General features: G+C 67.6%; 110 protein-coding genes and 3 tRNA genes (1 of these 113 only partly in view). 65 read left to right on the top strand and 48 right to left on the bottom strand.

The window, feature by feature from the left end:
- Positions 1 to 59, bottom strand: partial view of an ABC transporter ATP-binding protein gene (locus ACODSL_RS00565; RefSeq protein ID WP_488898676.1) — the 5' end (the start) only. Its footprint begins 754 nt before the window's first position; only the first 59 of its 813 coding nucleotides appear in the window; its start codon is at positions 57 to 59; its stop codon lies beyond the left edge, outside the window.
- Positions 56 to 1,171: an ABC transporter permease gene (locus ACODSL_RS00560; RefSeq protein WP_488898675.1), complete on the bottom strand. Its 1,116-nt coding sequence runs from the start codon at positions 1,169 to 1,171 to the stop codon at positions 56 to 58. The genes ACODSL_RS00565 and ACODSL_RS00560 overlap by 4 nt, the downstream gene beginning before the upstream one ends.
- 138 nt (positions 1,172 to 1,309) lie before the next feature.
- Between ACODSL_RS00560 and ACODSL_RS00555 the strand changes: the two genes are divergently transcribed.
- Positions 1,310 to 3,064 carry a DUF4153 domain-containing protein gene (locus ACODSL_RS00555; protein WP_488898674.1) on the top strand — a complete coding sequence of 585 codons (1,755 nt, stop codon included), beginning with the start codon at positions 1,310 to 1,312 and terminating at the stop codon, positions 3,062 to 3,064.
- A 186-nt stretch (positions 3,065 to 3,250) separates the two neighbouring features.
- On the opposite strand, the gene ACODSL_RS00550 is transcribed toward ACODSL_RS00555, so the two are convergent.
- A tRNA-Val gene (locus tag ACODSL_RS00550) sits at positions 3,251 to 3,325 on the bottom strand.
- A 31-nt stretch (positions 3,326 to 3,356) separates the two neighbouring features.
- Positions 3,357 to 4,058: a phosphoglycolate phosphatase gene (gene gph / locus ACODSL_RS00545; RefSeq protein WP_488898673.1), complete on the bottom strand. Its 702-nt coding sequence runs from the start codon at positions 4,056 to 4,058 to the stop codon at positions 3,357 to 3,359.
- A 69-nt stretch (positions 4,059 to 4,127) separates the two neighbouring features.
- Here gph and glmU point away from each other — a divergent pair, with 69 nt between their 5' ends.
- From glmU to gor, 4 genes are all read left to right on the top strand, one after another.
- On the top strand, positions 4,128 to 5,474 hold the full coding sequence (gene glmU / locus ACODSL_RS00540) for a bifunctional UDP-N-acetylglucosamine diphosphorylase/glucosamine-1-phosphate N-acetyltransferase GlmU (protein ID WP_488898672.1): 1,347 nt from the start codon (positions 4,128 to 4,130) through the stop codon (positions 5,472 to 5,474).
- Between the two features lies 1 nt (position 5,475).
- Complete coding sequence (locus ACODSL_RS00535; RefSeq protein WP_488898671.1) at positions 5,476 to 6,054, top strand: hypothetical protein; 579 nt, start codon at positions 5,476 to 5,478, stop codon at positions 6,052 to 6,054.
- Complete coding sequence (gene rpiA, locus ACODSL_RS00530) at positions 6,051 to 6,731, top strand: ribose-5-phosphate isomerase RpiA (protein WP_488898670.1); 681 nt, start codon at positions 6,051 to 6,053, stop codon at positions 6,729 to 6,731. The genes ACODSL_RS00535 and rpiA overlap by 4 nt, the downstream gene beginning before the upstream one ends.
- A gap of 73 nt (positions 6,732 to 6,804) precedes the next feature.
- Complete coding sequence (gor, locus tag ACODSL_RS00525) at positions 6,805 to 8,184, top strand: glutathione-disulfide reductase (RefSeq protein ID WP_488898669.1); 1,380 nt, start codon at positions 6,805 to 6,807, stop codon at positions 8,182 to 8,184.
- Positions 8,185 to 8,193: 9 nt separating this feature from the next.
- Here gor and ACODSL_RS00520 read toward each other — a convergent pair whose 3' ends face one another.
- Genes ACODSL_RS00520 through ACODSL_RS00510 form a run of 3 tightly spaced genes read right to left on the bottom strand, consistent with a single transcriptional unit; the run spans position 8,194 to position 11,380 of the window.
- On the bottom strand, positions 8,194 to 8,817 hold the full coding sequence (locus ACODSL_RS00520; RefSeq protein WP_488898668.1) for an ArsR family transcriptional regulator: 624 nt from the start codon (positions 8,815 to 8,817) through the stop codon (positions 8,194 to 8,196).
- 41 nt (positions 8,818 to 8,858) lie between these two features.
- Positions 8,859 to 10,337: a carboxylesterase family protein gene (locus ACODSL_RS00515; RefSeq protein WP_488898667.1), complete on the bottom strand. Its 1,479-nt coding sequence runs from the start codon at positions 10,335 to 10,337 to the stop codon at positions 8,859 to 8,861.
- Entirely contained in the window at positions 10,334 to 11,380 is a 1,047-nt protein-coding gene (locus ACODSL_RS00510; protein WP_488899713.1) for an acyltransferase family protein, read from the bottom strand. The genes ACODSL_RS00515 and ACODSL_RS00510 overlap by 4 nt, the downstream gene beginning before the upstream one ends.
- 264 nt (positions 11,381 to 11,644) lie before the next feature.
- Here ACODSL_RS00510 and ACODSL_RS00505 point away from each other — a divergent pair, with 264 nt between their 5' ends.
- A complete protein-coding gene (locus ACODSL_RS00505) occupies positions 11,645 to 13,018 on the top strand; it encodes a class II 3-deoxy-7-phosphoheptulonate synthase (protein WP_488898666.1) in 1,374 nt (457 codons plus the stop codon).
- A gap of 87 nt (positions 13,019 to 13,105) precedes the next feature.
- On the opposite strand, the gene ACODSL_RS00500 is transcribed toward ACODSL_RS00505, so the two are convergent.
- Entirely contained in the window at positions 13,106 to 14,344 is a 1,239-nt protein-coding gene (locus tag ACODSL_RS00500) for a DUF418 domain-containing protein (RefSeq protein WP_488898665.1), read from the bottom strand.
- A gap of 83 nt (positions 14,345 to 14,427) precedes the next feature.
- A complete protein-coding gene (locus tag ACODSL_RS00495) occupies positions 14,428 to 15,336 on the bottom strand; it encodes a cobalamin biosynthesis protein CbiG (RefSeq protein WP_488898664.1) in 909 nt (302 codons plus the stop codon).
- Positions 15,337 to 15,453: 117 nt separating this feature from the next.
- On the opposite strand from ACODSL_RS00495, the gene ACODSL_RS00490 reads away from it, so the two are divergent.
- Positions 15,454 to 15,807, top strand: coding sequence for a copper-binding protein (locus ACODSL_RS00490; RefSeq protein ID WP_488898663.1), 354 nt, complete (start codon positions 15,454 to 15,456; stop codon positions 15,805 to 15,807).
- Positions 15,808 to 15,966: 159 nt separating this feature from the next.
- Here the strand turns inward: ACODSL_RS00490 and ACODSL_RS00485 are convergent, their stop codons facing one another.
- Positions 15,967 to 16,968: an NADP-dependent oxidoreductase gene (locus ACODSL_RS00485; RefSeq protein WP_488898662.1), complete on the bottom strand. Its 1,002-nt coding sequence runs from the start codon at positions 16,966 to 16,968 to the stop codon at positions 15,967 to 15,969.
- Between the two features lie 94 nt (positions 16,969 to 17,062).
- On the opposite strand from ACODSL_RS00485, the gene ACODSL_RS00480 reads away from it, so the two are divergent.
- From ACODSL_RS00480 to ACODSL_RS00465, 4 genes are all read left to right on the top strand, one after another.
- Positions 17,063 to 17,962, top strand: coding sequence for a Gfo/Idh/MocA family protein (locus ACODSL_RS00480; RefSeq protein WP_488898661.1), 900 nt, complete (start codon positions 17,063 to 17,065; stop codon positions 17,960 to 17,962).
- A 130-nt stretch (positions 17,963 to 18,092) separates the two neighbouring features.
- On the top strand, positions 18,093 to 19,265 hold the full coding sequence (locus tag ACODSL_RS00475; RefSeq protein ID WP_488898660.1) for a serine hydrolase domain-containing protein: 1,173 nt from the start codon (positions 18,093 to 18,095) through the stop codon (positions 19,263 to 19,265).
- A gap of 78 nt (positions 19,266 to 19,343) precedes the next feature.
- A complete protein-coding gene (locus tag ACODSL_RS00470) occupies positions 19,344 to 19,826 on the top strand; it encodes a glutathione peroxidase (RefSeq protein WP_488898659.1) in 483 nt (160 codons plus the stop codon).
- Positions 19,823 to 20,944 (top strand): serine hydrolase domain-containing protein, encoded by a 1,122-nt coding sequence (locus tag ACODSL_RS00465; RefSeq protein ID WP_488898658.1) that lies wholly within the window; start codon positions 19,823 to 19,825, stop codon positions 20,942 to 20,944. Before ACODSL_RS00470 ends, ACODSL_RS00465 begins: the two co-directional genes overlap by 4 nt.
- Here the strand turns inward: ACODSL_RS00465 and ACODSL_RS00460 are convergent.
- On the bottom strand, positions 20,941 to 21,837 hold the full coding sequence (locus ACODSL_RS00460; protein WP_488898657.1) for a LysR substrate-binding domain-containing protein: 897 nt from the start codon (positions 21,835 to 21,837) through the stop codon (positions 20,941 to 20,943). The genes ACODSL_RS00465 and ACODSL_RS00460 overlap by 4 nt on opposite strands.
- A gap of 97 nt (positions 21,838 to 21,934) precedes the next feature.
- On the opposite strand from ACODSL_RS00460, the gene ilvD reads away from it, so the two are divergent.
- Positions 21,935 to 23,785 (top strand): dihydroxy-acid dehydratase, encoded by a 1,851-nt coding sequence (gene ilvD / locus ACODSL_RS00455; RefSeq protein WP_488898656.1) that lies wholly within the window; start codon positions 21,935 to 21,937, stop codon positions 23,783 to 23,785.
- A gap of 11 nt (positions 23,786 to 23,796) precedes the next feature.
- Here the strand turns inward: ilvD and ACODSL_RS00450 are convergent, their stop codons facing one another.
- From ACODSL_RS00450 to xth, 5 genes are all read right to left on the bottom strand, one after another.
- Positions 23,797 to 24,201, bottom strand: coding sequence for a group II truncated hemoglobin (locus ACODSL_RS00450; protein WP_488898655.1), 405 nt, complete (start codon positions 24,199 to 24,201; stop codon positions 23,797 to 23,799).
- 57 nt (positions 24,202 to 24,258) lie between these two features.
- Positions 24,259 to 24,945: an NnrU family protein gene (locus tag ACODSL_RS00445; protein WP_488898654.1), complete on the bottom strand. Its 687-nt coding sequence runs from the start codon at positions 24,943 to 24,945 to the stop codon at positions 24,259 to 24,261.
- Positions 24,946 to 25,003: 58 nt separating this feature from the next.
- The gene (locus ACODSL_RS00440; protein ID WP_488898653.1) at positions 25,004 to 25,699 is read right to left on the bottom strand and encodes a hypothetical protein; all 696 of its coding nucleotides are present in this window, start codon (positions 25,697 to 25,699) and stop codon (positions 25,004 to 25,006) included.
- Between the two features lie 235 nt (positions 25,700 to 25,934).
- Complete coding sequence (locus ACODSL_RS00435) at positions 25,935 to 26,303, bottom strand: EthD domain-containing protein (RefSeq protein ID WP_488898652.1); 369 nt, start codon at positions 26,301 to 26,303, stop codon at positions 25,935 to 25,937.
- The gene (gene xth / locus ACODSL_RS00430) at positions 26,300 to 27,079 is read right to left on the bottom strand and encodes an exodeoxyribonuclease III (RefSeq protein WP_488898651.1); all 780 of its coding nucleotides are present in this window, start codon (positions 27,077 to 27,079) and stop codon (positions 26,300 to 26,302) included. The genes ACODSL_RS00435 and xth overlap by 4 nt, the downstream gene beginning before the upstream one ends.
- Positions 27,080 to 27,115: 36 nt before the next feature.
- On the opposite strand from xth, the gene ACODSL_RS00425 reads away from it, so the two are divergent.
- A complete protein-coding gene (locus ACODSL_RS00425) occupies positions 27,116 to 27,454 on the top strand; it encodes a hypothetical protein (protein WP_488898650.1) in 339 nt (112 codons plus the stop codon).
- Here ACODSL_RS00425 and ACODSL_RS00420 read toward each other — a convergent pair.
- From ACODSL_RS00420 to ACODSL_RS00405, 4 genes are all read right to left on the bottom strand, one after another.
- Positions 27,436 to 28,413: an alpha/beta hydrolase gene (locus ACODSL_RS00420; RefSeq protein ID WP_488898649.1), complete on the bottom strand. Its 978-nt coding sequence runs from the start codon at positions 28,411 to 28,413 to the stop codon at positions 27,436 to 27,438. The genes ACODSL_RS00425 and ACODSL_RS00420 overlap by 19 nt on opposite strands.
- An 8-nt stretch (positions 28,414 to 28,421) precedes the next feature.
- Complete coding sequence (locus tag ACODSL_RS00415; RefSeq protein ID WP_488898648.1) at positions 28,422 to 29,093, bottom strand: SdpI family protein; 672 nt, start codon at positions 29,091 to 29,093, stop codon at positions 28,422 to 28,424.
- On the bottom strand, positions 29,090 to 29,392 hold the full coding sequence (locus ACODSL_RS00410) for a metalloregulator ArsR/SmtB family transcription factor (protein ID WP_488898647.1): 303 nt from the start codon (positions 29,390 to 29,392) through the stop codon (positions 29,090 to 29,092). Before ACODSL_RS00410 ends, ACODSL_RS00415 begins: the two co-directional genes overlap by 4 nt.
- A gap of 75 nt (positions 29,393 to 29,467) precedes the next feature.
- Positions 29,468 to 29,800, bottom strand: coding sequence for a HesB/IscA family protein (locus tag ACODSL_RS00405; RefSeq protein ID WP_488898646.1), 333 nt, complete (start codon positions 29,798 to 29,800; stop codon positions 29,468 to 29,470).
- An 81-nt stretch (positions 29,801 to 29,881) separates the two neighbouring features.
- Here ACODSL_RS00405 and ACODSL_RS00400 point away from each other — a divergent pair, with 81 nt between their 5' ends.
- The 12 genes from ACODSL_RS00400 to ACODSL_RS00345 all read left to right on the top strand — a co-directional run bounded on the left by ACODSL_RS00400 (position 29,882) and on the right by ACODSL_RS00345 (position 40,940).
- The gene (locus ACODSL_RS00400; protein WP_488898645.1) at positions 29,882 to 31,066 is read left to right on the top strand and encodes a deoxyguanosinetriphosphate triphosphohydrolase; all 1,185 of its coding nucleotides are present in this window, start codon (positions 29,882 to 29,884) and stop codon (positions 31,064 to 31,066) included.
- A 153-nt stretch (positions 31,067 to 31,219) separates the two neighbouring features.
- Positions 31,220 to 31,972, top strand: a complete 753-nt coding sequence (gene ftsN, locus ACODSL_RS00395; protein WP_488898644.1) for a cell division protein FtsN — start codon at positions 31,220 to 31,222, stop codon at positions 31,970 to 31,972.
- The gene (nagZ, locus tag ACODSL_RS00390) at positions 31,969 to 32,994 is read left to right on the top strand and encodes a beta-N-acetylhexosaminidase (RefSeq protein WP_488898643.1); all 1,026 of its coding nucleotides are present in this window, start codon (positions 31,969 to 31,971) and stop codon (positions 32,992 to 32,994) included. The genes ftsN and nagZ overlap by 4 nt, the downstream gene beginning before the upstream one ends.
- Positions 32,991 to 33,812: a segregation and condensation protein A gene (locus ACODSL_RS00385; RefSeq protein WP_488898642.1), complete on the top strand. Its 822-nt coding sequence runs from the start codon at positions 32,991 to 32,993 to the stop codon at positions 33,810 to 33,812. Before nagZ ends, ACODSL_RS00385 begins: the two co-directional genes overlap by 4 nt.
- 20 nt (positions 33,813 to 33,832) lie before the next feature.
- Positions 33,833 to 34,474, top strand: a complete 642-nt coding sequence (gene scpB, locus ACODSL_RS00380; protein WP_488899712.1) for an SMC-Scp complex subunit ScpB — start codon at positions 33,833 to 33,835, stop codon at positions 34,472 to 34,474.
- A gap of 220 nt (positions 34,475 to 34,694) precedes the next feature.
- A complete protein-coding gene (gene tatA, locus ACODSL_RS00375; protein ID WP_488898641.1) occupies positions 34,695 to 34,910 on the top strand; it encodes a twin-arginine translocase TatA/TatE family subunit in 216 nt (71 codons plus the stop codon).
- 57 nt (positions 34,911 to 34,967) lie between these two features.
- Positions 34,968 to 35,462 carry a Sec-independent protein translocase protein TatB gene (gene tatB, locus ACODSL_RS00370; protein WP_488898640.1) on the top strand — a complete coding sequence of 165 codons (495 nt, stop codon included), beginning with the start codon at positions 34,968 to 34,970 and terminating at the stop codon, positions 35,460 to 35,462.
- Positions 35,459 to 36,373, top strand: coding sequence for a twin-arginine translocase subunit TatC (tatC, locus tag ACODSL_RS00365; RefSeq protein ID WP_488898639.1), 915 nt, complete (start codon positions 35,459 to 35,461; stop codon positions 36,371 to 36,373). Before tatB ends, tatC begins: the two co-directional genes overlap by 4 nt.
- Positions 36,374 to 36,594: 221 nt before the next feature.
- On the top strand, positions 36,595 to 37,875 hold the full coding sequence (gene serS / locus ACODSL_RS00360) for a serine--tRNA ligase (RefSeq protein WP_488898638.1): 1,281 nt from the start codon (positions 36,595 to 36,597) through the stop codon (positions 37,873 to 37,875).
- The gene (surE, locus tag ACODSL_RS00355) at positions 37,875 to 38,657 is read left to right on the top strand and encodes a 5'/3'-nucleotidase SurE (RefSeq protein ID WP_488899711.1); all 783 of its coding nucleotides are present in this window, start codon (positions 37,875 to 37,877) and stop codon (positions 38,655 to 38,657) included. Before serS ends, surE begins: the two co-directional genes overlap by 1 nt.
- A complete protein-coding gene (locus ACODSL_RS00350; protein ID WP_488898637.1) occupies positions 38,657 to 39,313 on the top strand; it encodes a protein-L-isoaspartate(D-aspartate) O-methyltransferase in 657 nt (218 codons plus the stop codon). The genes surE and ACODSL_RS00350 overlap by 1 nt, the downstream gene beginning before the upstream one ends.
- Positions 39,314 to 39,413: 100 nt before the next feature.
- Positions 39,414 to 40,940, top strand: coding sequence for a peptidoglycan DD-metalloendopeptidase family protein (locus tag ACODSL_RS00345; protein ID WP_488898636.1), 1,527 nt, complete (start codon positions 39,414 to 39,416; stop codon positions 40,938 to 40,940).
- Positions 40,941 to 40,944: 4 nt separating this feature from the next.
- Here ACODSL_RS00345 and ACODSL_RS00340 read toward each other — a convergent pair whose 3' ends face one another.
- Positions 40,945 to 41,184, bottom strand: a complete 240-nt coding sequence (locus ACODSL_RS00340; RefSeq protein ID WP_488898635.1) for a hypothetical protein — start codon at positions 41,182 to 41,184, stop codon at positions 40,945 to 40,947.
- Between the two features lie 16 nt (positions 41,185 to 41,200).
- Positions 41,201 to 42,040 (bottom strand): ATP-binding protein, encoded by an 840-nt coding sequence (locus tag ACODSL_RS00335; protein WP_488898634.1) that lies wholly within the window; start codon positions 42,038 to 42,040, stop codon positions 41,201 to 41,203.
- Between the two features lie 116 nt (positions 42,041 to 42,156).
- Here ACODSL_RS00335 and yajC point away from each other — a divergent pair, with 116 nt between their 5' ends.
- From yajC to ACODSL_RS00300, 7 genes are all read left to right on the top strand, one after another.
- A complete protein-coding gene (gene yajC, locus ACODSL_RS00330; protein ID WP_488898633.1) occupies positions 42,157 to 42,468 on the top strand; it encodes a preprotein translocase subunit YajC in 312 nt (103 codons plus the stop codon).
- Between the two features lie 25 nt (positions 42,469 to 42,493).
- On the top strand, positions 42,494 to 44,089 hold the full coding sequence (gene secD / locus ACODSL_RS00325) for a protein translocase subunit SecD (protein WP_488898632.1): 1,596 nt from the start codon (positions 42,494 to 42,496) through the stop codon (positions 44,087 to 44,089).
- A 10-nt stretch (positions 44,090 to 44,099) separates the two neighbouring features.
- On the top strand, positions 44,100 to 45,080 hold the full coding sequence (gene secF, locus ACODSL_RS00320) for a protein translocase subunit SecF (protein WP_488898631.1): 981 nt from the start codon (positions 44,100 to 44,102) through the stop codon (positions 45,078 to 45,080).
- An 8-nt stretch (positions 45,081 to 45,088) separates the two neighbouring features.
- Positions 45,089 to 45,442 carry an Mth938-like domain-containing protein gene (locus ACODSL_RS00315; RefSeq protein ID WP_488898630.1) on the top strand — a complete coding sequence of 118 codons (354 nt, stop codon included), beginning with the start codon at positions 45,089 to 45,091 and terminating at the stop codon, positions 45,440 to 45,442.
- Between the two features lie 82 nt (positions 45,443 to 45,524).
- Positions 45,525 to 46,127, top strand: coding sequence for a urate hydroxylase PuuD (locus ACODSL_RS00310; RefSeq protein WP_488899710.1), 603 nt, complete (start codon positions 45,525 to 45,527; stop codon positions 46,125 to 46,127).
- Between the two features lie 64 nt (positions 46,128 to 46,191).
- Positions 46,192 to 46,839 carry a squalene/phytoene synthase family protein gene (locus ACODSL_RS00305; protein ID WP_488898629.1) on the top strand — a complete coding sequence of 216 codons (648 nt, stop codon included), beginning with the start codon at positions 46,192 to 46,194 and terminating at the stop codon, positions 46,837 to 46,839.
- Positions 46,840 to 46,922: 83 nt separating this feature from the next.
- Positions 46,923 to 48,062, top strand: a complete 1,140-nt coding sequence (locus tag ACODSL_RS00300; protein WP_488898628.1) for a serine hydrolase domain-containing protein — start codon at positions 46,923 to 46,925, stop codon at positions 48,060 to 48,062.
- 73 nt (positions 48,063 to 48,135) lie between these two features.
- Here ACODSL_RS00300 and ACODSL_RS00295 read toward each other — a convergent pair whose 3' ends face one another.
- The gene (locus ACODSL_RS00295; protein ID WP_488898627.1) at positions 48,136 to 50,208 is read right to left on the bottom strand and encodes a S9 family peptidase; all 2,073 of its coding nucleotides are present in this window, start codon (positions 50,206 to 50,208) and stop codon (positions 48,136 to 48,138) included.
- 105 nt (positions 50,209 to 50,313) lie between these two features.
- On the bottom strand, positions 50,314 to 51,723 hold the full coding sequence (gene trmFO / locus ACODSL_RS00290; protein ID WP_488898626.1) for a methylenetetrahydrofolate--tRNA-(uracil(54)-C(5))-methyltransferase (FADH(2)-oxidizing) TrmFO: 1,410 nt from the start codon (positions 51,721 to 51,723) through the stop codon (positions 50,314 to 50,316).
- Between the two features lie 96 nt (positions 51,724 to 51,819).
- Between trmFO and ACODSL_RS00285 the strand changes: the two genes are divergently transcribed.
- The 3 genes from ACODSL_RS00285 to ACODSL_RS00275 all read left to right on the top strand — a co-directional run bounded on the left by ACODSL_RS00285 (position 51,820) and on the right by ACODSL_RS00275 (position 54,539).
- The gene (locus ACODSL_RS00285) at positions 51,820 to 52,749 is read left to right on the top strand and encodes a hypothetical protein (RefSeq protein WP_488898625.1); all 930 of its coding nucleotides are present in this window, start codon (positions 51,820 to 51,822) and stop codon (positions 52,747 to 52,749) included.
- Between the two features lie 111 nt (positions 52,750 to 52,860).
- Positions 52,861 to 53,661 (top strand): hypothetical protein, encoded by an 801-nt coding sequence (locus ACODSL_RS00280; RefSeq protein WP_488898624.1) that lies wholly within the window; start codon positions 52,861 to 52,863, stop codon positions 53,659 to 53,661.
- The gene (locus tag ACODSL_RS00275; protein ID WP_488898623.1) at positions 53,658 to 54,539 is read left to right on the top strand and encodes a hypothetical protein; all 882 of its coding nucleotides are present in this window, start codon (positions 53,658 to 53,660) and stop codon (positions 54,537 to 54,539) included. The genes ACODSL_RS00280 and ACODSL_RS00275 overlap by 4 nt, the downstream gene beginning before the upstream one ends.
- Here the strand turns inward: ACODSL_RS00275 and ACODSL_RS00270 are convergent.
- Entirely contained in the window at positions 54,536 to 55,150 is a 615-nt protein-coding gene (locus tag ACODSL_RS00270; protein ID WP_488898622.1) for a glutathione S-transferase family protein, read from the bottom strand. The two genes, ACODSL_RS00275 and ACODSL_RS00270, sit on opposite strands and share 4 nt — an antisense overlap.
- 187 nt (positions 55,151 to 55,337) lie before the next feature.
- Here ACODSL_RS00270 and ACODSL_RS00265 point away from each other — a divergent pair, with 187 nt between their 5' ends.
- Positions 55,338 to 56,231 carry a hypothetical protein gene (locus ACODSL_RS00265; protein ID WP_488898621.1) on the top strand — a complete coding sequence of 298 codons (894 nt, stop codon included), beginning with the start codon at positions 55,338 to 55,340 and terminating at the stop codon, positions 56,229 to 56,231.
- A gap of 22 nt (positions 56,232 to 56,253) precedes the next feature.
- On the opposite strand, the gene uvrA is transcribed toward ACODSL_RS00265, so the two are convergent.
- The 3 genes from uvrA to ACODSL_RS00250 form a co-directional block, all read right to left on the bottom strand.
- Positions 56,254 to 59,145 (bottom strand): excinuclease ABC subunit UvrA, encoded by a 2,892-nt coding sequence (gene uvrA, locus ACODSL_RS00260; RefSeq protein ID WP_488899709.1) that lies wholly within the window; start codon positions 59,143 to 59,145, stop codon positions 56,254 to 56,256.
- A 149-nt stretch (positions 59,146 to 59,294) separates the two neighbouring features.
- The gene (locus ACODSL_RS00255; protein WP_488898620.1) at positions 59,295 to 59,762 is read right to left on the bottom strand and encodes a DUF1203 domain-containing protein; all 468 of its coding nucleotides are present in this window, start codon (positions 59,760 to 59,762) and stop codon (positions 59,295 to 59,297) included.
- 73 nt (positions 59,763 to 59,835) lie between these two features.
- Positions 59,836 to 60,324, bottom strand: a complete 489-nt coding sequence (locus ACODSL_RS00250) for a group III truncated hemoglobin (protein WP_488898619.1) — start codon at positions 60,322 to 60,324, stop codon at positions 59,836 to 59,838.
- Positions 60,325 to 60,496: 172 nt separating this feature from the next.
- Here ACODSL_RS00250 and ACODSL_RS00245 point away from each other — a divergent pair, with 172 nt between their 5' ends.
- The gene (locus ACODSL_RS00245) at positions 60,497 to 62,020 is read left to right on the top strand and encodes an ABC-F family ATP-binding cassette domain-containing protein (RefSeq protein ID WP_488898618.1); all 1,524 of its coding nucleotides are present in this window, start codon (positions 60,497 to 60,499) and stop codon (positions 62,018 to 62,020) included.
- Positions 62,021 to 62,022: 2 nt separating this feature from the next.
- Here the strand turns inward: ACODSL_RS00245 and ACODSL_RS00240 are convergent, their stop codons facing one another.
- Complete coding sequence (locus ACODSL_RS00240; RefSeq protein WP_488898617.1) at positions 62,023 to 62,430, bottom strand: PaaI family thioesterase; 408 nt, start codon at positions 62,428 to 62,430, stop codon at positions 62,023 to 62,025.
- A gap of 39 nt (positions 62,431 to 62,469) precedes the next feature.
- Here ACODSL_RS00240 and ACODSL_RS00235 point away from each other — a divergent pair, with 39 nt between their 5' ends.
- The gene (locus ACODSL_RS00235; protein WP_488898616.1) at positions 62,470 to 63,060 is read left to right on the top strand and encodes a TetR/AcrR family transcriptional regulator; all 591 of its coding nucleotides are present in this window, start codon (positions 62,470 to 62,472) and stop codon (positions 63,058 to 63,060) included.
- Between the two features lie 70 nt (positions 63,061 to 63,130).
- The gene (locus tag ACODSL_RS00230) at positions 63,131 to 63,832 is read left to right on the top strand and encodes an AAA family ATPase (protein ID WP_488898615.1); all 702 of its coding nucleotides are present in this window, start codon (positions 63,131 to 63,133) and stop codon (positions 63,830 to 63,832) included.
- A gap of 100 nt (positions 63,833 to 63,932) precedes the next feature.
- Here the strand turns inward: ACODSL_RS00230 and ACODSL_RS00225 are convergent, their stop codons facing one another.
- Genes ACODSL_RS00225 through ACODSL_RS00210 form a run of 4 tightly spaced genes read right to left on the bottom strand, consistent with a single transcriptional unit; the run spans position 63,933 to position 67,046 of the window.
- A complete protein-coding gene (locus tag ACODSL_RS00225) occupies positions 63,933 to 65,120 on the bottom strand; it encodes an acyl-CoA dehydrogenase family protein (protein WP_488898614.1) in 1,188 nt (395 codons plus the stop codon).
- Between the two features lie 49 nt (positions 65,121 to 65,169).
- Positions 65,170 to 65,610, bottom strand: a complete 441-nt coding sequence (locus ACODSL_RS00220; protein WP_488898613.1) for a flagellar basal body protein — start codon at positions 65,608 to 65,610, stop codon at positions 65,170 to 65,172.
- A 12-nt stretch (positions 65,611 to 65,622) separates the two neighbouring features.
- Positions 65,623 to 65,940 carry a rod-binding protein gene (locus ACODSL_RS00215; RefSeq protein WP_488898612.1) on the bottom strand — a complete coding sequence of 106 codons (318 nt, stop codon included), beginning with the start codon at positions 65,938 to 65,940 and terminating at the stop codon, positions 65,623 to 65,625.
- Positions 65,940 to 67,046 carry a flagellar basal body P-ring protein FlgI gene (locus tag ACODSL_RS00210; protein ID WP_488898611.1) on the bottom strand — a complete coding sequence of 369 codons (1,107 nt, stop codon included), beginning with the start codon at positions 67,044 to 67,046 and terminating at the stop codon, positions 65,940 to 65,942. Before ACODSL_RS00210 ends, ACODSL_RS00215 begins: the two co-directional genes overlap by 1 nt.
- A gap of 204 nt (positions 67,047 to 67,250) precedes the next feature.
- On the opposite strand from ACODSL_RS00210, the gene fliX reads away from it, so the two are divergent.
- From fliX to gltX, 4 genes are all read left to right on the top strand, one after another.
- The gene (gene fliX / locus ACODSL_RS00205; RefSeq protein ID WP_488898610.1) at positions 67,251 to 67,688 is read left to right on the top strand and encodes a flagellar assembly regulator FliX; all 438 of its coding nucleotides are present in this window, start codon (positions 67,251 to 67,253) and stop codon (positions 67,686 to 67,688) included.
- Between the two features lie 95 nt (positions 67,689 to 67,783).
- Complete coding sequence (gene dksA, locus ACODSL_RS00200) at positions 67,784 to 68,212, top strand: RNA polymerase-binding protein DksA (RefSeq protein ID WP_488898609.1); 429 nt, start codon at positions 67,784 to 67,786, stop codon at positions 68,210 to 68,212.
- A 137-nt stretch (positions 68,213 to 68,349) separates the two neighbouring features.
- Positions 68,350 to 68,760 carry a nuclear transport factor 2 family protein gene (locus tag ACODSL_RS00195; RefSeq protein ID WP_488898608.1) on the top strand — a complete coding sequence of 137 codons (411 nt, stop codon included), beginning with the start codon at positions 68,350 to 68,352 and terminating at the stop codon, positions 68,758 to 68,760.
- Between the two features lie 52 nt (positions 68,761 to 68,812).
- Positions 68,813 to 70,153 (top strand): glutamate--tRNA ligase, encoded by a 1,341-nt coding sequence (gltX, locus tag ACODSL_RS00190; RefSeq protein ID WP_488898607.1) that lies wholly within the window; start codon positions 68,813 to 68,815, stop codon positions 70,151 to 70,153.
- 4 nt (positions 70,154 to 70,157) lie between these two features.
- Here the strand turns inward: gltX and ACODSL_RS00185 are convergent, their stop codons facing one another.
- Together ACODSL_RS00185 and ACODSL_RS00180 are read right to left on the bottom strand one after the other, a co-directional pair.
- Positions 70,158 to 70,457, bottom strand: a complete 300-nt coding sequence (locus tag ACODSL_RS00185; protein WP_488898606.1) for a DUF8200 family protein — start codon at positions 70,455 to 70,457, stop codon at positions 70,158 to 70,160.
- Between the two features lie 66 nt (positions 70,458 to 70,523).
- The gene (locus ACODSL_RS00180) at positions 70,524 to 71,132 is read right to left on the bottom strand and encodes an LOG family protein (RefSeq protein ID WP_488898605.1); all 609 of its coding nucleotides are present in this window, start codon (positions 71,130 to 71,132) and stop codon (positions 70,524 to 70,526) included.
- Between the two features lie 94 nt (positions 71,133 to 71,226).
- On the opposite strand from ACODSL_RS00180, the gene ACODSL_RS00175 reads away from it, so the two are divergent.
- Positions 71,227 to 72,024: a hypothetical protein gene (locus ACODSL_RS00175; RefSeq protein WP_488898604.1), complete on the top strand. Its 798-nt coding sequence runs from the start codon at positions 71,227 to 71,229 to the stop codon at positions 72,022 to 72,024.
- Complete coding sequence (locus ACODSL_RS00170) at positions 72,024 to 73,874, top strand: ABCB family ABC transporter ATP-binding protein/permease (protein ID WP_488898603.1); 1,851 nt, start codon at positions 72,024 to 72,026, stop codon at positions 73,872 to 73,874. Before ACODSL_RS00175 ends, ACODSL_RS00170 begins: the two co-directional genes overlap by 1 nt.
- Before the next feature lie 134 nt (positions 73,875 to 74,008).
- On the opposite strand, the gene ACODSL_RS00165 is transcribed toward ACODSL_RS00170, so the two are convergent.
- Both ACODSL_RS00165 and ACODSL_RS00160 read right to left on the bottom strand, forming a co-directional pair.
- The gene (locus tag ACODSL_RS00165; RefSeq protein ID WP_488898602.1) at positions 74,009 to 77,260 is read right to left on the bottom strand and encodes an efflux RND transporter permease subunit; all 3,252 of its coding nucleotides are present in this window, start codon (positions 77,258 to 77,260) and stop codon (positions 74,009 to 74,011) included.
- Positions 77,261 to 77,287: 27 nt separating this feature from the next.
- A complete protein-coding gene (locus ACODSL_RS00160) occupies positions 77,288 to 78,358 on the bottom strand; it encodes an efflux RND transporter periplasmic adaptor subunit (RefSeq protein ID WP_488898601.1) in 1,071 nt (356 codons plus the stop codon).
- Between the two features lie 178 nt (positions 78,359 to 78,536).
- Between ACODSL_RS00160 and ACODSL_RS00155 the strand changes: the two genes are divergently transcribed.
- The 3 genes from ACODSL_RS00155 to ACODSL_RS00145 are packed head-to-tail and all read left to right on the top strand — an operon-like array spanning position 78,537 to position 80,982.
- Positions 78,537 to 79,757, top strand: a complete 1,221-nt coding sequence (locus ACODSL_RS00155) for a kynureninase (RefSeq protein WP_488898600.1) — start codon at positions 78,537 to 78,539, stop codon at positions 79,755 to 79,757.
- A gap of 8 nt (positions 79,758 to 79,765) precedes the next feature.
- On the top strand, positions 79,766 to 80,206 hold the full coding sequence (locus ACODSL_RS00150) for a lactoylglutathione lyase (RefSeq protein ID WP_488898599.1): 441 nt from the start codon (positions 79,766 to 79,768) through the stop codon (positions 80,204 to 80,206).
- Positions 80,206 to 80,982 (top strand): SDR family NAD(P)-dependent oxidoreductase, encoded by a 777-nt coding sequence (locus ACODSL_RS00145; RefSeq protein WP_488898598.1) that lies wholly within the window; start codon positions 80,206 to 80,208, stop codon positions 80,980 to 80,982. Before ACODSL_RS00150 ends, ACODSL_RS00145 begins: the two co-directional genes overlap by 1 nt.
- Positions 80,983 to 81,012: 30 nt before the next feature.
- Here ACODSL_RS00145 and ACODSL_RS00140 read toward each other — a convergent pair whose 3' ends face one another.
- A complete protein-coding gene (locus ACODSL_RS00140) occupies positions 81,013 to 81,588 on the bottom strand; it encodes a methylated-DNA--[protein]-cysteine S-methyltransferase (protein ID WP_488898597.1) in 576 nt (191 codons plus the stop codon).
- Positions 81,589 to 81,680: 92 nt separating this feature from the next.
- Here ACODSL_RS00140 and ACODSL_RS00135 point away from each other — a divergent pair, with 92 nt between their 5' ends.
- The gene (locus tag ACODSL_RS00135; protein ID WP_488898596.1) at positions 81,681 to 81,893 is read left to right on the top strand and encodes a hypothetical protein; all 213 of its coding nucleotides are present in this window, start codon (positions 81,681 to 81,683) and stop codon (positions 81,891 to 81,893) included.
- Between the two features lie 27 nt (positions 81,894 to 81,920).
- On the opposite strand, the gene ACODSL_RS00130 is transcribed toward ACODSL_RS00135, so the two are convergent.
- A tRNA-Asn gene (locus tag ACODSL_RS00130) sits at positions 81,921 to 81,995 on the bottom strand.
- A gap of 266 nt (positions 81,996 to 82,261) precedes the next feature.
- On the opposite strand from ACODSL_RS00130, the gene ACODSL_RS00125 reads away from it, so the two are divergent.
- Together ACODSL_RS00125 and ACODSL_RS00120 are read left to right on the top strand one after the other, a co-directional pair.
- Positions 82,262 to 82,657, top strand: coding sequence for a c-type cytochrome (locus ACODSL_RS00125; RefSeq protein ID WP_488898595.1), 396 nt, complete (start codon positions 82,262 to 82,264; stop codon positions 82,655 to 82,657).
- Positions 82,658 to 82,832: 175 nt separating this feature from the next.
- Entirely contained in the window at positions 82,833 to 84,233 is a 1,401-nt protein-coding gene (locus ACODSL_RS00120; RefSeq protein ID WP_488898594.1) for an alpha/beta hydrolase family protein, read from the top strand.
- A gap of 51 nt (positions 84,234 to 84,284) precedes the next feature.
- Here ACODSL_RS00120 and ACODSL_RS00115 read toward each other — a convergent pair.
- A tRNA-Cys gene (locus tag ACODSL_RS00115) sits at positions 84,285 to 84,358 on the bottom strand.
- 167 nt (positions 84,359 to 84,525) lie between these two features.
- On the opposite strand from ACODSL_RS00115, the gene ACODSL_RS00110 reads away from it, so the two are divergent.
- The 4 genes from ACODSL_RS00110 to ACODSL_RS00095 all read left to right on the top strand — a co-directional run bounded on the left by ACODSL_RS00110 (position 84,526) and on the right by ACODSL_RS00095 (position 90,112).
- Complete coding sequence (locus tag ACODSL_RS00110) at positions 84,526 to 85,098, top strand: protein-L-isoaspartate O-methyltransferase family protein (protein ID WP_488898593.1); 573 nt, start codon at positions 84,526 to 84,528, stop codon at positions 85,096 to 85,098.
- Between the two features lie 125 nt (positions 85,099 to 85,223).
- Positions 85,224 to 86,687, top strand: a complete 1,464-nt coding sequence (locus ACODSL_RS00105) for a TolC family outer membrane protein (protein ID WP_488898592.1) — start codon at positions 85,224 to 85,226, stop codon at positions 86,685 to 86,687.
- Between the two features lie 110 nt (positions 86,688 to 86,797).
- Positions 86,798 to 87,298 carry a DUF2497 domain-containing protein gene (locus ACODSL_RS00100; protein ID WP_488898591.1) on the top strand — a complete coding sequence of 167 codons (501 nt, stop codon included), beginning with the start codon at positions 86,798 to 86,800 and terminating at the stop codon, positions 87,296 to 87,298.
- Between the two features lie 111 nt (positions 87,299 to 87,409).
- Positions 87,410 to 90,112, top strand: a complete 2,703-nt coding sequence (locus ACODSL_RS00095) for a valine--tRNA ligase (RefSeq protein ID WP_488898590.1) — start codon at positions 87,410 to 87,412, stop codon at positions 90,110 to 90,112.
- A 42-nt stretch (positions 90,113 to 90,154) separates the two neighbouring features.
- On the opposite strand, the gene ACODSL_RS00090 is transcribed toward ACODSL_RS00095, so the two are convergent.
- From ACODSL_RS00090 to ACODSL_RS00080, 3 genes are read right to left on the bottom strand one after another with little or no spacing between them, the layout of a single operon-like run.
- On the bottom strand, positions 90,155 to 90,634 hold the full coding sequence (locus ACODSL_RS00090) for a hypothetical protein (protein ID WP_488898589.1): 480 nt from the start codon (positions 90,632 to 90,634) through the stop codon (positions 90,155 to 90,157).
- A gap of 8 nt (positions 90,635 to 90,642) precedes the next feature.
- Positions 90,643 to 91,095, bottom strand: a complete 453-nt coding sequence (locus ACODSL_RS00085; protein WP_488898588.1) for a YHS domain-containing (seleno)protein — start codon at positions 91,093 to 91,095, stop codon at positions 90,643 to 90,645.
- Between the two features lie 13 nt (positions 91,096 to 91,108).
- Positions 91,109 to 91,672: a carboxymuconolactone decarboxylase family protein gene (locus tag ACODSL_RS00080; protein WP_488898587.1), complete on the bottom strand. Its 564-nt coding sequence runs from the start codon at positions 91,670 to 91,672 to the stop codon at positions 91,109 to 91,111.
- 75 nt (positions 91,673 to 91,747) lie between these two features.
- Here ACODSL_RS00080 and ACODSL_RS00075 point away from each other — a divergent pair, with 75 nt between their 5' ends.
- From ACODSL_RS00075 to ACODSL_RS00065, 3 genes are all read left to right on the top strand, one after another.
- Positions 91,748 to 92,635, top strand: coding sequence for a LysR family transcriptional regulator (locus ACODSL_RS00075; protein WP_488898586.1), 888 nt, complete (start codon positions 91,748 to 91,750; stop codon positions 92,633 to 92,635).
- A 93-nt stretch (positions 92,636 to 92,728) separates the two neighbouring features.
- Positions 92,729 to 94,480, top strand: coding sequence for a class I adenylate-forming enzyme family protein (locus ACODSL_RS00070; protein ID WP_488898585.1), 1,752 nt, complete (start codon positions 92,729 to 92,731; stop codon positions 94,478 to 94,480).
- A gap of 159 nt (positions 94,481 to 94,639) precedes the next feature.
- On the top strand, positions 94,640 to 95,005 hold the full coding sequence (locus ACODSL_RS00065; protein WP_488898584.1) for a DUF1801 domain-containing protein: 366 nt from the start codon (positions 94,640 to 94,642) through the stop codon (positions 95,003 to 95,005).
- Between the two features lie 7 nt (positions 95,006 to 95,012).
- Here ACODSL_RS00065 and ACODSL_RS00060 read toward each other — a convergent pair whose 3' ends face one another.
- A complete protein-coding gene (locus tag ACODSL_RS00060; protein ID WP_488898583.1) occupies positions 95,013 to 96,503 on the bottom strand; it encodes an amidase in 1,491 nt (496 codons plus the stop codon).
- Between the two features lie 146 nt (positions 96,504 to 96,649).
- Here ACODSL_RS00060 and ACODSL_RS00055 point away from each other — a divergent pair, with 146 nt between their 5' ends.
- The 4 genes from ACODSL_RS00055 to ACODSL_RS00040 all read left to right on the top strand — a co-directional run bounded on the left by ACODSL_RS00055 (position 96,650) and on the right by ACODSL_RS00040 (position 102,582).
- On the top strand, positions 96,650 to 97,426 hold the full coding sequence (locus ACODSL_RS00055; RefSeq protein WP_488898582.1) for a class II aldolase/adducin family protein: 777 nt from the start codon (positions 96,650 to 96,652) through the stop codon (positions 97,424 to 97,426).
- A 440-nt stretch (positions 97,427 to 97,866) separates the two neighbouring features.
- Positions 97,867 to 98,202 carry a hypothetical protein gene (locus tag ACODSL_RS00050; RefSeq protein ID WP_488898581.1) on the top strand — a complete coding sequence of 112 codons (336 nt, stop codon included), beginning with the start codon at positions 97,867 to 97,869 and terminating at the stop codon, positions 98,200 to 98,202.
- 121 nt (positions 98,203 to 98,323) lie between these two features.
- Positions 98,324 to 99,436 carry an efflux RND transporter periplasmic adaptor subunit gene (locus tag ACODSL_RS00045; protein WP_488898580.1) on the top strand — a complete coding sequence of 371 codons (1,113 nt, stop codon included), beginning with the start codon at positions 98,324 to 98,326 and terminating at the stop codon, positions 99,434 to 99,436.
- Positions 99,436 to 102,582: an efflux RND transporter permease subunit gene (locus ACODSL_RS00040; RefSeq protein WP_488898579.1), complete on the top strand. Its 3,147-nt coding sequence runs from the start codon at positions 99,436 to 99,438 to the stop codon at positions 102,580 to 102,582. The genes ACODSL_RS00045 and ACODSL_RS00040 overlap by 1 nt, the downstream gene beginning before the upstream one ends.
- 1 nt (position 102,583) lies before the next feature.
- Here ACODSL_RS00040 and ACODSL_RS00035 read toward each other — a convergent pair whose 3' ends face one another.
- Positions 102,584 to 103,489 (bottom strand): alpha/beta fold hydrolase, encoded by a 906-nt coding sequence (locus ACODSL_RS00035; protein WP_488898578.1) that lies wholly within the window; start codon positions 103,487 to 103,489, stop codon positions 102,584 to 102,586.
- Positions 103,490 to 103,627: 138 nt separating this feature from the next.
- Here ACODSL_RS00035 and ACODSL_RS00030 point away from each other — a divergent pair, with 138 nt between their 5' ends.
- Positions 103,628 to 105,982, top strand: a complete 2,355-nt coding sequence (locus ACODSL_RS00030; protein ID WP_488898577.1) for a transketolase — start codon at positions 103,628 to 103,630, stop codon at positions 105,980 to 105,982.
- Here the strand turns inward: ACODSL_RS00030 and ACODSL_RS00025 are convergent.
- From ACODSL_RS00025 to ACODSL_RS00015, 3 genes are all read right to left on the bottom strand, one after another.
- The gene (locus ACODSL_RS00025) at positions 105,979 to 106,332 is read right to left on the bottom strand and encodes a nuclear transport factor 2 family protein (protein WP_488898576.1); all 354 of its coding nucleotides are present in this window, start codon (positions 106,330 to 106,332) and stop codon (positions 105,979 to 105,981) included. The two genes, ACODSL_RS00030 and ACODSL_RS00025, sit on opposite strands and share 4 nt — an antisense overlap.
- A 73-nt stretch (positions 106,333 to 106,405) precedes the next feature.
- Positions 106,406 to 106,750: a nuclear transport factor 2 family protein gene (locus ACODSL_RS00020; RefSeq protein WP_488898575.1), complete on the bottom strand. Its 345-nt coding sequence runs from the start codon at positions 106,748 to 106,750 to the stop codon at positions 106,406 to 106,408.
- Between the two features lie 9 nt (positions 106,751 to 106,759).
- Positions 106,760 to 107,299, bottom strand: a complete 540-nt coding sequence (locus ACODSL_RS00015; protein ID WP_488898574.1) for a c-type cytochrome — start codon at positions 107,297 to 107,299, stop codon at positions 106,760 to 106,762.
- Positions 107,300 to 107,466: 167 nt separating this feature from the next.
- Between ACODSL_RS00015 and ACODSL_RS00010 the strand changes: the two genes are divergently transcribed.
- Complete coding sequence (locus ACODSL_RS00010) at positions 107,467 to 107,937, top strand: hypothetical protein (protein ID WP_488898573.1); 471 nt, start codon at positions 107,467 to 107,469, stop codon at positions 107,935 to 107,937.
- The gene (locus ACODSL_RS00005; protein WP_488898572.1) at positions 107,930 to 108,139 is read left to right on the top strand and encodes a helix-turn-helix transcriptional regulator; all 210 of its coding nucleotides are present in this window, start codon (positions 107,930 to 107,932) and stop codon (positions 108,137 to 108,139) included. The genes ACODSL_RS00010 and ACODSL_RS00005 overlap by 8 nt, the downstream gene beginning before the upstream one ends.
- The last annotated feature ends 50 nt before the right edge of the window (positions 108,140 to 108,189 follow it).

Raw genomic sequence — 108,189 nt, 5'->3', positions numbered from 1 at the left:
AGACCGACAATCTCGATCGGCGGAACCTCGGTATCGTCCTCGTCGACAAGGCCGCTCATACGTCGAGCTTCATGTAGAGGATGGCGAACACGGCATCGATAACGATGATGGTGAAGATCGCCTGGACCACGGCCGAGGTGACCCTCTGGCCGAGCGAGATGACGTCGCCGCCGACTTCCATGCCCTGGCGCGAGCCGATGCCGGCGATCACGGCGGCCATGATCGGCGCCTTCGAGATGCCGACCCAGAAGTGGGTTGCCCCGACGTTGTCGACGATCCGCTGCATGAAGAAGGTCGGCGACAGGTCGAGAATGTTCCAGGTGACCAGCATCCCGCCGACCATGCCGGAGAGATCGGCCACGAAGGTCAGCAGCGGCATCATCAGCAGCAAGGCGATAAATCTCGGCAGGACCAGCGCGTCGAACGGATCCACGCCCATGACCTGCATGGCGTCGATTTCCTGACGCATCTTCATTGCGCCGATTTCGGCGGCGAACGCCGATGCGGACCGGCCGGCGATCAGGACGGCGGTGATGACGATGCCGAACTCGCGCAGCACGGCGATGCCGATGGTTTCGACCACAAACACCGTCGCGCCGAAGTCCTTGAGCGTGTTGATGCCGATCAGGGCGACCACCGCGCCGATAAAGGCGGTGCCGGTCGTGACGATAGGCAGGGCGTCCAGGCCGGCGCGTTCACACTGCGCGAAAATCGGGGCCCAGCGGATCTTCGACGGTCTGGCGAGGCCACGAAGCCCGGACATGGTCAGGCGACCGATAAAGGCGAACGTCTCGACGACTTCGCCGAAGATATTGAACACGCCCTGACCGACCCGGACAAACAGGTCGTAGAGCCCGTGTTGCTGGACGTGCGGGGTCGGCTCCGCCTCGACGGCGGCCGCGACGAGGTCCAGCAGCCGGCGCGTTCCTGGCCGGGCGAGGATCTCGCTCTGGACAGCTCGTCCGTCGGTGGCCTTCAGAACGGCGAAGGCGCCGGCTGTATCGCACCGACCGATGCTGGTCAGGTCGACGGTCAGGGCCTTGGCGCCATGCAGCAGGTCGATCAGCCGGTTATCGGCGTCGCCCATGCCTTCGGCGGTCCAGTCGCCGGTGAGCACCACCGTTGCGCCGTCGTCTCCCTGCTGAACCTTGAAGTCGGCGGGCTTGCTCATGCAGGGGTCAAGGGGCTCCTTCGGACGGGGGCCAAGGTGACACGCGTTCCCACCAACGCAAAGCGCCCGCGTGCGTTGCATGCGATTGTCTTGAGTCACCTGTTGCGCGAGGCTGACATCTGAACAGGGGAGATCGCCATGGCCTATGGCATGGACGACCGGGCGAATCCGTCGGTGGTCGGCTGGGCGCGGATCGCGACCGGGCTGACGCAGGGAATTGCCCTGTGGGGACTGACAAAGGTTATCGACGGCAAGCTGGGCCTGAGTGTCAGCCATGTCCTGCTGGGCGCGCTGGAGGCGGCGGTGCTGTTCGCGCCGTTTATCGTGCTCGCGGGACTGACGGACATGCGCCGTCGGACCCTGCTGATCTGGACCGTTGTCGCGGCCGCGGCCCTGGCGGCTCTCGGCGCACATGATATCAGCCGGCAGGTGGCCCAGAAGGGCGGCCAGTGGATATCTCCGGAGGCCATCGCCTTCCTGGCGGCCGGTCTGTTCATCGCCCACCATCTGGTCGCCGGCGCCGAGTCTGATCGCAAGCTGATCGCCCGGTTCGCCACCTACTTCGATCTGGCCTGGAAGCATGGCGTTCAGCTGGCGATGTCGGCGGGTTTCGTCGGCGTATTCTGGATCGTGCTGTTCCTCGGCGGCGCGCTGTTCAAGCTGATCGGCATCACCCTGATCGCCGATGTCATCGAGAAACCCTGGTTCGCCTTCCCGGCCACGGGAACGATGCTCGCCGCGGCCGTGCAGCTGACGGACGTGCGGCATGGATTGATCCGCGGCATCCGCACGGTCGCCCTGACCCTGCTGTCGTGGTTGCTGCCGGTGCTGGTGGTGCTGGTCGGCGCGTTCATGGCGTCGCTGCCGTTCACAGGCCTGGAGCCGCTGTGGAAGACCAGGAGCGCCGCGGCCATCCTGCTGAGCGCGGCGGCGATCATGATCATCCTGACCAATGCGGCCTATCAGGACGGCGAACCTGACGAGGCGACGCCGACGGTGCTGCGCTGGGCGGCGCGGGCGGGCGGCTTGCTGCTGGTCCCGTTGGTGGTCGTGGCCGGCTACGCGGTCTGGCTACGGATCGACCAGTACGGCCTGACGCCCGACCGGATCATCGCCACAGCCTGTGTGCTCGCGGGCGTATGCTACGCGGTCGGCTACAGCGTGGCGGCGGTGCTGCCGGGCGCCTGGATGAAGCTGCTGGAGCTGACCAATATCGTCACCGCCTTCGTCGTGGTCGGGTTGATCCTCGCGCTCTTCTCGCCGCTGGCCGACCCGGCGCGGTTGTCGGTCAATGACCAGATGGCGCGGATCGCCAACGGCCGGCTGCCGCCGGACAAGGTCGACTACCGGTTCCTCCGCTTCGAAAGTCAGCGCTACGGACCGGCGGCGCTGAAGACGTTGAAGGCGAAGGGCGGAGAGGTCGGGAAGCGGGCGGGAGAGGCGCTGGCGGCGTCCGACCGAAGCCGGCTGCCGGGTCCGGCCGACACCGGTGGGGCCGCGATCCAGGTTCTGGTCGCGCCGAAAGGAAAGACCTTGCCCGCGGGTTTCCTGGCGCTTCGTGGCGCGGAGCGGGACGGCGGGCTCTCCAACTGTCTCGACAAGAGCAAGCCCTGTCAGGCCCTCCTCATTGACCTCAACGATGACGGCGTCGACGAGGTGGTGCTCAATGCGGGCTACACAATGTTCGCCTCGGCGGCTGACGCGGGCGGGACCTGGCGTCAGATCGGCCAGTTCTCCGGGCTTTGTCAGGACACCGACGCGTCACTCCGCGACGGCAAGGTCGTGACCGCTGCTCCTCGCTGGCGCGACCTGGTGATCAATGGCCGGACGACCGAGCTCAATCTCGATGACGAAAGCTGCGCCCCGGGGCCGCCGCCCTCAGTCGGACGCTGACACGGGCCCTCCTTCGCCGAGGCTTCGGAGGGCATCCTGCTTCGAATGAAGGCGAAGGGCTTGTTCTGCGAAGCCCGGAGTGGAGGGACCGGAACCTGCCCTTCTTCGCCAAGGCTTCGAAGGGCACGCCTTCGCCCAAGGTGCGGTTTCGGGTGGCTTGCCACCCGAAGCCCGCAGGGCGAAGGGTGGTGGATGCGACAGGGATTGAACCTGTGACCCCCTCGGTGTGAACGAGGTGCTCTCCCGCTGAGCTACGCATCCGCTCTGGGGCTCTTGGCCCGGGAGGCGGTGGCTATAGCGACTCGGCCGCGGTCCGGCAAGACGCCGCGAGGCCGGTGATCGCCGCCGTCAGTTCGCCGTAGCTGTCGATGACCAGGTCGCCGCCCAGCTCCGCCGGGGGCAGGTCGTTGTAGCCGAAGCTGAAAACGATGCAGGGCAGGCCCGCGGCCCGGGCCGCGCCCACGTCCGGCGAGGCGTCGCCGACCATGATCGCGCGGACCGGATCGCCGCCCGCGCGCCGGATGGCTTCCAGCAGCGGCGCGGCGTCCGGTTTCTGCACCGGCAGCACGTCCCCGCCGATGATGCCGTCAAAATGGCGGGTCATGTCGAGCGCCGCCAGCAGGGCTTCACTCAGTCCATGCGGCTTGTTGGTGCAGACGGCCAGCCGGGCGCCGCGCGCTTTCAGATCCGTCAGCGCCTCCAGGCAGCCGGCGAACGGTCGGCTCTCCTCCGCGATGCGGGCCTGGTAGACTTCAATGAAGCGCGGCCGCAAGGCGCTGATCCCGGCCTCGGTGATCGTCAGACCGACCCGCTCGTAGGCACGCTGCAACATTCCGCGCGCGCCGTGACCGACCAGCTGTCGTACCGCCGACACCGGCGCGGGGTCCATGCCCTGTTCGACCAGCACCACGTTCAGCGCGGCGATCAGGTCGGGGGCCGTGTCGATCAGGGTGCCGTCGAGATCGAAAACAACGGTCCAACCGGCGAGCGTCATCTCGGGGTCATGCATCGGCAGAGGCTTTCAGGTAAACGGGGGACAATTGCAACGTTACGAGTCGAACCGATGAGCCAGCGCGCCGCGGTGATCATGGCCGCCGGCCAGGGCACCCGCATGAAATCCCCGACGCCGAAGGTGCTGCACCGGATCGGCGGGCGGACCATGCTCGACCGGGCCATCGATGCGGTCCAGGCTGCCGGCTGCGAGCGGGTCGTGGTGGTCTGCGGGACCCACAGCCCTGCCGTCGCCGAGCATGTGCGCAAGCGACTGGACGAGGCCGCCGTGGCGATCCAGGACCCGCCGCTGGGAACCGCCCACGCGGTCTTGTCAGCCAGGGACGCCCTGGCCGGCTTTGCCGGCGATGTCATCGTGACCAACGCCGACTGCCCGCTGCTGACCGCCGGCGATTTCGCGCCGCTGTTCAATCGGCGCGCGGCCGGCGATGACCTGGTCATGCTGGCCTTCGAGGCGGCGGACCCCGCGCTCTACGGCCGGATGATCCAGGATGCGGACGGCCGGCTGCTGCGCATCGTTGAGGCCCGCGATGCATCGCCTGACGAGAAAGCCGTCAACGCCTGCTACTCCGGCATTCTCTGCGCCCCGGCGGGGCCGCTGTTCGATTGGCTGGCCGCGGTCGACAACGACAACGCCAAGGCCGAGTACTACATCACCAGCATCGTCGGCATCGCCAACGCGGCCGGCAAGCGCGTCGGCGTGGCGTTCACCTCCGAGACGGCCGTGATGGGCGCCGACGACCAGGCCGGCGTCGCCCGCGCCGAGGCGTTGTGGCAGGCCCGCGCCCGCGCCGCCCTGCTGGCCGACGGCGTGACCATGACGGCGCCGGAAACGGTGTTCCTCAGCTTCGACACGCAGATCGCCGGCGGCGTGACGCTGGAGCCCAACCTGGTGTTCGGACCCGGCGTGACGGTCGAGAGCGGCGCCGTGATCCGCGCCTTCAGCCATCTGGAAGGCGCCATCGTCCGGTCCGGCGCCATCGTCGGCCCCTACGCCCGGCTGCGGCCCGGCGCGGACATCGGCGAGGACGCCCACATCGGCAACTTCGTCGAGGTCAAGAAGGTCAAGGTCGGCAAGGGCGCCAAGGCCAACCACCTGTCCTATCTGGGCGACGGCACGATCGGCGCGAAGGCCAACATCGGCGCCGGCACGATCTTCTGCAACTATGACGGCTTCGACAAGTTCGACACCCATGTGGGCGAGGGGGCCTTCGTTGGCTCGAACAGCTCACTGGTCGCGCCGGTGACCGTCGGGGCAGGGGCCTATACCGGCTCGGGCTCGGTGATCACGAAGGACGTCGCGCCGGACGCCCTCGGGCTGGAACGGTCGCAGCAGGTCGAGAAGCCTGGCTGGGCCGCCCGGTTCCGGGCGATGAAGCTGGCGCGGAAGAAGGGCTGACATGTCGCGCGCCGCCGCATCGATCCTGATTGCCGCGACCCTGCTGTCCGCCACGGCCTCCCGCGCCGAGACGGCCGGGGCGGCGCCGGGGTTGTTCAACTACTTCAGGACCATCTGCGGCCCGGACGTCGACCCGTCCCGCACCGCCGCCCGGGCCCTGGCCGAAGGATTTGTCCCGGCGAAGAAGAAGCCCCGACTCGGCGCCATGCAGGATGTCAGGGGCTTCGAGAAGACCGTCGACGGCCGTGAGTTCTTCGTCATGGCTGCCAGCGGCAAGGGCAAGCCCCGCGACGGCCTGCCGGCCTCCACCACCCTGGCCTGCGCGGTCGGGCTGAAGGGCAAGGACGAGGCGGCCGTAGCAGCGGGGCGCCGCTGGGTCGGGGTGCCGGCCTCGAAAACCGTGATGGGCGTCGGCTTCCACGCCTTCCGCCAGGCGGGCGGCGCCCGCGTCCCGCTGGACTTCGACGACAAGTCCGCCCTGGCCGCCGCCCTGGCCGCGTCCGACTTCAATGTGCTGACCCTTTCCGGCCTCGGCGGGATGACCCTGCTGGTGCTCAGCCGCTCGCGAGAGGCGACATGACCGCGGACGACCAGAAACGCATCGCCGGCGCGGCCGCCGCCGACCTCGTGGAAGCGGGCATGGTCGTGGGGCTGGGCACCGGCTCGACGGCCGCCTGGTTCGTCAAGGCGCTGGCCGCCCGCAACCTCGACGTCCGAGGCGTGCCGACCTCGGAGAACACCGGCAACCTCGCCCGCGAGCTGGGCATCGCCCTGATCGGCCTGGACGACGTCAAGGCCATCGATCTGACCGTTGACGGCGCGGACGAGATCGGGCCGGGCCTGTCGCTGATCAAGGGCGGCGGCGCGGCCCTGCTGCGCGAGAAGCTGGTTTGGGAGGCCTCGCGCCGCTGCGTGGTCATCGCCGACGCCGCCAAGATGGTGAAGACGCTCGGCAAATTCCCGCTGCCGATCGAGGTGGTCCGCTTCGGCCACCCGCACACCGGCCGCCACCTGGCCGACATCGCCGCCGAGTTCGACCTGCCGCCGCCGCGTCTGCGCACGGCGGACCGGGGCGTGGTGGTCACCGACGGCGGCAACGTCATCTACGACCTGGCCGCCGGCGCCATCGAAGATCCCGCCGCCCTGGCCGCCGCCCTCAAGAGCGTCACCGGCGTCGTCGACCACGGCCTGTTCCTCGACCTCGCCGACGAGGCGCTGGTCGGGACCGAAACAGGGGTGGTCAGGCACGTTCCCTGACCCCATATCCTCCGATCATCCCGGCGAAGGCCGGGACCCAGATTCAGCCTGCCCCCTGACCGCCGGAGCCCCCATGGCCAACTACGACTACGACCTCTTCGTCATCGGGGCCGGTTCCGGCGGGGTCCGGGCCGCGCGGCTGGCGGCGATGACCGGCGCCCGCGTCGGCGTGGCCGAGGAATACCGCGTCGGCGGCACCTGCGTGGTGCGCGGCTGCGTGCCCAAGAAGTTCATGGTCTACGCCAGCGAGGTCTCGCAGCAGATCAAGACCGCTCGCGGCTTCGGCTGGACCGTCGCCGAGCCGACCTTCGACTGGCCGACCTTCCTCCAGGCCAAGGACATCGAGATCGCCCGCCTGTCGGGCATCTACGTCACCAACCTGCAGAAGGCCGGCGCCGACCTGCTGCACGGCCGGGCCGTGCTCAAGGACGCCCACACCATCGAGATCACCGGCCAGGACGCCCGCACCGTCACCGCCGACAAGATCCTCATCGCCACCGGCGGCCGGCCGACCTATCCGGCCGACCTGCCGGGCGTTGAGCACGCCATCAGCTCGGACGAGGCCTTCCATCTGGAGACCCTGCCCAAGTCGATCCTGATCGTCGGCGGCGGCTACATCGCCGTGGAGTTCGCCGGCATCTACGCGGGCCTCGGCGTCGAGGTGACGCTGCTCTATCGCGGGGCCAACGTCCTGCGCGGCTTCGACGACGACATCCGCGCCCACCTGGCCGGCGAGATGGAGCGGCGTGGCATCAAGGTGGTGCTCGGCTGCAGCCACGAGAAGCTGGAAAAGACCGACGCCGGCATTGTCAGCACGCTCAACAACCACATGACCTTCACCACCGAGCAGGTGATGTTCGCCACCGGCCGCGAGCCCTATGTCGCTGGCCTGGGCCTCGAGACGGCGGGCGTGGAGCTCAACGAACGCGGCGCGATCAAGGTCGACAAGTTCAGCAAGACCAGCGCCGCCAACATCTGGGCCGTCGGCGATGTGACCGACCGGATCAACCTGACCCCGGTGGCCATCCGCGAGGGCGCCGCCTTCGCCGAGACCGAGTTCAGGAACAACCCGACCACCTTCGACCACGACCTGGTCGCCACCGCCGTCTTCTCCCAGCCGCCGATCGGCACCGTCGGCATGGGCGAGGCCGAGGCCCGTAAGGCCTTCGGCCCCATCGACGTCTACCGCTCGGTGTTCCGCCCGATGAAGGTCACCTTCTACGGCGGCGAGGAACGCACCCTGATGAAGCTGCTGGTCCGCCAGGACACCCAGCAGGTCGTCGGCGTCCACGTGGTCGGCCCCGACTCCCCCGAAATGATCCAGATGGCCGCCATCGCCGTGAAGATGGGCGTGACCAAGCAGCAGTGGGACTCGACCTGCGCGGTCCATCCGACGGCGGCGGAGGAACTGGTGACGATGCGCGAGAAGTATGTGCCGGCGGAGTTGGGGTAGCGACTGACCCTAGTCGGGTCGCGAACGGCCGCGCTTCGGATCCTGCGGCGTGACCACCCAGGCGTAGGCGATGCGCTCGCCTTCGCCGTCGGCGGAACGGGCGATCAACTCCGTTACCGCGTCGAGGTGGGCGTTGATCTGGTGCAGCGTCTCGGCGTCGGGTCGGCAGACCAGGCGAGCGAAGCGCACATTGCGGGTATCGCCGCGGGTGACGCGGTGAGGCGCCGCGACGCCCCGGGCGAAGTCACGACTGGCCTGCTTGCACATCGACCCGACTAAGGCGTCGAGGATTGGCTGGTTTCTCGCCGCCTGCAGAGCCTCAAGCATGCGCATGCGTGGCGCAGGCGTGTCGTAGAGCTGCTCCGGCTTGCGGGCGGCCGGGCGTGCGCCAGCCTCGATCAACAGGCCCACCTCGGTCAGGCGCTGGATGTGATGATACAGCGACGACGGCGCGGCGCCGGTCAGTTGTCCGATCTCGCGAACCGACAACGGCCCGAACGCCGCCACCTGGTCCATGATGTCGGCCCGGACCGTCGAGACGAGCGCCCGAAGCTGCTCGGGATCGATGATCTGGTAGGTCAGGGTCCGCGCCGTGCGCGGTTGCGGGTTCGCGGGGCTCTTGGGCTGCATCATGCCCTTCGATGCCAAGGGGCGACGCGCCGGGTCAAGCGAGGTCAGTAGCTGAACTGACCGGTGCGATCGTAGTGGCCGTTGAAAAGGGCCTCCACATCGGTCGGGAGAGGCGGCAGCGGCTCGAAGGCCTCGCCGAGCCGCATGATGCCGTCACGGGGCCAGGTCGGTGACCTGGCGCCATCAGGGTCGCCAGTGCTCACGAAGTTGACCCAGTAGTCCATCATCCGCCCTGAGATCGCATGGTCCCGGTCGGTAAACGTCCGACCTGGGATCAAGTCGAGTGACCCAAACACGTATGGAACCTCGGAGGAATGAAAGGCGCGATACAGTGCCGCCTGTGGTCCAGGCAGGGGATGATCCCACAGATAGATAAAAGTAGCGCCGCCCCGCGCCCGCGCCCGTGCGTCTCTCCAGCGCTCCAGGCCCACCAGGTTGGCGTCGCGGTCGGCGGCGAGGGCCGCGTCCAGCGCCTCGGCCTCGGTCGTGGCCGGGTAGTGGCGCGCGAAGTCCGGGCCATAGGTCGCGGCGCTCTGACGGTGGCTGGCCAGCGTAGGCTTCAACCAGGAAGCTTCGTCCGACGTGACGCCAATCAGGATCGGGACCGGCGCAATGTCGGCGAGCGGGGCGAAGCCGTCGTCTCGGATGGTCACCCCATCCACGAATAGGTTCAGTCCCGCGTCGTCCGACCGTGCCAGAATCTCGCTGGCCGGCGCTGTCAGCACCGCCTCGCCCAGAGCCAGGCTGGACTCGCGCATCGTCTTCGCGTCCGGCAGGCGTTCGCCGCCCGGCGGGAAACTCTGGATGATGGCGCCTGCGATCAGACCCTTCGCCTCGGGAAGGGCCAGGAGGATGTAGGTCAGCGCCCCGCCCGCCGACTGGCCCGCTACGGTAATACGCCGGGGGTCGCCACCGAAGGCGTCCGCGTTCGCGTGGACCCAGGTCAGCGCCGCCAGAGCGTCGCGTGCGGCCTGGTTGCCGCGGGTCCCGTCCGGCTCTGGCTCCACGGCCGGGTGGGCCAGAAGTCCGAAGGCCGCGACCCGGTAGTTGATGGAGACGACGACGATGCCGCGCGCGGCCAGCGCCTGGGCGTTGGTCGCCGCGACGGCCTCGCCGCCGTCGGTCAGACCTCCGCCGGGAATCCACAGCATGACTGGCAATCGCTGTCCCGGCCGGTGCGCCGGTGTCCATACGGTCAGGGTGAGACAGTTCTCGCTGACCGCGCCCTGGGGCGAGAATTCGCTGGTCCACGGCCCCCACCCCTTGGAGGAGATGTTCTGGGTGCAGCTTGGTCCGAAGGCCCTCGCCGATCGCACGCCTCTCCAGGCCGGCGCGGTCCGCGGCGCTCGCCAGCGAAGTGGACCGGTCGGCGAGGCGGCGTAGGGGAGGCTGTAATAGACCGATACCCCGTTTGGCAGCGCCACGCCTTCGGCGATCCCTTGCGCGACCGTTGTCCGCGGCTGCGCCGCCGCGACGGCTGGCGCGATCAGCGCCACCAGAAGCGCTGCCGCCCAGACTCTCATGGGGCGATCGGCCGGGCCGAGAGGCGCTTCTGCCGCCAGCGGTCGACCGGACGTTCGATCAGCAGCATGATCGCGGTCGACACCGCGAAGGTTCCGCCAATCGCCATCCAGATTGGGAAAGGGGGCTTGAAGGTCAGCACCAGACCGATGACGATCAACTGACTGAGGTAGACCGGATAGCTCAGGTCGCCGATCCAGCGGTCGAGCGGATTGTTCCTGAAGGCGTGGAAGATCGGCGGAACGGCCAGCGCCACCACGGCGTAGGTCACCCAGCGGTCGATGCCCGGCGCCAGCTTCAAGCTGGTGAAGACCAGGCAGAACCCGATCAGCGCGACGGCCGCAAACCAGCCCAGGGCCTTGGGCGTCTTTTCGACCAGTGGCATGGCGCGGAAGCCCAGCACCCCAGCCAGGAACAGGAACAACACCGTCGGGAACAGCCGTCCTTGCCAGAGCAGGAAGTCGACGTCGAGGAGGTGGCCGGATTGCCTCAAGGCGATGCTGGCCAAGGCGAGCAGCACGATCCAGCTCGTCTTCAGCCGCGTTACGAACGGCGCGATGAGGTAGAACATCAGCTCGGTCGACAGGCTCCAGGATTGCGGCGCCAGCAGACCCTGCCACCCGATGCTGTCCTTGGCCGGGTCCGCGTAGGCGTCGAACACAAGAGCGCCGTGCGGGTCGATGGTGAACCAGAACAGCAGATCCTGGCCGAATACGACCAGGTTCTCGACCACCATGACGATGGCGGATGTCGGGTGGCCGAGCAGTCTGGCCATCAGTTCGGGCGTTCCGGTCACGCTGGCCTTCAGGCCGAACAACGCGACGGCCCCCAGAACCAGCATGACGATATAGGTCGGCGCCAGCCGCAGCAGCCGGTTGGACCAGAAAAGGCCGGCATTCTTGTATTTTCCGTCGAGAACCAGGGCCATGTAGAAGCCCGAGATGACGAAGAAGGCCTGCACGGCCAACCCGCCGCTCAGGATCTTGTAGCTCGTCAGAGGCAGGTGCGAGAGCAGCACCGCCAGCGCGAGCAGAACACGGATCATACCCACCGACATCTCCCCCTGCGTGGACGGGAGGAGGCTAGGAGTAATTCAAAATGGATCCAAATTTAGAATTGTTAATGTGCGCGCGGCCGGCTTTGCGCGTCCACGAAAAGGGTGCCCCCGGCGATCCCAAAGCGAGCCCGCGCCCCAAACTCCTCACGCAAGCCCATGCCCTTCACCCGCCGTTCACGCCTTTAGGGCGCATTATTTTGCCTTCGAACACGGCTTCCTGTATGAGCCGCGATCCATTTCAGAGTTGAGATCATGACCGAGCGCTGGACCCCGTCGTCCTGGAGAGCCAAGCCCGCCAAGCACCTGCCGACGGATTATCCGGATGCGGCCTTGGTGGAGCGTGTCGAGAGCGAGCTTCGCCGGATGCCGCCGCTGGTGTTCGCGGGCGAGGCGCGCCGGTTGAAGTCGCTGCTCGGCGACGTGGCGGACGGCAAGGCCTTCCTGCTGCAAGGCGGCGACTGCGCCGAGAGCTTCAAGGAATTCCATGCGGACAACATCCGCGACACCTTCCGCCTGATCCTGCAGATGGCGGTGGTGCTGACCTTCGCCGGCGGCAAGCCGGTGGTGAAGGTCGGCCGCATCGCCGGCCAGTTCGCCAAGCCGCGCTCCGAACCGATCGAGACGATCGACGGGGTGACGCTGCCGTCCTATCGCGGCGACAACATCAACGGCATGGACTTCAACGCCGCCGACCGCGCGCCGGACCCCGAGCGGCTGCTGAAGGCCTACGCCCAGGCGTCCTCGACGCTGAACCTGCTGCGGGCCTTCGCCGGCGGCGGCTACGCCGACCTGCACAACATCCACCGCTGGACGCTGGGCTTCGTGTCCGACAGTCCGCAGGGCGCGCGCTACCGCGAGCTGTCGGACAAGATCAGCGAGAGCCTGGCCTTCATGGCGGCCATCGGCGTCACGCCCGAGAGCCATCCGGGCATGAAGCAGGTGGAGTTCTTCACCAGCCACGAGTCGCTGCTGCTGGGCTTCGAGGAGGCCATGACGCGCGTCGATTCGACCTCGGGCGACTGGTACGACACCTCGGCCCATATGCTGTGGATCGGCGAGCGCACGCGCCAGCTGGACGGGGCGCACGTCGAGTTCGCCCGCGGGGTCAAGAACCCCATCGGCATGAAGGTCGGCCCGACGCTGGAGCCGGACGACCTGCTGCGGCTGATCGATACGCTGAACCCGGCCAACGAGCCCGGCCGGCTGACGCTGATCGGTCGCTTCGGCGCCGACAAGATCCATGAGCGCCTGCCGCGCCTGATGGCCGCGACCAAGAAGGCCGGCCGCTCGGTGGTCTGGGCGACCGACCCGATGCACGGCAACACCATGAAGGCCAACAACGGCTACAAGACCCGGCCGTTCGACAGGATCCTCGCCGAGGTGAAGGGCTTCGTCGACGTGGCCGAGGCCGAGGGCGTCCACCCCGGCGGCGTGCACCTGGAGATGACCGGCCAGAACGTCACCGAATGCACGGGCGGCGCCCGGGCGGTGCTCGAGGGCGAGCTGGGCGACCGCTACCACACCCACTGCGACCCGCGTCTGAACGGCGAACAGGCGCTGGAGCTGGCTTTCCTCGTGGCCGAACGGCTCAAGTCCGGCCGCGACGGCCTGCGGGCGGCAAGCTGATCTCCGGGGACATGTACCGGCTTCGGTACGTGTCCCCTAAACGTCCCGCCGCTCGATTGGGGGACACGTACCTGCGGTACATGTCCCCTAGCGCTTCACGAACGGCTGGGGCTTCCACATCACCAGTGAGCGCCAGACCCACTCGAACGGGCCGTAGTGGAACCGCGCCAGCCAGGGCCGGCTCCACAGCAGGATGAAGGCCCAGACGCCGGCGACAACATAGTAGAGCTGGTGGCGCTCGAGCTGGCCGTAGAGGCCCAGGCCGAAGCCGCAGAAGACGAAGGTCGTGATGATCGAGGTGCCCAGGTAGTTGCTGAAGGCCATCCGCCCGGCCGCCTCAAGCCGGTTCACCAGCACCGTGAGCGCCCCCGCCCGGATGATCAGCATCAGGACGCTGGCGTGGGCCAGGGCGATGAATGGCCGGGGGGCGGCGGTGAGGGCGAACAGGGCGTGCTGCCGCACGGGCTCGAAGTCGGCCTGCACCGTCGACCAGCACAGCCAGATCATCACCGGGACCCCGATCAGGTATCCCACCGCGATCATCGCGGCGTAGGCCCGGCTCGACCAGCCCAGGGTGAAGAAGCCCAGCCTGAACAGGCCCGCGCCGATCAGCATCTGGCCGATGGCCTCCGGAATGGCGTCGAGCGGCAGGAAGCCGAGCTGGACGATGGTCGCGGCGCGGAAGCGACTCTGCAGGGCGGAGAAGAAGTCGCCGCGCATCTTCGCGATCTCGTCCACGCCCAGGCTCTGCGGCGCGTTGAGAAACAGCTGCAGCTCCTGCCACTGGGCGGCCTGGGCCGGGGTCGCCGCGCCGGCCGCGACGGCCGCCTGCAACGCCTTGATGTGTTCGGCCTCGACGAGGCTCTTGGTCAGCAGGGCGATCAGGATCGCCGCGCCCGTTGCGATCAGCGCCTTCGGCGGCAGCTTGCGGAACAGGAAAGCGACCGCGCCGGCGATCGCATAGCAGACCAGAATGTCGCCGAAGAACAGGAAGTAGGCGTGCAGGAAGCCGATCACCAGCAGCCAGAACGCCCGCCGGTAGTGGGTCGCGGCAGGGCCCGGCGTTCGCCCCTCGGCCCGGTCGGCGATCAGCAGCATGCTGGCCCCGAACAGCATGGTGAAAAGGGCCCGCATCTTGCCGTCGGTGATCACGAAATTGACCGCCCAGACCCAGAAGTTGGCCCCGTGCAGGTCGCCGTAATAGGTCGGGTCGACGTAGGCGAAGGTCGGCATTCCCATGCCGACGATGTTCATCAGCAGGATGCCCAGCACCGCGAAGCCGCGCACGGCGTCGATGGACTGGTGGCGTTGAGTGGTCATGGTCATGGGCGCGCCTCCCCAGGCGAATTTCAGGGGAGGGTGAACGCCGGTCGGCGGAAGTCAACCGTCAGGGTTGAGAGGCCCCGGTGTCAGACGCCGAGGATCCAGCCTTCTTCGGACTCGACCACGGCCACGACGTCCGGCTCGGCGCCGGCGCCCGGCCCGAAGGCGGCGCCGAGATCGCCGGCCTCGTCGAGCTTGAGGAAGTGCTCGGCGAGGGCGCGGACCTGGGCGCGGTCAGGGACCTCGCCCGGCTCGGCCTTCATCTCGACTAGCGCCGGATAGACCTCGGCGAAGACGACCTCGAGGCCGTCGACGTCGGCCGGGGTGATCGTTTTCCAGCCGGTCTGGAACGGCCAGGCCTTCGCCTTGTCGCCCAGTTGGTCGGCGAGGGCCTTCACCCGCGGGATGCCTACGATGGCCTGGCTGCCGACGGTGCCGTTGCCGAACACCTGCCAGACGGTCTTTGCGCCGGCCTTGCCCTTGCCCTGGGTGAGCTTTTCGGCGCGGCGCAGCTGCGGCGGCAGGCCTTCGGGCAGGGCCGTCGGCTTGGTGGTCGACAGCCAGCGCTGGCTGTCGTTGGCCGGGCAGCCCCAGAACGGCCAGGGCTGGTCGGTCATCAGCCGGTTCATCTTGGCGGCGACGGCGAAGCGGTTGTTCACGTTGGTCGGCTTGTCGACGACATTCGACGCCAGGAAGGCCCACATGCCGCTCCAGTCCGGCGTCTTCAGCGCCAGCGCCTTCGCCGTCCCCTCGGGATAGCCGAGCGGGAAGTCGAACCCGACCAGCGCCCGTTCATTGCGGCGGCGCAGGTCGGCGAGCACGTCGCCGAGCACCTTCATGGCCTCGTCGCGGGTGGCGGGGTTGAACGCCTCGAACGTCGGGCGGAAGCGGATGTCGCGCTTGATGACGCCGATCCAGATGGAGTCCTTGCCCGTCCGCGGCGCGGCGGCGGCGCTCCAGTCGACCATCACATAGGCGCTGAAAAGGCGCGACACGGCTCTACTCCCTCAAGATTGGCCGGGCTTTTAGCTGTCGCGACGCGTGGGAGGAAGCACTGGCTTCAATTCCCGCGTGTTCGTGATAATCGGCTCGTCAGACTACGGAGTTGTTCCATGAAGAAGATCGCAACCGCCCTCATTCTGGCCGCACTGGCGCTTTCGGCCTGCGGGCCGTCGTCAGGCGACGACAAGGACCTGAAGGCGGCGAAGGCGCGGGCGCTGGTCATTCCCGAAAGCCCGACGGGGCCGATCTATGCGACCACGGGAACGATCGTCGCGTCGGACGGGCGGACCGTCACCATCGACCACGACGGCGCGACCGGCTCCGGCCTGGCCGCAGGTCGCGCGACTTTCCGCACCTGGGCCGACGTCATCGCCCAGTCTCCCGGTGAACCGGGCGCGCGGGTGGCGTTGAAAGTTCAGAAGCTCGGCGACGGCTGGGCCGTGGTGGAGCTTACGGGGCGGTAGCATCGCGGGGCCATGTACCTTCGGTCCATGGCCCTGATCGAGGGTGGTCCTTCGAGACGCTCGCTTGAGGCTCGCTCCTCAGGATGACGAAGAGGTGTTGGCTTCCCCCGCGTCATGGTGAGGAGCGGACTCTCAGGTCCGCGTCTCGAACCACGCAAGCTACCCCAGCTTGACCAGCATCTTGCCGGTGTTGCCGCCGGCGAACAGTTTGAGGAAGGCGCCGGGGGCGCTCTCGATGCCCTCGTCGACCGTCTCGGTCCACTTCAGCTTGCCGTCGTTGATCCAGCCGGACATGTCCTGCAGGAAGTCGGGCAGGTGCTCGAAGTGGTTGGAGACGATGAAACCTTCGAGCTTCAGGCTCTTGCCGACCGCCTGGATCAGGTTCTTCACGCCGTACATCTCGCCGGTCGAATTGTACTGACTGATCATGCCGCAGAGCGCGAACCGGCCGAACGGGCGGGCGTTGGCGATGGCCGCATCCATGTGCTCACCGCCGACGTTCTCGAAGTAGACGTCGATGCCCTTGGGCGCCACGCGGGCGAGGGCGGCGGCCAGGTCGGTCTCGGCCTTGTAGTCGATGACCTCGTCACAGCCGATCGACTTGAGGAAGGCGACCTTGTCCGCGCCGCCGCAGGAGCCGATCACGGTGTGGCCCTTGATCTTGGCGATCTGCACAACGACCGAGCCGACGGCGCCGGCCGCGCCGGACACGAAGACGATGTCGCCTTCCTTCAGCGCGGCGATCTTCAGCAGGCCGACCCAGGCGGTCAGGCCAGGCATGCCGGCGATGCCGAGGAAGGTCTGCGGGGGCAGACCGAACGTGTTCAGCTTCTGCACCGACTTGGCCGGGGCGTTAAAGGCCTCACGCCAGCCGAAGCCGCTCTGGACCAGATCGCCGACGACGAACGACGGGTCATTGGACGCGATCACCTCGCCGACGGCGCCGCCGTCCATCGCCTTGCCCAGCTGGAAGGGCGGGCTGTAGCTCTTCACGTCGTTCATGCGGCCGCGCATGTAAGGGTCGACCGTCATCCACGTGTTGCGGACCTGGATTTCGCCGGGGCCGGGGGCGGGCAACTCAATGGTAGCCAGCTCGAAGTTGTCGGCGGTGGGCGTGCCCACCGGGCGGCTCTTCAGGCGAATCTCGCGCGAGGTCGTCATAGGCGTAACTCCCGATTTCAACTGTAATTTCAAACGGGCGTTTAGCGCGTTTCCGAACCTCGCGGAAGCCGTCGAACCGCGCTAGAACCGGGCCATGACCAAGGTACTCAAGGCTGGCGTCGTCGGATCGGGCGTGTTCGGCGGCTTCCACGCGAAAAAGTATGCCGAGATGGAGGGCGTGGAGCTCGCCGGCATCTTTGACACGCACCCCGAGCGCTGCTTCGCGATGGCCGAGCAGCACGGCGTCGAAGCCTGGGGCGACCTGGATGATCTGCTGGCGGTCTGCGACATCGTCACCATCGCCTCGCCGGCCACGACCCACGCCGGCGCAGCGCTGGCCTGTTTGAAGGCTGGCCGGTCGGTCTATGTGGAAAAGCCGCTGGCGACGACGCTGGAAGAGGCTGACGCCCTGATCGCCGAGGCGGCGAAACGCGGCCTCGTGCTGGCCTGCGGCCATCAGGAGCGGGTGGTGTCCCAGGCCATGGGCCTGCTCGACATTCCGGAAAAGCCGCTGTTGCTGGAGGCTGTGCGCAAGGGCACGCCGTCGCCGCGCAGTCGCGATGTGTCGGTCGTTCTCGATCTGATGATCCACGACATCGACCTGGCCCTGTCGCTGACCGACGCCGACCCCCTGGCCGTGGAGGCCGAGGGTGACGAGAGCGCGATCCGGGCCGAGGCGACCTTCAGCGACGGTTTCACCGCTGTGTTCACCGCCGCCCGTAACGCCGCGGCGCGCGAGCGGACCATGCGCATCGTCTATCCCTCGGGCGTTCTTGAGATCGACTTCGTCACTCGCGCCTTCAGGAACAGCACTCCGTTCCCGCTGAACGAGGCGTTCACCGAGACACCGGCGGGCCGTGATCCTCTCGGAACCAGCGTCGCCGGGTTTGTCGCTGCTGTACGGGGATTGTCGCCACGGCCGGTGGTGACGGGCGAGGAAGCGGCCCGGGCCCTGGATCTGGCGCTCGCGGTGGAACAGGCTGCGGGATTCTGACGTCGACCCGGCCCGGCTGATCGTGAGCGTAACCATGGCAAGCCGCCGCGGGCGAGGCAAGCCAACTTAAGTTGCCTTGCGAGGCTCCCTGCCGAACGCGATTCCATAAGGTCTCAACTGGGGGATCGAGATGGCCGAAATCGCGCCCAACGTCATGAACACGACGCCTGAGAACCAGGCGGACACCTACCGCAGCCAGCACCTGGTCTGGCCGGTGCGCGCTATCCGGAGCGGTGACTCCGTTCGCGGGCTTCCACCGCATGCGCGGTCGCTTCGGGACCTCACCTACGGGCCGGGCGATCTCCGCCTCGGCGTCGACGATTTCATGGCCCGCAACCGCACGGCCGGGCTGCTGATCCTGAAGAACGGTGAGGTCGCTCTTGAGCGCTATGGCTTGGGCAACGATCCGGAGACGCTTTGGACGAGCTTCTCGACCGCAAAGTCCATGACCGGGATGCTGGCGGGCGCAGCGCTCCACGACGGCGCGATCGGAAGCCTCGACGATCCCTGCGACCGCTATCTGCCGCGACTGCGAGGTTCAGCCTACGAAGGCGTGACGATCCGCAATGTCCTGCGGATGTGCTCGGGCGTGGCGTGGCGCGAGGTCTACGACGATGGCGCGCCATCCGAGGTCTATCGCCTCGGCCGGGCCATGGCGCGTCGGCAGCCGGGCGTTATCCTCGACCTGTTGTGCAGGCTGCCGCGCGCGCAACCCCAGGGGACCGTGTTCAACTATTCGACCGGCGACAGCTGCGTACTGGGCGCCGTGGTCGCCGCCGCGACCGGTCGCCCGTTGGCCGACTACCTCGCCGAGCGGGTCTGGGGTCTGGCCGGGATGGAGGCTGACGCCTGGTGGCAGCTCGAGTCCGAGGACGGTCTGGAGCTGGGCGGGCATGGCGTCAGCGCCCGCCTGCACGACATGGGTCGCTTCGGGCTTCTGATGCTGGAAGATGGCGAGGCGCGCGACGGGCGGCGGGTGTTGCCGCGCGGCTGGCGGGACCTCGCGAGCCGGCCGGACTGCGAGGCGACCGCTTTTGGCCGCCTGGCGCTGGGCGATGCGGGTGGGTACGGCTACCACTGGTGGGCGACGCCGCCCGTCCCCGGCGTCCACGCAGGGGTCTTTTCGGCGATCGGCGCCTTCGGCCAGCTTGTCTACGTCAACCCGGGCGAGCAGGTGGTCGCCGTCTTTCAGAGCGCATGGCGTAGCCCCCATGACGCCGCCGCCAGCGCCGAGACCGTCACGCTGCTGCGCGCGGCCGTGCGCGCGCTCCGTCAGGATTCCGCGCCCTGGCCTGCATTTTGAGCCCGCCTTTTCGACAAGCTGCCTTGGAAGTTCCTCTTTCTCGCGGTCATAGTTCAGCAAATCCACGGAGCCCCGGCCATGACCACCGCCTACGACTACGACTTCACGGCCATAGACGGCTCGGCCCTGCCGATGACGACCTTCCGGGACAAGGTGGTTCTGGTGGTCAACGTAGCCAGCAAGTGCGGCCTGACCCCGCAGTATGACGGGCTGGAGAAGCTCTATCGCGACTACCGCGACCAGGGGCTGGTCGTGCTGGGCGTGCCGAGCAACCAGTTCATGGGTCAGGAACCCGGGACGAACGAGGAGATCGCCGAGTTTTGCCGCACCACCTTCGGCGTCGACTTCCCGATGACGAGCAAGGTCGATGTGAAGGGCGATGACGCCCATCCGTTCTACAAATGGGCTGTCGCCGAGGTGGGCGAGCCCGCCGAGCCGGTGTGGAATTTCCACAAGCTGCTGGTGGGCAAGGACGGGTCCCTGATCAATGTGTTCGGCCCGCGCACCGTGCCGGAGGATGCCGAATTGAAGGCCGCGGTCGAGGACGCGCTGAAGGCTTGAAACTCACCCGTCGGTCCCTTTTCGCGGTTCCCGCCGCCTTGACGCTCGCTGGACCTGGACTGGCCCGCGCCCAGTCGCCTGTGATCGAGCAGGCGAGGGCGGTGGTGCGCGACTTCATGGCCGCGGCGCCGTTCCCGGCCGTCTCGGCCGCGGTCTGGCAGGGGGGAGGGCTGGTCTGGTCTGAAGCGTTCGGGGTCGCCGATCTCGATACCGGCGTTCCGGCCACCCCTGAGGACCGGTTCAGGCTGGCCAGTGTGTCCAAGGTGCTGACCGCCGCCGCCGTCATGCGGCTGGTGGCGCGGGGTGTCGTCGATCTGGACACGCCGATCGGCCGCTATCGTCCGTCCCTGCCCGCGCCGCATCAGGAGACGACGCTGCGCCAGCTGGTCAGCCACCAGGGCGGCGTGCGGCACTACATCCCGCGTGACTTCGATCCGGCCGCGCCAGGCGGTTCGATCGACCTGCGCCCCTATCCGACCACCGAAGACAAGCTGGCCATCTTCATCAACGACCCGCTGGTCTCGCCGCCGGGCGAGGCGGTGCACTATTCGACCTTCGGCTATGTGCTGATCGGGGCGGTGCTGGAGTCGGCCGCCGGCATTCCGTTTCCGCGCATCCTCGCCGACGAGGTGACCGGCCCTCTGGCGCTCGGCAGCATCGCGCCGGAAGTGCGCGGCGCCATGGTTCCAGGCCGGGTTGGCGACTACCAGCCGGTCTATCCGCTCAAGGCTCCGGCCGAGATCGTCAGGTGCCCGCCGATCAATCCCGCCTACAAATGGCCGGGCGGAGGCCTTGTGGGCGCGGCGCCGGATGTGGCGCGGTTCTGCGGCGCGCTGACCCGCCCCGGCTACCTCAGCGCCGAAGGTCTGACCGCCCTGTTCACGCCGAACCCGTCACGAACGGGCGCGACCGGCGTGTTCGGCGTCGGCTGGGACGTTGATCGCGACCCTCGGGGACGGCGACGCGGCTGGCATGCCGGCAGCATCGTCGGCGGGCGCTCGATCGTGATGATGCTGCCCGACGACGGCGTGGCCGTCACGGTGCTGGCCAATCTCGGCCAGGTCGACGTCGACCCGCTGGTTCCGGCCCAGCGCATCGCCGACGCCTTCCTAGGCTAGCCGCCCGCCAGCAGTGAAAGCAATCCCCGCAGCGTGGCCGTGTCATTGTCCCGCCGCCAGGCCAGGCCGGTCTCCAGCATCGGCGCGTCTTCGATCTCGACATAACTGACGCCCGCGCGGGCGAGGTTGCGCAGCGAGGCCGGGACCAGCGCCACGCCCAGTCCCGCTGACACCAGGCTGATGATGGTCTGCATCTGGATCGCCTCCTGGGCGATCCGCGCCGGCCGGCCCCGTGCGCTGAAGTAGCCCGTCACCAGGTCGTGAAACGCGGGCGCCACGGACCGGGGGAACAGGATCAGCGGCGCGCCCAGCAGGGCGTCGGGCGCCAGGATCCCGGCCCTGACCGGCAGGCGGCCGTGCTCGATCCAGGCCGTCGGCGTGGCGGCCACCAGCGGCTCGGACACCAGCCGGCGATAGATGAGAGGCTCGGGCAACGTCCCGTCGTGCGGCGGGATGATGATCCCCGCGTGCCGCTCTCCGGCGACCAGCGCCGGGATCTGGACGTCACTCGTCGCCTCCACGAGGCGAAGATCCACATCGGGATAGGCTTCGGCGTAGCGGCGCACGAGGTCGGGCAGGATGCTGTAGTCGGCGGTGGTGACGAACGACAGGGTCAGGTGGCCGGTCTGGCCGTCACGCAGTCGCCGCGCCGTGGTCGCCAGCGTCTCGATGCCCGACAGCGCCTCCCGCACCGACGGCAGCCACTGCGCCCCGAAGGGCGTCAGCTGGACGCTGCGTTTGGTACGCACGAACAGCGGCGCGCCCAGCTCGCGCTCCAGCGCCATGATCGACTGGCTGAGGGGCGGCTGTGTCATCCCCAGCCGTTCGGCGGCGCGACCGAAGTGCAGGGTCTCGGCCACGGCGGCGAAGTGGCTCAGTCGGCGAATGTCCATCTGATATCCATGACGACCTAATCAGCCACCAGTAATATATTTCGCCGTCGATGATAACCGCGATAGGATCGGGGCCTTCCTGATCGAGACCCTCGCCATGGCCGTCCTCCGCTCGCGTACCTCCACCCACGGCCGCAACATGGCCGGCGCCCGGGGCCTTTGGCGCGCCACAGGCATGAAGGACGGAGATTTCGGCAAACCGATCATCGCCGTCGCCAACAGCTTCACCCAGTTCGTGCCCGGCCACGTGCACCTGAAGGACCTCGGCCAGCTGGTCGCCTGCGAGATCGAGGCGGCCGGCGGCGTGGCCAAGGAGTTCAACACCATCGCCGTCGACGACGGCATCGCCATGGGCCACGGCGGGATGCTGTACTCGCTGCCGAGCCGCGAGCTGATCGCCGACAGCGTCGAGTACATGGTCAACGCACACTGCGCCGACGCCATGGTCTGCATCTCCAACTGCGACAAGATCACGCCCGGCATGCTGATGGCCGCCATGCGCCTGAACATCCCGGTGGTGTTCGTCTCGGGCGGTCCGATGGAAGCCGGCAAGGTCGTCGTGAAGGGCCAGATTCGCTCGCTTGACCTGGTCGACGCGATGGTCGTCGCCGCCGACGAAAACTACAGCGACGCGGAAGTGTCGGAAATCGAGAAGGCGGCCTGTCCGACCTGCGGCTCCTGCTCGGGCATGTTCACAGCCAACTCGATGAACTGCCTGACCGAGGCGCTCGGCCTGTCGCTGCCCGGCAACGGCTCGGTGCTGGCGACCCACGCCGACCGCGAGGCGCTGTTCAAGGAGGCCGGCCGGCTGATCGTCGACCTGTGCCAGCGCTGGTACGAGCAGGACGACGCCACGGCCCTGCCGCGCGGCATCGCCACCCGGGCGGCGTTCGAGAACGCCATGAGCCTGGACATCGCCATGGGCGGCTCGACCAACACCGTGCTGCACCTGCTGGCCGCCGCCCACGAGGGCGAGGTCGACTTCGGCATGGCCGACATCGACCGGCTGTCGCGCCGCGTGCCCTGCCTGTGCAAGGTCGCCCCGGCCAAGGCCGACGTGCACATGGAGGACGTCCATCGCGCCGGCGGGGTCATGGCCATCCTCGGCGAGCTGGAGCGCGGCGGCCTGATCGACGCCACCCAGCCGACCGTCCATGCCTCCACCATGGCCGATGCCCTGGCGTGCTGGGACATCGGCCGCACCAACAGCCAGATCGCCCGCGACCTGTTCAGCGCCGCGCCCGGCGGCAAGCCGACCCAGATCGCCTTCAGCCAGGCCGCGCGCTGGGAAGAGCTCGACACCGACCGCACGGGCGGTGTGATCCGCTCGGTCGAGCATCCGTTCTCGAAGGACGGCGGGCTGGCCGTGCTGTTCGGCAATCTCGCGCCCGAAGGCTGCATCGTGAAGACGGCCGGGGTCGATGAGTCGATCCTGACCTTCCATGGCACGGCCAAGGTCTACGAAAGCCAGGAGGCGGCGGTCAGCGGCATCCTCGGCGGCAAGGTCCAGGCCGGCGACGTGGTGGTGATCCGTTACGAGGGCCCCAAGGGCGGGCCGGGCATGCAGGAGATGCTCTACCCGACCACCTATCTGAAATCGAAAGGCCTGGGCGCCGCCTGCGCCCTGATCACCGACGGGCGTTTCTCGGGTGGGACCTCCGGGCTCTCCATCGGCCACGTCTCGCCCGAAGCGGGCGAGGGCGGGCTGATCGCTCTGGTCGAGACCGGCGATCCGATCCTGATCGACATCCCCAACCGGGGAATCACCCTGGACCTGCCGGACGCGGTCATCGCGGCTCGCCGCGAGGCCATGGAAGCGCGGGGCAAGGACGCCTGGAAGCCGGTTGACCGCGTCCGCGCCGTCAGCCCGGCCCTGCGCGCCTACGCGGCCATGACCACCAACGCCGCCAGGGGCGCTGTGCGCGATGTCAGCCAGGTCGAGCGCTGAGGCCTGATCGCCTAGCGATTGCGCAGGCCGTTCGCCAGGCGGCCGAAGGCGGCTTCGAACATCGCCCGCACCTCCGGGTCGATGTCCAGGGCGCCCAGGGCCTTGCGCATGCAGCCCATCCACTGATCGCGTTCGGCCGGGCCGATTGCGTAGGGCGCGTGCGCCGACATGATGCAGGCCCGGTCAGGCCTCAGGCTGTAGAGCTGCGGTCCGCCGGCCCAGCCGCTCAGCCAGTCGAACAGCTTGTCCCGGATGGGTCCAAGATCTGCGTCATGCATCCGGCGAATGCCTGCGGCGTCCGGATCGTTGTCCATGGCGTCGTAGAAGGCGTCGACGAGTTCGCGCATGGCGGATGCGCCGCCGAGCTGGTCATAGGGCGAGGGCAGGGGGAGTTCGACGGTGTCGGTTCTGGCCATGCCCGAGGTCTGCCGAAACAGGGCCTCGCGGGTCCATGATCCGGATCAATCGCCGGTTCAGCCGAGCGGATTGACCCCGAACAGGAAGGGGTGACCCCAGAGGAGGGCCGCCCAGATGGCGACGCCGAGCAGCAGTCGCCACCAGCCGATCTCGCCGACCGACACCTTCTGCTTGCCGGCGAGGATGGCCGCGAACGGCACGCCGGAGGTCTGGCCGGCGAAGGCGTCCCAGCGGGCGCCGAGGGCCCGCTTGCGCTTGGCATCGATGCTGGCGGTGCCGAACAGGGCCAGCACGAGCATCGATCCGAACAGGATGACGCTCGGCAGATCGCCATTGGCCAGCAGATGGCCGGCGGCCCAGATTGCGACGCCCCAGAGGAAGGGGTGGCGGGTGATGCGCAACATGCCCTGAACGGCGTTCGGCTTGTCGAGCGCGCCCTCCTGTTTGACGCTGGTCGGGTTCGGCGTGATCAGGCCGGGCACGATCAACAGCATGGCCAGGAGCATCAGCGCGACGGCCGTATGCTTCGCCCCGGGACCGAGATCCCAATAGATCGGTCCTTCGCCCCGGGCCTGCCCATAGGCCCAGCCAAGCCAGACCAGTCCGGCGACCGAGGCCAGCGAGAACAGGCCCATGAACGGGGACTCCCCGATCATTGTGACAATGGCGCCGCGCAGGGCCGTGCCGGACACGAGGAGATGGAGAAGCACGAAAAAGACAGCGGCGGCGATCAGAGCGGTCAAGGCAATCCTCCCCAGGACAGGTTTCAGGGATCGTGCGCCTATAAATTTACACTGTCAATTATAGAAGTCGCGGCGGGTTGTCGTCGTCCGGTTCGTCTTCGTCGTCCCACGGAGGAGGTTCTGGCGCGGCCTCGGCCCGGGCCGGCGGAGGCGGCGGCGGAGGAGGAAGAGGAGGAGGAGGAGGAGGAGGCGCAGCGACATAGGCGGGGACGGGGGCGGGCTTCGGCGCCGGCGGGCGACGCAGGATGGAATCGCAGCGCGCCAACCAGCTGTTGGCCTCCTGGATCGCCTTTTGTGGCGACCAGTCGTCGCGTCGCGCTTCGTCGCCGCGCAGCCAGAGGTCCAGATCGAAGTCGGGATTGCCCGGATCATCAAAGATCAGGCGCAGGGTGATCTGGTCCGCGGAGGAGACACGTTGTTCCAGCGCCCGGCGGGGCTCGCCGCGATAGACGCGGGCGGCGACCTGACCGTCTACGACGAGCTCGGCGCCGATCAGTTCGTCGATGCGGTAGATCAGGCACCAGGCGCCCCGGTCCCAGGCCACGGCGGCGAGGCCGGTCTTGAAGGAGAATCCCGCGCCGCGACCTCGGCCCTGGGCCAGCACCACGGCCTCCGGCTCTGCCTGCAGGACCCGACGCAGGGCGCGGCCAATCCGGCGGGGCTCATCCAGGAACCAGAGCGCGAGACTGCCGAAGAAGGTCACGGCTGTGCCGGCCAGTCCCAACAGCAAAAACAGGCGCGCCATGTCGGTCATGGCGGCAGGCTAGCGAGAGTCCCTGGCGACGTCAGCCCTTGCGGGGCGAACGGGGCTCTGGCTTGCGGACAGCGACACGGCCGCCTCTGGCCGGACGGGTCGCGGCCGTCAGCGCGGCGCAGAACTCGGGATAGGTGAACGAACGCATGGTGGCGTCTCCGAATGTGAGCAATCACTCACTACCCCGACGCGACGGCTCATGCAAGTGAAATGTGAGCAATCGCTCACGCGGACTTCAGCCGATGATGACCCGTTCCTCACCCCACCACAGCGGGGACTTTGCCAGGTCGATGAAGCGCTTCTCGTCCTCGAGCAGCAGCCGGCCGGCATCCCGGGCCGCGGGGTCGTTGGCCGTCAGCGCCATGTCCTTGAAGCTGTCCCACCAGAGTTCGGCCACGCCGTCGTAGCCTTCGGGGCCGCCGCGCGAGGCGCGGGTGTCGGCGCTGACCTCCGGAGGAAGGCTGTGCATCTGCACATAACGGCGGATGCGCAGGGCGTCCTTCACGCTGGTGACGAGCGGGGCGTGGACGTTGAACCAGTAGTCCTGGAAGGTCTCACGGGTGAATTCCGGCCGGCGGATCAGGCAAAAGGTCAACTTGATCAAAGGGTCAGCTCCACCACCACCGGCACATGGTCCGAAGGCTTCTCCCGCCCGCGCACATCGCGGTGGATCTCGAAACCGGTCAACCGATCGGCGGCCTGGGGCGAGAGCAGGGCATGGTCAATGCGTATGCCGTGGTTCCGGGGCCAGGCGCCGGCCTGATAGTCCCAGAAGGTGTATTCACCCGCGTTGCCGTCCATCTGCATGAAGGCGTCGGTCAAGCCGAGGTTTTGCAAGGCGCGGTAGGCCGCCTTGCTCTCCGGCTGAAACAGAGCGTCGCCCAGCCAGCCTTCCGGCTTGTCGGCGTCCTCCGGGCGGGGAATGACGTTGTAGTCGCCCGCGATGACCAGGGGTTCCTCGAACCGCAACAACGCCGCGGCGTGGACGCGAAGTCGCTCCATCCAGGCCAGCTTGTAGCTGAACTTCTCGGTCCCGATCGGATTGCCATTGGGGAGGTAGATGCCCGCCACCCGCACCGGTGTCGGTCCGGACACCACCGCCTCGATGTATCGGGCCTGTTCGTCGCCGTCGTCGCCTGGCAGGCCGCGCCGGACGTCTTCCAGCGGCGTCTTCGACAACATGGCCACGCCGTTGTAGGTCTTCTGACCATGAACGGCGACATTATAGCCAAGGCGTTCAAAGGCTTCGGCGGGGAACTTCTCGTCGATGCATTTGATTTCCTGCAGGACAGCGACGTCCGGAGAGGCCTCCTCGAACCACCCCAGTACTGTTTCCAGGCGAGCGTTGACGGAATTCACGTTCCAGGTGGCGAGTCGCATTGACGGCTCCGGCTGCGGCGGGGGAGGCTAGGGCCCATGGCGACCACGCTCAAGACCAACGATGTGATTGATCGGAAGACCCGGCAGATCCTGCTCGGCCTGGCGACCGCGGTGTGCGCCGGCCTGATGCCGCTGGGCGCCATAGGCGTGTTGTTCTCGCCGCTGATATTCGACGCCCGCGGCAACCTGTTCAACCCACTGGCCTGGATCGGCTTCGCGCTGCTGATCAGCTTCTGGATTGTCTGTATCGTCGCGCCGTACCTGGCCTGGATCATGTTTCGCCGGAACCGCGAGACCCTGGCCTGGAGTTACATGAGCGCCCCTCTGATCTGGGGCCTGGCGCTGGTCACGGTCCTTCAGTTCGTCCCGGGCTGAGCCTTCACGAAAGCGGCGACGGCGTCGACCACGCCCGGCGCGAGCGGCAGGGACGGATCGGCATAGTTGGCCTGGGTTTCGGCCCGATCGCGGCTCCCGGCCTTCATGAGATGGTTCACGCCCGGCAGAATGATCAGTCTCGCCTTCGGCTGGGCGGCTTTCAGCAGGTTGGCGTCGACAACCGACACCTGGATATCGGCGTCGCCCTGCAGGATCAGGATAGGCCCCTTGTACGCCGCCGCCAGCTTCGCCGGGGCCTGCCGGAACATGACCATCAGGAACTGCTGGATGTTGGGTCGGAACAGGCCGAGCAAAGCCGGATGCATGCCGGTGGTGTCGACGGTCTTGCCTGCTTCCAGTGCGTCGATGGCCGGGAGGGCCTGACCAAGGACCGGCGCGTTGGCCGGGTTGGCCTTCAGCTGCTCGCGCAGCACGTCGCTGAGGCGCCGGCCCGGTGCGGCCGCGAGGATCAGGCCGCAGATGTCCTTCGGATCCTGCCCTGCGATCAGGGCGACGAGCGAGCCTTCGCTGTGACCGAGCAGCCAGACGCAGGGCGCTCCGGTGTCGGCCCTGAACTTCGCGGCCCAGCTGTGGGCGTCGGCGGCCAGGTCGACCACGGTAACCGCGTTCGGATCCGCGGCGGCCAGACTGCTGGCGAACATGCCGCGCTTGTCGACCCGCAGGGTGGTGACTCCCTGGGCCGCGAGCCCCTCGGCCATCAGCCGGTAGGTCGCGCCCTTCACCCCGAGCGGGTTGTCGCCATCACGGTCCGTCGGGCCTGACCCCGCGAGGATCAGGACGGCCGGGCCATGCGGGCCGCCGGCCGGGGCCAGCATCGTGCCCTTGAGCGGGCCTGGACCGCCGGGGATATCAACGAAGGTCTCGACCGGCGCGGCGGCGAGGGCGGCGGGCGCGGCGGCCGTCAGGACCGCGGCGAGGATCAGGGATCGAAGGGTCATGGCGGCTCCTAGACGGTGCGGCGTTCGGGATCGGCGCGCCACACGCGCCAGCTCTCGAAGACGGTGAGAAGGGCGATCGCCAACACCGTGCCGCCGAACACCTGCATGCCGAGCGGTTGGGGCGCCGTCGGGGCGACGAACAGTCCCACCAGACCAACCCAGAAGAACAGGCGCCCCGCGAGCCGGTTGGAGCGCTCCCAGGCCAGCTTGCTGTTCAAACTCCAGGGCGTGCGGACGCCGACGAAGGCGTTGGGAGCCACCTTGCCCATGATCGCGCCGACAACGACGAACAGCGCGCAGCTCACCGTCAGGATGAAGTTTGATCCGCCCAGCGTGCTGGGATGGGACGACAGAGCGAGGCCCGCCATCATCGCCGAGACCATGCAGGGCGCGGCGACGGCGATTGACCGGGCGATGCCGAGATCGCGCCGACGGGCTTCATCCGCCTCGGGACGACGCGCGTTGGCTTCGAGCAGCAGGCCTGTGACCAGGGACGCTGCCGCCATTCCGGCGATGACCAGGGCGGCTTCAGCGCGATCGCCCCAGCGGTCGACGTCACCTGAAAGATCGAAGTGCATCGGGATCGGGGCGGTGGACCCGAACATCCAGACATAGGCGCCCAGTGCGGCCTGACCGATCGCGGCGGCGGGCGTGCTGAAGCGGGAAAATGGTGACGTCACGACGGCTTCTCCAGCGAGCGAAGGGGATCCGGGGCGGAATGACCCGCCCCTGCAAGGTCCATCAGGAAGGCCAGCGCCTCCTCGACAGCGGAAATGTTCAGGCGGTAACGGATCGAGGCGCCGTCACGTTCGGCGTCGACAAGGCCTGCGTCCTTCAGGGTGTTCAGGTGTCCGGTGACCGTCGGCCAGGCCATATCGAACCGCGCGGCGATGTCGCCGGACGTCAGGGGGGCCACCCGCAGCATCTCGATGATGCGGCGGCGAACCGGGTGGGAAAGGGCCTTGAAGAGCGAGTTCATAGGGCAAACCCTAATTAGGGATTTTCCTAAGTCCAAGCCTTAATTAGCCGATGTCCTAATTTCCGGGGGCGGTCTTCAGATGGAGAAGCTTACGCCGCAGCCGCAGCTGGACTTGGCGTTGGGGTTGCGCACACGGAATTCGGCGCTGGCCAGTTCGTCGACGAAGTCGATCACCGAGCCCTTGAGTAAAGCCAGGGAGATCGGGTCCACCAGCGCCGCCGCGCCATCACGTTCGATGCGCAGATCGTCGGCTTCGCCTTCCGGCACCAGATCGAAGCGGTACTGGAAGCCCGAGCAGCCGCCGCCATCGACCGCCACGCGCAGCATCAGCGGCCGACCTTCGGTCGCGCTGATAGCGTGAAGCCGGCGGGCGGCTTGTTCGGACAGGGTGACGGCGGTGTCGGTCATGCTGTGGAAAACTCTCTCCTGTCCTATATGTGCAAGCCCGAGCCCCGGGGAAAGGGGCGATCGCCTTTTCCGGACTGCCTGATGTCGCAATCCTTCCAGCCGCCGCCACGCGCGCCCTATGCCGAGAACCCCGCGCATTCGCGAGGGCGCCGGCATCCGGAGGCGGAAAGCCGGACCCGCACGCCCTTCGCCAGGGACCGCGACCGGATTATCCATTCGACGGCCTTCCGGAGGTTGAAGGAAAAGACCCAGGTGTTCGTCGCCCACGAAGGCGACCACTACCGCACCCGCCTGACCCATTCGCTGGAGGTGGCGCAGATCGCCCGCTCGATCTCGACGGCGCTGGGTCTGGACAACGATCTGGCCGAGACCATCGCCCTGGCGCACGACCTGGGCCACCCGCCCTTTGGCCATGCCGGCGAGGACCAGCTCGACGACAGCATGAGACCGTGGGGCGGGTTCGATCACAACGTCCAGACCTTCCGGGTCGTGGCCAAACTCGAGCATCGTTACCCGGACTTCGAGGGCCTGAACCTCACCTGGGAGACGCTCGAAGGCGTCATCAAGCACAACGGCCCGGTGACCGGAATGCTCGACCGGCCATCCTGGAGCATGGTGCGCAATTGCGACGCCGGCTGGTCGCTGCGGCTGGACAGCTGGGCGTCGGCGGAGGCGCAGGTCGCCGCCATCGCCGACGACATCGCCTACAACAACCACGACGTCGACGACGGCCTGCAGGCCGGACTGTTCCGGCTGGAGGAGCTGCTCGACGTGCCGCTGATCGGACCGATCCTGCATGGCGTGCGCGCCGACCGGCCGGGCCTCGATGAACGTCTGACCCGGCTGGAGGCCGTGCGCCGGATGATCGGCGCCATGATCGATGACGTGATGGGAGAGACCCTGCGCCGCGCCTCCGCGACCGGTGTCGCTTCGCCGGACGATGTCCGCGGCCTCGACCATGCCCTGGTCGCCTTTTCGCCGGACATGCACGAAGACCTCGCGCGCCTGCGGGCCTTCCTGATGGAGCGGATGTACCGCCACTGGAAGGTCAATCGCACTCGCAGCCAGGCGAAGCGAATTCTGGCCGACATGTTCTCGCTGTTCCAGGCCGAGCCCGAAGTGCTGCCCGAGGAGTGGTTCGCCCTGTCGCAGAACCGCGACGACAGCGCCCGGGCCCGGGTGGTCTGCGACTATATCGCCGGCATGACCGACCGTTTCGCGATCGAGGAGCATCGCCGGCTTTTCCAGATGGATACCTGGAACTGACGGCGCGGCATTAACCGTTCGGCAACGTCAAATTAACTGTTTGGTAGCGACCTTGCGGCGCTGGCGGCCCCGCGCCGCGCTTCGGTAGACTGGTCGGCGTCGGCGCGCGATTCGCCACGACGTCCGGTTCGCCGCTCCCTGGAGCCCTGTTTGATGTCCGATCCCGATCGCGGCGCCTATACCCCGCCGACCGACTCCCCGTTGAGCTTCGACGCGCGCCGCCCTGTCCGCGGGGCCGGTGGCAATTCGTCGACCCTGATGATCAGCGCCATCATTCTGGTGCTGCTGGTCGCGGGGGGCGCGTTCTGGCTCTACAAGGACGGCCAGCGCGGCGCGAACGATGAGCCGCGCCCCGTCGGCGCCGTCGTCGCGGACACGAAGGCGCCGCCGCCGGCCCAGGCCCAGCCCGAAGACGAGAGCGCCGGCCTGCAGATCTACAAGGAAGACGGCGCGATCGACGCCGCGCCGACCTTCGCGCCGGGGCCCGAACCGGTCCAGCCGCGGCCCGAGCCCACGACGCCTGTCCAGAGCGCGGCCCTGCGTCCGGCCCTGCCGGTCGCGGCCGCGCCCGCCCGTCCCGTGGTCGCCACGCCGGCCCAACCCGCCCCGGCCGTAGCCGCCGCGCCGAAGCCGACGACGGTCGCCGTTGCGCCCAAGCCGGCCGGCGGTTCCGCCATGGTCCAGATCGGCGCCTTCTCCTCGGCGGCGATGGCCGATCAGGGCTGGAGCGACGCCGCGTCCGTCGCCCCCGGCCTCGCGGCCGGCAAGGGCAAGCAGGTCGAGTCCATCGATAAGGACGGCAAGACGCTCTACCGCACGTCGGTGACCGGTTTCGCCAGCCGGGCCGAGGCCCAGACCTTCTGCGAACGCCTCAAGGGCGCGGGCAAGAGCTGCTTTGTGAAGTGACGCGCCACGCCGCCATCCTCGGCTGCCTCGGACTGGTCCTGACCGACGACGAGAGAGCCTTCTTCCGGGATGTGCGGCCCTGGGGCTTCGTTCTGTTCAAACGCAATATCGAGTCGCCGGACCAGGTGCGAACCCTGACCGCCGCGCTGCGTGAGACGGTCGACGACGAGGCCGCGCCGATCCTGATCGATCAGGAGGGCGGGCGCGTGCAGCGGCTGGGGCCGCCGCACTGGCGCAAATACCCTCCCGGCCGGGCCTACGGGACCCTGACGACCAGCGACCCGCTATTCCGGCGGGAGATCACCCGGCTGGGCGCGCGGCTGCTGGCGCATGACCTGCGCGCGCTGGGCATCACGGTCGACTGCATGCCGGTGCTGGACGTGCCGGTTCCCGGCGCCCACGACATCATCGGCGACCGGGCCTACGGCGAGACCGTGGACGAGGTGGCGACCCTTGGCAGGGCCGCGGCGGAAGGCCTGATCGCAGGCGGCGTGCTGCCGGTGATCAAGCACATGCCTGGCCACGGCCGGTCGATGGCCGACAGCCATGAAGATCTGCCGGTGGTCGAGGCGTCGCGGGCCGACCTGGACGCGGTCGACTTCGAGCCTTTCCGCATGCTGTCCGACATGCCGATGGCGATGAGCGCGCACGTCGTCTACACGGCCATTGATCCTTCGGGGCCCGCGACCACCTCTCGCAAGGTGATCAACGAGGTGATCCGGAGCGCGATCGGATTTGACGGCCTGCTGATGACCGATGACCTCTCGATGAAGGCGCTGAAAGGCGATTTCGAGACCCGCGCTCGCGCGGCGCTGTCGGCCGGCTGCGATGTGGTGCTGCACTGCAATGGCCGCATGGACGAAATGAAGCCGGTCATCGCCGGGACCGGGATCCTGTCCGGCAAGGCGGAGCGCCGCGCCGAGGCGGCCCTGTCCCGCCTGGCGACGCCGCCAGAGCCATTCGACGTCGGTGAGGCCATCGCGCGGTTCGACGCCGCCTTCGAAGGGCGGTTCGCGGCATGAGCGACATCACCTTCCAGCCGATCCTGAACTTCGACGCCGCGGCCAACGCGGCCGAGGACGGCGACGCGCTGATCGTCGACCTCGACGGCTATGAAGGCCCGCTGCATGTGCTGCTGGCCCTGGCCCGCAGTCAGAAGGTCGACCTGCTCCAGCTGTCGGTTACCCGGCTCGCCGACCAGTATCTGGCCTTCGTCAAACAGGCGCGAAAGTTGAGGTTCTCGCTGGCGGCCGACTATCTGGTCATGGCCGCCTGGCTGGCCTACCTGAAGTCTCGCCTGCTGCTTCCACGCAACGAGCGGCCGAAGGCCGACGAGGCTCCACCCGAGGAAATCGCCGCCCAACTGGCGTTCCGGCTGGCGAAACTCGACGCGATGCGGAAGGCCGTCGATGCTCTGAACGCGCGGCCCCAGCTGCGCCGGGACGTGTTCGTGCGGGGTGATCCCGAGGCGGTGGTCATCCAGTCGTCCGGACGCATCGAAGGCGACCTCTACCAGCTGATGAGCGCCTACATCGGTCAGCGGAAGCGCGAGCATGACCGCAGCTACCGTCCGGCCGCGCCGACGGCCTATGCCCTGGACGACGCCCGTCATCGCCTTCGCGGCATGTTGCCGGAACTGAGCGCCTGGACGTCACTGGCCGGCGTTGCGCCGATGGCGGTCGACGATCTGGGCCCGAGCCGCGCTTCCTATCTCGCCTCAACGCTGTCGGCGAGCCTGGAGCTGGTCAAGGAAGGCGAGCTGGAGGCGCGTCAGCTTGAGGCGTTCGCCGACCTTTATCTGCGAAAACGCAAGGACCGTCCGGAGGCCGTGGCGTCGTGAGCGATACCCTCTTCGACCTCATCTTTCTCGAACGCTGCATCGAGGCCCTGCTGTTCGCCGCCTCCGAGCCCTTGAGCATCGAGGATCTGGCCCGCCGCCTGCCGGAGGGCGCCGATGTCGCGGCGGGCCTGGAAGCGCTGCGCGTTCGCTATGAGCCGCGCGGCGTGGAGCTGGCGGCGGTCGGTGGTCGCTGGCGGTTCCAGACTGCCGGGGACCTCGCCTTCCTGATGACCGAGGAGCGGGACTCGCCCCGCCGCCTGTCGAAGGCGGCCCAGGAAACACTCGCCATCATCGCCTATCACCAGCCGGTCACCCGGGCGGAGATCGAAGCCGTGCGTGGCGTCCAGGCCAGCAGCGGCACGCTCGACATTCTTCTGGAGCTGGGTCTGGTGCGGATGCGCGGTCGGCGCCGGACGCCCGGCCGGCCCGTGACCTACGGCACGACCGACGCCTTCCTTGAGCACTATGGCCTGGCCAATCTGGCAGACCTGCCGGGCATGGCCGACATGAAGGCCGCCGGCCTGCTGGGCCTCGACCTGCCTCCGGGCTTCGAGGTGCCCGATCCGTCGCGTCCCGGCGACGACGAAGACGCCCTCGATTTCGGCGAGGGCGAGGGCGACGCGCCCGAGTTCGTGCAGGACTATGTCGGCGGCGAGGAGTAGTGCGCCCTTCGAGATGCGATCCTGAAAGATCGCTCCTCAGGATGACGACCACCTTTGCCCGTCATGGTGAGGAGCGAGGCCTCAGCCGAGCGTCTCGAACCACGCAAACTTCAATACCGTCCTTTAATTTGGCGACACGCCGCGCAACCGCCTATATTGGGCCGAACAATCGAACGATGCGGGTCGCCGAGCGTCGCCCGCCTGAAGGAGCATCGCCGCCATGGGTGGTCTGAGTATCTGGCACTGGCTGATCGTCATCGCGGTCGTGGCCGTGGTGTTTGGCGGACGCGGCAAGCTGTCGGGCCTGATGGGCGACGCCGCCAAGGGCATCCGCGCCTTCCAGGACGGCCTGAAGGGCGAGGACTCGAAGGTCGACGACACCGTCGCCACGCCGCTGCCCCGCACCGAAACCGAGAAGGACAAGATCGTCAGCTAGACGATCCTGTGGCTTCGCCCCTGATCGCGCCAAGCGCGCGAACGTAAGGCCGCCTCCATGCTGCCCGGAATCGGTTCGTCCGAACTCTTTGTCATCGCCATCGTCGCCCTGATCGTGGTGGGTCCCAAGGACCTGCCGATCATGCTGCGCAAGCTTGGCCAATGGGTCGCCAAGATGCGCGGCATGGCCAACGAGTTTCGCGCCAGCTTCGACGAGATGGCCCGCCAGTCGGAGCTCGACGAACTGCGTCGCGAGGTCGAGGCGCTGCGCTCGGGCGGGTTCATGAACCCGATGCAGAGCGCCGCCGACAGCGCCCGCGACGTCGGGGTGGAAAGGGTGTTCGCCGACATCGACGCCAGCCTGCAGGGCGGCGGGGTCCAGTTCCCGCCCTCCGCCTACGTGGCGCCCACCGAAGAGGCGGCCCAGACCATCGCCCCGCCGGAAAAGCCAAAGCGCAAGCGTGCAGCGCCCAAGGCCGCCGCGATCGTTGAAGAGGCGACGCCCGCCCGCAAGCCACGCGCGCCGCGCAAGACCGTCGGAACCCCTTCGTGAGCGACGACCTGACCCCCGAAGACTCCGAGATCGAGGCCTCCCGTGCGCCCCTGCTTGATCATCTGGTCGAGCTGCGCCGGCGGCTGATCATCTGCGTCGGCGCCCTGATCGCAGGCTTCGGCCTCTGCTTCGCCTACGCCAACCAGATCTACACCTTCCTGCTGCAGCCGTTCGTCAAGGCCAGCGCCCTGATCCAGGCCCAGAAGCTTGAGCCGCCGCACGGCGCCTTCGACTTCAGCCACGCCTTCGATCTGATCCAGGTGATGATCGGGCTGAAGGCGCTGCCGGTTGTCCAGACCCACAAGCTGGAGCTGATCTTCACCGCCCCGCTGGAGTTTTTCTTCACCAAGATGAAGATGGCCGGCTTCGGGGCCCTGGTGCTGACCTTCCCGATCCTCGCCTGGCAGCTCTACGCCTTCGTGGCGCCGGGCCTGTACAAGAAGGAGCGGATGGCCTTCCTGCCGTTCCTCGCCGCCTCGCCCATCCTGTTCATCCTGGGCGGGGCGATGGTCTACTACTTCATGCTGCCCTTCGTGATGTGGTTCTCGCTGAACCAGGAGGTCACGACCGCAGCCGTCGAGGTGGCGCTGAAGCCGAAGGTATCGGACTACCTCAGCCTGGTGACGACCCTGCTGCTGGGCTTCGGGCTGTGCTTCCAGCTGCCGGTGGTGCTGTCGCTGGCGGGTCTGGCCGGGCTGGTCAGCAGCAAGATGCTGCGCGAGGGCCGCCGCTACGCCATCGTCATCGTCTTCGTCGTCGCCGCTGTCTTCACGCCGCCCGACCCGATCAGCCAGCTGATGCTGGCGATCCCCATCTGCGGCCTCTACGAAATCTCGATCTGGTGCGTCTGGCTGATTGAACGCCGGCGCAAACGGGATGAGGCCGCCGGAACGGACATCGTCCCGGTCTAGGTCGGATGACCGTGAGACCAATCCAGACCCGTCATCCTCGCCCTTGTGGCGAGGATCCCTCGTATCGTCGCAGGGGACCGCTCCAGCCTGACGCGTTCGGAACACGTCGAGAGGGGTCCTGGGCACGAGGCCCAGGATGACGACGGGGGTAGCGTGTAGGGCTTTGAAACCGTCCCGACGCCCGTTAGAGAAAGCGCCTCACACCAGCCGGCGTTCTTCCCATGCACGACATCAAAGCCATTCGCGACAATCCCGCCGCCTACGACGCCGGTTGGAAGTCCCGTGGCTTGGAGCCGCAGTCAGAAGACCTTTTGAGGCTTGATGCTGAAGCTCGTGCTTCGGTTACCAAATTCGAAGGCCTTCAAGCGAGACGCAATGAGCTCAGCAAGCTCATCGGGCAAGCTAAGGCGAAGAAGGACGAGGCCACGGCTTCGAGCTTGATGGCGGAGGTCGAGAGCCTCAAGGCGGCGATTGCCCGCGCAGCACTCGCCGAACACGATGCAAATGAAGAGCTGAACGCTCGACTGGCTGGCCTACCCAATATCCCCGACGCCGTCGTGCCACCCGGCGCGGACGAGGCGGAGAACGTCGAGCAGTCACGCTCGGGCGACCCGCGTCGCATGAATAACCCCCGCGATCACGTCGACATCGGCGCGGGTCTTGGCGGCATGGACTTCGAGGCGGCCGCCCGGATGAGCGGCTCGCGCTTCGTGGTGCTCAAGAAGGGCGTCGCGCGGCTGGAACGGGCCATCGGCCAGTTCATGCTCGACCTGCACACCGGGACCAACGGCTATACAGAAGTGAACCCGCCGGTTCTGGTCAAGGAACAGGCGCTGTTCGGCACCGGACAGCTGCCGAAATTCGAGGAAGATCTCTTCAAGACTACGGCCGACCACTACCTCATCCCGACCGCCGAAGTGTCCCTGACCAATCTGGTCCGCGAGCAGATCACCGCCGAGGAGGAGCTGCCTCTCCGCCTCACCGCCCTGACCCAGTGTTTCCGCTCGGAAGCCGGCTCGGCCGGACGGGACACACGCGGCATGATCCGTCAGCACCAGTTCCAGAAGGTCGAGCTGGTGGCCATCACCACGCCGGAGCAGTCGGCCGCCGAGCACGACCACATGGTCGCCAGCGCCCAGATGGTGCTGGAGACGCTGGGACTGGCCTATCGCACCATGCTGCTGTGCGCAGGCGACATGGGCTTCACGGCGAAGCGGACGTTTGACCTCGAGGTCTGGCTGCCCTCGCAGAACACCTTCCGGGAGATCAGCTCGATCTCCAACTGCGGCGACTTCCAGGCCCGCCGCATGGACGCCCGCTGCCAGAAGCGCGGCGAGAAGGGGACGCGCTTCGTCCACACCCTGAACGGCTCGGGCCTGGCCGTCGGCCGTACGCTGGTCGCCGTGCTGGAGAACTACCAGGACGAGGGCGGCCGGGTTTTCATTCCCGAGGTCCTGCAGCCCTATATGGGCGGCATGACGCATCTGGAGCCCGGTGCGTGATGCGCATCCTCCTCACCAACGATGACGGCATCCATGCCGAGGGTCTCAAGTCGCTCGAGACGATCGCTCGCGCCCTGACCGATGACATCTGGATCGTCGCGCCGGAGTACGAGCAGTCGGGGGCGAGCCGGGCGCTGACCCTGGCTGACCCGATCCGTGTGCGGAAGGAAGGCGATCGCAAGTGGGCCGTCGCCGGAACCCCTACCGACTGCGTGATGCTGGGCGTGCGGGAACTTGTCGAGGGCGTACAGCCGGATCTCGTCCTGTCCGGCGTCAATCGCGGCCAGAACATCGCCGAGGACGTGACCCTGTCGGGCACCGTCGCCGGCGCGATCGAGGGCATGGCCCTTGGCATCCCGTCGATCGCCCTCAGCCAGGCCATGTTCCAGTTCCACGATGGCGCCACGCCGCACTGGGAAACCGCGGAACACTACGGTCCCGGCATCGTACGCCGCCTGCTGGAAGTGGGCTGGCCCGTCGACGTGGTGATGAACGTCAACTTCCCGTCGCGCCCGCCCGGTGAGGTGACCGAGGTCGAAGTCACCCGCCAGGGCTTCCGCGACACCCACATCCGCACCTTCGACAAGCGCACCGACCTGCGGGGCCGCGACTACTACTGGATGGGCTTTTCAGGGCAGTTGTCCAAACCGGCGGATGGAACTGACCTCAAGGCGATCTACGAGGGAAAGATTTCGATCACCCCGCTGCATATCGACCTCACGCACCGGGAATCGGTCAACACGCTCAAGGGCCTCATCGGAGGCGCGCCGCCGAAGGCCTGATGACCGAACCGACCGAAACCTCGCAAACGCGCATGGCGCGCCTGATCCTCGCTCTCCGGTCGCAGGGGGTGACGGATCCGCGCGTGCTGGACGCCATCGAGCGCACGCCACGGGAAATCTTCACGCCGGATCTGTTCAAGGAGCGGGCCTTCGAGGACTCGGCCCTGCCGATCGCCTGCGGCCAGACGATCAGCCAGCCCTTCATTGTCGGCCTGATGACCCAGGCCCTGACCCTGGAGCCTCGGGCCCGGGTGCTCGAGATCGGCACCGGCTCCGGCTACCAGACGACGATCCTCTCGAAGCTGGCGCGGCTGGTCTACACGGTCGAGCGCTACCGGACCCTGATGAGAGAGGCCGAGGAGCGCTTCAAGACGCTGGGTCTCACAAACGTGATCACCCGGTTTGGCGATGGCGGGGAGGGCTGGGCCGATCAGGCGCCGTTCGATCGCATCATGGTCACCGCCGCTGTACCGGAAGAGCCAAAGACGCTTCTGGCGCAGCTCAAGCCGGGCGGCGTGCTCGTCGCGCCCATCGGGAAAGGACCGGTCCAGAGCCTGCGTCGCTATGCGGGTGACGGGCAGGGAGGCTTCAAGGTTGAACTGCTGGGCGACGTGCGCTTCGTGCCTCTGCTCGACGGCGTGGCGCGCGAACTCTGACGTCGCCATCTGACAATATCGTAACTGGCTTAAAGCGCGCGGTTAACGCAGGCTTAAGGACGCTGGGACGACACAATCGGGGCTTACCCAAGGACCGGCGATGACGCATTTCCTCACCCGCACCGCGCTTTTGGCCGTCGCCGCGTTCGCGACCGGCGCCGGCGCCGCGACGCCGAGCTATCCGATCCGGGCCCCCGCGCCCGCGCCCGCGCCCGCAAAGCCAGCAGCGCCGGTCCAGCAGGCTGCGCCTGTCGAAATGGACGAGAACGGCAATCCCGCGCCGGTGGCTCGTCCGTCGGTCACGACCGATGAAGCGGGGAACCCGATTCCCGCGGGACCGACGACCTCGCCGGTCGAGACCCGCGAGCTGGCCGCCCCGCCGCCCCGGCAGCCGGCGTCCACGCCGGCGCCTGTGCCGGTCGATACTTCGTCGGCTCCGCCTCCGGTGATCCGCACTGAGCGGGCCAAGCCGACGCCGCCTCCGGTTCCGGCGGTTGTCACAAAGATAATCACGCTGGCGCCCGGCAAGGTCGTCGACATCGACGGCCGCCCGAAGACCTACACCGTCAAGGAAGGTCAGGGTCTCGACGTCGTCGCGCGCGCCATGGGTTCGTCCCGCGCCGAGCTGGCCAAGATCAACGGGCTCAAGGAGCCGTACAGGCTGAAGCCGGGCCAGGTTCTCAAGGGACCGCTGAGCCGCGCCAAGGCCTATGTCGTGGCGCCGGGTGACACGATGTTCGCCATCGCCAAGCGCTTCAACGTAAAGGCGGCCGATCTGGCCGACGAGAATGACCTGACGGTCAACTCCGCGATCCGCCCTGGCCTGAAACTGCGCCTGCCGGCTGGGTACAAGGACGGCGGCCCGATCAAGAAGACGATCACCGTCACCCCGCCGGCGCCTGTCGTCACGCCGAGCCGTCCCACGCCGGAACCTGAGCCGGTGCGGCCCGCGCCGGTCAAGCCGGCGCCGGAGCCTGAACCCACGCCCGCTCCGGAGCCGGTCAAGCCCGAGCCGGTCAAGCCCACCCCTGTCAAACCCGAACCGGTAAAGCCGGCTCCGGTCAAACCGGCGCCTCTGAAGCCAGCGCCCGTGACGCCCGCGCCGGCGCCGGTCAAGCCGCCGGTCACCACGCCGATTTCCCCCAAGCCCCTCCCGCCGGCGCCCCAGGTGGTGCCGGATGACCGCGCGCCCGCTCTGACCGACGAGCAGATCACGGCGCTGGGTCGCGGACGCTTCGTCTGGCCGGTCAACGGCGACATCATTTCCGCCTACGGCCCCAAGGGCGGCGGTCAGCGCAACGACGGCATCAACATCGGCGCCCCCGCCGGGACGCCCGTTCGGGCCGCCGCTGCCGGCAAGGTGGTCTATTCCGGCGGTGATGTTCCAGGCTTCGGCGTCACGGTCCTGATCCAGCATGAGGATGGCTGGGTCACGGTCTATGGCCATCTGGCGCGCGCCAATGTGCGCATGCAGCAGCAGGTCGCGGCCGGCGAACAGATCGGCCAGGTCGGATCGACAGGCGGCGTCTCAGAGCCGCAGCTCCACTTCGAGATCCGCTATTCGCCCTCGGCCCGCTTCAAGGCCAAGGCGATCGATCCCGGCCTGGTCCTGCCGCGCGGGCGCTAAGCCCTCAGTTCTGACCCCAGCGCCAGCGCCATCCGCCGCGGGTGGTGCGGGCGCAGACGACGATGAGCAGAACCGTGATGAATGCCAACGCACCGGCGCCCAGCGCCGGTCGTGTGTCTATCAGCGTCAGACCAATGAGGATCGAAAGGCCAGCGTAGGCCAGAAGCACCAGCCATCCTTCCCAGCTGCAGGGCAGGCCAGCGCCATAGCCAAAGCGTTTGGGATTGAACCAGGGCTTGCTCATCAAAGCCTCCTGCCTGTCAGTCCGGCAGATTTACACCCAGCTCGCCGGCCAGGTCGCGGATGAATTGCCAGGCGATGCGGCCGGACCGCGAGCCGCGCAGCTGCGCCCAGCGGAGGGCGCGCCCCTGCAGGTCAGGCGTGACCAGGTTGAACCGCGCTGCATAGGATTTCACCGCCTCAAGGTAGCCGGGCTGATCCATCGGCGGGAAGCCGATCCACAGGCCGAAGCGATCTGAAACGCTGACCTCTTCCTCGGCGTCCTCCGCGGCGGCGATCATGCCGCGGCCTTCGGCGTGATCGCGCGGCATCAAATGTCGCCGGTTGGAGGTGGCGACGAACAGCACGTTTTCCGGTGGACCCGCGACGCCGCCCTCCAGTGCCGACTTGAGCGCCTTGGCGGCGGCGGCGCCGTCCTCGAAGGACAGGTCATCGCACAGCACCACGAACCGCTCGTTGCGGCCGCGCAGCTGATCGAACAGCGGCGGCAGCGCCGCGACCTCGTCCCTGTCGACCTCGATCAGCTTCAACGCGGGGTGGGCGCCCGCGACGGTCATGAAGGCCGCCTTGGCCAGAGAGCTCTTGCCCGTGCCACGAACACCCCACAGCAGGGCATGGTTGGCCGGCAGGCGGCAGGCGAACCGGCGCAGGTTCTCAAGGAAGCGGGCCTTCTGCCCGTCGACTCCGACGAGCAGATCGAGGGCCAGCGGATAGTCAGGCGCCGGCAGAAAGGCGTCGCCTGACGGATCGTGGCGGAACAGCCGAGCCGCCGCGAAATCGGGGGGGAGGCGGGCCGGGGGCGCCATCCGCTCGAGCGCTTCGGCGATCCGGGTCAACAGGGCCTGTGTCTTCTCGTCCATACCCCGCCCTTACCGGGACCGCCGCGCATTGCAAAGCGAAGGGGCAGCCCTTAGTTTCCGCCGACCTTTGGCGCGCCCTGCTGGCTGCGCCGATCCTCAAAGCTTCCGGAGACCCCATGCCTGCCGGCGATTCCACCAACATGCTGATGCAGTTCGGCCCGCTCCTGCTTCTGCCCGTCCTGTTCTACTTCATGATCCTGCGCCCGCAGCAAAAGCGGGCCAAGGAACACCAGGACATGCTCACGGCGCTGAAGCGCGGCGACAATATTGTTCTCAACAGCGGTTTGATCGGCAAGGTCGTCCGGGTCGAGGACAAGGAAGTCGGCCTGGAGATTGCCCAGGGCGTCACGGTCAAGGTCGTCAAATCGATGATCGCGGAAGTGCGTGGCAAGGGCGAACCCGCCGTCGCCAACGACACCAAGTCCTGATCACAGCGCCAAGGCCTGTCCTGACATGATGCAGCTCTCGCGCTGGAAGTTCGTCGTCGTTACCGCGGCGATACTTTTCGGCCTGCTCTTCACCCTTCCGAATCTGCTTCCCGCCGGCGTGCGGGACAGCTTGCCCGGGTTCCTGCCGAAGAAGACCCTGAACCTGGGTCTCGACCTGCAGGGCGGTTCCTATCTTCTGCTGGAAGTCGACACAGTCGCGTTGCGGAAGGAGAAGGCGACCAACCTTCTGGAGGATGTTCGCAAGTCCCTGCGCGACGAGCAGATCCTGTTCTCGGATCTCGTGCTGACGCCGACAGGCGTGACCGTCCGCATCACCGACCCTTCGCTGGTGACCAAGGCGTTCAACAAGCTGTCGCGCCTCAATCAGCTGACCAAGTCGGGCAAGCAGGAACTGCGTATGTCACGCGGTGATGACCAGCGCGTGAGCCTGGAATTCTCTGAAGCGGCGATGGCGGAAGAGGGTTCGAGCGCTGTCGACCAGTCGATCGAGATCATTCGCCGCCGGGTCGATGAGCTGGGCACCCGCGAACCGGCCATCACCCGTCAGGGCTCCAACCGGATCGTTCTCCAGGCCCCGGGTGAAAGCGACCCGGAAAAGCTGAAGGCCGTCATCGGCCAGACCGCCAAGCTGACCTTCCAGATGGTCGACACGAGCGTGTCGCTGGAGGAAGCCCAGGCCGGCCGTCTGCCGCCCGGATCTGAAATCCTTCCCAGCACCGACCGCTACGCCACGGCCTATGTCGTCCGCCGGCGCATCGACGTGTCGGGCGACATGCTGACGAACGCCCAGCAGGTCAACGACCCGCAGACAGGCGAAGTCGAGGTGTCCTTCCGCTTCAACGGTCAGGGCGCCAAGCGCTTCGCCGACGTGACCAGCAAGAACGTCGGCAAGCCGTTCGCCATCGTGCTTGACGGCAAGGTCATCTCCGCGCCGAACATCCGCGGCCCCATCACCGGCGGCAGCGGCGTGATCCAGGGCAACTACACGGTGGAATCGGCCAACGAGCTGGCCATCCTGCTGCGCGCCGGCGCCCTCCCGGCCCCGTTGAAGGTCGAAGAGCAGCGGACCGTCGGCGCCGAACTGGGCGCGGACGCGGTCAAGGCCGGCATGACGTCGACGATCGTCGGCTTCGTCACGATCCTGGTCTTCATGCTGCTGACCTACGGATTCCTGTTCGGCGGCATCTCGGTGATCGCCCTGATCATCAACGGTCTGATGATCATCGCGGCCATGAGTGCAACCCAGGCGACCCTGACCCTTCCCGGCGTGGCGGGCCTGATCCTGACCCTGGCCGTGGCGGTCGACGCCAACGTGCTGATCTACGAACGGATGCGGGACGAACTACGGGCGGGCAGACCGCTGGTCACCGCCATGGACGCGGGCTTCTCGCGGGCCATGGAGACCATCATCGACGCCAACCTGACGACCCTGCTGGCGGCGCTGATCATGTTCTTCTTCGGCGCGGGCCCGGTTCGCGGCTTCGCCTGGACGCTGTCGATCGGCGTCTTCACCTCGGTGTTCACGGCGGTCGTGGTGACCCAGCTCCTGCTCGCCCTGTGGTTCCGATACGCGCGTCCCAAGACGCTGCCGATCGCTTGAGGTTCGCCCGATGACTTTCTGGCCTCTGATCAAAGTCCTGCCGGTGAAGACGAACTTCCGCTTCGTCGATTTCGCCAAGTATGCGGGCATGCTCTCCGTCGTGGCGGCTGTCGCGTCGCTGGCGCTCGTGCTGATTCCCTTCAAGGGACCCTGCGGCGGACTGACCTGCGGCATCGACTTCCGTGGAGGGACAGTGCTGGAGTTCAGCACCTACCCCAAGCCCGTGGACCTGGCGGTCGTGCGTGAGGCAGTGAGCAACCGCGGGCTCGGCGATGTCGGCGTGCAGGCCTTCGGTGAAGGCGCCAAGGCCGGCGTCATGGTTCGATTCCAGAACCCCGAAGGCAAGGACGCCAACGCCGTGAAGTCAGGCGTGCGCCAGGCCATCCAGCAGGCGCTGGGCGAGGTGAAGTTCACCAACGACGCCACGGTCGGCGCCAAGGTCTCCGGTGAGCTGTTCACCAGCGGCATCCTGGCCCTGCTCGTCGCGATCGGCCTGATGCTGGTCTACATCTGGTTCCGGTTCGAGCTGCAGTTCGGCCTTGGAGCGGTGGTGGCCCTGTTCCACGACGTGCTGCTGACGTTCGGCCTGATCGCCGTGACCAAGATGGAATTCAGCCTGACGACGATCGCCGCGATCCTGACCATCATCGGCTACTCGATGAACGACACCGTCGTGGTCTTTGACCGCCTTCGCGAGAACCTGCGCAAGTACAAGAAGATGCCGCTGCGCGAGGTCATCGACCTGTCGATCAACGAAACCCTGTCGCGGACGGTGATCACCGGCGCTACCGCGATCATGGCGCTCGCCGGCCTGGCGATCTTCGGCGGTGAGGCGCTCTTCGGCTTCTCGATCATCATGATGTTCGGCATCACGCTGGGCACCTATTCGTCGATCTATGTGGCCGCGCCCGTGATCCTGCTGTGGGGCGTCAAGCGTGGCGGCGAGGAAGAGGCGACGCCGATCAAGTTCGGCGCGGCCTCGCGGCCCTGAGGCCCGGGATGCGGCAGCCGCCTTCGGTGGATGCCTGGGGCGGCGGCGGGTTCCGCGTGGCCGGTGACTGGCGGCCGGGATCGCTGCTGATCCTCGATGACGTGGCCCGTGCATGGTCGCCCGTCAGCCTGAGCGCCCTGACCCCCGGCGATTTCGCGGAGGTACTCGCCAACCGTGACGCGGTCGAGTTCGTGCTGCTCGGCACGGGGCTGGTCCCCGGGCTCCCGTCCCGGGAGATCCGCGACCTGCTCAGGAACGCAGGCATCGGACTGGAGTTCATGGCCACCGAGGCCGCGGCGCGCACCTACAACGTGGTCGCGTCCGAGGGCCGGCGCGTGGCCGCCACGCTCATCGCGGTGTGATCGGCAACCTGTTTACCAGACCGGGCGAAGCGGCCTATAGCTGAGCGTCAAGGTAGGACTTTATCTGAGGGGCAATTCGATGATCGCCGGACTTCTTTCCAACTTCCGCAACACCGTGATCCTGAGCGTCGTGCTCGCGCTGGTCATGGTCTTTGCCTACGCCCAGTACCATGGCGGCGTGGACGTCCTCTTCATCGAGGCGCTGCTGCGCTGGATCCACACCTTCCTCGGCATCCTGTGGATCGGGCTTCTGTACTACTTCAACTTCGTCCAGATCCGGAAAATGCCGGAAATTCCCGCCGAGCTGAAGCCGGCCGTGTCCAAGTACATTGCCCCCGAGGCGCTGTTCTGGTTCCGTTGGTCGGCCCTGGGCACCTGGGTCGCCGGCGTTCTGCTGGCCGGTAGCAAGCAGGTCCTGCTGCCCGCCTACACGCTGGGCGCCAGCGAGGGCTTCGTCAGCACCAGCCACATCCTGCTGGGCATCGGCATGTGGCTCGCCACAATCATGTTCCTCAACGTCTGGGTCTTCATCTGGCCGAACCAGAAGATCGCCCTGGGCATCGTCGAGGCTGACGCGGACGCCAAGGCCAAGGCCGGCAAGACGGCGATGCTGTTCTCGCGCACCAACCTGCTGCTCAGCATCCCCATGCTGACGGCCATGACGATGACGCAGACGCTCGGCTAGCCGATCGTCTCAAGGATACGGGGAGGGCTCGTCGAAAGGCGGGCCCTTCTTCGTTTCGAGGCCCATGGACGACGATCTCGACTCCCTCGTGCAGCGCGTCGCGCCCGACCGCTGGCTGTCCAGCCGGTTCGTGGCGGATTCTGCCGCGCGCACCGATCTGATCGCGCTCTATGCCCTTGACCATGAACTGACGCGGATCCCTCAAATCGTCAGCGACCCGCTGATGGGCGAGATTCGCATGACCTGGTGGCGCGAGGGTCTTGAGGAGATCGCGCAAGGCAGGCCGCCGCGGTCCCACCCCGTGCTGAAGGCCATCGCCGGCGGCGACCTGCCGCCGACCGCACTTGCCGCGCTGGCCGAGGCGCGGCTGGGCGACCTGGACGGCCCGAAGACGGGCGAGGATGCCCTGAAACACGCCGACGCCACCGAAGGCCTGCTGATGGCCCTCGCGGCTCGACGGCTTTCGCCGGAGGCCACGGCCGATCAGGTGCGACAGGCCGCGCGGGCCGTCGCCCTCGCGCCTACCGACGCAGAAGCCGCCCTGACCGCCCTGAAGGCCGCCATAGCCGAGCTGGCGCGGCTGCCGATCGCCGCCTTTCCGGCGGTCGCCCATGCGTCGCTGGTCCGTCGCTACGCAGGCGGCGGCAGGCCGGGAGACCTCGAAAAGCGCTGCCGACTGTTCTTCGCCGTTCTGACCGGTCGGATAGCCTAGCGGGTTGCCCTAGCGTGATCTGGCGCGCCTTGCCGTGATCAGCATATTGAGGCGGAACGACAGACAACGAGGGAGAACGCGCCATGGTCGACGTGATCACACAGGGCTTTACCGACGACCGTTTCGCAGGCGCGCGCGCCGCGTTCGAGGCCAATTTCGCGAACAGCGGCGACCTCGGCGCGTCGTTCTGCGCCACGCTCGAAGGCGAAATCGTCGTCGACATCTGGGGCGGCTGGGCCGACCCGGAGAAGACCCGCCCCTGGGAGCGGGACACCATCGTCAACGTCTACTCGACGACCAAGACCATGACGGCGCTGACCGCGCTGCTGCTGGCCGATCGCGGCGAGCTGGACTTTGACGCGCCGGTCGCGCGCTACTGGCCGGAGTTCGCCGCCAACGGCAAGGCCGACATCAAGGTCAGCCAGCTGATGAGCCATTCAGCCGGCCTGTCGGGTTGGTCGGAAACGGTCGACGGGGACATCCTCTACGACTGGGAGCGGGCCACGGCGCTGCTGGCGGCCCAGGCCCCGCTCTGGGCTCCCGGCACGGCGCCCGGCTATCACGCGGTGACCCAGGGCTATCTGGTCGGGGAGGTGGTCCGCCGCATCGCCGGCAAGTCGCTCGGCACGGTGTTCCGCGAGGAATTCGCCGAGCCGCTCGGCGCGGACTTCCACATCGGCCTGCCGGCGTCCGAGGACGGCCGGGTTGCTGATCTCGTTCCGCCGCCGCCGCGCGACGCCTCGATCGGGGAGGGCTCCAGCACCTATCGGACCGACAACCCGCCGATCAACGTCCTGGCGACCCGCACCCGTGACTGGCGGGGCGCGGAAATCCCTGCGGCCGGCGGCACGGGCAACGCCCGCTCGGTGGCGCAGATCCACGCAATCCTGGCCAACGGCGGCGTGGCCCAGGGCCGGCGCTTCCTGTCCGAAGCCGGCTGCCGCAAGGCGCTGGAACTGCAGATCGAGGGCAAGGACCTCGTGCTCGGCATGCCGGTCCGTTACGGCATGGGCTTCGGCCTCGGCGGCGGAACCCTGCCGCTGCCCAGCCCCAACACCATCTTCTGGGGCGGCTATGGCGGCTCGCTGGCGATCATCGACATGGATGCGCGCACGACCTTCGCCTACGCCATGAACCGGATGGCCGGCACGACGACAGGCGACATGCGGGCCTTCAGCCTGGCGATGGCCATGTGGCAGGGGCTGGGCCTGATCCCGGCCTGATCACAGGGCCGCAACGAACGAGGGGGACGCCGCGGTGCGACGTCCCCCCCTTTTTTGTCCGGAAGCCGGATGTCTATTCGGGCTTGGTGTGAGCGTTCAGCCAGCCCAGCACTTCGTCATGCCACTGCACCGAGTTCTGCGGCTTGAGCACCCAGTGGTTCTCTTCCGGGAAGTACAGCAGCTTGCTCTCGACGCCACGCCGCTGCAGGGCGGTGAAGGTCGACAGGCCTTCTTCCAGCGGTACGCGGTAGTCCCGGCCGCCGTGGACGACCAGCATCGGGACCGTCCAGTTGGCCACATGGTCGGCCGGATTGAACTGGCTGTAGGTCGTGCCCGCAGACCAGGGCGTGCCGCCATTTTCCCATTCGCTGAACCACAGCTCCTCGGTGGAGTAGGCCATGAAGCGGGCGTCGAAGATGCCGTCGTGATTGACGAGGCACTTCCACGGCTCTTTCCAGTTGCCGGCGATCCAGTTGACCATGAAGCCGCCATAGGAGCCGCCGAGCGCACAGGCGCGGCCGCCGTCTAGGAAGCTGTAGGACTTCAGGGCATAGGCCCAGCCCTTCTGCAGGTCTTCCAGCGGACGGTCGCCCCAGTGCTGGCTGATCGCGTCCGTGAAGCCCTGGCCGTAGCCGGTCGAGCCGTGGAAATCGATCATCACCACCGCGTAGCCCGCGCCGGCGTAGGTCTGGGCGTTCCAGCGATAGTGGAACAGATTGCCGAAGCTGCCCTGCGGCCCGCCGTGGATCAGGAAGGCGACCGGGTACTTCTTGCTCGGATCAAAGCCGACCGGCTTGACCAGATAGCCGTGCACCGTCTCGCCGTTCCAGCCCGGGAAGCTGAACTGCTCGTACTGGCCGAACTCGACGCTGGCCAGCTTGTCGGCGTTGGCGTTGGTCAGCTGGACAGGCTTCGACCCCGGCTTGAAGCCGATGCTGAAGAGCTGGGCCGGACCGGCCAGGGTGTCCTGGGCGTAGACGATGCCCTTGGGGCCGACGTCGAAGGCGCTGACATGGCCGTCGCCGGTGACCGGCGTGACCTTTCCGGTCCTCACATTGATGGCGAAGATCCGCACCTGGCCGACGTCGCCGGCCAGCGCGTAGATCGTCTTTCCGTCCGGGGCCCAGGCGAGGGCGTCGGCCGACCGATCCCAGTCCGCGGCCAGTTCGCGGTCCTTGCCGGTCGCTTCGTCATGAATGCCGATCTGCCAGCGGTCGGCCTCGAAGCCGGGACGCTTCATGGACCGGTAGGCGACCAGCTTGCCGTCCGGGGAATAGACCACGCCGCTGTCCCAGGCCTTGTTGGCCTCGGAGTAGTTGGTCAGCTGGCCCGAGCCATCGGCGGGCGCGCCATAGATGTCGAAGTTGGTGCTCCAGGGCTCGGTCTTGCCGGCGAGGCGGGCCGAGAAGACAACCTCCTTGCCGTCGGCCGAGAAGGTGAACTCGCTCTCGTCGCCGAACGGCTTGGAGGGCGCGTCGCCGTCGAAGCCGTGCATGATCGCGACCGGCTTGTCGGCGGTGACGCCCTTTTCGTCGAAGGTCAGCACGAACAGCTGGTTGCGCGTGCCGTCGGCCCATTCGTCCCAGTGACGCACGAACAGCCGATCGTAGACCACGCCGGTGGTCTTCTGCGCCTTGCGGGCGGCGATGCGGTCGACTGAGCACTGCAGGGTGGGGCAGTCCGGGAACACGGCGAGTGTCACCAGCAGCTTCCTGCCATCGGGCGAGGTGCGGAAGCCGCCCACGTCGAACGGCAGGCTGGTCACCTGGCTGGCCCCGGCCGCACCGATGTCGGCGCGCCAGACCTGCGACGAGCCGCTACGGCTCGAGAGGAAATAGATGCTGTGGCCGTCAGCGCCCCAGCGGGCGCTGCTGACGCCGCCGCCGTCCGAGGCGTCGAGCTTGCGCGGCGCGCCGGGGGTCTTGCCAGAAAGGTCAATGGCCCAGAGCTCTGACCTGGCCTTGTTGGCCTCGTAGTCGACGACCCGGCGCGAATAGAGGACGTAACGACCGTCCGGCGAGACGCGCGGGTCGCTCAGCCGGTCGATCGTGACCATGTCTTTCGCGGTAAAGGGCCGCGCGTCGGCGGCGGCGCTGATGCTGAGGGCCAGAAGGCCGGCGGCGAACAGGCGAGCGATGATCTTCATTCAGGCGTTTCCCGGCGGATCGTTGCGCAATTTTGCCGGCACCCTAAGGGCGTCGTGCCGTCCGCGCCAGTCTTCGGGGTAGTCTTTTCCGCCGCCCGCGTGCGGTCAGGCCGCCGCCACGGCCTCGCTCGTCAGCCATGTTTCGAGATCGGCCATGGCGCGTTCGCTCATCATCCGCTTCTTGGCCCGACCACGGTCCTGCGGTTGCAGCTTGCGGCCCTCGCCATCATGGCGCGGCGCCTCCATCGGCGGCAGCAGTCCATAGTTGATGTTCATCGGCTGGAAGGTCGCCTTTGGCCCTTCCATGAAGCCGCCGGTGATGTGGGTCGCCAGCGCGCCGAGCGCGGTGGTCGCGGGGGGCAGGGTCATCGGCGTTCCCAACCGTTCCGCCGCCGCGAGGCGTCCGGTCAGCAGGCCAAGGGCCGCGCTCTCGACGTAGCCCTCGACCCCCGTGACCTGTCCGGCGAAGCGCAGCCGCGTGTCGGCCTTCAGCCGCAGCCTGTCGTCGAGCAGGCGCGGGCTGTTGAGGAATGTGTTTCGATGCAGGCCGCCGAGCCGCGCGAACTGTGCGTTCTCCAGGCCCGGGATCATGCGGAAGATGTCGGTCTGGGCGCCGTGCTTCAGCTTGGTCTGGAAGCCGACCATGTTCCACAGTGTGCCCAGCGCGTTGTCCTGGCGGAGCTGGACAATGGCCCAGGGCTTGACGGTCGGGTTGTGGGCGTTGGTCAGGCCGACCGGTTTCATCGGGCCGTGGCGCAAGGTTTCGCGGCCCCGCTCGGTCATCACCTCGATCGGCAGGCAGCCGTCGAAGTAGGGCACGTTTTCCCAGTCCTTGAACTCGGACTTGGGCCCGGCCAGCAGGGCGTCGATGAAGGCGTTGTACTGGTCCTTGTCCATCGGACAGTTGATGTAGGCCGCCGCGTCGCCGCCGGGGCCTTCCTTGTCGTAGCGCGACTGGCGCCAGGCCTTGCTCATGTCGATCGACTCGAGATGGATGATCGGGGCGATGGCGTCGAAGAAACTGAGACTGTCCTCACCCGTGAGCGACAGGATGGCCTCGGCCAGCGGCGGGGAGGTGAGGGGGCCGGTAGCGATGATCACGCTGTCCCAGTCGGCCGGCGGCAGGCCGGTAACCTCTTCCCGCATGATGGTCACCAGAGGATGCGCCTCGAGCCTGGCGGTCACGTCCGCTGAGAAGCCGTCGCGGTCAACTGCGAGGGCTCCGCCGGCGGGCACCTGATGCTTGTCGCCGCTCGACAGGATGATCGAGCCGCAGCGACGCATCTCTGCGTGCAGTAGACCGACTGCGTTGTACTGCCAGTCGTCCGAGCGGAAGGAGTTGGAACAGACCAGCTCGGCCAGGCCGTCGGTCTGGTGGGCGTCGGTGCCCCGCACCGGCCGCATCTCGTGCAGCACCGCGGGCACGCCGGCCTCGGCAAGCTGCCAGGCCGCTTCGGAGCCGGCGAGACCGCCGCCGATCACATGAACAGGTTTCATCGTCATGGGCGGAGACATAGGGCCAGGCGGGCTCGCGTGAAAGCGGCAGATGCTGGCGTCGCGCGGAGAGTTGTGATGGTCTCCGCGAACACGGTTCCTCGGGGAGGGCGGATCATGGCTCGGATTGATATCGGCAAGACGGCGTTCGCCGGCTTTGGACTTGTGGGGCGCAAGCCGCTGGCCGTGGTTGGCTGGGCGGTATTCATCCTGGTGCTCGGGATCCTTCCGGTCATCGGAATACTCGCCGCCGTGGGGCCGGCTTTCGCCGACCTGATCGCGATCGGCAAGAACGGCGGCGAACCGACGTCGGAACAGATGATGCCGTTCATTTCGACCTGGTACGCTGCGAATCCGATCCTCTGGGTCCTCGGGTTGCTCGTCCGGGTCATGCTCGCCGGCGCTGTCTTCCGGGCCATCCTTGAGCCGAAGGCGAGCCGCTGGGCCTACCTGCGGCTCGGCATGGGTGAGGTCTGGCTGGCTCTGGTGGTGATCTGCCTCAGCATTATCCTCACCATGGGGGCGATGGTCTGGATCGGCCTGACCGCCGGTATCGCCTTCGCCATCTGGCAGGCGTCGCACCCGGCCACGATCGGCTTCTGCATTCTCTCGGGTGTCGTGCTGGCGGTGGGGCTTATCTGGCTTTCTCTGCGCTTCAGTCTCGCGGCGCCGATGAGCTTCGCCGAGCGAAACTTCCGCCTCTTCGAATCCTGGACGCTGACGCGGGGAAACGCCGTCAGCCTCTTGCTGGTCACCCTGATCCTCATCCTGATCGTCATGGTTCTGGAGGGTGTGGTCATGGCCGTCATGGCGTCGGCCGGCATGGCCGCGGCCGGCGGAATGGGAGGGCTTCACCACCTCGACGCCCAGGCCGTGGAAGCCTTCTTCCGTCAGTCGCCAAAGGTCTTGCTGGGCACACTGGGACCGTGGGTCGTCATCGGCGGTCTGGTGGCCAGTTTTGTCGGGGCGGTGTTCGTGTCGGTGTTCACGGCGCCCTGGGCGGAAGCCTACCGGCAGCTGCGCGGATCGGCCGAAGGGATCGTCTGACGGGCACAACGTCGGTTCCAGCCCTGACGACCTGAAATCCTGTCGCCATCTGGCGCGAAGCAGGGTTTAAGGCGCACAGGAACCACACGCGCTCATGGCGCGAGGAGTCGCATGTCCCAGGCGCGTTTTTCGGTCCGGACTGCCGTGGCCGAAGGCTTCGGTTTCTGGCGCGCCAACGTGCTGCGGGCCATCGGCCCGTTGTCGCTTGTGGCTGTCGCGGCGCTGACGGCCAATGTGACGCCAATCAAGGTCGCCCTGATCGCAACCGCGGTCTATTTCATCGCGCTCCTGATGGCCCAGGGGGCGCTGTACCGTATCGCCCTGGCTCCGGTCGGCGCTGAGTCCCCCGAGCACAACGGCCCGCTCGGGTTTCAATGGCGCGGACTGGAGACGCGGCTGCTCGGACTGACCTTTCTGACGGTGGTCCTGCTGTTCATCGTGGCCTTCGTGACCACCTTCATTCTGGCCGTCGTGCTGCTCGGCTTCGTCGGGGGTGACGCGGCCGTAAACGCCGCATCGCCGGATGCGTTGATGGCGAGCCTCAGCCCCCTGGCGCGATTTATCTTCAATGCCGGACTGACCCTCTGCCTGCTTGGCATTCTCGTGCTGGTTCTCCGGCTGACAATGGCCGCGCCCGCGACGGCGGCGTCGACCGGCATTCGCATGTTCAGCGCCCTCGGGCTGACCAGGGGATCGGTGCTGCGTATCCTGGCGGCGGTGGTGCTCGTCAATCTGCCGATCTTCGCGCTTCAGGGGCTGGCCATGGGGTTCAGCGAACTCACACGCTCGCCGGTCACGGATCATTGGGCCGAGGGCATTGCGACCGCGGTCGGCACGCTCTTTTATGTCCCCATCTCGGTCGGAATGACGTCCCACATTTACCGCCGACTGAAGGAGGGCGCGGGCCAATGATCATTTCGCCAACCAGCACCGCCTTCGAGGGCTTCCGCATCATCCGCGACCGTCCCGGTCTGATCCTCGCCTGGACCGGCTTCTACCTCCTGTCGCTGCTGGCGATGATCGTGGTCCTGCTGGTGCCCAATATCGGCAATCTCGCGGCGGTCGAGGCGACCGGCGTGCAGCGTGACTTCGGCGAACTGGTGGCGCGGTTCGGCGTGTCGATGTTCATTGCCTTCCCGCTGGCGGTGATCATGCCGATCATGCTGGTGACGGCCATCTATCGCACGGTGCTCAATCCCGAAGACAAGGGCTTTGCCCACCTCAAGATCAGCGCTGACGAGTTGCGCATGTTTCTGGTCAGCCTGCTGGTGATCCTGATCTTCGCTGTCGCGAGCGGCGTCTATGGCGCGCTGGTGGTGATCGTGGCGAACAACTCCGGCGGCCTGCACAAGGCCGTCACCTGGGTCGGTTCGCTCGGCGGCGTGGCCCTTCTGGGGTGGCTGGCCACTCGCCTGGCGCTGGCCGGCGTCATGACCTTCGCCGAACACCACTTCCGGCTCTGGGCCGCCTGGCGTCTCACGCAGGGCCAGTTCTGGAGGCTTCTGCTCACCCTGGGTCTCGCGATCGTCTATGCCGTGCTCGTGGTCGCCGGGGCGCTGACCCTGAGCCTCTTGCTGGCCAAGGTGACGGGCGGTTTCACGATGATGGGGCGGCTGGCCAGCCCCGACCTCACCCATCTTACGCCGGCGCTCGCGCTTGGCCTGCTCGGAGAGCTGCTTCTGCAGATGGCGCTGCAGACGCTGCTGATCGTGCTGGTGTTCGTGATCTTCTACGCCCCGCCGGCGGCGGCCTATCGCCGCCTCAAGGCCCACGCCGCTGCGGACCTCTAGGCGGCGGCGCTCGGCCGACCCGACACCCGCTCCAGCCAGGCGTGCAGATTCGGCGTCTCCGCCGGGATCTCCAGGCCGGTGAAGGTCGCGAAATCGATCGTGGTCATGGCGACGATGTCCGCCATCGAATAGCGCTCTCCCGCCAGGAAGGCCCGGCCGTCGGCCAGTTCCCGGTCCAGCCAGGACAGGACCCGTCCGTAGGTCTCGCGGTTGGACTCGCCGAAATCCTTGAACTGCGTCAGCAGGGCCGCCGTCAGCGGGTGCGCGTGGCGCCAGAACATGCCGACCGGCGTCATCAGCTGGAACTCGATCCGGCGGATCCACATGTCGATGGTCGCCTGTTCGATCGCGGTCTCGCCGAACAGCGAAGGGGTTGGATGCAGGCCTTCCAGGTAACGGCAGATCGAGACGCTCTCGGAGATCGCCGTCCCGTCGTCCAGCACCAGCGTCGGCACCTGACCCAGCGAGTTTCGCGCGCGGTGTTCGTCCGACTTGTGCTCACGCTTGTGCAGCGCGACCCGCGTCTCGGGCAGATCGATGCCCTTTTCAGCGATGAAGATGCGGACACGGCGCGGGTTGGGGGCGGGGTTTCGTTCTCCGTAGAGGATCATGGGCGTTCTCCGGCGGGGTGGTCAGACAACGCGCGGGTCGCACGATCTGATTCCTGGCTCCTTGCGGGCCGTCGCCACAAGACCACGCCGTATGACGCCTGTCATGACCCTTGCCACGGCAAACGGACGATGCTCCCCTGAGCGACGGAGCGGTGGTCAGGGATCACCGGGCGAGGGGGATGCAGGGATGTTTTCGGCTTCAGAGGTGGCCTTCAGCGGGTTCCGCGCGGGCCGCGAACACTTCCGGACGGTGCTCGTCTGGATACCGATTCTGGCGATCATTTCCTTCGTCATGTCGGCCGGCATGATCTCCATGGCCGGTCCGAGTCTGACGCAAATGACCACCATGAGCGCGACTGCGGAATCGGATCCCCGGGCCATGTGGGCGGCCATGAAGCCGCTGATGAAGATGTATGCGGTCCTGCTGCCGCTCGTGCTGCTCTACTACGGGGTTCTGTACGGTGCGGTGAACCGGATGATGCTTCGTCCGTCGGACAAGCGAATGGCCTATTTCGCGCTCGGCGCCGACGAACTGCGCCAGATCGCCCTGATGATCCTGACGTTTCTGGTCTTTCTCGGTGTCTATATCGCGGGAGTCATCGGGGTCGTCGCGCTGGTGGCCGTCGCCGCCATGGTCGGCAAGGCTTTCGCGCCGCTGGCCGGGATCGTCGGCGGGCTCGCGTTGTTCGGCTTCATGATTGTGCTGCTTGTGCGTCTTTCACTGGCCAGCGCGCAGACCTTCGCTACGGGCAAGATCAACGTGTTTGGATCCTGGGCCCTGACCCGGGGCAAATTCTGGCCGATGCTCGGCGCCTACATCCTGGCGTTCATCCTGATGGTGATCACCTACGCGGCGGTGTTCGCCATCCTGATGCTGGTGATGGTCCTGATCGGTGGCGGGTTCAGCGCGATGGGCACGATCTTCTCGCCGGATTTCACGTCGCTGAAGACCTTCTTCACCCCGACCTTCCTGATCTACGAACTGGTCGCGGCCATTCCCGCGCCGTTCCTCCTCTTGATCATGATGTGTCCGGCACCGGAGATTTACCGCAGCCTGACCGGCGGCGGCGCACCCGCCTGATGAGTAAGGCGCGGGCGGGCGATCAGGCCCGCCTGCGCTTCTCGCCGGCCCGGTCGCGGTGGCGTTTGAGCACCTCGGCCAGGTAACGACCGGTCCAGCTGCCCTCGATGCCGGCGACCTTCTCGGGCGTGCCGACGCCGACGATCTCGCCGCCGCCGTCGCCGCCCTCGGGGCCGAAGTCGACGATCCAGTCGGCCGTCTTCACCACATCCAGATTGTGCTCGATGACCACCACGGTGTTGCCCTGGTCGACCAACTCGTGGAGCACCTCGAGCAACTTCTTCGTGTCCTCGAAATGCAGGCCGGTGGTCGGCTCGTCGAGAATGTAGAGGGTGCGCCCGGTGGCCCGCTTGCTCAGTTCCTTCGATAGCTTGACCCGCTGGGCCTCGCCGCCCGACAGCGTCGTCGCCTGCTGGCCGACGTGGACGTAGCCCAGGCCGACCCTCTTCAGGGTCTCCATCTTGTCGCGCACCGGCGGCACGACCTTGAAGAAGTCGGCGGCCTCCTCGACGGTCATGTCGAGGATGTCGGCGATCGACTTGCCCTTGAACAGGATCTCGAGGGTCTCGCGGTTGTAGCGCTTGCCCTTGCAGACGTCGCAGGTGACGTAGACGTCGGGCAGGAAGTGCATCTCGATCTTGATCAGGCCGTCGCCCTGACAGGCCTCGCAGCGGCCGCCCTTGACGTTGAAGCTGAACCGGCCCGGGCCATAGCCGCGCGCCTTGCTCTCCGGCAGCTGGCTGAACCAGTCGCGGATCGGCTGGAAGGCGCCGGTGTAGGTCGCCGGGTTCGACCGCGGCGTGCGGCCGATCGGGCTCTGGTCGATGTCGATGACCTTGTCGAAGTTCTCCAGCCCCTCGATCTTCTCGTAGGGGGCCGGGGCCTCGCTGGCGTTGTTCAGCCGGCGCGCGGCGGCCTTGTAGAGGGTCTCGATGGTGAAGGTCGACTTGCCGCCGCCGCTGACCCCGGTGATGCAGGTGAAGGTGCCGACCGGAATCTCGCCGGTGACGCTCTTGAGGTTGTTGCCGGTCGCGCCGACGACGCGCAGCACATGCTTCTTCGAGATCGGCCGGCGCTGCTCGGGCACGGCGATCTCGCGCGTGCCGGTCAGGTACTGGCCGGTGACGCTCTTTGGATTGGCCATGATGTCGGCAGGTTTGCCCTCGGCGATGATCTCGCCGCCGTGCACGCCGGCGGCCGGGCCCATGTCGATGACATAGTCGGCGGTGAGGATGGCCTCCTCGTCATGCTCGACCACCAGCACCGAGTTGCCGAGGTCGCGCAGGCCGCGCAACGACTGCAACAGGCGGGTGTTGTCGCGCTGGTGAAGGCCGATCGACGGCTCGTCCAGCACGTAGAGCACGCCGGTCAGGCCACTGCCGATCTGGCTGGCCAGCCGGATGCGCTGGCTCTCGCCACCGGACAGGGTGCCCGAGCCGCGCGACAGGTTGAGGTAGTCCAGGCCGACGTCGACGAGGAAGCGCAGGCGATCGTTGATCTCCTTCAGGATCCGCCGGGCGATCTCCATCTGCTTGTCGCTCAGCTGGCCTTCGAGCGCCTCGAACCAGGCCTTGGCCTGGCGGATGGCCAGGGTGCTGACCTCGGCGATGTTGCGCTGGCCGATCTTGACCGCCAGGGCTTCGGGCTTGAGGCGCGCGCCGTCGCAGACATCGCAGGGCGTGTCGGACTGGTAGCGGCCGAGCTCCTCGCGAACCCAGGCCGAGTCCGTCTCCCGCCAGCGCCGCTCGAGGTTCGGCAACACGCCCTCGAAGGGCTTGTTGACCTCGTACTTGCGGGCGTTGTCATCGTAGACGAAGTGAATCTTCTCGGTCCCGGTGCCGTACAGCACGACCTTCTGCGCCTCGGCTGACAGGCTGTGCCAGGGCGCGTCCATCGAAAAGCTGTAGTGTCGGGCCAGCGCCTGCAGGGTCTGGGTGTAGAGCGGCGAGGGGCCCTTGGCCCAGGGCGACACCGCGCCCTTGTGCAGGGTCTTGTCCTTGTCCGGCACCACCAGGTCGGCGTCGAACGCCAGCTTGGCCCCCAGGCCGTCACAGGTCGGGCAGGCGCCGAACGGGTTGTTGAACGAGAACAGCCGCGGCTCGATCTCGCTGATGGTGAAGCCGCTGACCGGGCAGGCGAACTTTTCGGAGAAGATGATGCGGCGAGGCTCACCGCCTTCAATCTCGGCGTCGGCCCACTCGGCCACGGCGATGCCGTCGGCCAGCCGCAGGGCCTGTTCGATGCTGTCGGCGTAGCGCTGCTCAAGGCCGTTCTTGGTCACCAGCCGGTCCACGACCACGTCGATGTCGTGCTTGAACTTCTTGTCCAGCTCCGGCGCGTCCTCGATCGGATAGAGCACGCCGTCGATCTTCAGCCGCTGGAAGCCGAGCTTGCGCCACTCGGCGATCTCCTTCCTGTACTCACCCTTGCGGCCGCGCACGACGGGCGCGAGCAGATACAGCCGCTCGCCCTCGGGCAGGACCGTCAGCTTGTCGACCATCTGGCTGACGGTCTGGCTCTCGATCGGCAGGCCGGTGGCCGGCGAATAGGGCACCCCGACCCGCGCCCACAACAGACGCATGTAGTCGTGGATCTCGGTCACCGTGCCCACGGTCGAGCGCGGGTTGCGGCTGGTGGTTTTCTGCTCGATCGAGATGGCCGGCGACAGCCCCTCGATCAGGTCGACGTCCGGCTTGCTCATCAGCTCGAGGAACTGGCGCGCGTAGGCCGACAGGCTCTCGACGTAGCGCCGCTGGCCCTCGGCGTAGATCGTGTCAAACGCGAGCGACGACTTGCCCGAGCCCGACAGGCCGGTGATCACCACCAGTTCGCCGCGCGGAATATCGACGCTGACGTTCTTGAGATTGTGCTCGCGGGCTCCGCGCACGCGGATGAAGTTCTGCTGGTCGGCCATGGTCACCGGGAGGAAGGCTGGAAGCCGCCCCCTCGGGCGCGGCGCAACGCCTGTATGTAGTGCGCAGACTCGCCGATTGCACAAGAACATTGTGGGAACGCGGCGGCATGATGTCAGCAGGGGCCGATCCTGCTGACACCACCCTGTCATCAGACCCGGTCGATGCGCGCCGCGAAGCATCCGCGACGGGCGTTGTGGGCGTGCAGATAGGCCGCGCGAGAATCGGCGAGGAAACGCTCGATCAGCGGCTCGGCCTGCGCGCCCTCGACGATCTCGGCGTCGATCATCATGCCCGCGTCGTCGAAGGCGCGGATCGCCAGCAGACGGGTCTGGAGCGCCGGCGGCATGGCGTCCGTCACCCGCGCCGCCGCGGTAGCGCCCTGCCGGACATAGATGGCGTGGCAGGCGCGGTAGGGGCTGTTGGCCTCCTGGTGCTCGTGATTGAGCAGCAGCAGGGTCTCGCCAGGCTCGGCGTCCTCCAGGGTGATGCGGCAGGGGAAGCCGGGCTTGCTGTCGGCGACCACCCGACGGCCGCCGCGCGCGGCGAGAGCGGCCTCATCGAGGTCGAACAGCGGGGCAAAGGGTTCGGGCGACAGGCCGGTGACGACGAAGGACATGGGGAACTCCTGTGTTGAGGCGTTCCAGTCTGGTCAGGCGCGAGGCCGGCCGCGACCCGGTTCTTGCGGACTTTCAGTCCGGCCGCACGAACCGCTCGCCGATACCCAGCATCACGCCGCTTGCGTTGGCCACGCCCAGTTCGAGGCTCTCGGCGATGTTGCGGGCGCGGACGATGAAATGCTCGGCGGCCAGGGGGGTGCAGAGCGAGTAGGCGGTTTCCTCGAACAGGGCCAGCCAGCGGTCGAAGTGGCGCGCGTCGACCGGCAGCCGCATGTGCCTGGGCATCGGCCGGCCCTGATAGGCGCCGGTGGCCAGCGCCACCGAACCCCAGAACAGCTTCATCTGCGCCAGATGCGGACCCCAGTCGGTGATCCGCCCGGCGAACACGGGGCCCAGCAGCGGATCGGCCCGGACCCGCTGGTAGAAGGCCTCGACCAGGTCGGAGATCAGCGCCTCGTCGATGCCGGTGGCCGCCTTGGCGCGCGCCACGGCGTCGGCGCGGCGGGCGCGGGCCTCTTCCGGCGAATAGGCCGTGGCCTGGAAGGCGAGGGGATCGCTCATGGCCGTCAGATAATCCTCCGCTGCGCCGCTGGCCACCGGCCGCGTCTTTGCGCCGCGCCGGCGATGGCCTATATCGGGGATCCGGCGCCGGGCCGGTCGCCAACGGAGGCTCTCGTGGATCGCAGCATGGAAAACCGCTTCGCCGTTTCCCTGTCCCTGCCCGTGAGCGCCCATGTCTCCCCGGAATTCCACCAGCCTCGTTCTGGACGCTGTCTCCGCCGCCACGCCTGACGGCCGCGTCCTCTTCGACAATCTCAGCCTCGCCTTCGGGCGGGAGCGCACCGGCCTTGTCGGCCGCAACGGCGTGGGCAAGTCCACGCTGCTGCGCCAGACGCTGGCGCCGCCGCCCGGCGCAACGGTCGCCGACCTGCTGGGGGCTAAAGAGGGCCTCGCGCGCCTGGATCGCGTCGAGGCCGGGACCGGCGACGACGAGGACTTCGCCGAGGCCGACTGGGGGCTGCCGGTGCGCATCGATGACGCCCTGATCGAAGTCGGCCTGCCGGGGCTGGCCCATGACCGGCCGGCGGACAGCCTGAGCGGCGGCCAGCTGACGCGGCTGGCCCTGGCGGCGCTGCTGGTCAGCGAGCCGGACGCCATCCTGCTCGACGAGCCGACCAACAACCTCGACGCCGAGGCGAGGGGCTTCCTCGTCGGGTTCCTGCGGCGCTGGCGGGGCGGGGCGGTGGTGGTCAGCCACGACCGGTCGCTGCTGCGCGAGATGGACCGCATCGTCGAGCTCTCAAGCCTGGGCGCGCGGGTCTATGGCGGGAACTACGACCTCTATCTCGAGCGTAAGGCCGAGGAGCGGGCGGCGGCCGAACGGGCGCTGGGCGACGCCGAACGCGAGGCCGGCCGCATCGAACGTGATGTCCAGCAGGCGCGGGAACGCAAGGACCGCCGCGACGCCGGCGGCCGCCGGTACGCGGCCTCGGGCTCGGCCCCGAAGATCCTGCTGGGCGCCATGGCCGAGCGCGCGGAGAACAGCGGCGCACGGGGCGAGCGCCTCGCCGAACGCCAGCGCGACACGGCCGCCGAGGCGTTGACGGAGGCCCGGTCACGGGTCGAGCAGGCGCGGGCCCTGGCCTTCGCCCTGCCGTCCTCCGGGCTAGCCGCGGGCAAGACCGTGCTGGTCTTCGAGGCCGTGGCGTTCGGCTATGGCGCCGCGCCGATCCTGTCGGACCTGTCGCTGAGCCTCGTCGGGCCGGAGCGCGTCGCGGTGACGGGCCCCAACGGCTCCGGCAAGACCACCCTGATCCGGCTGGCGGCCGGGGAACTCGTCCCCACGGCCGGGCGGATCGTTCGCGGCGCCCGGTCGGTGCTGCTCGACCAGCAGGCGGCCGTGCTGCGCGACGAGGAGACGATCCTGCAGGCGTTCCGACGGCTCAATCCCGCCGCCAGTGTCAACGACGCCCAGGCCGCCCTGGCCCGGTTCCTGTTCCGCAATACGGCGGCGCACCAGACGGTCGGCTCGCTGAGCGGCGGGGAGCGGCTGCGGGCGGCGCTGGCCTGCGTTCTGTCCTCGCCGGAGCCGCCGCAGCTGCTGATTCTCGACGAGCCCACCAACCATCTGGACCTGCAGTCGATCGAGGCGGTCGAGGCGGCGCTGGCCGGCTACGACGGGGCGTTGCTGGTGGTCAGCCATGACCCGGACTTCCTTGAGGCCATTGGCATAGACCGCGAGGTGACGCTGGGCTGAGCTCAGCCGATGACGCGGAAGGTGGCGTTGGCCCGGGCCACGATCTCGCCGTCGGCGGTGACGAACAGGTGGGCGAAGCAGAGGGTCTTTCCGCGCTTCGCAAAGGCCGTGGTGAACTCCAGCCACTGGCCGGGCTTCGCCGCGCCGAGGAAGTCCACGGCCAGCGAGACGGTCACCAGCCCGCCGGCGGCGTTGAGGCCCAGCCCGGCCGAAAGGCCCATGGCGTTGTCGGCGAGGGCCGAGATCAGCCCGCCGTGCACCAGCCCCCGGCTGTTGCAGTGGGCCTCGCCCGCCCGCAGGCCGATGATCACCGCCTCGTCCGTGGTCCGGCTGTAGAGCGGCTCCCACGGCGCTGTCAGTGGGCTCTGGCGGTAGTGGGGCGTGAAGCCCTCGGGAACGGACATGGCCATCAACTTTCTATTGATGTAGACCAGTCTATATATATTCTCATGGCAGCCCAGCCCAAACACCGTCAGGCCATCATCCAGGCCGCCGCGACCCTGTTTCGGCGTCGCGGCTACGCGGCCACGGGCCTGAACGACATCGTCGCCCGCAGCCGCGCGCCGAAGGGTTCGCTCTATCACTACTTCCCGCAGGGCAAGGCGCAGATCGGCGAGGCGGCCGTGCGTTTCGCCGGCGGGCTGGTCGAGCGCACGCTGGTGCAGATCGCGACAGAGAGCCCCGATGCGCCGTCGCTGGTACGGGAGTACGTCCGCCGGCTGGCCGGCTGGATGGAACAGAGCGGATGGCGCGACGGCTGCCCGATCACCACGGTATTGCTGGAGACGGCCGCCGAGGACGAGGCCCTGCGACAGGCGGGACTGGAAGCCTTCGCGAGCTGGGAGGCCGTGATCGCCGGCAAGCTGCGCGCCGACGGGGTCGCGGACGGGGAGGCGGACCGACTGGCCGGGGCGGCTATCGGTCTGCTGCAGGGCAGCCTGATCCGCGCGCGGCTGCATCGCGCGCCGGCGCCCTTGCTTGAGGCGGGCGAACAGCTTGGGGCCCTGTTCAGCAACGCGGTCGCCCAGCCGACGGGGTGAGGTTGGGCCAGGCGCTGCGGGCACGGTTCCTGCTGGGAACGGCCCTGAGCGTTTCGTTCGGGGACAGGCGTTGAAAACTCTCGCCATCATTGCCCGCAAAGGCGGGACCGGGAAAACCACCCTGGCCGTGCACCTGGCGGCCGCCGCGCACGCGTCCGGCTATGTCACGCTGCTGGCCGACACCGACCGGCAGCACTCGGCCGTCGAATGGCGCCGCATGCGCCAGCAGACCCAGCCTGTCGTCGAGGCCGTCAAGCCGGGGGCGCTGTTCGCCCGCCAGCAGGAGGCCGCCCGCGCCGGCGTGGACCTGCTGATCGTCGACACCGGCCCGTCGGTCGAGGAGGAGGTCGAACAGGCGGTTCGCTGCGCCGATCTCTGCCTGGTGGTCGCCCGTCCCAACTTCTTCGACATCCGCGCCGTCGCCGACTCGGCGGCCCTGGCCGCGCGCTTCCACCGGCCGGTGGCCTTCGTGCTCAACCAGGCCCCGCACCGTCAGCAGTCGATCGAGGCGCCGGTGCTGATGGAAGCTGTCTCGGCCCTGCGCGCGCTGGGCTTCCCGGTGGCCCCGATCGGCCTGCGCACGCGCGTCGCCTACCAGCGCAGCGTGGCCGGCGGCTCGACGGCGCAGGACATGGAGCCCTCCAGTTCCGCCGCCAGCGAGATCACGGCGCTCTGGGCGTGGATCGAAGCGCGGCTGCAGGCCGAGCGGCCCGTCATCCGGACGCCGACCTTCATCGCCGCCACCGACCGCACCGTTCCGCTGGCGCTCTAGAATTCGGTGACAGCTTACGAATTCACGATCCGGGGGTTGGGCAACGACTGCGCCTGACGAATTCGCAAACTGTCACCGAATTCCCCGTTGCGCTGACGTCCTAGCCCCTCGGCAGAAGCACGCCGGCGATCACGTTGCGCTGGGTTTCGCTCGATCCCGAATAGATGCTCGCCGCCCGGGTAGCGAAATGCTTGGCCGTGGTCCGCGCGCCGTCCGCCAGCCGGCCGGTCTCGTCCCGGAACGGGTCCAGCGCGATCCCCCGGGCCGTCCCGGTGATCTCCATGGCCAGTTCCGCGACCCGCTGGTGCAGCTCGCTGCCGATCAGTTTGAGCACCGAGGAACTGGTGTTGTCGCCGTCGCGCAGCCGCCCGCCGGGCAGCAGGTTGAGCTCGGCCTGTTCAAAGGCGGTCAGTTCGATCTCGGCGCTCACGAGACGCGACATCAGGCCGGGCTCGAGTTCGCCAGTCGCCAGCGCGGCGGCCCGCGCGCGCTGATAGACCCGCCGCACGAGGGCGGCCGGGGTGTTGTTGGACCTGGCCAGCAGCATCAGCCGCTTGGCCACGGCCCAGCCCTGACCCTCCTCGCCGATCCGGTTGGCGACGGGCACGCTGACCTGGTCGAAGAACACGGCGTTCAGCTCGTGCTCGCCGTCGATGGTGATGATCGGGGAGACCGTCAGGCCGGGCGTCGCCATGTCGATCAGCAGGAAGGTCAGGCCTTTCTGCGGCCTGTCCTCGGTCGACGTGCGCACGAGCGCGAACATCCGGTTCGACAGGTGGGCGCCGGTGGTCCAGATCTTGGAGCCGTTGATGACGTACCGTTCGCCGGCGCGTTCGGCCTTCGTCGCCACCCGGGCGAGATCAGAACCCGCGCCCGGCTCGGAGAACCCCTGCGCCCAGAGGTCGTCTCCGGACAGAATGGCGGGCAGATAGCGCGCCTTCTGCATCGGCGTGCCCATCTCGATGATCAACGGACCCAGGCTGCGGATCCCGCCCGCGAACAGCACCGGGGCGTCGTTGAGAGCGCATTCGCGATCGAACAGGAATCGCTCGCGCGGCGTCCAGCCGGTTCCCCCTTCAGCGACCGGCCAGCCAGGCGCGATCCAGCCGCGGCGGTGCAGGCGCTGATGCCAGATCCGGCAGGCGTCGATGTCGCTATGGACGCCCAGCGTACGGCGACCCGCTTCGCGCAGATCGGGCGTCAGGGCTTCGGCGAGAAACCGGCGCACCTCGGCGAGGAAGGTCTCGTCAGGATCAGAGTCGCGGAGCGAGGGAAGAGGGGCCGGCATGGTGGCCAGCAGAGAGCGGGGCCGGGACCCCGTCTCTGATTCAGGTCAATCAGGCGCTCTTGTTCAGCGTGATGGCGCGGGCGTCGCCGCTCTTGCCGACAGCGCCGGGGCCATAGCCGGCGCCTGTGTCGCGCTGCGAGGCGAACTCTTCGGCGATGGCGCGCACCAGGCCCTCGGTGACCGTGCGGGCGGCCTCGAGCGCGCGGCCCTGACGCGCCAGCACGGCGTCGAACGCCTCGGTCGCCTGCATCAGCCGCATGCGCTGATCCAGCGGCGCGTCTTCGATCATCGCCGGCGTCTGACGCACCCGCGCCGACTCATGGCGATAGATGTTCGCCAGCTTCGACAGCTCTTCCATCTGGGCGGCGGCGTCCTGCGGACGACGCTGTTCAAAGGCGAGGCACTGCTGCGCCATCAGGGCGGTCAGCCGGTCGGTCAGCGAGATCAATTGGTCGACACGGTCAGCCGCGTCGCGGGCGTCGAGAGCCATGGGTTCGTCTTTCTAGCTGAGACCTTGGAGTTTGAGCATTTCGCGCTGCACGAGGTCGCCCACGCCCAGTCCGCCACGCTTGGCGGTCTGTTTGGCGATGGCGTCGGTCATGAAGGACTTGAACATCGCCTCGCCCTCGCCGCCGCCGAAGGGCGCTTCGGTCGAGAGACCATCGAACATCGGCTTGAGCATCGAGGACAGGAACGAGGCCTCGAACTTCTGGGCGGCGTCGGCGATCTTGTGGCGACGCGCCAGATCGGCCGTCGAGGCGGCCTGGGGCTGGGCCTGGGCCATCAGGATGTCGGGCGAAACGGCCACGGGAGCGGTCATCACATCACCTCGATGTCGGCTTGCAGGGCGCCGGCGGCCTTGATGGCCTGCAGGATGGAAATCATGTCGCGGGGCGTGACGCCCAGGGCGTTGAGCCCGGCGACCAGGTTCGACAGCGAGGCTCCGCTCTTCAACGTCAGCAGCTGGCGGCCGCGCTCCTCATCGACAGAGACGGCGGACTGGCTGGTGACGACCGTCTCGCCGCCCCGGCTGAGGGGCTGGGGCTGGCTGACCTGCGGCGTTTCCTGGACGGAGATGGTCAGGTTGCCCTGTGCGATGGCGACGGTGGAGATGCGCACCGAGTCGCCCATGACGATGACGCCGCTGTTTTCATCGATGATCACCTTGGCCGGGGCGTCGGGCTCGATCTCGAGCGTCTCGACGGCGGTCATGAAGCCCACCATGCCCTGGCCGGCGGGCGGCCGGAGCGTGACGATCGTCGGATTGTCGGCCACCGCGGTTCCGGGGAACCGGCCGTTGATCGCTGTTGCGATCCGCTGGGCGGTGGTGAAGTCGGGGTTGCGCAGGGTCATGCGCATCTCGCCCATCTGGGCCATCTGGAAGCCGGTCTCGCGCTCGATGGTCGCCCCGCCCGCGATCCGGCCGGCCGTGGGGACGCCCTTGCTGATCGAGCTGCCCGAGGCGCCGGAGGCGGAGACCGATCCGGTCTGCACGGTGCCCTGGGCCACGGCATAGACATTGCCATCGGCGCCCAGCAGCGAGGTCACCAGCAGCGTCCCGCCCTGAAGGCTCTTGGCGTCACCAGCGGCGGACACCGTCACGTCGATGGCCGAACCGGACGCGGCGAACGGCGGCAGCTTGGCGGTGACCATGACCACGGCCACGTTCTTGGTGTTGAGGTTGGTGTCACGGACGTTGACCCCGAGCCGCTCGAACATCGCTTCGAGGCTCTGGCGGGTCATGGGGGCGTTGCGCAGGTTGTCGCCGGTGCCGTTGAGGCCGACCACCAGGCCATAGCCGGTCAGCTGGTTTTCCCGAACGCCCTCGAACGATACGACGTCCTTGATGCGCGACTTGGCGAAGCTCGGCCCGGCCATCAGAAGGGCCAGAACCAGCACCAGACTGCCTGCAATCGAAGGACGCATGTCGTTCCCGTCGTGACGCCGCTACTACCCGCGCATACATGCGAGAAGCGCGCCACGAATTAGATGTGTGAATTCAATGTGTTGGCGGCTCCACAAAGGGTGGCCATCCGGTCGGCGGCAGAAATTGCCCGGCATTAACCATGCCGCAAGCAAGCGGGCCGACATTCGGGGTCAATTCACGGTTCGGAGCGGCGTATCGCCTCCATGAAAGTCACGGGATCCAGTTCGGTCGGATCACTTGGAAGCGCCAAGGGTGCGGCGCGTCCGTCGGGCGGGCAGGGCGCCTTCGCGCTGCCGTCCACGACATCGGCCAGCGCGGCGTCGGACGTCGCGCGGAGTGTCGGTGTGGGCGGGATCGGCTCGCTGGACGCTCTGTTGGCCCTGCAGGATGTCGGCGGTCCGCTGGAGCGCCGTCGTCGGGCTATGGGCCGCGCCGGACGTATTCTCGACGTGCTCGACGAGGTCAGGGTCGCCCTGATCGACGGCGAGGTCTCGGCCCGCGATCTGGAACGCCTGGCGCGAGCGGTCCGCGAGGAGCGGATGGCCACGGACGATGCCGGCCTTGAAGGGGTCCTGAATGAGATCGAAACCCGCGCTGCGGTGGAGATGGCGAAGCTCGAACAGGCGAAGGTTGCGGCATGAACGCCCGCCGAACGCGAGCTTCATTGATCGTTGCGGCGCTTTTGTTATAAGGCCCGGCTCTTGTGAGCATGGCGTAATGGGGGCGTGAGACGTCAATGACGACGGCTACGGTTCTGGCGGAACAAACGACTTATCGTCCTTCGGACGATGAGGAGTTCATGAACGAGCGTCAGCTCGAGTACTTCAAACAAAAGTTGCTGGCCTGGAAGGATGAGATCCTTCGCGAATCTCGCGAAACGGTCAACCACCTCCAGAAGGAAACAGAGAACCATCCCGACCTGGCCGATCGCGCCACGTCGGAGACTGATCGTGCTCTGGAACTCCGTACCCGCGACCGGCAACGGAAACTCATCTCGAAGATCGACGAAGCCCTGCGTCGCATCGAGGACGGCTCTTACGGCTACTGCGAGGAGACGGGGGAACCCATCGGTCTCGCACGGCTCGAAGCCCGTCCTGTGGCGACCATGAGCGTCGAGGCCCAGGAACGGCACGAGCGCCGCGAACGGGTCCATCGGGACGACTGATCGAAAGGGGACATGTACCGAAGGTGCATGTCCCCCGATCCCGCCAATGCTGACGGGCCGTTTTACCGGCGGAGTAATTGAACGCCGTATGGCCGGGCGAAGACACTCCGCACCTGGGCAGGCGGCGGAGGCATAGCATGGCCAAAAATCCGGATCAGGCCCGCGCGGCCAACCTCGCTCCGGCGCAGCGCTACGCAGACGCCTGGGTTGCGGGTGATTTTCCAGCCATGCTGGCCACTTACAGCGACACCTTCATTCTGCACTGGTTCGGTGACAACCCCTTCGCCGGGACCAAAAGTGGCAAGGCCGCCGCGGTCGAGGCGCTGATGGCCTTCACCCGGCTTACCGACCGCAAGCTGGTCGCCGTCGACAGCGTCATGGCCGACGCTCGCCGCGCCGTGATCATCGCCCGCGAGTCCATCACCGCCGCCGACGAGACCCGCGAGGTAGAGCGGGTGCTGGTTTACCGTGTCGAAGATGACCAGCTGGCCGAATGCTGGGTCTATGACGAGGACCAACGGTTCATCGACAAAGCCCTCTCATCTTGACTTCCGGCCTCCCAAAGCCGACCTAGCCCGGCTCTGAGAAGGACGACCTCCCATGACCGTCAGGGTCCGTTTCGCGCCGTCGCCCACCGGGCGGCTGCATGTCGGCAACATTCGCACTGGCCTGATCAACTGGCTGTTCGCCCGCTCGCAGGGCGGACAGTTCGTGCTGCGCATCGACGACACCGATCTGGAGCGCTCGACGCAGGAGTATGAGGACGGCATCGAGACCGATCTCGCCTGGCTCGGCATGGTCTGGGACGAGAAGCACAAGCAGTCCGCGCGCTTTCCGCTGTACCGCGAGGCCATGGAACGCCTGAAGGCGGCCGGCCGTCTGTACCCCTGCTACGAGACCGGCGAGGAACTCGACCGCCGCCGCAAGGTGCAGCTCTCTCGGGGCCAGCCGCCGGTCTATGACCGCGCGGCGCTCAAGCTGACCGAGGCCGAGCGCGCGGCGCTGGAGGCCGAGGGCCGTCGGCCGCACTGGCGCTTCCGGCTCGAAGGCAAGCGGGTGAAGTGGACCGATCTTGCCCGTGGCGACTGCGAGGTCGACACCGCCTCGATGTCGGACCCCGTGCTGATCCGCGAAGACGGAGCCTTCCTCTACACCCTGCCGTCGGTGGTCGATGACATCGACATGGCCATCACCTACGTGATCCGCGGCGAGGATCACGTCACCAACACAGGCGCGCAGATCGAGATATTCGAGGCGCTTGGTGCGAAATCGCCCCAGTTCGCCCACACCACGCTGCTGGTCGGGGCGGACGGCGAGGGGCTGTCCAAGCGCCTCGGCTCGCTGTCGATCATGGAGTTGCGCGAGGGCGGCTTCGAGCCGCTGGCGATCGTCTCGCACCTTGCGCGCATCGGGACGTCCGATCCCCTCGAGGCGTCGGAGAGCATCGACGCCCTGGCGGCGGCCTTTACCTTCGGCAAGATGGCCCGCCATCCGGGCCGCTACGACCAGGCCGACCTCTCGCGCCTCAACGCCGCCGTTCTGCACGCCATGAGCTACGCGGAGGCCCAGCCCCGTCTGGCCGATCTCGGCGCGGATCTGGGCGAGCCCTTCTGGCTGGCGATCCGGTCGAACCTGGGTCTGTTCTCGGGCGTGTCGAACTGGGTGCGTGTCGTCAGCGGAGCAGTCGATCCCCTGATCGCCGAGGAGGACCGCGCGGTCGTCGCGGCGGGCGCCGAGCTTCTGCCGGCGATGCTGGATGGCGACAGCTGGAGCGCCTGGACCTCGGCGGTGAAGGAAAGGACCGGCGCCAAGGGGCGCGGCCTGTTCGCGCCGTTGCGGCGCGCGTTGACCGGCCTGGACCACGGTCCGGAGATGGGCCCGCTGCTGCCGCTGATCGGCCACGACAAGGCGGCCCGCCGGCTGGCCGGCGAGACCGCCTGACCGCCTAGTGGGTGTTGCAGGCCGCAAGCTCCGCAGCGGTCAGGTCCCGCCCGCGGTAGCCGAAGCCGGCAATTTCGCCCAGTTCGGCTGACAGCGTCTTGCAGGACGCTGTCGCGGCGTCCGGCTTGACGCGGGTCGATCGACAGACGTTGACCTTGCACGTCCAGACAGCCCCGTTGACGACCAGGTGTCCCGTGGACGTCTTGGCCTTGAGCACCAGCCAGGCGGATTGGGTGTCGCCGGCGGCCGAGGCGGATCCGGCCAGGCAAGCGGCGATCGCCGCTCCGAGCACGAGCGTGCGCATGTGTAATCTCCTGTCCCCGCGCTGAAGGGAGTCAGCGCTGGCGGCATAGAGGGTTTCTTTTTGAAACTAAGTCAAGCCGGACATGTTGCGGTCCGGCGAGCCGCCGCCGACTTCGGCGCTCATCGCCAGCACCGCGGGGACGACCGCCTCGACCGTCTCGACCGAGCGCCAGGCGTCGGCGAAATTCTCCGGCGAAAGCTTTTCGCGGATCGTGTGGTGGAACAGCTCGAACAGCGGGTCCCAGAACCCACGCGGGTTGTAGAAGACCACCGGCTTGGAATGCAGGCCCAGCCGCTGCCAGGACAGCAGTTCGACGATCTCTTCCAGCGTGCCGATGCCGCCCGGCAGCACGACGAAGGCGTCCGATTGCTCGAACATCATCATTTTCCGCTCGTGCATCGAATGGACGACGATGGTCTCGACGTCGTCGAACGGCTGCTCGCGGCCCTGCAGGAAGTCCGGGATGATTCCCAGCACCCGGCCGCCGGCATCGTGCGCGCCGCGCGCGCTGGCGCCCATCAGGCCGACGCCGCCGCCGCCGTAGACGAACTTCAGGCCGGCTCCGGCGATTTCGCCGCCTATGGCGTGGGCCGAGAACAGGAACTGCGGGTCCGCGTCGTTGGAGGATCCGCAGTAGACGCAGATCGATTCCACGCGGGCAGGCTGGCTGGACATCGCCTCAGGACTCCGGGGATGAAAAAGGCGCGCTTGCGGGCGCGCCGTGGGACTATCATCTGCATGATCGGGTTTTGAGGGCAGGGTTGCAAGCGTGGTGACGGGTCGGTGGGGTGTCTGGGCGGGTCTGCTGCCGTTGCTGCTGGTCGGCGCCTGTGGCGACGGCGGCCGCGCGGTCTGGAAGACGGATGCGGCCAAGGCGGCGGCCGTTGACGGTTATCTGACCCCCCCGCACGTCCTTGCGACGCGGGTCGGGCGAGCGGGCGTCGCCATCGCCGGTGTCGCCGCGCCGGGGTCTAAGGTCCGCCTGGGGGAACCGACCGGGCAACTGCGCTATGGCCTGGCGGACGCTGCCGGGCTCTGGACCATCGTCGTGCCGGCGGCGCCGGACCTGCGTCTGTTCGGCGTCGCCATGACGGTGGGCGACCGGTCGATCCAGGCAGAGGGCTACCTGGCCGTGGCGCCGGATGGCCACGCCGCCCTGCTTCGGGCCGGGGCGGGGACCCAGGTGATCGCAGCGCCATCCCGGCGTCCGCAGATCCTCGCGCTCGACTTTGACCGTGACGGCGCGGCGATGATTTCCGGCGTGGGAACCGTCAATGCCGACATCGGCCTGCGGCTGGACCGTTCGGCCGCGGGCGGGACGGTCGTGGACCGGCAGGGGCGCTACAGTTTCGCCCTAAGCCGGCCGATAACGCCGGCGTCGCACGAGCTCGAAATGTCCGGTGAAGGCGGCGAGGACGTCGTGATCGTCGCGACGGGCCGGCCCGCTGCGCTGGACCGGCCATTCCGGGCGTCCCGCCTCCCGAATGCCTGGCGCATTGACTGGATGACTCCCGGCGGCGGCGCCCAGACGACCCTGCTGTTCGATCCGCGCCCGGCGGCGGGCTGATGCGCGGTCACGTGGCGCGAACGCGCCGTCCCGCGGAGGGCGTGGCCCCGCCGCCAGAGGTGGAACCCCGCGCGAAGCCGTTGACGGCGCTCAAGGACCTTGCGGGCCTGGTCCTGCGGTCGAAGGCGCCGGGCCTGACCTGGCGACTGACGGTCGCCCTGATCCTGACGCTTGTCGGCAAGGTCGCAGGCGTGACAGCCCCCCTGCTGCTCGGCGCGGCGGTGAACCGCCTCTCCGTGGGCCAGAACGCCGGTGTCCAGGTCGGCGCGGCGTTCGCCGGCATGGCCCTGGGCTGGGCCGGCATCCGCTTCCTGTCCGCGATCGCCCCGCAGGCCCGCGACGCGATCGTCACGCCCGTCGCCCAGGCGGCGCAGGCGCGGGCGGCCTCGGAGACCTTTGCCCACGCCCTGTCCCTGTCGATGGACTTTCACCAGAGCAAGCGGACCGGCTCCCTGTCGCGGGTTATCGATCGCGGCGCCCGGTCGATGGACTTCCTGCTGCGGGCTCTGGTGTTCAACCTCGCGCCGACCGTGGTCGAGCTGTTGATCGCCGCCGGCGTGCTGGCGGGCAAGTACGACTGGCGGTTCGCCGCCGTCGCGGTGGCGACGGTGGTGGTCTACGTCGTCCTGACTTTCACGGTGTCCGACTGGCGCATTGCCCACCGGCGGGCGCTGAACGAGGCCGATCAGGAGGCGGCCGGCCGGGCCGTCGACGCCCTGATCAACTACGAAACGGTCAAGACGTTCGGGGCCGAGTCGCGGGCCGTCGCCAACTACGACGTGGCGTTGGGCCAGTATGCCCTGGCCCAGGTCAAGGCGACGAACTCACTGACCCTGCTCAATGCCCTGCAGTCGGGCATAATGAGCCTCGGCCTCGCCCTGATGGCGGTCATGGCCGGCTGGGAGGCGTCCAACGGCCGCATGGGGCCGGGCGACGTCATGGCCGCCGTCCTGATCATGATCAACCTCTATGCGCCGCTCAACATCCTCGGCTTCGCCTACCGCGAAATCCGTCAGTCTTTCATAGACATGGAGGCGATGCTTGATCTGCGGCGCCAGGCGCCGGACGTGGCCGAGGCGGCCGACGCCCGGGGACTGCCGGAGGCACCGGCGGGGCAGGGCGGGGAGGTCGTGTTCGATGCAGTCTCGTTCCGCCATGGCGCGCGATCCGAGGGCATCAGCGAGGTCAGCTTCCGCGCCCGGCCCGGGACGACGGTCGCTCTGGTTGGGCCGTCAGGCGCGGGAAAGACCACGCTTGTAAGGCTGTCCCTGCGGCTCATCGACCCGCAGGCTGGCGCGGTGTCCATCGACGGCGTCGACCTGCGTCACCTGAAGATGTCCGCCCTTCGCCGGGCGGTGGCGCTGGTGCCGCAGGATGTTGCGCTGTTCAATGACACGCTTGAGGCCAACATCGCCTTTGGTCGTCCCGACGCGACGCCGCAGGAGGTGGTCGCCGCCGCCGCCGCCGCCGAACTGTCGGCCTTTATCGAGAGTCTGCCGGACGGCATGGCGACCAAGGTCGGCGAGCGCGGGCTGAAGCTGTCGGGCGGCGAGCGTCAGCGCGTCGGACTGGCCCGGGCCCTGCTGGCGGATCCGCGAGTGCTGATCCTCGACGAGGCGACCAGCGCCCTCGATTCCCGCACCGAGGCTGCGATCCAGGACACCCTGCGCAGGGCTCGCAAGGGCCGCACAACGCTTGTGGTGGCCCACCGTCTGTCGACCGTCGCCGACGCCGACGAGATCCTCGTGCTCAAGAAGGGCCGTATCGTCGAGCGTGGCGCCCATGACGCGCTGCTGGCCGCGGGTGGCGAGTACGCCACCCTGTGGAAACGCCAGACCCGCGGCCGATAGGGAAGGTCCTCCCCCGCCGGGGGAGGTGGCGCTGCGCAGCAGCGACGGAGGGGGTCCGCTCAAATCTCGGGGGACCCCCTCAGTCCGCTTCGCGGACAGCTCCCCCAGAGGGGGAGCATCCGCTCCTACCGTCGCTAATGCCCGGGCCGCTCGTAGGCCTGGTAGCCGGCGTCGGCCACCTGGGCGTCTTCGTTGACCCTCTGGCGGTCTTCCCAGCGCTGCTTGCCGCGCAGCGTGAGCCAGACATTGCGGAACCGGCGGGCCAGCGTCTTCGGCGCGGCCAGGGCGGCCGGCGTCAGGAACAGGGTCAGCAGGGTCGCGAAGCTCAGGCCCCAGACCACGGCGGCGGACAACTGCACCCACCATTCCGAGCCCGGCGACTTGTACTCGATATCGCCGACGCGGAAATTCGGGTGGATCTGGAACATCAGCGGCAGAAGGCCCACGACCGTCACCAGCGTGGTCAGCATGACCGGGCGGAACCGCTGCACCGCCGCGCGCATGGCCGCGACATCGGCGTCGAAGCCCTGCCGCCTGAGCTGGTAGTAGGTGTCGACCAGCACGATGTTGTGGCCCACGACAACCCCGAACAGGGCGATGATCCCGGTCCCCATCATGATGATCGAGATGTAGTCGAAGGTATGCAGCAGGTTGATCTGCACCCCCAGGAACACGCCGACGGTCGATATGACCACGGCCGACAGGGTCACCAGCACACCGTAGAAGCTGTTGAACTGCCATAGCAGGATCATGCCCATCATGAAGATGGTGGCCAGGCCCGCGACCATGAAGAACACGCCGGCCTTCTGGGCCTCCTCATCGGCGCCGCGGAATTTCCAGCGCACCGAGGAGTCGATCGGCGCCTTCTCGAGCCACGGCCGGAGCTGCTCGATCTTCTGGTTTGCGGCCACGCCGTCGACTGTGTTGGCCTTGATGATCACCAGTCGCTGGCCGTCGCGACGCTGGATCGAGGTCACCTGTTGGGCCGGGGTCTGACGAACGAAGTAGCTCGCCGGCACCGGGCCCTGCGCGGTGGTGATCTTCAGCCTGTCGAAGGCCGACATGTTGCGGGCGCTCGGCGGGAAGCGGACGCGGATATCGAGCTCGTCTTCAGCATCGTCGGGCCGGAAGCGGCCGACCAGAATGCCGTTGGTCACGAACTGGATCGCCTGGCCGACCTGCAGCACGTCCACGCCATAGCGACCGGCGGCGATGCGATCGACGGTCAGGTTCCACTCGATGCCTGGCGAGGCGCGGGTGTCTTCCTGCTCGATCAGTTGCGGATCGGGGGCCAGGTGCGCCTTGATCATGTCGGCGGCCTGGTTGAGCGCGGCCGGGTCGGAGCCCCGCAGCTCGACCTGGATGTCCTTGCCCTGGGGCGGACCGCCCTGCGGCAGCTGGACCTCGGTCAGGACGCCGGGCACGTCGGCGACACGCTTGCGGATGTCGTCGACGATCTGCTGTCCGCGGATGTCGAGTTCATGCCGCGCTTCGAAATTGACGAACTGGATGCGCAGCCGGCCGATGGTGTCGTTCGGCGGGCCGCCGAACCCGAAGCTGTTGAACGCGCCGGCGGAGGCGTAGATCGACTCCATGCCCTTCAGACCCACCAGCCGGGACTCGACCTGCTGCACGAGGGCGTTGGCCGCCTCGGTCGACAGGTTGCCGCGCGCCTTCACATAGACCGTCGCCCATTCCGGATCCTGGTCGAGGAAGAACTCGGTGCGGTGCGGCGTCTTCGAGAACCAGACGAAGATCGAGATGATCACCGCCATGGCCACCAGAGTCACGCGGCCAGGATGATGTCCGGATGACCACAGGATCCGGGCGTACCAGCCCATGAACCCTTCCATCTCGCGCGGGTCGCCGTGCTCCGATTTGTGGATCTGGGCCAGATGCTCTTCATCAACCCCCGTCTTGCGACCGAAGATCGAGCCGAGCGCGGGGGTAAAGATCAGGGCCACGAAGATCGACGCGCCGAGCACCATGAACAGGGTGATCGGCAGGTAGCTCATGAACTTCCCGGCGATCGAGTTCCAGAACATGAACGGGATGAAGGCGCACAGCGTCGTCAGCGTGCCGTTGACCACGGGCCAGAACATCCGCTTGCCGGCGGCGGCGAACGCCTCCGCCTTGGCCATGCCTTCGGCCTGTTTTCGATCCGCGTATTCGACGATGACGATGCCCCCGTCGACGAGGATGCCGACGGCCAGGATCAGGCCGAACATGACCATCTGGTTCAGGGTGATGCCGAACGCCTGCAGCAGCAGGAAGGCGATCATGAAGCAGAGCGGGATCGCCAGGCCGACCATCAGCCCCTGCCGCAGCCCCAGGCTGGCGATGATGATCACCATCACCAGCAGGGTCGCGGTGATCAGGCCGGACTCGAGCACAACGAGGCCGCGGTTGATGAACTCGCTTTCGTCGTAGGTGAAGTCGACCTTGACCGTCGGCGGCCAACGTTTGGACTCCTCGGCCACGACCTTTCGGACCTCGGCCACGGTATCGAGTACGTTGGCTCCGGACCGCTTGACCACGTCGATGGCGAAGGCCGGCTGCCCGTTGAAACGGGTGATCCGCGTCGGCTCCTTGAAGGTGCGGCGCACCTCGCCGATGTCGCCAACCGTGATCAGACGGTCGCCGTTCTTCTTGATCGGCAGGGCGAGGATGTCTTCGGGCTTCTCGATGACGCCCGGCACCTTGACCGCGAACTTGCCACCGGCGGTCTGCAGATTGCCGGCCGGGACCAGTTGGTTGTTGCGGCCGATGACCGCCGCGAGCTCGCCGGCGCTGACGTTGGCCGCCTCCATCCGCACCGGGTCGATCGTGACCTCGAGCAGCTCCTCGCGGCCGCCGCCGAGGTCCGTGCGCAGCACGCCCTCCAGGCTTTCGATGCGGTCCTGAAGCTCGCGCGCGGTCTGGTACAGCGTCCGTTCCGGCGCCGCGCCGGACAGCATGATGCCGAGCACCGGGTCGTCGTTGACGTTGTTTTCCTGGATGATCGCTTCTTCAGCGTCCGGCGGGAAACGGCCGCGCGCGAGGTCGACCTTGGCCCGCACATCCTGCAGGACCTTGTCCTTGTCGAAGTTGACCTCGAACTCCAGCACCACGGTCGCCGCGTTCTGCTGGGCGACGGCATTCATCTCCTTCAGACCCTCGAGGGACTGAAGCTCGCGCTCAAGCGGACGCACCAGCAGCCGTTCCGAGTCCTCGGGGCTGACGCCCGGATACGGCACGGTGATGGCGATGAACGGCACGGGAATGTTCGGGTTCGATTCCCGGGGCAGCCCCATGTAGGCGAACAGGCCAAACAGCGACGCAATCGCGGCGATGCCGAGCACGACCTTGCGCCGCTTGATGGCGCCGTCGATCAGGGCTGCGATCATCTTGGTCTTCTCCTGGGTCCGACGCGCCTAGCGCGCGGACACGCGAACTTTCTGGCCTTCAGACACGTAGGACTGACCGACGATGATGATCTGGGCCGGGCCGCGCAGGCCGGTCACCCAGATGCCGTCCGGCGTCTCGTCCTGCACCTGCACCGGCGCGAAGCCGACACGGCCGTCGTTGCGGATGTAGCGGATGCCTTGGCGACCCGCCGAGTCGAGCACCAGCGTGGCGGAGGGCACCAGCAGGGCAGGGGCTGAACCGACCGAGACCTTGACGTCTGCCGACAGGCCGGACCGCGCGCGGCCGCCCGGATTGCGGGCCTCGATTTCCACCCGGTAGGTGCGGGTCGCCGGATCGGCGCTCCGACCGACCGACCGAACGCGGCCGCTCAGCACCTCGCCCGACACCAGTGTCGCGGTCGCCGACGCGCCGACCCGGAGGCCGCCGACTTCGGCTTCGGACACATCGGCGATGATCACCAGCGGATCCAGCTGGATCATGGTGCCGCAGGCGCCGCCTGGCGCGAGGAACGATCCGACTTCGGCGTCACGACTGTCGAACACACCCGAGAAGGGCGCGCGGATGTTGACCTGTTCCAGCAGCACCTCGGCCTGGCGCACGGCGGCGTTGGCCGCGTCCAGGTTTGCCTGGTCCTGAAGAACCTGGGTCTGGGAGCGGTAGCCCTGCGCGGCGAGGCGTTCGGAGGCTTCCCGCTGCAGCTGACGGGACTTGAGGGCGGCGCGCGCCTGGTCGACGGAGGCCTGGCGGGCGTCCACGGACAGGCGGCAGAGGATCGTCCCCTTGACGACGAATGACCCTTCGCGCGCCGGAGTAGCGGCGACCGGACCGGCCGTTTCGGACCGCACCACGACGGTCTTGTTGGCGTCGGTCCGTCCCCGCACCGAGATCACCGAAGGCCGGACGACCTCGGCGATCGCCGCCACCTTGACCAGCGGATCCTCTGCCTTGGCGCTGGTCGCGCTGGCTTCGGTCTTCGGCTTTGGAGCCAGGGCGCGCAGGACCGTGCCCACGGCGAAAAAGGCCACGACGACGGCGAGGATCGCGCCGGCGATGAGGTAGGAGCGTTTGATCTGCATCTCTTGTCCCGGGCGCACCCAAGCGACCGGGCGCGCGCAGCACGTCCTGAATCAGCCCCCGGGCGCAATCTAAACAGTGTTCGGTATCTCCATAATGGGGGACGGTCGCAAATGAAATTCCTGAAATGTTCCTTTTCGTGGACTGGCCAGCGGGGCGGGTGCGGCCGATAAGTCACGCATGACTTCGCGCCTCGACCCCCCCGCGCTTGACGCAGACGACCCCCTTGCACGCTTTCGCGAAGCCTTCGAACGCCCGGAGGGGCTGATCTATCTGGCCGGAAATTCGCTTGGCCCCTTGCCGTCAGGTTCGGCCGGGCGGGTGCGCGAGATGTTGGCGACCGAGTGGGGGGAAAGCCTCGTGCGCGGCTGGAACACGCATGACTGGATCGGCGCCCCGACCCGCGTCGGCGGCAAGATCGCCGGCCTGATCGGCGCTGAACCCGACGAGGTTCTCGTCGCCGATTCGACCTCGGCCAACCTCTACAAGCTGGCCGTCGCGGCGCTGCAGAGCCGTCCGGATCGCAAGGTCGTGCTTAGCGCCCCGGGCGACTTTCCGACCGATCTCTACATGCTCGAGGGCGCGCTAGGCACGCTCGGCGGCGACCGCCGGCTGGTGCTGGCCGAGGGCGAGGCGCTGGACGCGGCGATCACCGAAGGGGTCGCGCTGCTCGTGCTCTGCCAGACCCATTATCGCAGCGGCGCGGTGCGCGACATGGCCGCGCTCACGGCCAAGGCCCACTCGGTCGGCGCGCTGGTGCTCTGGGATCTCAGCCACAGCACCGGCGTGCTGGAGGTCGACCTCAACGGCTGTAACGCCGATCTCGCGGTCGGCTGCGGCTACAAGTATCTCAATGGAGGCCCCGGAGCCCCAGCCTTCCTGTTCGTCGCGCGGCGCCATAAGGGGGTGCTGGTCTCGCCGCTGTCCGGCTGGTTCGGCCACGCCAGGCCGTTCGCCTTCGAGGACGGCTATGACCCGGCCGAGGGCATATCCCGCTTCGCCTGCGGCACCCCCCCGATGCTCAGCCTCGCGGCGCTTGAGGGCGGCGTCGATCTGGCGCTGGAGGCCGGTCCGACAGCCACCGCCGCCAAGGCCCGGGCGCTGGGCGCCCTGTTCATCGATCGGGTCGGCGACGCGCTGATGCTGGAAAGTCCCGCGGAGAGCGCGAGGCGTGGTGGCCACGTCGCCTTCCATCACCCGGACGCCTACGCCATCGTTCAGTGCCTCATCAGCAGGGGCGTGATCGGCGACTACCGGGATCCGGGGACCATGCGCTTTGGCCTGTCGCCGCTGTTTCTGTCGTTCACCGAGGTGGCCGCCGCCGCCGATCTGCTGGTGGAAGTCGTTCGCACCCGGGCCTATGACGATCCCGCTTTCCGACAACGCTCCAAAGTCACTTGAGGCGACCGATGCATTACCTTCACACCATGGTCCGGGTCCGCGATCTCGACGCCGCGCTCGACTTCTATTGCGACAAGCTGGGCCTAGCCCAGGTCTCGCGCGTCGACGTCGAGGCGGGGCGTTTCACCCTGGTTTTCCTCGCCGCGCCGGACGATCTGGAGGCTGCGAAGGCCAAACGTGCGCCTACGGTCGAACTGACCTGGAACTGGGACGACGAGGCCTATGACGGCGGGCGCAACTTCGGCCACCTGGCCTATGCCGTCGACGACATCTACGCGGCCTGTCAGCGTCTGATGGACGGCGGGGTGACGATCAACCGCCCGCCGCGCGACGGCCACATGGCCTTCATCCGGTCGCCGGACAACATCTCTATCGAGCTGCTGCAGAAGGGCGCCAACCTGCCGCCCGCCGAGCCCTGGGCGTCGATGCCCAACGTCGGAGTGTGGTGATGAGCCTGGCCGGCCGTATCGCGCTGGTCACCGGCGCCGCTGGCGGTATTGGCCTGGCCTGCGCGCAGGAACTGGCGCGTGAGGGGGCCGATGTGGCGCTGCTCGATCGGGACGGAGAGGCCGCGCAGTCCGCCGCGACGGCGATCGCGGCCGAGACCGGCCGCCGGACGCTGGCCATCGCCTGTGACGTATCGGACGCGGACGCGGCCCGGGCGGCTGTGGCGCGCGCCGGCGCCGAACTCGGGGTCATCGACATCCTGGTCAACAATGCCGGCATCCTGCGACCCGGCGACATCCTGGCCACGACTCTCGAGGACTTCGACGCGGTTCTGGCGGTCAATGTCCGCGCGGTGTTCGTCATCGGCCAGGCGGTGGCCCAGGCCCTGGTCGCCGCCGGTAAGCCGGGCTCGATTATCAACATGAGTTCGGTGAACGCGGTGCTCGCGATCCCCGGCCAGGTCCCCTACGTGACCAGCAAGGGGGCGATCAATCAGCTGACCAAGACCATGGCGCTGGGCCTCGCCGAACACGGCATCCGGGTCAACGCCATCGGGCCGGGCACCATCGCCACAGAGATCCTCAAGGGCGTCTTCAAGGACGAGGCCGCGAAACGCGGCGTGCTGGCCCGTACGCCGCTCAAGCGCATTGGCGAGCCACGCGAGATCGGCCGGGTGGCGGTGTTCCTGGCCGGCGATGACAGCAGCTACATGACCGGTCAGACGATCTACCCCGACGGCGGTCGGCTTGCGCTGAACTACACGGTGGCGGTGGACTAGCCGGGGACATGTACCAAAGGTACGTGTCCCCTATCGTCCCGGCTTGACCGCCAGCGGCAGGGCGTCGAACAGCGTCGGCGCGTCTCCGACCCTGGCCCCCTCGATCTCGAGCATCTTCAACTTGGTCTCGACCCCACCCGGCGCGGAGAATCCGCCCGGCTTGCCGCCGGCGCCGAGAACCCGATGACAGGGCATGAGAATGGGGAAGGGGTTCCGGCCCATGGCCTCGCCCACGGCCCGCGCCGCTTCGCGCGGCTCGCCCATCGCCAGCGCGATCTCGCCATAGGTCATGGTCTCGCCGGGCGGAATCTTCCGTGCCACGGCATAGACGCGGCGGTGGAACGGCGGCACGGCGTCCATATCCAGCGGGGCCTCGGAGAGATCGACCTTTTCGCCGGTCATCAGGGCCACGATGCCGATGATGACGGGCTCCAGGGTCTCCGGTGGACGCGACTCGACCGACCCGGGAAATCGCTCGGCGAATCGCCGACGCACCTGGTCGTCGCTCGCGCCGGGCAGCGCGGTTCCGACAATCCACGGTTCGCGCCAGGCGAGGCCGCAGCGACCGATGGCGGTATCGAACAGAGTGAAGCCGAGCGAGGTCATGTGCGGATTCTAGCAGCTTGGCGGGCCGTTGTTGACCGCGAGGCGCGCCGCCTTAGCTGTGGCGCGGTTGATCCGACGTCTGGAGTCCTTCCATGCCCCCCGCGATGACCTTCTCCGACGGCGCCCGCGCCACGGCCCTGGCGCTGATCGGTCAGTACGGCGAAGACGCCGAGGTCATGGCGGTGATGCGCGCGGCCGAACTGGCCGCGCTGGGCGATGTGGAGGGGCTGGCGCAATGGGACGAGATCATCGCCTGTATTCTCGCCATGGAGTCGGGCGAGGGGCCGGCGAGCGCCCGGCACTAAAGCCTGGGGGGAACGGTCTCCGGAAGATGGCTCCGCGGGTAGGATTCGAACCTACGACCAGCCGATTAACAGTCGGCTGCTCTACCACTGAGCTACCGCGGATCACGCATCTCAGGAAGGTCGGTGCGTATAGCTTTGGCCGGGGGGAGGCGCAAGCGATTGCATCGGCGGGCGACACGAAAAAGAGCCCGGCGGGTGAGGCCGGGCTGTTCAAGTCGGTGATGGTGGGATGCCTTCATCGAAGACCTGGAAACCCTGCGCCCGCATGGTGAATCAAAGGTTAACCGCGGATCGCGGCCGGCTTTGACGCGGATCAAGTCGCCGCAGGGCAGGCTGGACTAGGCTCAAGCTTTCAGCTGGGCCTCGCCATGACCGTTCGCAATCTTGTTGTCCGGGGACTGACTCTCGTTGCGCCGTTGGCCCTGATGGCCTTCGCGGCGACCAGTCCGGCAGCCGCGCCGCGCGCGGCGGTCGCGCCTCCGACCGTCCCACAGATCGACGCCGGCAGGATCATCGCCGAGCGCGACTGCTCGTCCTGTCACGCGGTTGGCCCTGCCGGTGAAAGCCCTCTGGAGGGCGCGCCGCGCTGGCGTGATCTGCATGCGCGATTCGACGTGAACGACCTGGCCGAAGCGCTGGCGGAAGGCATCAGCGTCGGCCACCAGGGCATGCCGGACAATCCCTACGAGCCTGCAGACGTACAGGCCCTGATCGCCTATCTGAAGTCGCTGGAAACGCCGCCGCCGCCCCCGCCGTCGCGATAGGCTGCCCAGGACCACCGCTTTGCGCCCGGCGCGGCCGATGATTACAAAAAGTTCAGAAAAAGACCTGTAAAATCAACATTCCTGGATCAATTGTGTCCACGGGTTGCCACAATTGCACTGCCCCATCACCTCGGGTCCCGCTGCTGTAGCGGGCGGCCGGGCGAGGGGAACCATCATGGGCAGGACACAGGCCGCGATCATCGTGGCGGCGGGCATGGCGCTGTCAGCGGCGGTCGTCGTTCCCGCCTGCCAGGCGAAGCCCGCGGCAATGGCGGCCACTCCCGCGCTGGCCCGCAAGGCCCAGCTCGGCGTGGCGGTCGAGGCGGCTGAGGGCGGAGCCCGTGTGAAGTCGGTGGCGCCCGGATCGACCGCCGCCCTCGCGGGCCTGCAGCCGGGAGACGTGATCACCGGACTCAACGGTGTGACGGTCGCCGATCACAGGGCGCTGGTGGCGTTGGCCGGACAGCTCCGGGCTGGCCAACCCGTGGTCCTCGCCTATCGACGCGACGCGATGGCGTCGGAGGGCCGGGCGGTCGCCATCGCCCGTCCGGTCGAGGCCTACCGGGCCGCGTCGGCGACATATGGCGCGGTCGATTTTCGCGGCGGCCGCCTGCGCGACATCCTGGTGACGCCGGACAGCGCGAAGCCCGACGCCCCCGTCATCTACCTCGTGCAGGGCTACTACTGCGCCACGATGGAAGGCGCGACGGCGGACGCGCCCTACCGCGCGCTGATCCAGGGTCTGGCCGATCGTGGTATCGCCACCTATCGCGTCGAGAAGCCGGGGATGGGCGACAGCCTCGGCGGACCGGCCTGCCTCGACAGTGACTTTGATACCGAACTGGAGGCGTTCCGGGCAGGATTCAGGACGCTCACCCGAAACTATGGGGTCGCGCCCGGCCGGATCGTGATTTTCGGACACTCAATGGGCGGCGTGGAGGCCCCGCTGCTGGCGGCGGAGGGCGATCCGGTACGCGGTGTGGCGGTCTACGGGACCGTCACCCGCAACTGGCATGACTACATGCAGGATCTGATGCGGCTGCAGGGGTTCTACTCGGTCGGCGCGGATCCGGTGGACAGCGCCGAGACCAGCGAGGTCATGCGCCCGCTGCTTGACCGGATTTTCGATGAGTCGGTCTCGCTGAAGCAGATCGCGGCCGACGACCCGGCCCAGGGTGATCTCCTGCGGGCGGCGCTGGACTGGGATGGCGAAGACCGGATTCTCGGCCGGACCGCCGCCTACTGGCGCGGAGTCGGGGCCCAGAAGCTCACCGCGGCCTGGCGCGACTCGCGGGCGCCGGTGCTGGCGATCTACGGCGAAGCGGACTTCGCGGCGATCGACGACCGGGATCACCGGCTGATCGCCGATATCGTGAATCACTACCGGCCCGGGACCGCGAGATTCGTGACGCTCCCGGGGACCGGACACGGCTTCGGGCTCGATGGCTCCCGGTTGGCTGCGCGCGACGCGAACAGGGCGGCGGGGGGCATGATGCCGCAGCAGCCATTCAATCCGGAACTGACCCGTACTCTGGCCGACTGGATCGACGCTCTGCCGACGCCTGCCGCGGGGTAGGGGCCGGGCGGCGGGACGGGATTGAACGTCTGGAGCTGTTGCGGGAACAGTTGGAGGCCCGGCCCGGAATCGAACCGGGGTGCAAGGATTTGCAGTCCTCTGCGTAACCACTCCGCCACCGGGCCTTGTCTTCGTCATCACCGGCGCGGGCGGTCGCGTCGGGAAGGGGCGGACGCCTACCAGAGGCGTCGTCGGCTTACAATGGCTTCCTACGCTTGCATTGCGTTCCCGTCATCGCCGGACCTATAAGCCGCGCCAGAAGACTCAACGTTCAACCCGCCAGAGAACCCGCATGAGCGCCGACTTCGCCGCCGCCCGGCTGAACATGGTCGAAAGTCAGGTCCGTCCTTCGGACGTTACCGATCATGCCCTGCAGGATGCGATCCGTGTGGTCGCGCGCGAATCGCTCCTGCCGGCGTCCAAGGCGTTCGCTGCCTATGCCGATGCCGAGGTCGAATACGCGCCCGGCAAGTGGCTGATGAGGCCGCGCGACGCGGCCAAGCTGCTGCAGGCGCTCGCACCGCACGCGGGCGAAAAGGCCCTGGCGATCGCCGCGCCCTACGCCGCGGCGGTACTGGAAGCGATGGGCGTTGTCGTCACCCGGCTGGACGAGGGCGACCTGACCGCCGCGCCCACGGGCAGCTTTGACATAATCGTATGCGAAGGCGCCGTATCGCGGACGCCGGAGAGCTGGAAATCGGCGCTCCTGAGCGGTGGTCGGCTCGGCGTGGTCGAACGGAACGGCCCGATGGGCAAGGTCTACGTCTACGTCCGTGCGGACGACGGCGTAGGCGGCCGAGCTTCCTTCGATGCCGCACCGCCCTATCTTCAGGGCTTCGAACCGGTTCCCGGGTTTGCCTTCTAGACGAGGCGGCCTGAAATAAGCCCGCAACGGGCGCGTGAAAAAAGCTTAACTGGTCGCCACTGGCGGCGGACATTACAGGCGATCATATAAGGCGCGCTTGGCTTGCGGGTCCTTGGGGATATTCCATGTTGAAGAGTCGTCGTGCGGGCCTTCTCGCCGCCGTTTGCAGTTTTGGCCTGATCGCGGGCGTCGCCTCGGCGGCTTCCGCCGAAACCCTGGCTGACGCCATCGCCCTGGCCTACCAGACCAACCCGACGCTGCAGGGGCAGCGGGCCAGTCAACGGGCGCTGGACGAGAGCATCGTTCAGGCGCGCACGGGCCTTCGTCCGCAGGTCGACGCGTCAGTCAGCGCCTCCTCGTCTGACAGTCAAGGTGTCGGCAACGCCGCCCGCGGCAGCTCGGCCGGCCTGTCGCTCAGCCAGCCGCTCTACACCGGCGGTCGTGTGTCCTCCCAGATCAGCGCCGCCGAAGCGGATGTGCTGACTGGCCAGGAAGGTCTGCGCAGCGTCGAAGCCAGCGTCATCCAGGCGGTCATCACGTCCTATGTCGACGTGCGCCGCGACCAGGAACGTCTGCGCATCAGCCAGGAAAACGTGGCCGTGCTGCAGCGTCAGATCGACGAAGCCCGCGCCCGCTTCGAGGTCGGCGAAATCACCCGCACCGATGTCGCCCAGGCCGAAGCCCGGCTCGCCGCCTCCAAGGCGTCGCTGGCGTCTGCCCAGGCGCAACTGGCCATCAGCCGCGCGGCCTACGCCGCCGTCGTCGGCCAGAATCCCGGCGATCTTGAAGCTGAACCGTCGCTGAGCGCTTTTCTCCCGCCGGCCATCGAGGATGCCTTCGAGACCGCGGAACAGAGCAACGCCCAGATCCTCGGCGCCGAGTATGCGGAACGCGCCAGCGCCTCGCGGGTCGCGGTGGCCCGTTCCTCGCGTCTGCCCACCGTGACGGCCACCGGTTCGGTGGGGTTCAACGGGTCGACGCTGTCAGGTCCGGGTGGAGCTTTCGATGACTATCAGCGCAGCGTCAGCGGCCGGGTCACGGTCGCCGTGCCCCTGTTCACGGGCGGCCTGATCAATTCGCAGGTGCGCGCGGCGGAAGAGCGCAACAACGAGGCGCGACAGTCCATCGAGGAAACCCGCCGCTCGGTTCTGCGGACGGTGTCCCAGGCCTGGAACAGCCTGATCGGCGCGCGCGCCAACCTGACCGCCAACGAGGAACAGGTCCGCGCCGCCCGCATCGCCTTCGAAGGCGTGCGTCAGGAGGCCCAGGTCGGGCTGCGCACCACGCTCGACGTGCTCAACGCCGAGCAGGAACTGCGCAACGCCGAACTGTCGCTGGTCAATGCCCGTCACGACGAGTACGTCGCCGCCGCCATCCTCCTGTCGGCCATGGGCAAGCTCGAGGCGCGCTACCTGGTGCCGGGCGTCGAGCAGTACGATGTGACGGCCAACGGCAAGAAGTTCAGCCACAAGCTGGGCTGGACGCCGTGGGAGCCGGTTCTGGGCTTTATCGACAGCGTGGCGGCTCCGCCCAAGCCGGCTGCGCCGGCCGCCGGATCGGTCGATACGCCGGTCGCGACGTCGCATTAACCAGACCACTGAAGAAGACTGAGCAAAAGCGCGTGTTCGCCGTTTGCACGAACGGCGGGGCATGCTTACGCTAGGCTATTGGAATCGCCTCTCGCAGGTACGGCTCGATCATGTCTGAACAGACCGCCCAGGAACCGACGATGGAGGAGATTCTCGCCTCCATCCGGCGAATTATCTCCGAGGACGACGCACCGCCGGCAGAGGCCGCGCCGGTCGAGGAGGCGGCGCCGATCATGATCGCGCCCGCGCCGATGCCGGTCGAGCCCGAGCCCGAGGACGATGATGTCCTTGAGCTGACGGAAACCATCGAGGCGGCCGGCGTGGAAACCGTCGGCGATCTCGACGTCTATACTCCGGTTAGGGCTGCGCCCGAGCCCGTCTGGGAACCGGAACCGGAGCCGGAACCCGAACCCGCGCCCGTGTTCGCGGCGGCTCCAGAACCCGCGCCGGCGCCCACGCCGAGCTACACCATGGGTTCGGCGTCGATTTCCGGCGGCACAACCATCGAAGAGCTGGTGCGCAGCATTCTCGAGCCCAAGCTCAACGAATGGGCTGACCAGAACCTGCCCCGTCTCGTTGAGCAGATCGTACGCGACAAGCTCTCCAGATAGGACGCGCTCTCCAGCCGGAGCGACGCCTGGCCGCTTCGCGATCCCGATCACCCCTGATAGAGACCGGCGGCCGCAGCCAGCGCGCCGCCGTTTTCGTTCGTGAATTTTGCCATGCTCGACAAGACCTTCGATCCTCAGACCGTTGAACCGCGCCTCTACAAGGCCTGGGAAGAGTCGGGCGCGTTCGCCCCGACCGACGATCCGGCCGCCGAGCCGTTCAGCATCGTCATTCCGCCGCCCAACGTCACCGGCAGCCTGCATATCGGCCACGCGCTGAACAACACGCTGCAGGACGTGCTGATCCGCTTCCAGCGTATGCGCGGCAAGGCGGCGCTGTGGCTGCCCGGGACCGATCACGCCGGCATCGCCACCCAGATGGTCGTCGAGCGCCAGCTGGCCGCCGCCGGCAACGTCGGCCGGCGCGACATGGGCCGCGACGCCTTCGTCGCCAAGGTCTGGGAATGGAAAGCCGAAAGTGGCGGCGTGATCGTCAACCAGCTGCGCCGTCTGGGCGCCAGCTGCGACTGGTCGCGCGAGCGCTTCACCCTCGACGAAGGCCTGTCGGCCGCCGTCCGCAAGGTGTTCGTCCAGCTCTACAAGGACGGGCTGATCTACCGCGACAAGCGGCTGGTCAACTGGGACCCCCAGTTCCAGACCGCCATCTCCGACCTCGAGGTCGAGCAGAAGGAAGTCGACGGCGCCTACTGGCACTTCGCCTATCCGCTGGAGAACGGCGTCACCTATCAGTACCCGGTCGCCTTCGATGACGAGGGCAAGGCGACGGAGTGGGAGACGCGCGACTACATCGTCGTCGCCACCACGCGCCCGGAGACCATGCTGGGCGATACGGCTGTCGCCGTTCATCCCTCGGACGAGCGCTACAAGGATCTGGTCGGCAAGACCGTGAAGCTGCCGATCGTCGGCCGCTCGATCCCGATCGTCGCTGACGAATACGCCGACCCGACCAAGGGCTCTGGCGCGGTGAAGATCACGCCGGCCCATGATTTCAATGACTTCGAGGTCGGAAAGCGCCACGGGCTTGAGGCGATCAACATTCTCGACGCCTTCGGCAGGGTGAACGAGAACGCCCCCGCCGAGTTCGTCGGCCACGACCGCTTCGTCGCGCGCAAGATGATCATCGCGCGGTTCGAGGAACTCGAACTGCTCAAGGGCATCGAAAAGACCCGCCACATGGTGCCGCACGGCGACCGCTCGGGCGTGGTCATCGAGCCCTGGCTGACGGACCAGTGGTACGTCGATGCCGAAACCCTCGCGAAGCCGGCCATCAAGGCGGTGGAGGAGGGCGCGACCGTCTTCGAGCCGAAGAACTGGGACAAGACCTACTTTGAGTGGATGCGCAACATCCAGCCCTGGTGCATCAGCCGCCAGCTGTGGTGGGGCCACCGGATCCCGGCGTGGTTCGACGAAGACGGGAATGTCTACGTCGAGGAGACCGAGGAGGCCGCGCGCGCGGCTGCCGGCGGCAAGCCGCTGACCCAGGACGAAGACGTCCTCGACACCTGGTTCTCGTCCGGTCTGTGGCCATTCTCGACGCTCGGCTGGCCGGAGAAGACCGCCGATCTGGAGCGGTTCTACCCGACCCACACCCTGGTCACCGGCTTCGACATCATCTTCTTCTGGGTCGCCCGGATGATGATGATGGGCCTGCATTTCACCGGCGAGGTTCCGTTCCAGCGGGTGGTCATCAACGCCCTGGTGCGCGACGCGTCCGGGGCCAAGATGAGCAAGTCCAAGGGCAATGTCATGGACCCGCTGGAGCTCATCGACCAGTACGGCTGCGACGCCGTGCGTTTCACACTGACGGCCATGTCCGGTCAGGCGCGCGACATCAAGCTGTCGACCCAGCGCATTGAAGGGTATCGTAATTTCGGCACCAAGCTATGGAACGCGACGCGCTTCTCGCAGATGAACGGCTGCGTCCGTGTCGAAGGCTTTGACCCTTCCAGCGTCAACCAGACGATCAACAAGTGGATCCGCGGCGAGGCGGTCAAGACCGCCGCCGCCGTCACAGAGGCGCTGGAGTCCTGCGCCTTCGACGCGGCGACCAACGCCCTCTATCGCTTCATCTGGAACGTCTTCTGCGACTGGTACGTCGAGCTGGCCAAGCCGATCCTCAACGGATCCGATGAAGCCGCGAAGGCCGAGACCCAGGCCATGACCGCCTGGGTGCTCGACCAGTGCCTGCTGCTGCTGCACCCGGTCATGCCCTTCCTCACCGAGGAGTTGTGGGACAAGACGGCCGAGGAAGGCCCGGCCCGGGACAGCTTCCTGATGACCACCCGCTGGCCCGATCTGCCACAGGCCTGGATCGACGCCGGCGCCGAGGCCGAGATCGGCTGGCTGGTCGACCTGGTCACCGAGGTCCGCTCTATCCGGGCCGAGATGAACGTCCCGCCGGGCGCCCGCGTGCCGCTGACCCTGTCTGGCTCCAGCGAGGAGACCCGGGGGCGGCTGGTCCGTCATCGCGACCTGATCCTGACCCTCGGCCGGCTCGGCTCGGCGGAGGAGGGTGATCCGCCCGCCGGCTCTGCCCCCTTCACCATCGGTGAGGCTACGGCCGCGATCGCGATCGCCGACTTCATCGACCTGGCCGCCGAACGTGCCCGCCTGACCAAGGAGATCGCCGGCTACGTCGGCGACATCGAAAGGGTCAACAGGAAGCTCGGCAACCCCGACTTCCTCGCCAAGGCGAAGGAAGAGGTCATCGAGGAGAACCGCGAGAAGCTGGCCGACGCCGAAGCCGCCAAAGCCAAGCTCGAAGCGGCGCTCGAACGACTGGCGAGCGTGGGCTGACATTCGGGACAGACACCTGCGGGTGTCTGTCCCCCTTCGACGTCAGTAAGGCTTGAGCACCGCGCCGACGCGCCTGCCCAGTTCCATGATGCCATCCCGCCGGAACACGCCAAGCAGCAGCGCCGCGAAGGCCAGGTTGGTGCAGGCGGCGTTGAACAGGCCTCCGCCGTCGTGGTTCGGGTCCGTGCCGAGCGGCGTGAACAGATGGAAGCTGACCGCCCCCATCATGACCAGCAGCCCGGCCAGCGCGCCGCCGGCCTGCAGATGCTTGAACCGCGGGTGCAGCCCCACGATCAGCAGGGTCGAGGCCAGCAGCTCGATCGAACCAATGACATACTGCGAGAACAGCCCGGTGTGGCCGAACAGGCCCTCGGCGCCGAGGCCCGTGGCCCAGCCGTCGAGCAGGCCGAAGATGACCTGCGTCTTGGGGTGATCGGTGAACTTGTAGCGAAGGCTGTCGAGGAAGATCACGGCCATGAAGATGGCCATCACGTCGGGGACGTATTTGAGGTAGCGCTTCATGACCGGGCTCACTTGTCCAGCACGTTGGGCCAGTTGGCGTCGCCCTGGCGGACGTAGCCGGGGATGTCCTTGATCCACTTGCCCTGAATGTCGGCGTTGTAGTTCAGGTACAGCTTGCCGCCAACGATCCGCCACTGCAGCGGATCGCCCTTCGCCGTGTAGCCATGCGCCACGGCCCATGCGCAATAGCCGCCGTACTGAGGCGCGTAGGCTGCCGGATTCGCCTTGAATTTCGCGAGGTTGGCGGCGGAACTGAACTGCCAGCTGACACCCTTCCAGTCGGTGGCGTATTTCGGATCGCCCTTCACCGGATGACCGGCCGTGAAATAGGCCACGACGTCATAGCCGCCCGCGCCGATCTGCGAGAACGGGGCGGTGTAGACGGGAGGCTTGGCGGCAAGGGCCACGCCGGGGAGGGCGGCGGCGCTCGCGAGAGCGAGGGCCAGGATCAGGCGTTTCATGTCAGGATTTCCTTCAGGCGAGGCAGCGCGCGCCGGGCATGGCGTCGGCGGCGAGGTGCGGGTCGAGTGGGGTTTCGGCGATGTGGTTGACGTAGTTCGAGAGGGTCTTCAGGCCGACGGCGAGAATGATTTCCATGGCGTTGGCGCGGGTGAAGCCGGCGGCCACGAAGGCGTCGAGATCCGCGTCGGCGAGGAAACCCCGCTCCCGGACCATCTTCAGCGTGAACAGGCGCAGCGCTTCGAGGCGTGGGTCGCTGATCGGGCGACTGGCGCGGATGGCATCGATCGCCGCTTCGCCCAGCGAGGCGTCGCGGGCGCGGACCGTGTGAGCCGGCGTGCAGTAGTGGCTCTCGTGCTCGACCGACACCGTCAACAGCACCAGCTGTTGTTCGGCCGGGCTGAAGGCGGTCTTGCGGAAGATCGCCGACAGGGCGGCGTAGCCTTCGAGCAGGGCCGGGGCCTCGGCCATCTGGGCGAGGAGCGCCGGGACGTAGCCCATCGTCTGGTTGGCCTGATCAAGGATCGGCTTGGCCTCGAACGGAGCGGTGGCGCGGGTGTGAAGCGGGAAATGAGCCATGACCGGCTTATGCCCAATTCCTCCCAGCTGGATAATCCGGTGATTTTGAAACAGTTTCATGCGATAAAGGCATGAATGGATCGCCTCGACGCCTATCGCCTGTTTGTTCGCGCCGCTGAGACCGGAGTCATCTCCCGGGCCGCGCGGGAACTGGGTCTGACCCAGCCGGCGGCCAGTCGGTTGCTGGGCGCGCTGGAAGACCAGCTCGGGGCGCGGCTGTTCGCCCGGTCGACCCGCAGCCTGACCCTGACCGAAGCCGGCGGCCTGGCGCTCGACCGTGCCCGCGCCGTACTGGCGGAAGTGGACGGGCTCGAGGCCGCCGTCCACGGCCTTGATCGCATCCCGACCGGCCTGCTGCGCGTCTCCGCGTCGGTGGCGTTCGGGCGCGGGTGTCTGGTCCCTCACACGGCCGACTTCCTGCGGGCCTCGCCGCTGATGCGGGTCGAGTATGTTCTGAAGGACGAGCGGATCGATCCGGTGGCCGAGGCCGTGGACCTGACCTTCCGGCTCGGTCCGATGGAGGATTCCCGGCTGACCGCCCGTCGGCTCGGCGCCTATGGCCGCCGGCTGGTGGCCTCGCCTGAACTCGTGACCCGCTATGGGCTGCCCGAGACGCCGCAGGACCTCAACAACGGCCCGACCCTCGACTTCACCGGTCTGGGCTACGGACGACGCTGGCCGTTGTCCGACGGTCGCCGCACGGTCCAGGTTGAGATCAAGGGCGAGACCCGCGCCAGTTCGGGGGAGGCGGTGCTTGATCTGGCGCTGCAGGGGCTCGGCGTGGCGCTGCTGCCGGCCTTCCTCGTCGATCCACTGATCGCCGACGGCCGACTGGTGCGAATCCTGCCGGACTGGAGCGGCCCGCCGCTTGAGCTGCACGCCGTCTGGGCGGCGCGTGAGCTGCCGCGAAAGGCCCGCGCCTTCCTCGATTTCATCATTCCGCGCCTGTCCACCGAACGCTAGATCAAACGGCTGTTTGCATGGTCGCCGCGCCTGTGCTTTGGACGGCGGGAGGCGCCGGCAAGAGCGCCCCTTTCAGACCCAGGGAGTTGTTGCATGACCGATACCGTCGCGTCCGAGAAGCCGTGGCCAGCGATGACCGTTCGGGAGGCCTACGCCGTCCTGACCGCGCCGGGCATGCCCACCGAGATCGAGGAGATCGAGATCCGTGGCATCAAGACGCGGGTCTGGAAGAACTGCCCTCCGACGATCCGGGACGTCGTGACGATCGGGCGCGCCCATGGCGAAAAGGTCTTCCTGGTCCATGAGGACGAGCGGGTCACCTTCGAGGCCTTCCACCGCGCGGTTGCGGCGTTCGCAACGGCGCTGGCGAGCAAGGGCGTCGGCAAGGGCGACCGGGTCGCCATCGTCATGCGGAACCTGCCGGAATGGCCGGTGGCTTTCTATGCCGCCGCCAGCCTCGGGGCGATCGTCACGCCGCTGAACGCCTGGTGGACCGGCCCCGAGCTCGAATATGGCCTGACCGATTCCGGGACCAAGGTCTGCGTCGTCGATGCCGAGCGCTTTGACCGCCTGGCCGAACACTTCCCCAACTGCGCCGACCTTGCGCATGTCTTCGTCAGCCGCATGGTCGACGAGGTCACCCATCCCTTCGTCAGCAAGCTGGAAGACGCGATCGGCGGCCCCAACGACTGGGCGACGCTGCCGGACGCGGCGTTGCCGTCGACCCCTATCGACGCAGACGACGACGCGACGATCTTCTATACCTCCGGCACCACGGGAAAGCCCAAGGGCGCCCTGGCGACCCAGCGCAACGTCAACTCCAACATCTTCTCGGCGCTTTGCGCCGGCGCGCGGGCCTTCCTGCGTCGCGGCGAGATGCCGCCGGCGCCCGATCCGACCTTGCCGCAGAAGGGCAGCCTGCTCAGCGTGCCGTTCTTCCACGCCACGGGCTGCTTCGCGGTGCTCAACCCCTCCCTCTATGCGGGCGGCAAGCTGGCGATGATCCGCAAGTGGGATCCCGAGCTGGCCATGCAGATCATCGAGCGCGAGCGGCTGACCAGCGCCGGTGGCGTGCCGACCATCGCCTGGCAACTGATCGAGCATCCGGCGCGTGAGAAATACGATCTCAGCTCGATCGAGAGCATGGCCTACGGCGGCGCGCCCTCGGCGCCCGAACTGGTGCGAAAGATCAAGGAAGTCTGGCCGAAATCCCACGCCGGCAACGGCTGGGGCATGACCGAGACCAGCGCCACGGCGACCTCCAACTCGGCCGAGGACTACGAGCATCGCCCCGACAGCTGCGGCCCGCCCGTGCCGGTCACCGACCTCAAGATCATGACCGTCGAGGCGCCGCACGTGGAGCTGCCGATCGGCACGGTCGGCGAGCTGTGGTGCAAGGGCCCGCAGGTCGTGAAGCTCTACTGGAACAAGCCGGAAGCCACCGCCCAGACGTTCGTCGACGGCTGGGTCAAGACCGGCGACCTGGCGCGTCTGGATGAGGAGGGCTTCTGCTTCATCATCGACCGGGCCAAGGACATGCTGATCCGTGGCGGCGAGAACATTTACTGCATCGAGGTCGAGAACGTCCTCTATGACCATCCCGCGGTTATGGACGCGGCCCTGGTCGGCATTCCGCACAAGACGCTGGGCGAGGAACCGGGCGCCGTCGTGACGCTCAAGGACGGCGCCAGCGCCACCGAACAGGAGCTGCGGGCGTTCGTCGCCGACCGCCTGGCCGCCTTCAAGGTGCCGAAGAAAATCGTCTTCTGGCACGAAACCCTGCCTCGCAACGCCAACGGCAAGATCCTCAAGAACGAGCTGAAGAAGCTGTTCGAGGACGCGTAGGATCTACCCCATCACGTCATCGTCGGACTTGTTCCGGCGACCCATGCGTGATGTTTTTCCGGGAGGGCGACGCGGCCGAACCGCGTTCAGGTCTCGAACCAGAGAGTTCATATGTCGTCGGAGCAAGTCCGACGATGACGGAAATTGGGGAGCCACCGCATGGTTCAGTCCACCGCCGCGACGGTCGATGAGTACATGACCACGCTAGAGCCTGGCCGGGTCGTCGCCATGACGCGTGTGCGCGATTTGGGTCGCGAGGTCTTCAATGGCTGGGCCGAGACCATGGCCTACGGCATGCCGGGCTTCGGCCCCGCCGGCGGCCCCCCGGTGTTCAGCTACAACAGCCAGGTCCAGTACATCTCGCTCTACGCGGGGAAGGGTGCCGTCGAGGCGTTCCGCGACCGGCTGAAGGGCGCCAGTCTCGGCGGCGGCTGCATCCGCTACAGGAATCCGGACAAGATCGACTTTGATCTGGTCGCGGACATCCTGAAGCACATCCGCACCCACAAGGGCCCGGGCTGCTGACGGCGGGCTAGCCCGCGTTCACGGGTGGTTTGCGTCCCGCCCAGGGCTGCGCCGCCTCCAGTTGATAGGCGAGCTGGAACAGCAGGGCGTCGGCGCCGGCCTTCGCCGCGAACTGGATGCCTACGGGCAATCCGTCGGCCGTCCAGTGCAGCGGCACGCTCATGGCTGGGGCGCCGGCGACATTCTGAAGGGGCGTATAGCCGACGTAGTCCGTAAGCCGCTCTGACAGCGTCGCGAACGGCACATCGCCCGAGACGTAGCCAAGAGGGACAGGCGGCTTGGCCAGCACGGGCGAGACGATGACGTCAAACATCGCGAACCAGCGGTCGTAGGCCGCCGAGGCCTCGGCCAGCCGGCCGATCGCCGCGTCCACGGCGCCGTCCGGCGCCTTGGCGATCAACTCGGCCATGCCCAGCGAGAACGGCTCGGCCATGATGGTGTCCGGCGCGCGGCCGAGAGCCTTGCTCATCGCGGCGACGTCCATGGCGGCGCCGGCCGACCAGAGCGTCAGGAAGTCCTGTCCGAAGCGGGCCGAGTCGATCGGCCATCCGGTCTCGCCGACCTTGTGGCCAAGCGACTGCAGCAGCTTCACGGCGCCGTCGAGGCCCGCCTGGACCTCGGCGTCGGGCTGCCGGCCGCTACCGCTGGCGGTGAGAACGCCGATCCGCAGTTTCTTGCGGGTGGCCTTCTGGACGAAGCCGATCGGCCGGTAGGGCGCGTCGGCGTCGGCGCGCTCGGTCGCCGCGAACAGCGCGGCGGAGTCGCGCACGGAGTGGGTCTCGGCGTGATTGACCGACAGGTCGATGACCTTGAGGCCCATGCTGCCCGCCAGCCGTCCCCGTGAGGGCTTGAAGCCGAACAGCCCGCAGTTGGCCGCCGGGATGCGGATCGAGCCGCCACCGTCGCTGGCGTGGGCCAGCGGCACGACGCCCGATGACACGGCCGCCGCCGCGCCGCCGGACGATCCCCCGGTCGAATGGCCGAGGTTCCACGGGTTTCGCGTCGGGCCCAGCGCCAACGGCTCGGTGGTCGGCAGATAGCCGAACTCGGGGGAGGCGGACTTGCCGATGACGATGAAGCCGCTGTTCACGGCGGCCTGCACATAGGGATCTGTGCCCTTGGCGGCCGGATTGAGCATCGCGCCGCGGCTGCCCGACCGCGTCGGCAGGCCGGCCCAGTCGTCGAGATCCTTGACCAGATAGGGCACGCCCGCGAACGGGCCGGTCTGGCCGCCCTTTTTCGCGGCGTCGAGCGCCCGGTCAAAGTCGGAGTTGACGATGAAGTTCAGTTTCGGCTGGAGGGTCTCGGCGCGTCGGATGGCGGCCTCGACGGCCTCCACCGTGCTGATGTCCCTGTTGCGGATCATGCTGGCGAGTGTCGTGGCGTCCGGCGTCCAGGCCGCGGTCGGCGTGGCTTTCGGCTTCGCGTCGGCGACGGCCGGGATGATGGCGACAGCGGCGGAGGCGGCCATCAGGCCGCGACGGGTGACATTGGTCATGGAGCCCTCCCTCGAACGTCTGGCGCGTTCGTGACTGGCGTTCAGATTGGCCGGTCGAACGCCGGTTCGCAAGCCGGGCAAAGCTTGACGCGGACGTCATGCGGCGCGACTTTCCCCCCAACGATACACACGGGAGGAGAAGCGCCATGGCCGACGGATCAATGGCGGGCGTCAGCTCGCTGAAGGGCAAGGTCAGCGAAGCGGAATGGAAGGCGCGGGTCGATCTCGCCGCCCTCTACCGGCTGGTCGCCCTTCATGGGTGGGACGACATGATCTTCACCCACATCTCGGCCCGCATTCCCGGGCCTGAGCACCATTTCCTGATCAACCCCTACGGCATGTTCTTTGACGAGATCACCGCCAGCTCGCTGGTCAAGATCGACCTCGAAGGTCGGGTGCTCCAGGAGACCCCGTACTTCATCAATCCGGCGGGGTTCACGATCCACTCGGCGGTCCACGCGGCCCGTGAGGATGCGATGTTCGTGATGCACCTGCATTCCGATCAGGGCGTCGCCGTGTCCGCGCAGAAGGACGGACTGCTGCCGCTGTCGCAGCATGCGCTGATCGTGCTGCCGCAACTCGCCTATCACGACTATGAAGGTATCGCGCTCAATCTTGACGAGCGTGAACGTCTTGTGGCTGACTTGGGCGAGAAGACCACGATGCTGCTGCGCAATCACGGCACGCTCGCCGTCGGAGACACGGCGGCGGCCTGCTGGCTCAGCATGTTCTATCTGGAGCGCGCATGTCTTCAGCAGACCATGGCCCTGTCGGCCGGACGCGACGGCGTCCTGACCGCGCCCGACTCCGCCCAGGCGGAAGTGCGCAACCAGATGGGCCGCGGCATGGGCCCGATCGGCAACCTGGCCTGGCCGGGCTGCCTGCGTCAGCTGGACCGCAGCCTGCCGGGCTACGACGCCTAGACCTGCTATCTACGATCGGAAGAGCCGTCGCGGGCGTTGCGCTCGCGGCGGCTTTTCCTTGCGCGGCGAGCGCCGGGGCCTGGCCGGTCGAACCCGGCGCTACCCTTGCGATCCTGAAATACGAACGGTCCGCGGCTGACGAAGGGTTCGACGTCGAAGGTGGACGCTTCGGCCTGCCGGACCAGTCAGATGATGCGATCAGCCTCTATGTCGAGCGAGGCCTGACCCGGCGGCTGACTTTTCAGGGACGGGCGGGCTGGACCCGGGGCAGGGACGGCTTCGCCGACTATGGCGGACGAGGGCCGCTCGAGCTTGGCCTGCGCTACGCCCTCCTGAATGACGCACGTGGGGCGGTCAGCGTCTATGTCGGCGGCGCTCTGGCCGGAGAAGGACGCAACGCCGGCTACGCGGCCGCCGGGGACGGACAGGCGGACGTCGAGGTGCGCCTGCTGGCGGGGCGCTCGATCACGCTGGCGGAACGAGCGGCTTTCTTCGATGTGCAGCTGGCGCGCCTGGCCCGCTCGGGGCTGTCGGATGAAACCCACCTCGACCTGACCCTCGGGATGGAGCCGGCCGCAGGCTGGCAGGTGCTGGCCCAGGCCTACGCCGGGCGGGCGGAAAACAGGTCCGACGGGTCATCCTGGTTGAAGCTTGAAGTTTCGGCGGTAAGACGCGTTGGCATCTGGCGTCTTCAGGCCGGCTGGCGCCAAACGGTCGCCGGCCGCGCGGTTCCGCTGGAGCGCGGGCCGGTACTGGCCCTCTGGCGAGCATTCTGATCGTTTCACGGCGGTCACAGGCCGTCATGGTTCGGTCACCTCATTCCGGTTTACGTTCACGGCAATGGTCTTATATGACCCCTGCAGTAGCCGTTGGTTCGATCGGCGCCGGGAGCCGTCCGTGATACGCCGCCATTTCTTTCTCGCCGCCGCCGCGACCTTTCTGGCGTTGATGCTGCTGGGCGGCGGCCTGAAGCTGGCGACCGCCGAGCCCAAGGGCAAGGGCGGCGGCGGCGCGGGTCGCGCGGCCGCGGTGTCCCCCGCTGTGGTGGCGCTCCGGCCGTTTGCAGACACCATTCAGGCCTTGGGCGTGGCCAAGGGCCGCGAGTCCGTGACCATAACATCCAACACCAGCGAGCTGGTCACCGCCGTCCGGTTCCGTGACGGCCAGCACGTCGCCCGCGGCCAGGTGCTGGTCGAGCTCAAGGCCGGCGAGGAAGATGCAGGCCTGATCGAGGCCCAGGCGCGACTGGCCCAGGCCGAACGCGACTACGCCCGCTGGAAGACGCTCGCCGACCAGGGCATCGCGCCGCGCGCCACGGCGGAGCAATACCGCTCAGCGCTCGACACGGCCCGCGCGGGCGTCGAGGCGGCCCGCGCCCGAAAGATGGATCGGGTTATCCGTGCTCCCTTTTCCGGCGTTGTGGGGCTGACCGATGTGGCTCCCGGCGCCCTGATCAGTCCAGGCGCGCCGATCGTGACACTCGATGACCTTTCCATGGTGCGTGTCGATTTCGAGGTGCCGGACCGCTATCTGTCGGTCCTGGCCGAGGGGGCGCCGATCGTCGCCCGGGCTGATGCCTGGCCGGATCAGGCCATCCCCGGCCGCATCGCCCGCCTGGACAGCCGCATCGATACCGCTACCCGGGCGCTCACGGCCCGCGCCGAGTTTTCCAACGCCGGCGGCCGGATCAAGCCGGGCATGCTGATGCGGGTCTCGATCTCGCACGGGGCCCGGCAAGGCCTGGCCGTGCCCGAGGCCGCCGTCCAGTTCGAGGGTGATCAGGCCTTCGTCTTTGTCATCACGCCGCGTGGCGACGGGTTCTCCGCCCGCAAACAGGCGGTGCAGACCGGCGCCTCCGAAGGCGGCTTCGTCGAGATCACCAGCGGGTTGCGGGCCGGCGAGAAGGTCGTCGGCGACGGTCTTAACCGCATCCAGGACGGTCAACCGGTCAAGGCAGACGGCGGTCGCAAGCCCCCGCCTGGCGGCGCGCCGGCGCGGAAGGCCGGCTGATGCTGTCGGACCTGTCGGTCAAGCGGCCGGTCTTCGCGGCGGTCGCGGCGATCATCCTCTGCGTTATCGGCCTGGCGGCGTTCCTCAGCCTGCCCATTCGCGAACTGCCGAGCGTTGATCCGCCCGTGGTATCGATCTCCACCACCTATCGCGGCGCTTCGGCGGAAATCGTCGAGGAGCGGATCACCCAGGTGCTGGAACGCCAGGTCAGCGGCGTTCAGGGCATCGACAGGGTTTCGTCGTCCAGTCGTGACGGCCGCAGCCAGATCAACATCACCTTCAATCTCTCCACCGATCTCGAGTCCGCGGCGAATGACGTCCGCGACGCGGTAAGCCGTGTCGTCAACCAGCTGCCCGACCAGGCCGATCCGCCGCAGATCGCCAAGGCCAACGCCGACTCCTCGCCGATCATGATCCTCAACATGACGTCGACGACGCTGGATCCGCTGCAACTGTCCGACTATGCCGACCGCTTCCTCGTGGAGCGGCTGTCGACAATTCCGGGCGTCGCAACCGTGGGGCTGCTCGGCCCGACCTACGCCATGCGTATCTGGCTCGACGCGGACCAGATGGCCGCTCGCGGCGTGACCGTCGATGATGTCGAGAACGCGCTCAACAGCCAGAACGTGGAGTTGCCGGCCGGCGCCCTTGAAAGCACGACGCGTGATTTCACCATACGGGTCAATCGCGGCTATTCCCGCCCCGGAGATTTCGCGACCCTGCCCTTGAAGGTCGCCGGCCAGGCCGCCGCCAGCAACGCCTATGTCACCCGGCTTGGCGACGTCGCTCGGATCGAGGAGGGGCCCGCCGAGGCGCGACGCCTGTTCCGCGGCAACGGCATCAATCAGGTCGGCATCTTCCTCAGCCGCCAGTCGCAGTCGAACGACCTGGCCATCGCCAAGGCCGCCCGGGCCGAAATCAAGGCCATCAACGCGACGCTGCCGGAAGGCACCAAGATCGTCATCGCCGTGGACTCCTCGCAGTTCACGGCCGAGGCGATCAGGGAAGTCTGGATCACGATGGGCATCTCCATCGCCCTGGTCGCGATGGTCAACATGCTGTTCCTCGGCAGCTGGCGGGCGGCGATCATCCCATCGATCGTCGCGCCGATCTGCCTGTTGTCGACCTTCATTGTTCTGGCGCCGCTGGGCTTCTCGCTGAATCTCCTGACGTTGCTGGCGCTGGTGCTGTCGGTCGGGCTGGTGGTGGATGACGCCATCGTGGTGGTCGAGAATATCCAGCGCCGTGTCGATGACGGCGAACCACCAACGGTGGCGGCCACCCGCGGCGCACGGCAGGTGTTCTTCGCCGTTATCGCCACGACCATCGTACTGATCTCGGTGTTTGGCCCGCTGATGTTCCTGCCTGGTTACATCGGCCGGCTGTTTGTCGAACTGGCCGTGGCCATCGCCTCGGCGGTGGCCTTCTCCGCCTTCCTGGCCCTGTCGTTGTCGCCGATGCTGGCCTCCAAGCTCCTGCGCCCGGCGTCCGGCAATGGCTGGCTCGCCCGCAGGGTCGATGCGGCCGTCGACGCGGTCAGGGACTCCTATCGCCACTCCCTGGAGATGTTGCTCTCGACCCGGGCCGCCGGCGTCGGCGCGTTGGGCCTGGTGCTCGTCCTGGCGGTTCTGGCCGGTACCCTGTTTGTGGTCCTGCCCCAGGAGCTGGTGCCGGCCGAGGATCGCGGGCGGGTCGACATCAGCATCTCCGGTCCTGAAGGGGCCGGCTTCGACTACACCCGCGCCGCCGCCGACAAGGTCGAGGCGGAGATGAAACGCTATGCCAAGCAGGGTGAAATCGAACGGTATGTGATCAGCATTCCCCGCTTTGGCGCGAGCCAGTTCAACACCGGCAACGGCGTGCTGGTGATGAAGCCCTGGGGTGAACGCAAGAAGACGTCGGATCAGGTCGCCGACGAGCTGAACAAGAGCCTCAGCAAGTTGACCAGCGTGCGGGCCGTGGCCAGCGTTCGCGGCGCCTTCCAGCGTGGCGGCGGGCAGGGCGGCGGCACAAACGTCGACCTTGTCGGCCTGGGCAACGACTACGGCGAAATCGCTCGCTGGCTTGAGCCGATCCGCGACGCCATGCAGGCCAACCCCGGCTTTTCGCGCCCTCGGCTCGACTACGAACCCACCGCGCCGCGGCTGTCGGTCGAGATTGACCGCGAGAAGGCCGCCTCGCTCGGCGTGACGCCCCAGTCGATCGGTCGGGTGCTGGAAACGATGTTCGGCTCCCGCCGGGTGACGACCTTCATCAAGGGCGGTCAGGAGTACGATGTCATCGTCCAGACCGATCTGGACAAGCGCCGAACCCTTGGCGACCTCAACACCCTCTACGTTCGGTCAGGGTCCGGGCAGCTCGTCCCGCTGTCGGCCGTCGTCACGACGAAACTGCGGGGCGATACGCCGGACCGGCAACGCACCGACCGGCAGCGGTCGGTCAAGCTCACCACCCAACTGTCGCCGGGGTTCACGGTCGCCGACGCCGTGACCTTCCTGAAGGCCGAGGCGGCGAAGAACCCCACGCCGGGCGTGACCTATACCTGGGACGGCCAGGCCAAGGACTACCTGGAGGCGTCCGGCGGCGTGAACCTGGCCTTCGGCATGGCCCTGCTGCTCGTGTTCCTTGTGCTGGCGGCCCAGTTCGAGAGCTGGATCCACCCGGCGGTCATCATGCTGACGGTGCCGCTGGCCGCGCTGGGCGGTCTGTTCGGCCTGCTGCTGACCGGTCACACGATCAACACCTACAGCCAGATCGGCCTGATCATTTTGATCGGCATCGCCGCCAAGAACGGCATTCTGATCGTCGAGTTCGCCAACCAGCTACGGGACGGTGGACGCTCGATCCACGATGCTGTCATCGAGGCGGCGGTGCTGCGTCTTCGGCCGATCGTGATGACCTCGATCACGGCGGCTTTCGGAGCGCTGCCGCTGATCCTGTGGTCGGGGGCCGGCGCCGCCAGCCGCCAGACTATCGGGGTGACCATCTTCTTCGGCGCCATTTTCGCGACCATGCTGACGGTGTTCGTCGTGCCGGTGTTCTACAACCTGCTCGCCCGCTTCACGAAGTCGCCGGAATGGACGGCCAGGCAGATCGAGGCCTTCGAGCATGGCGAGGGCGCGGCCGGAACCGCGCCCTCCCGGTAGGTCAGGCGGCGGTCGCCTTCGACCGCGCCACCGCCTTCTGAATTCCATCCGCCATGGCGGCGAACAGCGGCGCGGGCACATCGTGGCCCATGCCCTCGATCACGATCAGCTCGGCGCCGGGAATGTTCTCGGCCGTGTCCTTGCCGCCGGCCAGCGGCACCAACGGGTCCGCCGCGCCGTGAATGACGACCGTCGGCGCGGTGATGGTCGCCAGCTTCGGCCGGCGGTCCGGCGACGCGGCCGCGGCGGCATACTGCCGTCCGAATCCGACCGGATAGTAGTTGCGCTTGAAGTCGGCGAGCGACCGCGCCCGGATGTCCTCCGGCCTGGCCGGATAGCCGGGCGAGCCCACGACGATGGCGCCTTTGACGGCGTGGTCGAGATATCCCTCGAGATCAACCAGCGGGTCCGGCCCGCGATTGTTGAGCACCGCGATCGCCTCGGCCGACGGCGGGGGCAGGGCGCGGTTGCCGGTGGTGGACATGATCGAGGTCAGCGACAGCACCCGGTCGGGATAGTCGGCCGCCACCAGCTGGGCGACCATACCGCCCAGCGACGCGCCGACAATGTGCGCCCGGGCGATCCCGAGTGCCTCCAGCAGACCCACGGCGTCCGCCGCCATGTCTGACAGGGTATAGGCCACATCCGGCGTGCGCCCCTCCATCAGGGCGGTGATGACTCCCGGCAAATCGGCGGGCCCGGCCGCGTCGATCCGCGTGGTCAGGCCCACGTCACGGTTGTCGAAGCGGATCACCCGAAGCCCGCGTGAGGTCAATTCGTCCACAAAACCCTGTGGCCAACGGGTCATCTGCGCGCCCAGGCCCATGATCAACAGAAGCGGATCGCCGTCGGCCGGGCCGTGGATGTCGTATTCGATCGTCAGCCCATTGGCCTGCGCCTGCGGCATTGTGGGTCTCCCTGGGTTTCGTTGAAGGACTATCCAAAGCGGTTTGACCGGGAATGTCGACATCTGGCGGTCCGCGCCGCGACAGCCTAGAACACCCTCCGAGGGCAGGGTTCGCCCGTAAATCGCTCCGGGATGGATATGGACGACGCCGGTTTCGCCGTTCGAGGCAAGGATGTCGCGCTGCTGCGCCGTCTGGAGGAACGGGTTCTCTGGCTGGCCAGCTGGACGATTCACAACGCCAACCACCTGCGCGACAGTCGTGACGGCCTGAAGGTCGGCGGCCACCAGGCCAGCTGCGCGTCGATGACCACCCTGATGACGGCGCTCTATTTCAGCGCCTTGCGGCCGCAGGACCGGGTGGCGGTCAAGCCGCACGCCAGTCCGGTGTTCCACGCCATCCAGCACCTCTACGGCCGCCAGACCATCGACCAGCTTCAGCGGTTCCGGTCGCTGGGCGGGGCGCAGTCGTATCCCTCGCGGACCAAGGACATCGACGACGTCGACTTCTCCACCGGCTCTGTCGGCCTCGGCGTGGCCATGACCGCCTTCGCCAGCCTGACCCAGGACTACCTCGCCGCGCGCGGCGCGGTGAAGCCCGACGCCATGGGCCGGATGATCAGCCTGCTGGGCGACGCCGAGCTGGACGAGGGCAACATCTACGAGGCCCTGATCGAGGCCTGTAAACACGACGTCCGCAACACCTGGTGGATCGTCGACTACAATCGCCAGAGCCTCGACGCGACGACGTCGGACCGCATGTTCACCCGCTACGGAGAGATCTTCGAGGCTGCGGGCTGGACGGTCGAAACCCTCAAGTGGTCCAAGCGCCAGCGCGAGGCCTTCGCCAGGCCGGGGGGCTCGGCGCTTCAGGCCTGGATCGAAAGCGCGCCCAACGATCTCTATTCGGCCCTGACCTATCAGGGTGGAGCGGCCTGGCGGGAGCGACTGACCGCTGACCTAGCGGGCGACAAGGCGGCGCTCAAGCTGATCGCCGGCATCGACGACGCCGAGCTGGCGCTGCTGATGACCGAGCTCGGTGGTCACTGCCTCGAGACCATTCTGGAGGCCTTCGCCCGGGCGGCCGAGGACGACGCGCCCCGCTTCTTCATCGCCTATACGGTCAAGGGCTGGCGACTGCCGTTCGCCGGCCACAAGGACAACCACTCCGGCCTGATGACCCCGACCCAGATCGCCGAGCTGCGCGGCCGGCTCGGCGTCCGGGAGGGGGAGGAGTGGGACATCTATTCCGGCCTCGCGGACAACGAGTTGAAGGCAATGAAGCGCCTGGTTGAAACCGCGCCGTTCGCCGCCCGCAAGGACGGCCACAAGGTCGCGCCGCAGATCGCCACGCCGTCGGCCGACACCCTGCTCCTGGCTGTCGAAGGCGGCGGCGAACAGTCGACCCAGGCGGCCTTCGGCAAGGTGATGTTCGAGATCGCCAAGACGACCGACGAGTTCTCCGGCCGGGTGGTGACGACGTCGCCGGATGTGACGGTCTCGACCAACCTCGGGGGCTTCGTGAACCGACGCGGCGTATTCCACCGCCGGGCGCATGAGGACGTGTTCAAGAACCGCCGCATCCCCTCCGCCCAGGTCTGGGCGATGGGCGAGACCGGCCAGCATGTCGAGCTCGGCATCGCGGAGAACAACCTGTTCATCGTACTGGCGGCGCTCGGCCTCTCGGCGCCGCTGTTCGGCGAGCGGCTGTTCCCGGTAGGAACGCTGTACGACCCGTTCATCGCCCGCGGGCTCGATGCCCTCAACTACGCCTGTTACCAGGACGCCCGCTTCCTGCTGGTGGCGACGCCGTCCGGCCTGACGCTCGCGCCAGAGGGCGGCGCGCACCAGTCGATCGGCACGCCCCTGATCGGGATGAGTCAGCCGGGCCTGGACAGCTATGAACCGGCCTTCGCGGACGAGACGGCGGTGCTGATGGCCCACGCTTTCGAGCGGATTCAGGCGGCGGATGGTGGTTCGACTTATCTGCGCCTCTCGACCCGCGTGATCGACCAGCCTGTGCGCGAGGACGCCAGCTGGCGCGCCGGCTGCGTCGCCGGCGCCTACTGGATGAAGCGTCCGGCGCGGGATGCCCGACTGGCGCTGGTCTACAGCGGAGCGATCGCGCCGGAAGTCCTGACGGCCTTCGAGCAACTGCTGGAAGACGAACCCGGCGCGGGCTTGCTGGCCGTGACGTCGCCGGACGTCCTGCACACGGACTGGACCGCCTCGGGTCGCGCGCGCTGGACCACGGGCGAGCGTCGCACCGCGACCATTGAAACCCTGTTGAACGATCTGGCCGCGACGGCAGGCCTTGTGACGGTCATCGACGGCTCACCGGCGGCCCTGTCCTGGATAGGGTCCGTGCGCGGGCAACGGGTAAGGGCTCTGGGTATAGAGAGCTTCGGCCAGTCCGGCGACCTGCCGGACCTCTACGCGAAGTATCGTCTCGACGCTGACGCCATCCTCGATGCCTGCGCCGACCTGATGGTCTAGGCGGCCGGCGCCAGGTCCATCCGGCTGATCAGATCGTCGCGAAAGCTGAAGACATAGGTCATGGTTTCCTCGGTCCACAGCTTGCCTTTCAGGTCGCGAACGCTGTGCCAACTGCGGGCTACGACACGACCATCGCCGGCGTCACTGTACTCCAGCGTCGAGGATTCCGAGCGGATCAGCGCATAGACGTCCGTCCAGTAGGCTCGCATTGCGGCGGCGCCTTTCAGACGGCCGCCCTTCATGACGTCCTGCCAGTCGACGTCGGGGTGCAGGAGCGCGAGCGCCGCGTCGATGTCCTGACGGTTCAACGCGTCCCAGAGCGCGTCAATGCGGGTTTCTTCACGGGTCATTGCGCGACCCCTCAAAAGGCGGCGTACTGCTGTTATTCCACCTTGGCGCGAAATTGGCCAGAGCGTTGCCCGGTCAGCTCCATTCCATGCCGATGATCAGGTCACCCTCGAAGCGGTAGATGTTGGTGACGATTTCTTCGGTGAACAGTTTGCCCTCCAGCGTGCGGACGACGTAGGCCAGCATCACTTCGACCCGTCCGTCCGGCAGCGTCGCAATGCTGATCGGCGTGCCTTCAGGGTCGATCCTGGAGAACTGGCCACGCCACATCGCGCGCATGGCGTCGTGACCATGCAGGCGTCCTTCGCCAAACAGGTTTGGCCACGAAACATCAGGGTGCAGCGCGGCCATGACCGCGTCGATGTCCTTGCGGTTGAAGGCCTCGTAGAGGCGGATCAGCAGGGCTTCCCGATCGCCCATCGCATCTCGTCAGTCGTCGGCGGGCTTTGCCGTTTCGACCATAAGATACGCGATAAGATCGGTTCTGGCTTTAGGATCCTTCACGCCCATGAAGGTCATGCGCGTGCCGGGAAGATCCGCCTTCGGGTCGGCCAGCCATTTGTCGAGATGGGCTGCGTCCCAGGTGAAGCCGGCGTTCTTGACCACGTCGGAATAGTTGAATTTCTCGACCGTCCCGGCCTTGCGCCCGAACAGGCCGTGCAGGTTCGGACCCGTCATGTTCATGCCGCCGGCGTTGATCGTGTGGCAGGAGCGGCAGAGCGCGAACGTGCGCTGGCCATTGGCCAGATCGGCGGTGTTGTAGGGTGCGGGCAGGGCGGCGAGCGCCTTGGCGGCATGCTCGGCGGCCTCGCTTTCCGCTTCCGAAGGCGCGGCGGGCGCGGGTGCGGCGGCCGGTGTCGCGGAAGCCGTCGGAGTGTTCTCCGCGGCCGGGGTCTCGGCAGGCTTGCTGCAGGCTGTGAGAAGCGCCGCGGCGCTCACCAGGACCAGAACTTTGACATCAGCGCGCATGGCGAAATCTCCCCTACAGGTAAGGCGCAAGCTAGCGCGGTTTGCCGCCGATGCAACGGCGCGGGCAGGATTTGATCCAGCGCAATCGCCGGGTGTCGGCCAAGGCCTTGACTGCATGTAACGCTGAGGTTACATGTAACCTTCACGTTACATATTGGGGGTGGGTCATGGCGAAGAAGGAACTGTCACTGGTCGAGCGGGCCGAGCGCATGCAGCGCCGCCGCACGCGGATTCTCTGGGCGCAGGGCGTGTTGTTCCTGATCTGGCAGGGCTCGTACTGGAGCTCGCGCCACGAGCTGTCCCTACCGTTGCGGGCCGTCGAACAGGTCAGGCTCAGCGCCCAGGTATTCTGGGTGGCGGCCCTGTTGATGCTCCTGACCACTGGGGGTGGCCTGCTGCGCGAGCGCAATTCTCAGGTCCGGGCCATGGCCAACGACGAGGTGACCCGCGCGCATCGCCGGTCGGCTTTCACCTGGGGCTACTGGGTGCTGATCCTGGGCTGCCTGTCGCTCTATGTGATCAGCCTGTTCGAGCCGCTCGGCCTTGTCGACGTCGTGCACGGCCTGCTTTCGGTCGGAGTGGTCGTGCCGATCATGCGTTTTGTATGGCTGGAGAGTCGCGCGGAGCGCCATGGCTGATCAATCTCTCGCCAACGGGCTCAAGGCCGCCCGAACGCGCCTTGGGCTGACCCAGGCGGACCTGGCGGAACGGGTGGGCGTCACCCGCAAGACGATCAACACCGTCGAGAACGGCGTGTTCGTGCCCTCGACCGTGCTCGCCCTGCGCCTCGCGAAGGCCCTGGGCGAGCCGGTCGAGACGCTGTTCTGGCTTGAGGCCTAGCTGTCGAAGCTATGAAGGTTGTTCACCCGGGGTTGGGTTGAGAGAGTGGG

It is taken from the genome of Caulobacter sp. FG121 (assembly GCF_057809815.1).
The sequence above is the reverse complement of the archived record's forward strand: the minus strand, read 5'-3'. Positions and strand labels throughout refer to the sequence as shown.

What these genes read in the sequence shown, in the direction of transcription:
- ACODSL_RS00505 (WP_488898666.1), top strand. Translation starts at nt 11,645, where the DNA reads ATGACCGAGCGCTGGACCCCGTCGTCCTGGAGAGCCAAGCCCGCCAAG.
- ACODSL_RS00520 (WP_488898668.1), bottom strand. Translation starts at nt 8,817, where the DNA reads ATGATGCAGCCCAAGAGCCCCGCGAACCCGCAACCGCGCACGGCGCGG.
- secD (WP_488898632.1), top strand. Translation starts at nt 42,494, where the DNA reads ATGATGCAGCTCTCGCGCTGGAAGTTCGTCGTCGTTACCGCGGCGATA.
- surE (WP_488899711.1), top strand. Translation starts at nt 37,875, where the DNA reads ATGCGCATCCTCCTCACCAACGATGACGGCATCCATGCCGAGGGTCTC.
- ACODSL_RS00035 (WP_488898578.1), bottom strand. Translation starts at nt 103,489, where the DNA reads ATGCCGCAGGCGCAGGCCAATGGGCTGACGATCGAATACGACATCCAC.
- ACODSL_RS00255 (WP_488898620.1), bottom strand. Translation starts at nt 59,762, where the DNA reads ATGTCCTTCGTCGTCACCGGCCTGTCGCCCGAACCCTTTGCCCCGCTG.
- tatB (WP_488898640.1), top strand. Translation starts at nt 34,968, where the DNA reads ATGCTGCCCGGAATCGGTTCGTCCGAACTCTTTGTCATCGCCATCGTC.
- ACODSL_RS00135 (WP_488898596.1), top strand. Translation starts at nt 81,681, where the DNA reads ATGCCCCCCGCGATGACCTTCTCCGACGGCGCCCGCGCCACGGCCCTG.
- uvrA (WP_488899709.1), bottom strand. Translation starts at nt 59,145, where the DNA reads ATGGCCGACCAGCAGAACTTCATCCGCGTGCGCGGAGCCCGCGAGCAC.
- ACODSL_RS00075 (WP_488898586.1), top strand. Translation starts at nt 91,748, where the DNA reads ATGGATCGCCTCGACGCCTATCGCCTGTTTGTTCGCGCCGCTGAGACC.
- ACODSL_RS00405 (WP_488898646.1), bottom strand. Translation starts at nt 29,800, where the DNA reads ATGACCGACACCGCCGTCACCCTGTCCGAACAAGCCGCCCGCCGGCTT.
- rpiA (WP_488898670.1), top strand. Translation starts at nt 6,051, where the DNA reads ATGACCGCGGACGACCAGAAACGCATCGCCGGCGCGGCCGCCGCCGAC.
- ACODSL_RS00215 (WP_488898612.1), bottom strand. Translation starts at nt 65,940, where the DNA reads ATGACCGCTCCCGTGGCCGTTTCGCCCGACATCCTGATGGCCCAGGCC.
- ACODSL_RS00470 (WP_488898659.1), top strand. Translation starts at nt 19,344, where the DNA reads ATGACCACCGCCTACGACTACGACTTCACGGCCATAGACGGCTCGGCC.
- yajC (WP_488898633.1), top strand. Translation starts at nt 42,157, where the DNA reads ATGCCTGCCGGCGATTCCACCAACATGCTGATGCAGTTCGGCCCGCTC.
- ACODSL_RS00220 (WP_488898613.1), bottom strand. Translation starts at nt 65,610, where the DNA reads ATGGCTCTCGACGCCCGCGACGCGGCTGACCGTGTCGACCAATTGATC.
- ACODSL_RS00245 (WP_488898618.1), top strand. Translation starts at nt 60,497, where the DNA reads ATGTCTCCCCGGAATTCCACCAGCCTCGTTCTGGACGCTGTCTCCGCC.
- xth (WP_488898651.1), bottom strand. Translation starts at nt 27,079, where the DNA reads ATGCGACTCGCCACCTGGAACGTGAATTCCGTCAACGCTCGCCTGGAA.
- ACODSL_RS00055 (WP_488898582.1), top strand. Translation starts at nt 96,650, where the DNA reads ATGGCCGACGGATCAATGGCGGGCGTCAGCTCGCTGAAGGGCAAGGTC.
- gor (WP_488898669.1), top strand. Translation starts at nt 6,805, where the DNA reads ATGGCCAACTACGACTACGACCTCTTCGTCATCGGGGCCGGTTCCGGC.
- ACODSL_RS00170 (WP_488898603.1), top strand. Translation starts at nt 72,024, where the DNA reads ATGCGCGGTCACGTGGCGCGAACGCGCCGTCCCGCGGAGGGCGTGGCC.
- ACODSL_RS00040 (WP_488898579.1), top strand. Translation starts at nt 99,436, where the DNA reads ATGCTGTCGGACCTGTCGGTCAAGCGGCCGGTCTTCGCGGCGGTCGCG.
- ACODSL_RS00195 (WP_488898608.1), top strand. Translation starts at nt 68,350, where the DNA reads ATGGCCAAAAATCCGGATCAGGCCCGCGCGGCCAACCTCGCTCCGGCG.
- ACODSL_RS00085 (WP_488898588.1), bottom strand. Translation starts at nt 91,095, where the DNA reads ATGAAACGCCTGATCCTGGCCCTCGCTCTCGCGAGCGCCGCCGCCCTC.
- ACODSL_RS00155 (WP_488898600.1), top strand. Translation starts at nt 78,537, where the DNA reads ATGACTTCGCGCCTCGACCCCCCCGCGCTTGACGCAGACGACCCCCTT.
- ACODSL_RS00100 (WP_488898591.1), top strand. Translation starts at nt 86,798, where the DNA reads ATGTCTGAACAGACCGCCCAGGAACCGACGATGGAGGAGATTCTCGCC.
- ACODSL_RS00555 (WP_488898674.1), top strand. Translation starts at nt 1,310, where the DNA reads ATGGCCTATGGCATGGACGACCGGGCGAATCCGTCGGTGGTCGGCTGG.
- ACODSL_RS00480 (WP_488898661.1), top strand. Translation starts at nt 17,063, where the DNA reads ATGACCAAGGTACTCAAGGCTGGCGTCGTCGGATCGGGCGTGTTCGGC.
- dksA (WP_488898609.1), top strand. Translation starts at nt 67,784, where the DNA reads ATGACGACGGCTACGGTTCTGGCGGAACAAACGACTTATCGTCCTTCG.
- ACODSL_RS00300 (WP_488898628.1), top strand. Translation starts at nt 46,923, where the DNA reads ATGGTCGACGTGATCACACAGGGCTTTACCGACGACCGTTTCGCAGGC.
- ACODSL_RS00560 (WP_488898675.1), bottom strand. Translation starts at nt 1,171, where the DNA reads ATGAGCAAGCCCGCCGACTTCAAGGTTCAGCAGGGAGACGACGGCGCA.
- ACODSL_RS00490 (WP_488898663.1), top strand. Translation starts at nt 15,454, where the DNA reads ATGAAGAAGATCGCAACCGCCCTCATTCTGGCCGCACTGGCGCTTTCG.
- ACODSL_RS00080 (WP_488898587.1), bottom strand. Translation starts at nt 91,672, where the DNA reads ATGGCTCATTTCCCGCTTCACACCCGCGCCACCGCTCCGTTCGAGGCC.
- ftsN (WP_488898644.1), top strand. Translation starts at nt 31,220, where the DNA reads ATGTCCGATCCCGATCGCGGCGCCTATACCCCGCCGACCGACTCCCCG.
- ACODSL_RS00500 (WP_488898665.1), bottom strand. Translation starts at nt 14,344, where the DNA reads ATGACCATGACCACTCAACGCCACCAGTCCATCGACGCCGTGCGCGGC.
- ACODSL_RS00010 (WP_488898573.1), top strand. Translation starts at nt 107,467, where the DNA reads ATGGCGAAGAAGGAACTGTCACTGGTCGAGCGGGCCGAGCGCATGCAG.
- ACODSL_RS00165 (WP_488898602.1), bottom strand. Translation starts at nt 77,260, where the DNA reads ATGATCGCAGCCCTGATCGACGGCGCCATCAAGCGGCGCAAGGTCGTG.
- ACODSL_RS00350 (WP_488898637.1), top strand. Translation starts at nt 38,657, where the DNA reads ATGACCGAACCGACCGAAACCTCGCAAACGCGCATGGCGCGCCTGATC.
- ACODSL_RS00150 (WP_488898599.1), top strand. Translation starts at nt 79,766, where the DNA reads ATGCATTACCTTCACACCATGGTCCGGGTCCGCGATCTCGACGCCGCG.
- ACODSL_RS00225 (WP_488898614.1), bottom strand. Translation starts at nt 65,120, where the DNA reads ATGCCGGCCCCTCTTCCCTCGCTCCGCGACTCTGATCCTGACGAGACC.
- ACODSL_RS00235 (WP_488898616.1), top strand. Translation starts at nt 62,470, where the DNA reads ATGGCAGCCCAGCCCAAACACCGTCAGGCCATCATCCAGGCCGCCGCG.
- ACODSL_RS00295 (WP_488898627.1), bottom strand. Translation starts at nt 50,208, where the DNA reads ATGAAGATCATCGCTCGCCTGTTCGCCGCCGGCCTTCTGGCCCTCAGC.
- ACODSL_RS00185 (WP_488898606.1), bottom strand. Translation starts at nt 70,457, where the DNA reads ATGCGCACGCTCGTGCTCGGAGCGGCGATCGCCGCTTGCCTGGCCGGA.
- ACODSL_RS00420 (WP_488898649.1), bottom strand. Translation starts at nt 28,413, where the DNA reads ATGACCCTTCGATCCCTGATCCTCGCCGCGGTCCTGACGGCCGCCGCG.
- tatA (WP_488898641.1), top strand. Translation starts at nt 34,695, where the DNA reads ATGGGTGGTCTGAGTATCTGGCACTGGCTGATCGTCATCGCGGTCGTG.
- ACODSL_RS00515 (WP_488898667.1), bottom strand. Translation starts at nt 10,337, where the DNA reads ATGAGAGTCTGGGCGGCAGCGCTTCTGGTGGCGCTGATCGCGCCAGCC.
- ACODSL_RS00005 (WP_488898572.1), top strand. Translation starts at nt 107,930, where the DNA reads ATGGCTGATCAATCTCTCGCCAACGGGCTCAAGGCCGCCCGAACGCGC.
- ACODSL_RS00060 (WP_488898583.1), bottom strand. Translation starts at nt 96,503, where the DNA reads ATGACCAATGTCACCCGTCGCGGCCTGATGGCCGCCTCCGCCGCTGTC.
- ACODSL_RS00475 (WP_488898660.1), top strand. Translation starts at nt 18,093, where the DNA reads ATGGCCGAAATCGCGCCCAACGTCATGAACACGACGCCTGAGAACCAG.
- ACODSL_RS00120 (WP_488898594.1), top strand. Translation starts at nt 82,833, where the DNA reads ATGGGCAGGACACAGGCCGCGATCATCGTGGCGGCGGGCATGGCGCTG.
- ACODSL_RS00285 (WP_488898625.1), top strand. Translation starts at nt 51,820, where the DNA reads ATGGCTCGGATTGATATCGGCAAGACGGCGTTCGCCGGCTTTGGACTT.
- ilvD (WP_488898656.1), top strand. Translation starts at nt 21,935, where the DNA reads ATGGCCGTCCTCCGCTCGCGTACCTCCACCCACGGCCGCAACATGGCC.
- ACODSL_RS00275 (WP_488898623.1), top strand. Translation starts at nt 53,658, where the DNA reads ATGATCATTTCGCCAACCAGCACCGCCTTCGAGGGCTTCCGCATCATC.
- ACODSL_RS00410 (WP_488898647.1), bottom strand. Translation starts at nt 29,392, where the DNA reads ATGAACTCGCTCTTCAAGGCCCTTTCCCACCCGGTTCGCCGCCGCATC.
- ACODSL_RS00265 (WP_488898621.1), top strand. Translation starts at nt 55,338, where the DNA reads ATGTTTTCGGCTTCAGAGGTGGCCTTCAGCGGGTTCCGCGCGGGCCGC.
- ACODSL_RS00270 (WP_488898622.1), bottom strand. Translation starts at nt 55,150, where the DNA reads ATGATCCTCTACGGAGAACGAAACCCCGCCCCCAACCCGCGCCGTGTC.
- ACODSL_RS00340 (WP_488898635.1), bottom strand. Translation starts at nt 41,184, where the DNA reads ATGAGCAAGCCCTGGTTCAATCCCAAACGCTTTGGCTATGGCGCTGGC.
- ACODSL_RS00105 (WP_488898592.1), top strand. Translation starts at nt 85,224, where the DNA reads ATGTTGAAGAGTCGTCGTGCGGGCCTTCTCGCCGCCGTTTGCAGTTTT.
- ACODSL_RS00015 (WP_488898574.1), bottom strand. Translation starts at nt 107,299, where the DNA reads ATGCGCGCTGATGTCAAAGTTCTGGTCCTGGTGAGCGCCGCGGCGCTT.
- ACODSL_RS00460 (WP_488898657.1), bottom strand. Translation starts at nt 21,837, where the DNA reads ATGGACATTCGCCGACTGAGCCACTTCGCCGCCGTGGCCGAGACCCTG.
- ACODSL_RS00210 (WP_488898611.1), bottom strand. Translation starts at nt 67,046, where the DNA reads ATGCGTCCTTCGATTGCAGGCAGTCTGGTGCTGGTTCTGGCCCTTCTG.
- ACODSL_RS00140 (WP_488898597.1), bottom strand. Translation starts at nt 81,588, where the DNA reads ATGACCTCGCTCGGCTTCACTCTGTTCGATACCGCCATCGGTCGCTGC.
- ACODSL_RS00250 (WP_488898619.1), bottom strand. Translation starts at nt 60,324, where the DNA reads ATGAGCGATCCCCTCGCCTTCCAGGCCACGGCCTATTCGCCGGAAGAG.
- ACODSL_RS00335 (WP_488898634.1), bottom strand. Translation starts at nt 42,040, where the DNA reads ATGGACGAGAAGACACAGGCCCTGTTGACCCGGATCGCCGAAGCGCTC.
- ACODSL_RS00345 (WP_488898636.1), top strand. Translation starts at nt 39,414, where the DNA reads ATGACGCATTTCCTCACCCGCACCGCGCTTTTGGCCGTCGCCGCGTTC.
- ACODSL_RS00145 (WP_488898598.1), top strand. Translation starts at nt 80,206, where the DNA reads ATGAGCCTGGCCGGCCGTATCGCGCTGGTCACCGGCGCCGCTGGCGGT.
- ACODSL_RS00025 (WP_488898576.1), bottom strand. Translation starts at nt 106,332, where the DNA reads ATGACCCGTGAAGAAACCCGCATTGACGCGCTCTGGGACGCGTTGAAC.
- trmFO (WP_488898626.1), bottom strand. Translation starts at nt 51,723, where the DNA reads ATGTCTCCGCCCATGACGATGAAACCTGTTCATGTGATCGGCGGCGGT.
- ACODSL_RS00065 (WP_488898584.1), top strand. Translation starts at nt 94,640, where the DNA reads ATGGTTCAGTCCACCGCCGCGACGGTCGATGAGTACATGACCACGCTA.
- ACODSL_RS00400 (WP_488898645.1), top strand. Translation starts at nt 29,882, where the DNA reads ATGTCGCAATCCTTCCAGCCGCCGCCACGCGCGCCCTATGCCGAGAAC.
- ACODSL_RS00305 (WP_488898629.1), top strand. Translation starts at nt 46,192, where the DNA reads ATGGACGACGATCTCGACTCCCTCGTGCAGCGCGTCGCGCCCGACCGC.
- ACODSL_RS00485 (WP_488898662.1), bottom strand. Translation starts at nt 16,968, where the DNA reads ATGACGACCTCGCGCGAGATTCGCCTGAAGAGCCGCCCGGTGGGCACG.
- gph (WP_488898673.1), bottom strand. Translation starts at nt 4,058, where the DNA reads ATGACGCTCGCCGGTTGGACCGTTGTTTTCGATCTCGACGGCACCCTG.
- ACODSL_RS00385 (WP_488898642.1), top strand. Translation starts at nt 32,991, where the DNA reads ATGAGCGACATCACCTTCCAGCCGATCCTGAACTTCGACGCCGCGGCC.
- ACODSL_RS00125 (WP_488898595.1), top strand. Translation starts at nt 82,262, where the DNA reads ATGACCGTTCGCAATCTTGTTGTCCGGGGACTGACTCTCGTTGCGCCG.
- ACODSL_RS00110 (WP_488898593.1), top strand. Translation starts at nt 84,526, where the DNA reads ATGAGCGCCGACTTCGCCGCCGCCCGGCTGAACATGGTCGAAAGTCAG.
- ACODSL_RS00450 (WP_488898655.1), bottom strand. Translation starts at nt 24,201, where the DNA reads ATGGCCAGAACCGACACCGTCGAACTCCCCCTGCCCTCGCCCTATGAC.
- ACODSL_RS00315 (WP_488898630.1), top strand. Translation starts at nt 45,089, where the DNA reads ATGCGGCAGCCGCCTTCGGTGGATGCCTGGGGCGGCGGCGGGTTCCGC.
- glmU (WP_488898672.1), top strand. Translation starts at nt 4,128, where the DNA reads ATGAGCCAGCGCGCCGCGGTGATCATGGCCGCCGGCCAGGGCACCCGC.
- ACODSL_RS00280 (WP_488898624.1), top strand. Translation starts at nt 52,861, where the DNA reads ATGTCCCAGGCGCGTTTTTCGGTCCGGACTGCCGTGGCCGAAGGCTTC.
- ACODSL_RS00160 (WP_488898601.1), bottom strand. Translation starts at nt 78,358, where the DNA reads ATGCAGATCAAACGCTCCTACCTCATCGCCGGCGCGATCCTCGCCGTC.
- secF (WP_488898631.1), top strand. Translation starts at nt 44,100, where the DNA reads ATGACTTTCTGGCCTCTGATCAAAGTCCTGCCGGTGAAGACGAACTTC.
- ACODSL_RS00180 (WP_488898605.1), bottom strand. Translation starts at nt 71,132, where the DNA reads ATGTCCAGCCAGCCTGCCCGCGTGGAATCGATCTGCGTCTACTGCGGA.
- ACODSL_RS00020 (WP_488898575.1), bottom strand. Translation starts at nt 106,750, where the DNA reads ATGGGCGATCGGGAAGCCCTGCTGATCCGCCTCTACGAGGCCTTCAAC.
- ACODSL_RS00535 (WP_488898671.1), top strand. Translation starts at nt 5,476, where the DNA reads ATGTCGCGCGCCGCCGCATCGATCCTGATTGCCGCGACCCTGCTGTCC.
- ACODSL_RS00510 (WP_488899713.1), bottom strand. Translation starts at nt 11,380, where the DNA reads ATGATCCGTGTTCTGCTCGCGCTGGCGGTGCTGCTCTCGCACCTGCCT.
- ACODSL_RS00240 (WP_488898617.1), bottom strand. Translation starts at nt 62,430, where the DNA reads ATGGCCATGTCCGTTCCCGAGGGCTTCACGCCCCACTACCGCCAGAGC.
- gltX (WP_488898607.1), top strand. Translation starts at nt 68,813, where the DNA reads ATGACCGTCAGGGTCCGTTTCGCGCCGTCGCCCACCGGGCGGCTGCAT.
- ACODSL_RS00030 (WP_488898577.1), top strand. Translation starts at nt 103,628, where the DNA reads ATGGACGACGCCGGTTTCGCCGTTCGAGGCAAGGATGTCGCGCTGCTG.
- serS (WP_488898638.1), top strand. Translation starts at nt 36,595, where the DNA reads ATGCACGACATCAAAGCCATTCGCGACAATCCCGCCGCCTACGACGCC.
- ACODSL_RS00090 (WP_488898589.1), bottom strand. Translation starts at nt 90,634, where the DNA reads ATGAAGCGCTACCTCAAATACGTCCCCGACGTGATGGCCATCTTCATG.
- fliX (WP_488898610.1), top strand. Translation starts at nt 67,251, where the DNA reads ATGAAAGTCACGGGATCCAGTTCGGTCGGATCACTTGGAAGCGCCAAG.
- ACODSL_RS00425 (WP_488898650.1), top strand. Translation starts at nt 27,116, where the DNA reads ATGGCGACCACGCTCAAGACCAACGATGTGATTGATCGGAAGACCCGG.
- ACODSL_RS00440 (WP_488898653.1), bottom strand. Translation starts at nt 25,699, where the DNA reads ATGACCGACATGGCGCGCCTGTTTTTGCTGTTGGGACTGGCCGGCACA.
- ACODSL_RS00070 (WP_488898585.1), top strand. Translation starts at nt 92,729, where the DNA reads ATGACCGATACCGTCGCGTCCGAGAAGCCGTGGCCAGCGATGACCGTT.
- ACODSL_RS00095 (WP_488898590.1), top strand. Translation starts at nt 87,410, where the DNA reads ATGCTCGACAAGACCTTCGATCCTCAGACCGTTGAACCGCGCCTCTAC.